The following is a 114,463-nucleotide window of genomic DNA, read 5'->3' as shown; positions in this document are numbered from 1 at the left end:
CTATAAGAACAAGTGAGGCCGCATAGCTTACTCATTAATCTTTAATAAGTTTAATTTTATTAATATGAGTGGTTGGCTTTATTTAATAAGAAATAGAGATTTATATAAAATTGGTATAACAAAAAAATTTGAGAGTAGGATGCGACAACTTAAGCCAGATAATATTGTAGCTAAATTTTATACCAGTGATTTTTTAAAATTAGAAAAAGAGTTACATAATCGGTATAAAAAATTTAGAATCCCTCAAACAGAGTATTTTCGATTAGAACAACATCATCTTAAAGAGATAAAGCAAAGAATATACCAACTTGATCATACTATGATTATAATATTAGGGATTATTTTTAAATCACTATTAATTATAAGTTTATTATTCTTTATTCTTTTATTTGTTTTCTCTTTAAATATTAACGATATTAATATTGTTTTTCTTAAGTCAATTGTTTGGATGGAAAAAATATCATTTGGATACTCCTTTATTTCATTATTTTTACACTCAGGTAAATATTTATCATTTTTAAGTGAATTAAAATATAGATTTTTAAAGTTAATTATTTTTATTGTATATGCTTTGATTTTTAGGATAGCTTCTATTTTCTTTCAATAAAATAAATTTAATTTAGTATCATATTTATAGGGTATTTTAATTGTCTTACTACCACATGTCTTTACTTGACTGCTCCTCTTGTTGTTGTTTTAGGAGACCAAGCCTTCTATCAAATTCAATCTCTTCTGGGCTTTTTTGTTCTACTTTAGGATTTTTATTACATTTTTCTTTCACTTCAAGAATCTTTTGACTTAAGTCCACTGTGAAATGATCTTTAATTTCTTCCCATGCTTCCTTTTCTTCTGCATTGCCTACAGTTCCTTTAATTTGATCGATAATAATTTCCTTTACAAATTTTCTTAGATCACTTTCAGTCATAGAATTAATTTTACTTGATATGTACATATCTTTAAGGGCGTCTAATTCTGTTTCGCTTAGATCCTTATAAGTAAGTTCTTCCATGTTTTTGTAAGCTGTAATACTATTTATAGACCCATTTAGCTTTTAAGACTTTTGATTTAGGATTAAAAGTCTGCACATTCCTTTTTGCCTCATTTTCATTATTGGCAATAACAGTTTCTTCGTGGTAATTACCTAGTTCGTTAACCATGAAAACTTTAAATCTCATCTGTGATAATTTTTTCTTTATTTTATGCTATTTAATTATAAAAACAATGTATTATTCTTAAATGTTGGAATCTTAACCATTGAATTTTTTATTTATCATTTCGATCTACAAGTTTATTAAATATAGTTTCGATCAATATTGCTGTAAAGAATAAACTTAATGATGGAATAAATATTGGAAACCATAGTTTTTGAAACAAATTATATAAATCGGAGTTTCCACTAACACTTAATGTAAAACTAATACCTAGGAATATAGCACCTAATATTAATATATAAAGATTATAAATTAATATATTATCAATAGCTTTCTTCCATTTGCTTTCAATTGCCTTTTTCATTTGTTTTTTTAAGAAATGAACTTTATAATATAAAAATTATTCTGTAAGTCAAATTACTAAGAACCTCTAAAAGCATAAAGATCGATTCCAATTGATTTAAGGTAAACAGCCCCTCCAATAGCAAGTATGTTAAGGCAAAAAACAAATACCCATACTTTCCATGATTGATTTGTTGAATCCATCTTTTTATGATTAATTATCAATACATCTCTTTATGAGATCTTTCATTAATTATAGCTTCAGCTACATACTAAAAGTATCAACTCAAGGCATCAAGATCTCTTCTGTAGTGTTTTGAACATCTTAAATCAATATCATTTGATTTCCAATCGGTGTCTTCTAGCAGGTCCGAATAATTATTACTGTTTGATGGAAGTTTTTTTTCTAATCTCCAACCAGCTTCGTTCAAGAAATCAACATAGTCTTTTGAAAATTGACTTTCATTAATTTGTGAAAGCTTATTGTTGGACCGTAACTTGTTTGATAACTCTCCTTTTGTTTGTAGTGGCATCTAGTGAAGTTCAATTTAAATTGTTCTAATCAATTTTTTTTTTTTTCGTTATGGGGTGTATGTAGTGTTTACCCTCGCTGTAGATATTTCAATGATTAATTATTTAGATTTACTAATACGTCTTTCAAATCAAATCTAATCTTGTTGAGTTGCTCTTGACTTCCAAGGAATATTAGAATCATTCCCGGAGAGATAGATACCTTGTCTTTAGGATTACCCATTAATTGACCAGAAACTTTTGTTGCTAGAAGTAATGCCTCACCACTTTTCGAGAAATTACAAATATTTTCATTTTGACTATTGAAAATTTCGATTTTATCTACATTATCGGTGAGTTTAAATTCTTCGATTTCGCAATCTGATCCTGCAAGCAAGTCTATAAAATCAACAGCAATTGGTCTTAATGCAGAGGCAGCCATAGTTCTTCCTGCCGCAACATAAGGACTTACTACCGCATCGGCTCCTGCTAGTTTTAATTTATTAGCAGCTTCCTCGTTCGCAGCCCTAGCGATCAATCTACAAGTATTATTTAGTGCTTTTGCACTTAAAACAACATATAAATTTGCAGCGTCACTTGGAAGGGTAACTACTAAGCTGCGACAATTTTTAACTCCTGCTAGTAATAATGTTTCGTCCATTGTGGCATCTGCGAGTAGGACGTTGAACCCTTTTTCTTCGGCTTCGATTTTTCTTGATGAATCACTTTCTATTATTATTGTAGATATTTTTTCATTAATTAATTGGTCAGCAATTTCTTTTCCTGTGCGACCATAACCACAAATAATTACATGATTTTTCATTCTTCTAATTAATCTCCTTAACCTTAGCTGCTCTAATTTTATAAAATATCCTAATTCAGACAATTGTATAAACCTTTGAAGAGTTAGTTGAACAACAAATAATCCTCCTCCAATGATTAAAAAAGTTATAACTCTACCTGCTGAACTTAAAACTTCTACTTCACCAAAACCTATTGTTGTAATGGTTATCAATACCATCCACAAACAATCTCCCCAATCCCAACCTTCTGTAATGCGGTATCCAAAGGCACCGAATAAAAATAAAAAAATGAGTAATGATATAGGTTCTGCCCAGACTTTCAAATAGCCTTTATACTTATTTATTTTTATAAGATTCAATTTAATTCTTTAGTCATTATTGTTTTAGTATAGTGATTATTGATTGAAAGTTTTTTCCTTTTTATTAAAGAGGTATAAACTAGCCAATTATATAATCATTCTGCTTCAATTATTGCTTATAGTATGATTTAATTAAATTTGTTAGTAATTATCTAATATGCAATCTCTTACATCTGAAGACAAAAAAGAATTATGTAAGGATGCTTTTCAGGACATATCAGCAATTCTTGCAGGTTTACGCGATCAGGGGTTAACAGATTTGGAAATCTTTGAGTTTGGAAAGTCACTCATAGATCATTTTGATCCAATTAAAATGGAAAATTTAAAAAAAGAATCAGATTATCAGGATGCTTTGTTTAGAGAAGCAAATGATTTGTAGATATATTGAAATGGTTTCATTCTTTTAAAATTTTATATACCGTTTAAAAATTCTTTTCTTTTTATTTATTAGAGACTCTTTATACTTATATCAATAAGTAATAATTGCCTAAATGATTATTTATTATCATTATTTTGTACATTGTTTGTTTTTTGAATAAAGTCAATTATTTCCTTGCTCTGCTTTATTGATAATGATGATAATGGTGATGAAGCAGGTATTTTTAGAAGTGTACATGTCGCTATTATTTCTGGAGAATCAACATTTAAGGCTTCTGCAAGCTCCTTTACTCTCAATCTTGCCACATTAAAAACCATTGTTCTTCATGATTATATAAAGATCTAAGTGTTTTTTTTTTATTTTATTGCTAGTAGTGGAGATAGGCTAATTGAAATTGATTAAATGAATGACGATAATGCATTGAAGTTGACGCTTCACACTGTTGTCTCGTATGCAGTGTCGCGAATGGAGTCTTCATCAGATGAAAATGTGAGAAGGTGCATATTTCAAGAATATAAAGAATGGTTGGGAACCTCTATTGATGATTGGGTTTTAGCATTACCTAATGATTGGGGTAAGTCTGATGCGAATTTTTATTAGAACTAGTAATGTATAAGTTTATATATACGATTTTTCTATATTAATAATTGATTAATTAAAGTTTTTTTGCGCACACTCGTAACCTGATTCTCTAATATCTTTATTTTCATCAATAATTGCTGTGAGAGCACAATCGCAGTAATTAGTTATTGAATCTTTTGAAATAGATTTGGTTGCTGGATTGCTTAGTGCGCTCGAAACACAGTCTTCCATTTGACTTTCAGGATATGAATAGGCTGTAGTGGCAAAAGAAAACATAAAGATAGATATAATTAGGATTTTCTTCATTTTATTTTTAGTAAAAATAAATTATACAATTTTTTTCATTTATTAGGTAACTTACTTAAAAATAATTACTGGTTTGTTGATATAGTAGTAATATTTATAATATTGGATATTTGACAATCAAAAGTAATAATTCTAATATTCATATTTGCCTTTCTTAAATGTCATTAGATCAATTAAGAAAATTTTTAAAGGAAATGCAGAATGATGACGCTTTAAAAGATGAAGTACTTTCTTCCTCAACTGCAGATGATGTTGCCCTGATTGCTTTAAGAAGAGGTTACGAATTTTCAGGAGATGAATTACTACGATTTTCAGGAAAAAAAGTTGGAAGAGTTACAGTACAAAAGAATGATGTACCAGGAGAATATAATTAAACATTATTTTCTTCGACTTAGTTCTTCAACTATTCTATCCCACTTCTTACTGGCCTTAAGATAAGTATCTCTTCTTCGTCTATAGATTAAATAATTAAAAAAGATAATAGTTAATATAAACAATATTACAATTAATAAAATAAAATTCATTTAAGTTGCTCTTGTTGATTTTTTATTACAAGGAAATACTAATAATATGTATATTCTACATCTGTTATACAATTAATTATCATTTGCATTAAGACAAGATACTCATTTTACCAAAAATAATTTCCCATATCTAATCATTTTCTACTAAGATGTATTAAAATTATAACCTAATTCATGGATATCACATTGATAGCAATTGCTATTTTTATTTTGATAGCAGTAGTATTTCTTTCATTATTTTTGTTTAAAAGTATTAATAAAAAATCTTTCACCGCTCAAGACGGCTCTGTTTTTGATAACCAATCTGATTTAGACTTGTATATGAACCTATATGAAAAGACAAAACCTTTGTTCAGCTCAATTGATGAGAAAGCTTCTCCTCAGCAATTACTTGGATTCGAGCAATTATTCTTATCTAAACTAACAACAGAAGGTTTTCCAGATTTAAAAACTCTTGTCAAATATCGAAAGCAATTTAAGTCTTTATCAGATTTAATTAATACTTAGATTGATTTTGATTTTTTATCGTACTTTTATACTATTATCTTAATAATTATATAAGTACTAATGTCTAAAGCCGATTATACTGAAGATGAACTATCAGAAATGAGAGAAGATGCGTTTGTAAATATCAAAGAAGCCTGCATGAGACTTCAAGAAAGAACAATGTGTGGAAACGAAGTTGTCATTAAAATGTTAAACGAAGTTTCTCAATTTTATGTAACGCAAGATGAGAAAAGTAAACCATAATTAACAGTCCGTATTTTTTTAGTTTTATATAAAGTATTCTTTAAATGTTTCAGGATTTATTAATTTAGTACTTGTATCTTTTAACAAACTAATATCTTCAACTGATCCATCAACACTGATTAAATGATTTATTATTCCGGTAAATGTTATATCCCCACCTGTTGTACTGGCTAAGATTGTTTTTGGTTTAAATAACTTTAACAACTGAGGTAGTACTGTTTTACCTTTAATGAATTTACCTGCAAGTGGTAATGAGAAATCTATTACTGGTGTAATTAATAAATTTACATTCCGAGGCTTTATTTTTTTATCAAGAAAACCATGTGGCTCAATATAAATTGAATCTAAATCTGAATCAATAATATAGCCATTTTCAAGATTAGGTACAGATGCACCTGATGTCGCTTGTATTGATAGATTGTTTTTTACAAATGTTTCTCCAGGCTTGAGTGGGTTTATTTTAGTAAAACCAATTTTGCTTACAATTTTACTTGCTGCTTCTGAAGCAATTACTGGGATGCCTTTATTTATCTTTTTTAATGTTGGAGGATGGGAATGATCAGGTTGCCCCTGAGTTAATAATAAAAAATCAAGGTTGCTAGGAACTTCAATTTCTTTAGCCAATTCCCCTTTAATAAGCCAGTCTCCTGGAGGAAAAGTTAAATCACCATTCAACCATGGATCAATCAAAATTCTAGTTTTACCTACTTCAATAAGCCAACCATTTGCTCCGTAGTATGTGGCTTTTATTGACATAGTTTTCTTCTATTATAACTATTGTTATTTTGTACGGTGGATTATTCGGAGGTGTTCATTTATTAGTGGTATCAATATAACACCAATATTATTAATAACATTAGCAAAATAAAGCAAATTAGAAACGCAAATTTTTTAATATATTTTTGGAATTCATACAGCCAATCATTTTCCATGGTATAAGTATTTATTTTAATTATACACTTTAATATTATATCTTTGACAGTAAATACTTATATATTCGTGTTTTGTCCCCTCGCTCAAGAAATTATTTTTCTAGTATTTACTTAAACTCTAAATACTATGACAATTCGAGATTGGGAGGGAGTAGCCCTAATTATTGGTGCCGGTGATATTGGTAGATGTATTTCCGATTATTTGACAGCTAAATCCCCAAATTTGAATGTTGTTGTCTGTACTAGAAATCTTACTAATAACAAGGAAATTTATTTAGATTTGGAGAATGACCATTCATTTGCTTCATTTGAAAACAAAATTTCACTTTTTAAAAAGCCGCTTCGTTTAGTTATCAATACAAGTGGTTTTCTTCATTCAAATAGAGTAAAACCCGAAAAAAGACTTTCACATATAAATCGGTCTAATATCATTAAAAATTTCTCTATTAATGCTATTGCTCCAATTTTGATTGCTAAAAGCATTGAAAAATTTATTAGGCCTGAACTTCCTTTCTCCTATGCAAGTTTAAGTGCCAGAGTTGGAAGTATCGGAGATAATAGGCTTGGTGGTTGGTATTCTTATAGAGCTTCTAAAGCCGCTCAAAATCAATTTTTAAAAACTCTGAGTATTGAATGGAGTAGAAAATTTCCATTATCAATTGTTTCTATTTTGCATCCTGGCACTTGTGATACAAAATTGTCAAAACCTTTTCAGGCAGCCGTCCCTAAGAATAAACTTTTTAGTCCTTCACAATCTTCTGAATATTTAATTAATATTATTTCTGAGCAAAAACCATCTGATTCTGGAAAATTTTTAGGCTGGGATAAGAATATTATTCCCTGGTAAGTGTCTGATTTTAATTAATTATTTTTTTAATTATTTATTTAGATTATTTGTCACCTCTTATTTTATTTTTAAGTTGTATTATATTATAAGCATTGCCATAGCACTTTGGAAAAACATATTGTCTCAATAGGTGGTGGTGGTTTTGGAAGAAATAGTTTGTCTAATTTAATAGAAAAATATATACTTAATCTTTCAGCAAAAACTAGCCCAAAAATTTGTTTTTTACCAACAGCAACAGGAGACAATGATAGCTATATAGTTCGTTTCTACTCAGTATTTAATCGCTTAAATTGTAAACCAAGCCATATTGAATTTTTTAAAAGAACTACAAACATAAAAAAAACTATTATGGATCAGGATGTTGTATTTGTTGGCGGTGGAAATACCAAGAGCATGCTTGCGATTTGGAATGATTGGGGGATGAGTGATTTACTCAAAGATGCTTATAATGAAGGGGTGATCATGAGTGGAGTAAGTGCAGGGGCAATCTGTTGGTTTACAAATGGTATTACAGACTCATGGGACAATGAATTAAGGATCTTAACTTGTTTAGATTTTATAAGTGGGACTTGTTGCCCTCATTATGATGAAGAACCTTCTCGTATTCCTTTTGTTAAGAAAATACTACTTGAAGAAAAAGTAAATAATTGTATTTCTATTGAAGGAGGTTCCGCTATGCACTTTATTAACGGTAAACCATTTAAAAATGTCAGTTTTAAAAATAATAAAAATACATATAATGTATTCCTAGATGATAATAAAATTGTTGAGAAACCATTTGAAAAAATTCAATTATAGATTGTTTTTAATCATTTACAATTGTCCTTCTCTTTATGAAAGCTATTAAAATTAAAAAGAATTTATTTATTTTATAGTACAACAAATGTTTTTATTCTTATTATCATTTTCGGAGATGGGACTAAGTTTACCACTTGTATTTATATTAGTTATTTTTGGTGGTTTCTTTCTTATTAGCTTTTTTATCACAAGTCCAAACATGGATACAAAGGGTTTATTAAGAGTTTTATATTCTAAACCAGTAAGGAAGGATGACGGAACAGTAGAGTATCCAGAAAGTAGGAATAACTAAATTAATAACATATTAGTATATGTTATTAATTTTCAAAGGATTTTTTTTAATTATAAATCAGTGGTAATAATCGAAATTATTTAGATTTTATTGTTTATGCAGGTTCTATTTTTTGTGAAAGTTAGAAATTCCTATAGCCTCATAGCACTCTTGAATAGTAACGTCTTATGTGAACCTTAATCATGTTATAAAAATTGGAAAAAAGTCTGCTTACTAATTTCGAAAGAGTCAATAACGAAAATAACAATAGGACTTTTCTTCCTTCTGTTTAAATGGGAAAGCATTAGAAATTTCACTCGATGATATCCCCTCACGGAAAGAAGTTAGAGAAGCGATACCCAAGCACTGTTTTACTCGACAAACGAACAAATCTCTTTTTTATCTGTCCAGGACAGTAATAATTCAGATTTTTGTTGTTTTGCTAGGTCTCTCAATTCCTCTTACTAGAGAAATGATACCTATTTGGATTTTATATGCATTACTCTCTGGTACAACTTCAATGGGGCTTTGGGTTTTAGCTCATGAATGTGGACATGGTGCATTTTCAGATAATCGTAAATTAGAAACACTCGTCGGATATTGTCTACATTCTTTTTTACTTGTTCCATACTTTTCATGGCAAAGGTCCCATGCTGTTCATCATGCTTTTACAAATCACATAACTGATGGAGAGACTCATGTTCCTGTTGTAATTTCCGGCGATGGACAATCTGAAAAAAAAGGTGGTGAAAGTGAAATGGAGTCATCAATATTCCTTGGAAGGATTTTGTATGGCTTTAATCAACTATTCCTTCACTTGATTCTTGGATGGCCTGCATATTTACTCTTTGGTAAAACCGGTGGACCTCGTTATGGGACCAGTAATCATTTCTGGCCAACAGCTCCCTTCTCAAAAAAACTTTGGCCATCCATATGGGCAAAAAAGGTATGGATATCAGACTGGGGAATTATTATTATGTTGCTTCTACTAACCTCTTGGTCCTTGAATTTTGGATTTATTTCAATGATTAGTCTCTATTTAGGCCCTCTAATTGTTGTTAATATTTGGCTAGTGGTTTATACATGGCTTCATCACACAGATACTGACGTTCCCCATCTTGGAGGTAGTCAATTTTCCTATATGAGAGGTGCATTCTTATCTATAGATAGACCCTATGGGAAAATATTAGATTTTCTTCATCACTCAATAGGTTCTACGCACGTTATTCATCATATTGAACCAACAGTACCCCACTATCATGCAAGACTTGCTACGAAAATACTGAAAAATAAATTTTCTAAGGTCTATCTATATAACCCCACTCCAATTCACAAGTCTCTTTGGCATGTTGCTACAAATTGTGTTGCAGTAAAAAAGGATTACAGTATTGATAGATATGTTTGGAAACAACCCAACCACTCTAAATTTAATTATTAATTTAATATGTTTGATATTAGATTTAAATGTCAAAAAAAGATTATGAAAGCTTTTTATTCAAAATTGATCAATTAAATCAATTGGTTGAATTACTTAATAATTCACCTGAAAAGTATCAAATATTTATTAGATGCAAAACACATGATGATGTCGTGGAACTAGCAAAGCAATGGGGATATGAAATAGGAAAAAGATGGGGAGAATCCTAGGATTTCTTGTGAAAGAGTGAAGTTACTGGCCTCCTCCATTACAGCTCCAAACCTTTGAGGGCATTCCTTGAGTATTAATCCCGTCGATGCGAAATGTTTTTGTAATACATTCATTTTGTGAGTCAGCCCAGGCAGAAATTGTTTCCAATTCTTTTGATATTTCATTAACAGATCGTGATACAGAAATTATTGAGATTGAAGTGAAAAGGAGAGATAGAGTACTTATGCCTGCACAAATAATGTATTTGTTGTTGTCAACTAATTCCTTTAGCATCTCTAGAATAGATTATTTATTGTGAATTTTACTTATAAATTTTAGATAAATCTTTTTAAGTTATCCTTTGAATATATTGGCATTTTACTTAATTTGATTTTTAAAAAATCAATTGGTAAGTTTTATGGTCTTATCAAATAATGAATTTAATTCTTTTTTTCAAAAAAGTCTAATATCTTTTTTAATCTATCTGTGTTTTCAAAGTTAGGGCTTGCTGTAAGGAAAATTACTAATATTATCATTAGTATTCCAATACTAGATACACCTAATAAAAGTTGTTGGAAAGGATCTAAGGATTCAAGCATTTTTATTTAGTGTAATCTTTTTAAAACAATTTTATGATAATTGAATATTAGGCTTTATAACGCAATAGAAACTTTATGTTTTAGTTTTTAGATAATTATTTACTTCTCTTTTGTTTCTTTGGGCCATCTAGGTTTTAAATTTAAAGGATTTTTGAGATTTATTTCTACAGGTTGCCCTTGAGCTAATGAGATCAAAGCTTTAAATGCCCAGCCACCAAAAATCAATAGAGCAGAGATTAAAAATATATAACTTATGTTGGTAAGCATAAATTTACTAATAATATAAAACTATATTAAGACGTTATTTGATATTTTTTTCTATTTTAGATGCAATTAATAAATAATTTTCTTATATATTAATAAATTCTCCTTGATTTTTATTTTTTAAATTTATTAAATTTTTTATATACCCTCAGATCTTCTCGATAATCAGAAGCAATCTATTCAAGCCATTCCTGCTAGATATAAATACTTATTAATGCCTTTTTTTTTAAGCTCGTTATGTGTTTGTTTTACCATTTTTCAATAATTTTATTATTATTTTTTTAACATTTATTGATTTTTATCCGATTTGGTATGAATATAAAAATGTTACTATTTTTCTGAATGATCAACAGTTTCTATTTATATTCTTTTTTTATTTTATTCGGAATTTCTTTTCTCATTTATTTATTTTTTAATTTTAGATCAGATAAAAATCAAATAAGCAATAAAATCGTTTTAAAGAACTTATTAGAGAGTTTAGATATGGATTTGCCTGATGAATTGAAAGCTTTGGATAATTCTTCTACTGATCCTCAAAAACTTTCATAGTTAATACTCTTTTTCAATCTAATGTCTAAGTTTAACTTTGACGATACAGAAACTTCAGGCATTTGGTGGTCTACTAATGTTGCTATTAAGGATTTATGTTTAGAGCTTAAGGAGGATACAAATTGTGAAAACAGTGAAATAGTAGAACTGCTCAAATCAATAGCGGAATCGATTGATTTGAATGGTTTATAAGCTTATTAATACAAATTTCTAAAGTTTATTACTTATCCCATTGTAGTTTCCATTGAGATGATTTCCACTGCCTTGACCATGAATTTCGTGTATTATTCTGAATTTGGAGTTTTGCTTTTAGCCAATCCTTAAGAGAAGTAGGAACGATATTTAACTCGTCTTGAATCAACTTAAGTTGATTCATATCAGCCCCATATCCTGATCTTTCAATCCAGTCAGCCATTATTCCTATGTCGTATTCCAAAAGCTTAATAGTTACTCTCGGAATCATTACATACTCTGTTTGACATCCTTCTGAAGAAACTAAATTTTGCAGCGTCTTTGCCATTTCTAGCCCTGTAAGCTCCTCACCGGCAATATTTATAGATTTATTTTTATATTTCTCTGGTTTCGATATAACACCTCTTACCCATTTACCAATATCTTCTACCGCAATTGTCTGCCACTTAAATTCCTTACCGACTATACCAGGGAATATTTTCTTAGAAATTGTGAAACCAGGTAATTTATTTTCGAAGTTTTCAAAGTAACTTACTGGTCTTAAGACCGTTGTGATTTTTTTAAGACCTACTTTGTCTATATATTCTTCAATATCCCATTTGCTTGTAAAATGCCCTGGAGCCGGGTCATTCTTCAGTGGATCTTTTGCTTTACTAATTGAACTAAATACAAAATGATTTAGATGTCCTTTTTCGTATGCAATTTTAACTTGATTTATCAAGTTAAAGCCTTGTTCCATTTCATATGACCTGACAATACTTCCCCTTAATAATTTCCATCCTTTTGTAGGTGTTGTATTTCCAAAAATCATGTCTACTCCTTCAAAAGCTTTATTAAGGCTTTCAGGATCCATTAAATCCCCTTTAACTAGTTCAACGTTATCTAGACATCCAATCTCTAAAGCTTTTGATGTTTTAAGGTCTCTTGTGATAGCCCGTATCTGATATTTATTGGTTTTGCTTAGTTCCTTAACAACTCCCATGCCCTGTCGGCTAGTAGCCATAGTGACTGCTATGACAGTATTCGTACTTGTATCTGATTTAAAAATAACTCCTTGTTCCCGCACGATTTAAAAACTTTATAAGGAATGTAAAGCATAGGTGAATTTATGTAAAGCTGTTGTGGTTTTCTGGCGGGGAGTGTTAGTGGCGTTGACTTAAGAAGATAGTTTTTACTGATCTACTTGTTGGCTTAACTTCAGATTGCGCTTTCGTAAAGGAATGTTTTATTTGCTTTTTTTGATTCCAAATATTGGCTATGTATTTATTAGTTCTAAGTTTGATCATTATGGCAAATGAAGTTCTTGCAGAAATTGATCGACAAAATATCATTTTTGATGTTGTCGACGGCATCCCTCCATCAGGAGATGAATCCGATGAAGTTAGATCATTTCGCTCCCAAATAGAATCAGATAATTTGATGCTTGAATATTCAGCCGAAGAGTTAGGTTTTAATAATGTTTTGTTTGAGTACCTTAGTCAAGGTTAACCATTGATCAAATTAGAAATTTAATCTAGACCTTGGAATAATTCTTTGTGTACTGCGAATGTATGGTATAAACATGTTCCATTCTCTGGTGATAATCGTTCTCCGTCTTTATTCCATGCAAGTGAACAGACTAGGTCTCCGTCCCATTTTACTTTATGCTCATTAATTTCCTTTGACCAGTCTCTTACACTTTTAAAATGCTCGGGCATATAGTTACCTATTTTTCTGCAAATTTCACAAAGCACTGATAATAATGGTGGCTTAGAATCTAATTTTAGATCTTTAGTGAGAGACGGTTGAGTAAATACGCCAACATATCTAATGTGATCAATAATCTTTTGTTCTTTATCATTTAACTTAGCTTTTATACAGGCTTCTTCAAATTCATCGACGGGAGTTATTGGACGTAATTTAGAATTCACTTAGATTCTTAAAATTATCTTTTATTTTTTTATATTACCAAATTTTTTGTTTTCTAATATGGTCTTTGTTTGTCATATGACATTAATTATATTTTTATATTTTTGCATTTTATCGTCTTGTCTTTTTGAACAAATCAATCTGTCGAAACCACGTTTTAATAACCTTTTCTAAAATCGACAATCAATGAGATTTCTTCATGATTCTCTTGATAAACCCAGTCATAGCTGACTTTGGCAAGAGTTAAATGTTACAAATTAAAATATCAATGGTCATATTCCCTGATGACTGGTATTTATATTGGGTCTTACTAAAGAACATGCTTCCTTTAACCTTCGCTGGACTACTAAGTACACCAGCTCCTACTGCACCAATCATAGGTATCGCTTTTATGGCCCTATTCGGAATTATGGCTGTCGTAGTTGGCCCTAATTATGATGGTTTTAATGACCCAAATACATCTAAATAATTAGATTAACTAGCTAAAATAGGTGGGTTGATATGATTTTCATGTTTACCCACTTTTTTTATGTATTAAATTAATCACATGTAATTGAAATTATTCCATCTAGGTTAAATTTTTTTAAATCATATGTGTACGATTACTAAATAAAATTGTATAGAATATTTTCTAGCATTTATACAATAGTTTCTTATGTGTGTATCAAAATGTCTATTTCCCCCTTTTTGGTTCAAAACCAGTTACTAATTAAATAATCTATTCCTTTTTCTGCTATTTATAACTAGCTTTATTTAACTTTTATGGGTAATTTGTTAATTGCTGGCCTAACAAGCACTCCAGCACCTACAGCAGTTTTAGTTGGAGTCGCATCCATTGCCTTATTTGCAATTGTAGGATTAATGGTCGGTCCTGACTACGATGGTATGAATGCTCCAGAGGTGAAAAAGTAGTCAATATAAATTTTCTATTTATAAAATAACTAAGAGATTTAATTTAATTATTTTTCTTAGTTATTTTTTTATAGGTTTTTTATATCAGCCACTAATTTGTCGTACGAAATTTCTTCTCGTGGGTTTATCGACAATACCTTATTATTTTTAAGAAATTTTTTAACATTTAAATAATATAGATACCACGATTTATTGAATTTCTTATAGACATCACTGCTATCTCTACCTCTTTCTAATTGATCTCTTTTTAGCCTTCTTTTATAACAAATATCTTTTTCCTCTTTGCATACTATATTTATTGTTTCTGTATAGTTTAAGTTTAACCTATGAGCAAATATTCCCTCTAATATAAGGAGTTGATTATCCTCTTTATAGTTTATTTTTATTTGTGTTTTAGATGAAATCTTGCTCTTAAAGTCATATTTATAATGTGTAATTAATCTTTCTTTTTTATATATAGATCTAAGCGTTTTATTTAATTCGAATTTCTTGATACTTAATGGCCTATCATAAATATCATATATAAATATGGATAAAAGTCGGATTAAGATGTTATCTCTGTAGTATGAATCTGTTTTTATTATTATTGAATTATAGAATAATTTAGATAATTTATTAGTTAAATAAGACTTCCCAGAGCCTGATGGTCCTGTAATTACAATAGTTCTCATTATATAACGTATTACTTATGTTTATACAGTCTAAAAACAAATTTACTATTAATGATAAGTATTATGCTGATTTATTATAATTAATTTCTTCTGTAGTCCAGTTTCTGTTATTGAATCTGTTTTCAATAAATCTTAAAACTAGTATTATGACAGGAATATGCATAAGTCCACCAAGTACAACAGTGATTTGGTTGTAAGGCATAATCTTTTTGTTTTGTTTGTTTCAATATACGTTATTAATCATTTGTTATTCTAATATGTATCTTTTAGTTATATAAATAATAATATAATTAGGTATATACTACATTATTTCAGACAATTCGTTTTCAAAAAACCAATTAATTTTGCCATTAGTAAGTTTAACCACTAGACCAAATTGATTTCCATCTACCATTTTATATCCAACTAGTTCGACAACAGGTTTTTCCCTAATTATTTCTAGAATATTTTTTGGTAGTCGATCTTTGACTTCATTAATATCTACTTTCAAATTTTGTCCCTTATGAAGAGTTGAAGAATCTCTAATCATAATTAATTTTCCTATTTATTCATCCATAAGCATATTTCAGTTATCCAATTATTGACAGGGATAATTGATTTTCAATACCACTATATTTTATATATTCTTGAAATTCTGATGAATTAAATGCCTTTTGAGCAGCGGCTTTAGATTCGAATTCAACTATTACCCCTAATTGACCTCCATCCCATTCATTTAAATCGGAATTTTGATTAACATCTTTAGCAATTATTGTTCCACCAACTGATCTAAGCCAAGGAACCACGGTTTTTACGTATTCGATAAATTGTGCAGTGCTTTCAATTTTGGCCTGCTTTAACCAATAACCTTTTTTTGCCATCTCTCTTAATTATTTCTTTAGATTCTCTCATGTCTTCGTCGTATTCGGTTCGATAAGGAAAATTATTTAACTTTAATAATCATAAGTATATTTACTCTTATTTGAGATTAATAGACTTTGAATTTTTGTATATTAGTTGTTAATATTTTTATTAATTAATAGGATTTATTGTATCAAGTTTTGCCTTAAGCTGCATCGCAAGATGTTGTCGACCGACTGCTAGTACTTTAAGGGTATCTTCATGCATCCTTAATTGTGCATCTGCAACTTGCATCCCTTTGACTAATTCCTGTACTTCTTTGGGCATGCTTTTAAGATCATATTTTTTATCCTCAAATGTTAGAATTGCTTCCCTTTCACTTGTTGAGCTATTTGACATTTATTTAATAAATAGTTGATATATTATATAGCATTGATTGTATTTTTAAAACCTCTTGATAAATTGTTTATCGCAAAACTCTTTATATCTTCCTTGCCTGTTAATTAATTCATTATGGTTACCTACTTCACATATTTTGCCCTTCTCAATCACTGCTATTTTATCTGCTTTTTGTATAGTTGATAATCTGTGAGCTATTACCAATACTGTTCGATTATGCATAGCTTGCTTAAGACCTTTTTGAACGGATTCCTCTGCCTCCGCATCCAAGGCACTTGTAGCTTCATCTAGTAATAAAATTGTAGGATCTCCCAGTAATGCTCTTGCAATTGATATTCTCTGTAGTTGACCACCAGAAAGATTGGTACCTCTTTCTTCTATAAACGTTTCATAGCCATCGGGGAATTGTTCAATAAAATCATGAGCATTCGCAATTTTTGCGGCATTTACTATATTTTCTCTGGTTGTCTGTCTCCCAAATCTTATTGCTTCAGCAATGGTCCCTGAAAAGATAAATGTTTTTTGAGGAACTATACCAATTAATCTTCTTAAAGATTTTGTATTAAGTTTATTTAAATTGTATTCATCAATAAATATTGTTCCATTATTAGGTTCTAGAAATTTTAATATTAATGAAAAGATTGTACTTTTGCCTGCACCCGAGGGACCAACTAAGGCAATTATTTTACCACTATCTATCTCTAGACTTATATCGTCTATTACGTCAATATTATTATTATATGAAAAGAATACATTCTTAAATGTTATCTTCCCATAAATTTTATTGGGTATTATACCTCTGTCGATTGTCGACGTTTTTTGAGAATTATTTGTTATTTCATTTAACCTTCTAAGTGAAGCCTGACCTTGCTTTAATTCATTATAGTTAGTAGTAATATGGCTTATTGGATCGATTAACATTATTAAAGCTGTAAAATAACTGCCAAATTCTTCGTTAGACATACCTCCAATTTGTATTCTATAAGTTCCTATTGCGAGGATACTTAAAATACCTATTACTTCTATTAATCCAACTATGGGATGTTGAAGGGCAACAAGTTTAAGCATATTAAATTTAGCTTCTTTATGTAATTTAACTTGTTTATCAAAATCGTTTTGCAACCATTCTTCTACTGCAAATGCTTTAACCATAGGTAGTCCTTGAATTGCTTCTGAAAGTAAACCTGCTAATGAACTAATTTTGTTTTGACTTTTTTCAGATGCTCTTAATACCCTTCCTCCAAAATTACTAACTAATAATGCAATTAAGGGAGCTAATATGATTGTTGCAAATGACAAATTCCAGTCAATAAAAATCATATAACCAAAAACAGCTAATAATTGAAATATCGATGGTGTCGTATCTTGAATAGTTTTATAAATAACTTCCCCAACGCGATCAACATCTTCTGTAAGTCTGTATGCAATATCTCCGGATGAGAGCTTTTCTATGAAAAGGATATTACTTTTTTGAAGTTTTCTAAATAGTGTTGTTCGAAGATCTTGGCTTAAGGCTAATGCTGGTTTTGCTAAGAGACTATCTTGTAGATATTGTGCAGTTTTTTGGATTATAAAAATAATTAGGGCTTGTAAAATTACGTTTAATACTTGTTTTGTATCTCCTTGACCAATCGCAGGTATTAATTTTCCTGATAACCATGCGAGTATCGGCCAGCAAATTACGTATACAAACATGCTTATTCCGCCCATCAACAAGATTGGCAAATGTCCCTTGAGTCTCCCTATCAGGTAAATGAAATTTATTTTGTTTTTTTGTTTCATTCCATCAAACTATCAATGTTTAATTTAAAAGCACGTAAATGAAATTAGATCAATTCCTCAAATTTATTGGGATCGTTCAGACTGGCGGAGAAGCAAAATTGATTATTAAATCAGGAAAAATATTAGTCAATGGCATAGTGGAAAACAGAAGAGGTAGAAAATTAATTGAAGGTGATCAAATTATTTTTGCAAATGAAACATACATTGTTCCAAATTCTGATCCTCTAGGCCGTAAGTTGGCAATAAGCGAAAAATGAGGAGCTAGCGTGCGTAAACCGGTCATCGCAGGGAATTGGAAGATGAACATGACTTGTTCTGAGGCAATTGAGTACATGCGTGTATTGATCCCATTATTGAAAGATATACCGAAAAAAGAAAGAGATGTTGTCATTGCACCCCCATTTACTGCTTTATACCCTCTCTCTGAGTTCATCAAGGAAAGAAGCGAATCTCTTTCCTTGTCTAGCCAAAATGTTCACTGGGAGGATAGTGGAGCCTATACAGCCGAGGTATCTCCTCTCATGCTTAACGAGCTTTCGGTTAAATGTGCAATTGTTGGACATAGCGAGCCACGAAAATATTTCAGTGAAAGCGATGAACAAATAAATAAGAGAGCGAAATCAGCTCAAGACCATCAATTAATACCAATTGTTTGTGTTGGGGAAACTATTGAACAAAGAGAGCTGGGTGAAGCAGAAAGGGTTATTAGAAGGCAAGTTGATCAGGGTCTTGAAGGCATAGATGTGAAAAAGCTAATAGTCGCTTATGAACCAATTTGGGCCATTGGAACGGGGAAAACATGTGAGGCAAATGAGGCTAATAGAATTTGTGGACTGATTCGTAAATGGACTGGTTATGAAGACGTAATTATTCAATACGGTGGATCAGTTAAATCAAATAATATTGATGAGATTATGTCCATGTCTGATATTGATGGTGTATTAGTTGGAGGAGCGTCTTTGGATCCTATAAGTTTTGCGAGAATTGCTAACTACGAAAAAAATTATTAATTATCTGCCAGAACATATGGGAAGAGAAACCCATTTAATGGCGATATTAAACATCACTGAAGATTCATTTAGTGATGGAGGACTATATATTGATTTACCTTCAGCAATTAATCATGCTTCATTTTGCATTAACCATGGAGCACATATTCTAGATATTGGAGCTCAAAGTACACGACCAGGTGCATCTGATGTTGGAGCCGAAATTGAGATAAAAAGATTGGTTCCTTTAATTAAAGAATTAAAATTATTACATCCCGAAATACCAATTTCTGTTGACACTTTTCATCATTCTGTCGCTGAAAAAGTATTAAATATAGGTGCTGATTTAGTTAATGATGTTAGCGGTGGCCGACATGATCCTGAAATTTTTAAGGTTATGGCTGATAAAGGTTCTCCTTATGTTTTGACTCATAGTCGTGGAAATAGTATCACAATGGATTCTCTGGCTAAATATGCAAACGTTGTTAATGATGTAAAAAAAGAATTATCGAATCAAATTGAATTAGCGCTATCTAATGGTTTAAACACAAAGCAAATTATTATTGATCCTGGAATAGGTTTTGCAAAAAATGTCGATCATAATTTAACTTTGCTGCAAAATTTAGAAGAATTTGTCTCAATGAACTTTCCTTTATTAATAGGAGCTTCTAGAAAAAGATTTATTGGATCAGTAATTAATGAATCTGATCCTTCTAAAAGAATATTTGGGATGGCTGCAATTGCTTCCAGATGTGTTTTAGCTGGAGTTGATATTTTAAGAGTTCATGATATTAAGGAGATTTCACAGGTTATAAATATGACAAAGTCAATTATTTAATATGAAATTAATCTTCTGTATTTACACCTTCGATTCTATCTTCTACTTCTTGATAAAGTTCCTTTAATTGTTCAATATTTTCTTCAGATGTTTCCCAATATCCTCTTCCATTAACTTCTAATAATGTCCCAACTATTCTTCTAAAACTATGAGGATTTAATTCCATTAATCTTTTTCTCATCTCTGGATCATTTATAAAAGTTTCATTTGATTCTTCATATACGAAATTATCAACTTGCCCGCTAGTTGCACTCCAACCTAATGTGTAATTAAGTCTATTAGATACCTCTCTTACCCCCTCATATCCTGACTTGAGCATTCCTTCATACCATTTTGGGTTAAGTAATTTTGTTCTAGAATCTAATCTAATAGTTTCACTTAATGATCTGACCTGAGCATTGGCTGTTGTTGTGTCTGCTATGTAACTGCTTGGTGCTTTACCATCATCTCTAAGGTTTTTAATTAAATTCGTTGGATCAGAATCAAAATAATGACTTACATCTGTTAAGGATATTTCTGAAGAGTCAAGATTTTGGAATGTAACATCAGCAGTTTTCATAACTGATTCAAAAACATCTCTGTTTTGATTCATCTCACCAGGATTATCTGCGTTGAAAGCATAAGTTTTTCTGGAAAGGTACATTTCTTGTAATTCATTTTCTTCTTCCCATGTTGAATTCTCAACTGCCAAATTGACATTTGAGCTATAACTTCCACTTGCATTTGAAAACACTCTGCTTGCTGATTCTCTAATACTTTTTCCTTCCTTTTCTGCCTGCTCCAAAGCATGTTTCCTTACAAAATTTTGATCAAGTGGTTCGTCGGCCTCAGCAGCCATTTTTACTGCTTGGTCAATTAATGCCATTTGATTAATAAACAAATCCCTAAATACACCAGAACAGTTAACAACAACGTCAATTCTTGGTCTTCCTAATTCCTCAAGTGAAAGTAGCTCTAATTTATTTACCCTTCCTACAGAGTCTGGTTTTGGTTTTACACCTACAAACCAGAGGATTTGAGCTAATGATTCACCGTAGGTTTTAATATTGTCAGTCCCCCAAAGTACGCAAGCTATGGTTTCAGGCCAGGTGCCTTGCTCTTCTTTTTGTCTTTCGATTAGCTTGTCAACTACACCTTTGGCTGAAGCTACAGCAGCTACGGTTGGTATCGATTGTGGATCTAAAGCATGAATATTCTTACCACTTGGTAAAACTCCGGGATTCCTTATTGGATCTCCACCAGGGCCAGGAATAACATAATCTCCATCTAGAGCTTTTAAAAGGCTCTCCATTTCTTTATCTGCACATATTTGCTCTAGGCAAAATCTCAAATAATCAAATAATTTATCTAGTGAACTTGCATTTACATTTTCAAAACCTGCTTTCTTAGCTGATGCTTGCCATGGTGATGGGATAGAGAAACCAATTCCTCTCAAGAACTCAACAATTAGAGTCCAAATATTCTTCTTCATATTTACTCTCCCATCTCTTCCAGTTAGAGACTTAACCATTGAACCGACTGCTTCTCTGGATGTTTCTGTAATTAATTTATTAAGTTCAACATCTTCTAATACTCCCTTGTTATTACCTTCATAGACATCATCAATTGTTTTACCTTTTGATTCAGCTAATAAACCTGGTAACGATCTAATTCCATCATCTTCTCTTTCTATGGATGCGATACTTACTAAAGTTGCAATAGCTTCTTCAGCAGTTGCTGGCTTTCCAATAGTGTGTAAGCCACAAGGTAATAGTCGACTTTCTATTTCCATTAATTGTTTATAAACATTTCCAACTACTAAATCCCTTTCATCTATATCTAATTCGGAGGCATCTTTCTCAGGTAGTTTTACATCTTCATCAAGATTACATTTTTTTGAAGTTTCAACTATTGCATTAACAATTTGAATACCTCTTCCACTTTCTCGTAGTTGTTGATAGGAACCAACTAACTCTCCAAGTTCTTTTAGACCTTTATATAGTCCAGCATTTTCAGCTGGGGGAGTTAGGTAACTTATTGTTGATGCATACCCTCTTCTTTTTGCTATTGTTGCTTCAGAAGGATTATTTGCTGCGTAATAATAAAGATTAGGCAGACCTCCAATTAATGAATCGGGATAACAGGTCTCACTCATACCCATTTGTTTGCCAGGCATGAATTCAAGTGATCCATGGGTTCCAAAATGTAGAACTGCGTCTGCCTTCCAAACCTTTTCTAGATAAGTGTAATAAGCTGCAAAGCCATGATGAGGACTAGCACTTCTGGAATAAAGCAATCTCATGGGATCGCCCTCGTATCCAAACGTTGGTTGTACTCCAACAAATACATTCCCAAATTCTTTACCATATATAAGAAGATTTTGTCCGTCACTATTTAAATTTCCTGGTGGCTTTCCCCAGTTCTCTTCGAGCCTCTCAGAATATGGAGTTAATTTTTCATATTCTTTTACACTCATTCGATGAGCTATTGATAGTTCTGGAGAACCTTGTAAGGCTTCTGGATCATTTATTAATGTCTCCATAAGTTCTTTTGGATTCTTAGGTAAATCTTTTATGTCATAACCTTTTTGCTTCATTTCTTCTAGAACACGATAAATAGAGCCAAAGACATCTAAGTAGGCAGCTGTTCCAACATTTCCTTTATCGGGTGGAAAGCTAAAAACAGTAATTGCTAATTTCTTCTGATCACGTTTTTTAATTCTTAGTGATGACCATCTAATTGCTCTTTCAGCTATAGCATCAACTCTGTCTTGGAGTGTATGAGCTTTGCCAGTGGCATCATCTCGACCAGATAAAACTATTGGTTCAATAGCACCATCTAATTCAGGAATAGCAATCTGAAGTGCAACTTGTACGGGATGAAGACCTAGATCACTTCCTTCCCATTCTTGGGTTGTTTGGAAAACCAGAGGCAGAGCAACCATGTAAGGTCTATTGAGTTTCTTTAAGGCCTCAACCGCTTTTGGGTGATCTTGCCTTGCAGGACCTCCAACAAGTGCAAAACCCGTGAGAGAAACAACGCCATCTACTATTGGTTTGTCAAGGTTTATTGGATCGTAATAAAATTCATTTACAGGCTTAGAAAAATCTAATCCACCACAAAATATAGGAATTACCGTTGCTCCCCTGTATTCCAGTTCTTGGATTACTGCGACATAGTGTGCATCATCTCCAGTAACAATATGACTTCTCTGAAGAACCAAACCAATTACAGGACCGTCTTTTGCTTTATTTGATAGATCATCCCTAGATGCTGTCCAATTAAGATATTCTTTTTTATCTTCAAACATATTTGGCGCTAAAGGATGCCAAATCCCTAAATCTGGAAAAACTTCTGGCTCTGCAACTTCAATTTTCTCTTCTTCTATTGTTAGTTCAGGAAAAACATATTTGTCTCCAAGCATTAGTAGGAAGTTTCTCAGATTATCTGGAGTTCCTCCCAACCAATATTGAAAACTAAGCATAAAACTACGAGCATCTTGAGCTTTATCTACCGGAAGATATTTAAGGATTGAGGGAAGAGTATTTAAAAGCTTCAACATTGAATCTTGAAAACCAGCACCGCCTGCTTCTTTCCTTTTCTTCATGAAATCGCCAATTATGCTTTTACTTTGTCCTAACTGGGCCATAGAGAAAGTTCCCAATTTGTTCAATCTCATCACCTCTGGCATAGATGGAAATACCACTGCCGCTTTAAGATTTTCCTTATGAGGTTCTACTGCTTCAACGACTTTTTGCGCCAAATCTTCGATAAAAATCAATGAAGCAACGAATAAATCAGCATTTTCTACATCTTTTTTAAAGCTTTCATAGTTTGCTGTATCTCTAAGTTCTTCGATTAAATATCCATTTAACTCAATTCCGATAGGACCATTTTGAGAATTTAGTGAGTTTGCCGCCTGAGTAAGAGCATTTTGATATTGAGGCTCTAGAACCACATAAACAGCCTTCATCACTGCTTTATGCTTGTGATTCTCGACAGGTGAAACTCTGCGATTGGCTGAGCGAACCTGTGTAAACATCTTTTCTTCTATCGGAATTCGACCAAGCCTAGTGTTCAGTGGCCCTTTAGTGTGTTATTTAGTTAATGCCTGTTACAAGGAATATCAAATATGATTGTAAAAAAAAAAACCAATGAGTTCTTCTAATCAATCAATACCTGTTTTAGTCGCAGGCGCATTAGGGAGAATGGGATCTGAGGTTATTAAAGCAATTAATTCATCTAATGATTATCAACTTGTTGGAGCAATTGATACTGAGAAGGAAAAAGAAGGTCAAGACATAGGTTTATTATTAGGTTTAGGGCCACTAGAGGTATATCTTTCAAGCGATTTCGAAGGAACTATATGCGCTGCAAGTCAAAATTTCAACCAAAATGGAACAAATAATGGTGCTGTTTTAGTTGATTTTACTCATCCAAATGTTGCTTACAAACATACACGTACATCAATCGCATACGGAGTTCATCCTGTAATTGGTACTACAGGAATAACTTCAGATCAATTAGAAGATCTTTCCAAATTTGCTGAAAAGGCTTCTCTTGGTTCAGCAATTATTCCAAACTTTTCAGTAGGTATGGTTTTACTGCAACAAGCCGCTGCTGCGGCAGCTCGTTTTTATGAGTTCGCTGAATTAACTGAAATGCATCACAACAAAAAAGCTGATGCCCCAAGTGGAACGTGTATAAAAACAGCTGAAATAATAGAGGAACAGCGCGCAGCCTTTAATAAATCTCTAGTCCATGAAGAAGAATCTATAGAAGGTTCTCGTGGTGGATCTCGTCCTAGTGGTTTAAAGCTTCATTCGGTAAGATTGCCCGGACTTGTTGCTCAACAACAAGTCATGTTTGGTTCAAATGGCGAGACCTATGAGTTAACCCATAACACTATTGATCGTTCAGCTTATATGCCTGGAGTTTTATTAGTGGTAAAAAAAATTAGATCCCTCAATCAATTGGTTTATGGACTTGAGAAAATCCTATAGTAATTAATACAAATGTTATTACCAATCAAGCCAAATGATATAAATAAATTGATTCCTTCAGTAGCGACTGGGAAGCAATTTAATTCAGCGTTGGGTAATCCTCAGAAGGTTTTTCAACGGGTATTGATTTCAACCATTGGAGGGGTCATTACATTGCTCATCAGCCAAAGTCAAGTAACAAGTCAGTTTTACTCTTTATGGTTGGTATTAGGTGTAGTTTTCCTTTTATATATCTTATGGGGACCAATTCTTGAAGCTAGTAGAAAAAATTCTAAATTTAAAAGTTTCTCTTTCTCAGCCTTAGTTGATGGATATATATCTGATGTTTATATAGAAGATAGAGTAGAAAATCAACAGGAACAAGCAAATAAAGATGGAAGATTAGAGGTGTTAGAGAAAAAAAGAACTTGGGTCGTTTTGGATATAGAAGACGAAGACGGATTTATAGGGAATATATCTTTTCCATTACAAAATAAGTTCAATGTTCTAACAAAAGGAATGAGGATTAACTGTGTTGTTTTTAGTAATAGGAGAGATTTTGATAGGATTCAGGCTATAAGTGATGCTTGGTGTCCAGAAATAAATTTATGGGTTGGATCTTATCCATTTCTTCTTCGCCCTGCATTTGAAGAATTTGTTAATATGAGAATTTTGAACTAAATAATTTTTTTTAAAATGATATAATAGCTACTATGAATATAGCAATTATTGGCTCTGGATTAACTGGATCATTAGCAGCAATATCATTAGCAAAAGCTGGTTTTAGAGTTGATCTATATGAAAGATTATCTGACGAAGATCTAATCAATAGAGATCGAACATATGCTATCACTCATTCGTCTAGGAAGATATTAGAAAAACTTGGTATATGGTCTACTTTAGTATCTAATTTGGTTCCATTTCAATATTTAAATGTAATAGATTATGAATTAAATAAAAAGTTTCAATTTATAGTTAATGATTTACATTTATTAGATCAAAAATATTCGGCAGTAGGTTGGATAGCTGAGCATAAAAATATAATGATTTCCATTTTGGAATTCATTTCAGATAATGAAAATATCAATAAAATTCCTACTTCTGTTATACCCAATACAAATAATTATGACATTATCATTGCTGCGGATGGATCCAATTCAAATACAAAGAAGAAACTTAAAACTCCCTCATTCAATTTTAAATATGACCAAATGTGTATAACCGCTAAGGTATTATTAAGAGGTATTAAATCAAACGAAGCTTTTGAAATTTTAAACTCAGAGGGCCCATTTGCTGTATTACCTCTAGGTGGAGATTTGTTTCAAATTATTTGTAGTCAATCTATTTTAAAAGGTAATTATAATATTAGCTTGCCAAAGTCATTGTTTTTAGATTATTTATCTACAATTCTTCCAAATGGTATTGAACCCGATACTATAATCGATTCTCCTGTTTCTTTCCCCATAAATTTTGTATTCAATTATTCATTTTTTTCTGGAAAATATATTTATTTAGGCGAAACGGCACACAAATTGCATCCTGTCGGTGGGCAAGGGTTAAATCTATGTTGGAGAGATGTTGATAGTCTTACAAAATTAATGTCAATACCAATTCTTAAAAATAATCATTCTATTATTCCTCTTATATATTCATTTTCTAGATTACTTGATGTTTTATTAATATCTATATTAACTGACTCTTTAGTAAGATATTCTAGAAGTAATTATAATATTTTTTTATTACCTAGAAAATTTATTTTCTTTGTTCTAAAAAAATCATCCATTATTAGAAAATTTATTCTAAATTTAATGACTAATGGAATTTAGCTTGTATTATATTTAATAATGACTATTACAAAAAATTCAATTAATCCAGCTTCCGATGAATTATGCAACTTTATTATTCACAAACTTAAAATAAGTGAGCGAGCGTTAGAATTAGGAGTTAAAAGATGTACCTATGAAAATTCTCCATTACCTATTGTCATGTGGAGTTATGGTTTAATAACTCTTTCTCAACTAAATACAATACTTTTGTGGCTAAAAGATAATTAATACTTTATCAGACTTTCTACAAGCAAATTAGTATCTAATCTTTTTCTCCCCTGAAGTTCAGTAAGCTCTACTAAGAAAGCATATCCAATTAAATTTCCGCCTGCCTCTCTGATCAAATCGCCTGCAGCAGAAGCCGTTCCTCCTGTTGCAAGCAAGTCATCTATTATTATTATTTTACTATTTTTTTCAATTGAATTCTGCTGTATCTCTAATCTGTCTTCACCATATTCAAGCTTATAATTAACACCAACAACATTTCCTGGTAATTTATTAGGCTTTCTAATAGGTATAAAACCAACATCTAGTTTAAATGCCAGAGCAGAAGCAGAAATAAATCCCCTGGATTCTATCCCAGCTATGTAATCTGGTTTTATATTGGATATTAGCTTTTGTAGCGGAATCATTAATTCATTCCATATCATAGGCTCTTTATATATTGGGTTGATGTCTTTGAAGACTATTCCTTCTTTTGGAAAGTCTTTTATTTCATTTATATATTTTTTTAAGTGTTCCATTCTTTACAAATATTGGTGTGCGGTTTTATAAAACCAACAATAAAACTAGCTAATCTTCCATACCCTGTCATTATTTAAAATATGAAAGAATCCAACTTAGTTGCTACGCAGAATGAAAATGTCAATATGAGCTCAAAATATCAACTCTCAACTTCCGACAAATCTTTTGCTAATTGCCAAATCGCTTCTGATACCCCTAGGAAACTTGACTTTTTGATATTAGTTATTGAAACTCTTCAAATCAACGCAACCGATTCCTTATTATTGAAGGCTAAAGATATTGGTTTATCAGATGATTTCTCTAGTAGAGTCCAATTTTGGAAAATGAGATGTACAAATCCTCTGAGGAATACTCATACGTTTGAAACTCTAACTTCTAAGCAGATCGATTCACTCGTTGATCTTATTTCTTGCATGGCAGAAAATCTCTATCCACTTATTCGGCAATTACTTTCGTCAAAAGAATCAAAGACACTTAATCAAGAACGCTGGTATTTATTTACTACACGTCTTAAGTCACTTATTCGTGAGAGGATGAATATTAAACGTAGTTATATTTCTTCTTTATTAATTGAAGATAGTCATGAGCTTTTTAGAGAATTATTAGTCATACTCTCTCTATCCTGTGGAAAAGCCGGAGCTAATCGTTTAAAGGCATCTTTATATCACCAGCAATAGTATTTATATATGATTAATTTAACTTATAGATTTGATCAAAACTCCTCTTCCCTTGAACTTGCAGGGATGCCAGATGTTTCAAATGGAGACTCAGAAGATACTATTGGTATTTTATTTTCTTGGTCATTAAAAATAATTGGGTCACCCCTATTGGAGGGAGAGAAGGAACACCTTGATAATTTAATGCAAGTAATATTTCAATATTCAAGATCATATGTTTCTGGTATCCGAAACACATTTATATCTAATAAAAAAATTGTGACAATGTCACCTTTTGGTATTAATCATAAATTATTACTAAATAGTACAAGGACGGGTGTTAAGCCTTTAGAAATTATTTTAGATGACTCTGAATTATCTGACTTGACAAGATGTCTTGATCTTTTAAGGTTTGATCCTAGATTTAATATTAGTTGGGATATCAATCAAGAATGTCCTTTCAGTAAGAAATTTATACTTAATAGTGTTTCAAAGTCCAAGAAGAATTATAATTTCTTTTATGCATTTATTATATTTTTATTTACAAGTACGCTATTACTCTTTATTCCAACAAATAATAAAATTGACTTTAGAGAGCCCACTAATTCCATTCAAAACTCATTGGATCAAAAAGAATTTTAAATGAATCCTGGAATTAATTATTTATAAAATATAGATATATAAAATTGAGCGATAAGTATTCTTTATTTTATTGCTAATTTAATTTTGTAAATAATTCGATAATAAAGTAAAATAATTAATTAACAATAAGAATTTTACTTTTGATGAAGCTTTCAAGTAATGATAGAGAAAAAATAGATATTAATGATGATTATATTTTTTATAAAAATCCTAGATATGTTAATCACCTAAGCAATTCATTTAGAAAACGACTTACAGGCTTATATTCTGAGTATCTACTAAATCATTACGTAATTCTTGATTTAATGAGTAGTTGGATTAGCCATTTACCTGATGATATGAGATATAAAAAGGTTATTGGTCATGGAATGAACGTAGATGAGTTATCTTCAAATAAAAGGCTTAATAGTTACTGGGTCCAAAATTTAAATATTAAGCAAAATATGCCAATAGAAGATTCTTCTATTGACATAGGATTAATAGTTGCCGGATGGCAATATCTTCAATATCCTGAAAAAGTTTCATTAGAACTATCAAGGATTATCAAATCTGATTCATTCTTGATAATTTCATTCACTAATCGAGCATTTTGGACCAAAGCTCCAAATATCTGGACTTATTCGTCAGAGGCTAAAAGGATTGAATACGTATGTAGTGTTCTCTCTTCTAATGGATGGAGAATTGAAAAAATATTTAATGAAAAAACATATGAAGAAAAGCTTTTTGGTTTTTACTCGTCCGAAAGTGACCCATTCTATTCTGTTATTGCAAGAAACAATAAGTCTAATAACTGAACTAGTTTTTATTGATAGGTATATTTAGTATTAATTCACAATATAATTTCTTTATGTCTTATTCTCTAGTTAAATTTAGTTCTGAGGATTGTGGCACCTGTCACAGAATGAGCTTCTTTGATTCAAAAGTTGCGAACGAATTAGGGATTGAATTTATTAATGTAAAACTACAAGATACTGTTGTATATAGAAAATATAGGCCAATATTGCTAAAACAATATCCAACAAAAGAAGGTATGGGTTGGCCTACTTATCTATTAGTTGATGATCCTGATGGAGAATTTAAAATTATTGGTGAGTTAAAAGGAGGAATTGCGAAGGGTGATTTTAGAGAAAGACTTACAAAACTAATACCTAATTGATCCTTTTATTAATTTACTGGTTGCATCAATCCACCACTTCCTGAGTCAGAATCATCATCATCGTTTCCAGTGTCGACAGTTAAAAGTGTATATATACCAAGAGCTAAAAGACTAATCATGCTACTGAAAATACTTAGCCCATATTGGTTATTACTAATTTCTATTACTTCTCCCAAGGTAAAAATACTCAATTTTCGGAGACTATAGCAATTATTTTCTTTAAAAGTGTTTTGTTGAACCAATTGAAAGATTGACACCCATTACTTTTAGCGATGATTTATTTCTGAATTCATTAACTTTAACCAATCAGTTAGTTGATCTAGAAGTTTATCGCTATCCAATATGCCAAGACCTCGAATTATCACAGTGGAGAACCGATCCCCTTTTTTATAGATAAATCTCCCATGAAGATGGTTTGCTAAACCTTTTCTTAGTAACCTAAAAGCTGGCTCATCCATCATTGTTTCAAGCTCAACATTAGGCTTAGATAATTTAATTCTCGAGAATCCACACTTTTTAGCGATAATTTTTAATTTCATTACTTCTATTAATGATTCAACTGCCTTTGGTAATGTTCCATACCTGTCAACTAAGTTGCTAGCAAATTGAACCAACTCATCATTGTTTTGACATTGTGTCGCTAATCTATAAGCATTTATTTTTTCATCTGGATCAGTTATCCAATCTCCAGGTATAAAAGCTGTAACAGGTAAATCAATTTGAGTATCGTCAACCGAAGGTATTTCTTGTCCTTGAATTTCAGCAATAGTTTCCTGCAATAATTCCATATACAAATCAAATCCAATTGTTTCCATTTGTCCGCTTTGTTCAATACCTAAAATATTTCCAACGCCTCTAATTTCCATATCCCTCATGGCTAATTGATAACCACTACCCAAATCACTAAATTCTTTTATGGCCTTTAATCGTTGTTTAGACGTCTCATTTAATTTCTCTTCGCTTGGATAAAACAACCATGCGTGTGCCTGAACTCCACTACGCCCTACTCTGCCTCTCAATTGATAAAGTTGAGATAACCCAAATTTGTGAGAATCTTCAATTAAAATGGTATTTACTCTTGGAATATCTAATCCACTTTCGACAATTGTTGTACAGAGTAATATATCTGCTTCGCCAGCATTAAATGCCAACATTGCATTCTCTAATGCTCCTTCCTCCATTTGCCCGTGTGCTATCAATAATTTGACATTTGGTATCATTACTTTTAATTTATCAGCTACATATTCTATACCCTTAATTCGCGGAACAATATAAAATATTTGACCACCTCTGTCGATCTCCTGTGAAATAGCACTTCTTATAATCTCATTATCCAGTGGTGCTAAATGAGTTTTAATTGGTCTACGTAAAGGAGGAGGTGTCGTTATTAAACTCATTTCACGAACACCAGAAAGACTCATATAGAGTGTTCGTGGTATAGGAGTTGCAGATAAAGTTAATACATCTACACTTTTTTTTAACTCCTTTATTTTTTCCTTTTGATTAACTCCAAAACGTTGTTCTTCATCAATAACTAGAAGTCCCAAGTCTTTATAAATTAATTTTTTGTTCAAGAGCTGATGAGTACCAACAACAGCATCAATTTGTCCATCTTTAAGTCCACTTACAATTTGTTTTCTTTCACTAGTAGTTTTAAATCTATTAAGTAATGATACTTTTATTGGGTAAGGGGCGAATCTATCAGAAATTGTTCTCCAATGTTGTTGCGATAATACTGTTGTTGGAGCTAATAATGCTATTTGTTTCCCTGAGGTTATTGCTTTAAATATTGCTCTAATTGCAACTTCTGTTTTGCCAAATCCAACATCACCACAAACTAATCTATCCATAGGCTTATCACTTTCCATATCTGATTTAACTTGAATTGTAGCTTTTGCCTGATCTGGTGTTAATTGGTATGGAAATGAATCCTCTAACTCGCTTTGCCAAGGCCCATCGTTTGGAAACTTATAACCTTTTTCTTTACTTCTTTCAGCATATAACTTAATTAAATCAATAGCAATTTTTTTAACAGATTTCTTCGCTTTTTCTTTTATTTTATTCCAATTTGCTCCACCTAGTTTACTAATAGTAGGAGTCTTAGAATTAGAACTTCTGTATCTACCTAAACTACCAAGTTGATCAGCAGCAACACTTAGTTTTCCATCCATATATTTGATTACAAGGTAATCTCTTGACTCGCCATTTATATTTAATTTTTGAATATTTTGAAACAACCCTATACCATGATTACGATGAACAACATAGTCGCCAGGTTTCATTTTATTCGGATCTATTTTTTTACTTTGAGATTGCTTTCTTCTTCTTATATAACCAGTATTAGAAATATTATGTTGACCAAAGAATTCCTTATCGGTTATTAGTGCAATCTTCCATGCTGGAAGACAAAATCCTTCGATTTCACCTTCATTATTATTTTTAATTGAAACTGGAATATTATCATCTAAAAGACTTTTTATAGAGTTAAAGTCACTATTATTAGGTATAAACTTTGAAATACATTCATGTTCTTCTAAGAGAGAAACTACACGACTAGGTTGCGCTGAAACTATCCAGATAGAATATTTTTGTATAATATAATCTTTTAATGATAAACTAATTTTTCCATATTGATTTGGGAGCCATTTATGACTTTTACTTGAAATATTAAAAACATTTTCTTTAGAGTTTGTGTCTTCTAGATCGCATATATCTATCCCTTTATAATTATCCAATGTTTTAAATATATCATTAATATTTATATGAAGATTAGGCTTGAATATTTTTCTTAATAAGTTGCTTTCTTTAGAATTATTAATTAATTCTATAAAATTTTCGTTAACGATGTTGAACCAAGCCTTTCCATGAGATAAACTTTGCAACCTTTCATCTACTACTATAAATGTATTACTATCCAAGTAATTTAATAATGATGAAGGCTTGTCGAAAGCAACTCCTAGATATTTTCTTGCAGATGATAATGTATCGGAATTAACCAACTCTGAGTATTCCTCATCTGAAAATAATATTGAAATATCTTTATCATTAATTGATTTAAGCTTATTAATTATTAGTGGATCAAAACCAGTAGGAGTAATACATACTTTATCAATTTTATCCAAAGATCTTTGGGATATTGGATCAAATTCTTTAATCTTTTCTAAATGATCACCAAATAACTCCAATCTAATTGGTAATTCACTGCTAACTGGATAAATATCAATTATGTCACCACGTCGTGTCCATGTTCCTTCTTGATCTATATTGTTTGATTTCTTGTATCCACATTCACTTAATTTGAATGATAATTGACTTAAGTTAACTTCCTCACCAACGGACAATTTGATACACTTTGATTTAAGATATTCAAATGGAGGTAAATGTGGTTGTAATGATCTTTCCGTAGCAATAATTGCGATATTCTCATCATCTTTTAATTCCAATATATCGCTGAGTACTTGTAATTGTCCCCATACGATCTCTGAGGTTACTTGTGTAGAATCATAGGGTGAGACTTCGCTCGTAGGATATAAACATGTTTTAGACCATCCGCAATCTTTTACAAGTGGAAACCACCTTGTTGCATCCTCTAATGTTGGTACAATTACTAATAATTTTTTAGATTCATTTTTAGCAAGAGATGTTGTGATTAATGCTTTTGCTGTTCGGGAAGCTCCAGTTAATATTAATCTTTCATCTCTATATGTTCTTCCAATCAACTCATTTGTTAACTGATGATTTTCTAAATTCTTTGCAATTGATTCTAATGACACTACTCTTTTTACTTAAATCATTTTGATTACCATAACATTTAATTTGTCATTTTAGATGATTTAATCAACTAGATATTTATTTCGAATGGATTTAAGCTTTTCAACAAATGAGATTAATTGTTTTTCATTAAGTTCCTTTCTAGTTGAAACATTAAACTCTTTTTGTAAAAATTCTCTACCCTGTACGTGATTCCATGACAAATCATTAAGTATATTGTCTGATTCAGTTATTAAATAATTAATATTTACATTATATTTTGTAGATTGATTTTTGTTATCTGTATTTTTCAATAGACTAAGATACTTTAATATATCATTGTAATTGGTTATTTTATTACGGTTATTATAACCTAAGCTTTTTTCTAGAAAATTTATTTCATCTTCTCTAGACCATTTTAACCGTTTAATTTCTAAATCTATTGCTGTTAGTTCGTTACTCCAATCACTAGGTTCAATATTTGAATTGCTATTAGCAACTATCTCATTTTTGGGTAATTCAGCTTTTAGTGGTTTTTTGATTATGTTCTCAGGGCCTGGTAATTGAGTTGTTTCATTATTTGATCCTCCATTAATTCTTAAATTAAGTCTTAATATAGCTTTATCTTCAGCAACTTCAACTGTGGGTCCTTCGGCGAGCGCACTTCCAAGGCTTTTTTCATTAAGCCATCCATTCACTTGCACAACTGCTTTATTGTCTGTTAGGTGGCAAAGTTTAGATTCAATTCTCATAACTCTTCTAAATTAGCCTAAATAAAATTATTAGCGTTAACATATACCAAACAGGTAGTGCAAATAGCTCTTTATTCGTAATTTAATGGATTCAGCATCTCTTAGGTCATTAACTCCTTTACTTGATGGTATCGATAGATGGGTTGAGTTGGCACCTCTTTTACCAATAATTATATCTTTAGAACTTATTTTATCTGCAGATAATGCTGTAGCACTAGCCTCAATAACAAAGAATCTTAATAATATTGATCTTCAGAAGAGAGCACTCAATATAGGGATATTTATAGCTTTAATCTTAAGAATATTTGTAATTCTTACTGCACAATTCTTCTTAAACTTTTGGCCAGTAAAGTTAATTGGTGGTATTTATTTATTATCTTTATCAATTACTAAATTGATTTCTAAAAACAATAATGAATCAATTAATGATGATAATTCAACTGGTATAAAATCACTTTTTAAGGTTATTCTTTTATTGTCAGTAACTGATTTAGCCTTTTCAATTGATAGTATTACTGCTGCGGTAGCAATCAGTGATCAATTTCTTTTAGTTATTACAGGAGCAATCATCGGAGTTATTGCATTAAGGTTCACCTCAGGTTTATTTATTAAATGGTTACAGATCTATATTAATCTTGAAAAAGCTGGTTATATCGCAGTCGGTATTATTGGAATGAAGTTAATAATCCAATTATTATTTAACCAATTAATCTTACCAGAATACTTATTTTTCCTAATAATGTTATTTCTATTTCTTTGGGGTTTTTCTAGAAAAGGATCTGATATTTAAAATCTAGCTTCCAAAAATATTGCTAACCAACATATTAGATTGAACTGATAACGTATAACTGTCAGTTGCTTTTTTACCTTCTAGTTGACCATATTTAATTTGAATTGGATAATCACTACACATTATCGTTATTCCTGTTTGTTTACTTACCACTAGAATTTCTCCAGGAACAATTTTATCTATTAAATCAAGATTATTTTTATCTGAATAACACTCTTTATTATCTAATATATTTGCCTCTAAAATTTTTACTCTTTTACCATTATATAACGAATATGCATTTGGATAAAGTCCCTGTATTCTCTTCATGATTTTCCTTGCTTCTTGGTTCCAATTTATTAAATAATCTTCTTTTGTTATTTGTCTTGCATAACTCGGTTTTGCATATATATCTGATTGATCAATAGCTTTTAATTCATATAGAATTGAAGATATATTTAAACCTTTGGCAAGCCCTATTCTTTCAAGTGATTTTACTAATAGCCTTGATGACATTTTCGATAGTCTATTTGAAAGTATCTCTAGGTTATCTGAATCATCAATCAGGGTTACCTCTTGTTCAATAACGGGCCCTGTATCTAAACCTTCTTCCATTGACATAATACAAATACCTGTCTTTGCGTCATCATTAAGGATGCTCCATTGAATTGGTGCAGCCCCTCTCCATTGAGGTAGTAATGAAGCGTGACTGTTCCAACATCCCAATTTTGGCTGTTCTAAAATCTCTTTAGGAAGAATTTGTCCAAAAGCTACAACTACATATAAATCAGCGTTGAATTTCTTGAGTATATTTTTCGTATCTTGATCCTTACCTATTGATTGTGTAGTAAAGACAGGGATACCTAAATTAATTGCAGCTATTTTTACTGGTGATGGAGATAACTTCTTACCTCGACCTCGCCTTCTATCTGGCTGTGTAATTACTGCAACTACTTCTTGCCCAGCTTTAACTATGTTTACTAAATTTTCAGCAGCATATTTAGGTGTTCCCCAAAAAATAATCTTCACGCTTCACCAGTTATTGATATGTTTTCAACCCAAACATGAGGACTAATACCTTGATGTGTGACGATCTGTTCGTTTTCAATTTTAACAATATTTTTCAAGACTTTTAGAATATCTCCTGCAACAGTTGCTGCTTCAATCGAAATCCTCTTACCATCATTAACGATCCAACCATCGAAGGGTAAGGAGAAAGAACCTTGACTAGCTTTTACACCAGAATGAATGGCAGATAGTTCGTCTATTAAAATGTATTCTTTTAGTGTATTTTTAACATTTAGATTTTTTTCTTTATCAATATCAGATTCACTTTTGCTCACGACTAGCCAATCAGGTGAAACAGATACCTTAGCTCCTAATCCTGCATGACCTGTAGGTTTGACACCAAATTTTCTGGCAGTTGCTTCTGAATGAAGTAAATTTGTCAATCTGCCATTAGAAATTAGTTTTACGTTTTGCGTTGGAGTTCCTTCGCCATCAAAACTAAAAGCTCCTACGTTTTCAGGATGCAGACCCTCGTCGCTTATATTTAGATTAGAAACTGCAATTTGATTACCAATTGAGTCTTCATTCATTAAACTTAGGCCATCAATAATTGAACGTGCATTAAACATTGAGCTAAAAGCATTTATTAATTGAAGAAAGGCCTCAGGAGAAAAACAAATTAAATACTTACTCGTTTCTATTGATTTATAATTTAGGTGACTAATAAGCTTATCAGATGTTTCATTTATACAAGATTCTATATCGAGTTCATCTAAATTAGAGTTTATCCTAATACCTCCTGCACTTCTGGGCTTTTTATTTTCCTCCTGAGCTTTTGCATACAAATATATAGAGGATTGTGATAGCTTCATATGTCTATTAGCTCCTTCACTATTAAGATATATCCTTTCCATATAACTTTCGTTTAATCCATTATAAGGAACCGAATCTATTGATTGATGAGTATCAATTAATTGTTTTTCTGCTTTTTTTAGAATACTAAGTAATTCATCTATCGAATGAGGATTAGAACTTTTAGGATTTATATCTACTAATTCTTTTTTAGCTAGTGGAGAAAATTCTGGAGATTCTTTTTTATTACCAAAGAGGCTTGCTTCAATTGCACCTCTCATGGCTTTATTTATACCTTCACTTGTTAAGTCAGAAGTACTGGTTATTCCTACCTGATTATACTTATTCCATACTCTCAATGTCATTGAATTCCTTTGAGAACCTTTGAGTTGTTTGGCATTTCCTTGTTGTACTTGAACAGAAACATCTCTACTCGCCGATGCACCCATATCCCATTTTACAATTTCTGAATCGTTACTATATCTTTCTAAAAGACTATTCAATAATTCTGGATCCAATTCGCCTATCTGTTGACTAGAAATTGAATTATCCATTCTTACCTTCCTCCTACAGTTATTGAATCAACTTTTATGTGTGGCTGACCTACAGTAACGTTGACACTCCCACTTACTGATCCACAAAAACCAGCAGCAAGATCTAAATCGTTTGCACACATAGAAATTCTTGGTAAAATTTCTTTTGCTTCACCTATTAATGTTGCTCCCTTAACGGGTTTATCAAGTTTGCCATTTTTTATTAAATAACCTTCCTCGACTGAGAAATTGAATTGACCTGTTGGTCCAACGCTACCTCCACCCATGGATTTACAATAAAGTCCATCGTCAACACTTTTAATTAGTTCATCTGGAGAAAAATTACCTTGTTTAATGTATGTATTTCTCATACGACTTGCTGCAGCGAATGAGAAATTTTGCCTCCTTCCACTACCAGTTCTGGGATGACCTGTTCTTAAAGAGCCAGCTCTATCTGATAGAAATTTTTTTAATATCCCCTTTTCTATTAGTAAAGTATTTTGCGGTTCCATTCCTTCATCATCCATAGATAGTGAACCAAAAGCATGATTTGAAAAACCTTCATCTACTGCACTTACAGCCTTGTGAGCAATCTGTTTATCTATAGAGTCATGAAAAGGGGATGTGCCTCTTTCTAATTGAGTGGTTTCAAGAAGATGACCACAAGCTTCATGGAATATCACTCCTCCAAATTTATTGGCAAGAACAACAGGCATTTGACCTGCTTCAACATATTCGGCATAAAGCATTTTTTGAGCACTTTCATTTAATTCACAAGCACTCTTTTCAATTTCCCAGTTTCTTAGATCGTCGGGATTATCAGAACTTCCATATCTTCTAGCGGAAGTCGATCTGTTTTTATCTTGTTGGGCTATCACGTTTAAACCAACGGTTTGATGAAGACGGATGTCTCTAGCAAATACACCATCTGTAGCAGCCACAAGAACTTCTTGCCAATTTCTGGCATAACTAGCTCTTCTTACTTGGAGATTCTTATTTTTATCCGCAAGTGATTTTGTTGCCTCAATCAATTTGATAGTTGATTCATCGAGATTTGGAGAATGCTCTAGCCAATCATTCTTTTTTGTTCCAAAATCCCTCAAATCTGAAAGACCTTCAAATTTATCATTAGTTAATGATCCAGTCACTAGACCTAACATCCCTAACGCTTGATTGAGAGCAAAAAGAAGTCCTTCTTTAGATAAATCGTTTGTGCTAACAAATCCGTCTTTTTTGCCAAGAAAAACCCTGATACCGGCTCCAATGCCAAAAGATGGGCTTACATTTGAAATATCATCTTGTTCGGCAAGAAGAGAAATATTGTCAGATTTCTCAAGAAATACTTCAACAAGGTCAGCGCCAGCTGATTTACCTAGAGAAAGTAGTTCCTCGATTTGTGGTTTTAATGTTTCGTCAAAAGTATGAAATAGCAAATTTTCATTTCGTTTAGTTAGTAATGAGTTAGTCAATTTGTAATTTTTTTTTTATTATGGCATTTGATTGGCTTAACTGCGTATTTGAATATTGAGAAGAAATATTTATTGTTATTATTTGAGGAACTAATTAACTATCTAGCTTATATTATTTAATTAGTAAATAACATATATTTAATTAGCACCTACCCATTTCTGACCATTTAATCTTTGAAGTACTCTCGAAATAAGTAATGCTAATGTTGTCTTTTTTTCATCAATTAGAAAAGATTCAACAATGCTTGGTTCAGAATTTGATTCTGCCAATAATATAGTTTTATCGGAGGTTATAATATTTTTATTAAAACAAAGCCAAAATTTTCTTTGTTCAGACATTTCACAAAAAACCATCCAGCATTTTCCTCCAACTACAGGTCTTATTCCCTCTATTAACTTAATATCACATACTAATGTTCCTTTATCTTCTATAGATGACTTTAATTTTGGAATTAAATGGTCATTTATAAACTCTTCAAAAGGTTTTTCTTCTACCTTAGGCGGTTTGACAGGCTTTTTAGGAATGGGAGTTTTATCAACATTAAGATCCTCACTCACTTTTTGTTTATCTAATATATTTAAATCTTTTTTGTCTATATCAGCAGGTTGTGTTGTCTGTAAGGAATCGGATTTATTTACTTTATTTCCACTATCCTTTTCGTTTGCGGGGGCTTGATTTTCCATATTTTTATTTTAGCAAATTTAATAAGTTTTTTGTGTAGATATTTCTAATTAAAAATATTGTCTAAATCTTTCTACCATGTTGAATAAGATTCATCATTCCAATCATTAGAAATTGGACTTACTTGATCGATAGTTGTATGTTGATCGGTTTGTTCATTGAATTGCCCTTCAAAATCAAATGAGTCATCATACTGAACTTTATTATTATCACTTACAAAATTTATATTGCTTCTTTCTTTTTTACCTATTATTCTAAAACTTGCATTAATAGTGGGTGATGGATCTTTAATATCTCTCTCTATTAAAGTATTATCATATGATATGTTTGTCGAAGGTTCTGAAATTTCATTACTACTTTCATCTATTCTTTTATCTTTAAATTTTAGATTTTTCATTTGCTTTGCTTGATATAGCTTTGAAGTATTAGTTGTTATCAAGTAAGAGAGTATAAACCCAGTTCCTGTTGATATTGCAAGATATGTTCCTAAGGTAAGTGAAGGTGTTTCCCAAATTAGTATTCTTAAATTAGTAGATTCTTTTTGATTACTTAAGCTTAGACAGATTATTATTAATAATGTTGATAAGAAAGGGGAGACTTTAGTAAAAAAATTAAATTTCATTTATTTGGACCACACCATCTTTGTATATAATTAAAATCTTCTCCAAGAGAATCAAACAGTCTAACTACAATAAAATCTATTAGATCTTCAATAGTTTGTGGATTTGTATACCAAGCAGGAATTGGCGGAACAATCAATGCTCCTGCTATAGCAAGACGCTTTATATTCTCTATGTGAATAAGATTTAATGGTGATTCCCTAGGAGAAATAATTAACGGCCTATTCTCCTTTAAGTGAACATCTGCACATCTCTCTATTAAATCTAATGAAAAACCAGAGGCTATTCTTCCTAAGGTTCCCATTGAACAAGGAACAATTACCATGCCTTTAGTTTTATGACTACCGCTAGCAATTGACGCTGAATGATCATTCCATCGATAACATCTTAATTTTCCTGATTTAACTTCAAGCTTATTTCTCCAAAATTCACATTGGGCCTTTGGTTCAACTGGAATATTAATACTGCGTTCACTCTTGGCCACTTCATATGCACCTTTACTAAGGATTAAATCTACAGATTGATTATTTTCTAACAGTAACTGAACTGCGCGCTCTCCTATTTGCATAGCTGAGGCACCCGTAATTGCAATAACAATATTGTTCATATATTTATGCAGGATCATTATTTATAATAGGATCATTATTTATAATAGTTTCATTCTCTATTACTTTTTCTTTTTCTTTTACAAGCTCCAAGTCAATTTGATTTTTTAAAATATCAACTTTCAAAACTCTAACATTAACCTTTTGTGCAAGTTGATAAGTTCTTTTATTCTTTCTTCCTACTAATAAATTCTGTCTAGATCTATATTCGTACCAATCATCACCCAAAGTACTTACATGAACTAATCCCTCAGCTGTTAATTCATCTATTTCAGCAAAAAAACCATAACTTTGTACTCCAGTAATAATTGCTGTTACTTCTTTTCCAATAATTTTTTGAGCTTCCCTACCCTGTGCAATTGAAATTATGTTATTTCTGAAAGATTTAGAGTTTTTCCTTATTTCATTTAAATGCTGAACTAATCGTAAACTTGAATGAATGGAAATATTTTCATTATGCTTAGATGAAAAAATATCCCAATCAACTTGATTCCAGCTATCTTTTTTACCTAGTTCAACAATAACTTTGCTTCGACTTGAAGCTTTATTTTTTCCATCAGACAAAAGTGAACTTAATATAAATTGATTAAAAATATTCCAGTAATTTAAAGATGGACAACACCATGGTGATTCAATATTGTTTGTAGAAATATCATAATTTGAAACCTCATTATCTAATTGATTATTAATCATAAAAAGTTTTAAATTAATTCCAGGGATAATATGTTTCAATAACTTATGAAGAATTTTCTTTTCAGTACTTGATTCGAATGATTTAATTAATTCATTTGTTGTCAGTGTCCCATCTAAGTTAACAGTTATATTTTTGTCTAATGATAAAGCTGATTTAGTTAATTCGTTTATAGATGATTGATCAATTACTTCATGTTCTTTGTAAATGAATGGTAATTTATAGCCTATTAAATGTTGGGCGAGAATATTATTTGCAAGCCTAATATAGACATCACTAATTGATTGAGAATCACAACTATCGTATGTTTTAGACCATCCATGGAAATCTCTACTAGGGAATGTTTTATGTAATTCATATAATCTTTCTAAATTAGGAATATGCTCATCTAATTTGATGGAAACATTGTTTCTATTATTAATTAATTTTGCTGAATGAATAAGGGTATAAATGACTTCTAAATTGTCTTTAATAGGTTTAATTGCTATGGGTATCGATTTTGAGGTTGGTTTCCTATTTTTAATTGCTTTAAGATGTTTTGGGTTAATAATCTTTGCAGGTTTAATAATACTAAGGATAAATTTCCAATCAGTAATATTGCCTTCAGCATTAATATCTATAATCAATGAGATAGCTTCACATTCGTCATTGATTTTGAATTGTGATGCTGATCTGAGTGATTCATTAAGGAAATCCAGCCAGTTATTTCCTAAACAAATGACCTCTCCTTTATCCCTAAGAAATTTATCTAGCCTTCCTCCTAAATTAATTCTTTCAGAAATAGTAGGAGAATGAATCCATATTCTATTGCCGCCTTCAAATGGTTCTGCATATAAAGCAGGAAGCGATGGAGAATTCTTTGATTCCCAGCTTTGAAATAATAATGATGGTTGTGATGTTAAGTCTTCTCTTCCTTTTAATGAGATTTTCCTAGGAGCAACTTTAGGAGAGTCAAGATTTCTAGATATATTATTCTTTGCAAGTAATAATTCAATATCACCTTCTACACCAGCATTTATAGATAACTCTCTAATTATTGAACCTTTTGCTTTATGTTGAGCAATTGGATATTTGCTTATTTTTATTTCATGAATTAAATCTTTATCACGAAGTTTTTTATCAACATCTATAACATTCTCAAGTTCAATAGTTACTGGTATCCTGTCATCTAAAGGGTAAGCCTTTAGATCTCCAGTTAATTTATCTGGCTCTACTTTTGCAAGCAAAGTATCATTATGTCTTTCTAGTACACATTGAATGGAACCCTCTGGCGCTCTTCTTTTTACTCCTGGCTTAGTGATTAATACTATTACTAAATCTCCATGCCAGGCATTATTCAAATTAGCTTCTCTAATATAAATATCTTCACCTTGATCTTCTCTAGCAACAAAGCAATAACCTTTACTACTACAACGAACCCTGCCTTGCAAAAAAGGAATACTATTATTAATACTCAGTTTATCTTCATTAACATATTGGACTATTCCTAACTTTGAAAGAGCTTTAATCGCAATATTTAAATTATCTTTATCAACTCTTTTTGTTAATTTTAAGGATTTTTCAAGTTTTGAAATTTCTAATCCATCTTCAAAACAAAGATTTTCAAGTATTTTTAAAACTGATGTCATAATAATTCGGCTAATTAATTTAATTTCGTTGAATTTAAGTATTCAAAAAAGAAAGAGGAAATTGAATATACTAACAATAGTTTACTGGCTTTCATTAGTAGATTCTTTTTTGCTTTGTGAAAAGAGGTTGATACCTATAATTAAGAATACTATTCCAGAAAGTAGCTTAAGTAAAAATGCAGGAATAAGATTAGCAATAGATCCACCTGCCAAAGCACCTAAAAGCGTAGCTAATATTAGAGCTAAAGACGACCCTATAAATACTGCTAAAGGTTTGTTTGTTGTACTACTAAGAGTTATTGTTGTTAGTTGAGTTTTATCGCCCATTTCTGCTATAAAAACAGTGACAAAGGTTGTGAATAGGAGGGTTAGAATCATTAATCTAGTTCAAGTTATTATTTTGAGTAAAGTCAATAAAACCCTGAGTTACTAGGTATATCCCCAAACTTACCATAATGATTCCTGAAACTAGTGTAAACCTTTGTCTTGGTAAGTTATTAGCTATCCATCTACCAATTAGAACTCCGAGAAGGCTTGTTGAAATAAGAGCAAGTGCAGCTCCTATGAAAATTATTATGGGTCTGCCAGACTGTGCTGAAAGAATTAATGTTGCAAGTTGTGTCTTGTCTCCTAACTCCGCTAAAAAAATTGTACTAAAGGATGTAATCAGTATACTAAAAAAAGGAGTAGAATCCTCTTGCAAACTACTTTCTTGCTTTGAATTTGAATTAGATTGACCCATTACTTCCCAATAAGTGATGTTATACTTAATTATGTTTATTCAACGAATACATATTATATAGAAAACCCCTAAATGATCAAGTTATCAATAATTTATCTATTATTATAGGATTTTAACGACTGCCTGAATTTACCTACAATCTATAAATAAATCATTTCATGCTATTTAACTCTTCTTCTAGTTTGGTAAAAACATCGACATAGTCCATAAATCCGTTAAAGAATCATTAAACATCAAATTTTTTTTAATTATTGCCAAGTGATGCCTTTTGTTTAGTACTATGCAAAAAGTTTTTAAATTAACATGGGAAACCTTTTGCCATTAGTTGCAGTCTTTCTTGCAGGGCCAGCAATCATCGCTTTGATCTTTTATAGAAGAGGTGTATAAAGGCTAAGCAGCCTTTCCTAGAGCAATTTCAGCGAAAGTAAGAATCTTTTGTGCAAATAAAATTTGCTTTTTACTTAGATTTTTAGAAGATCTTGATAAATTTGTACTGAAACACAAACCTTTAGAGTTTCTGATTAAAATATCTTCTTTGTCTGTCAATTGGCATTTGTATATATTATTATGCATTTTTAAATTAATTACTGATTCATGAATATGTATGTCTATTATGTTAATTTGAAGTGTTTTCTTTCTTTTCCATTTATTGATTTCTATATGAAATGCTATATCGATTAAATCATTTTTTTTTAATTCTATTGATCCATTCCATTTAATTGCATCTATGCTTGAAGTCCCATCATTAAGAGACATTTTTAAATGGTTACCCTTAAGTTTGTAAATATCAATAATTTTACACCTTCTTGTCCAAAAGATTGGGTTAGGATTCATTATTCCAAAGGGACCAATGAGATTTAATTGCCTATAGAAATCAAAATTTATATCTTTAATTTGAATGTGAGCTTCTGGTTTTATTGATTTATTTAAATCAATATTGTTAAATTCTCTGCTAGCTATATTATTAAGCATTTCCTTTAGTTTAATGATATTTTCTTCTTTAATTGAAAAACCTGCAGCAGCTGAATGCCCTCCATGTGATATTAGAAGATCTTTACATTCATCCAACGCTTTATTAACTTTCAACCTATTATTTGACCTTATTGATCCTCTAAAAATTCCATCATTTGCCTGGGCAAGCATTGCTGTAGGTAAATTAAACTTGTCAACCATACGAGCGGCTACGATACCAATTATTCCAGGATGCCAATCTCTATTTGCGAGTACTAGAAATTTTCTTTTAATATTATATTCACTTTGTGCAATTACTAAGGCCTCTTTTTCAATTAAAGATGTAATTCTTTTTCTTTCTACATTCATTGCAAAACACTGCTTGGTAAGCTTATCTATTGATTCATCTGATTTATTTGTTAGCAGTTCGATTATTAGTTTTGGATCGCCAATTCTACCAACAGCATTTATTAGTGGTGCAATCTTATAACCTATATCTTCCGAAGTTATAGGCATATTATCAATTGAAAGCTTTTTTAAGATAGATTTTATTCCTTTATTAGATGTGGAATTAATTAGTGGTAAAGAATCTTTTAGCCATTTCCTATTGGCTCCTTGCAGTGGAGCCATATCAGCTACGGTTCCAATACAAAATAATACATTAGCAGTTGTTTTATTAATATCAAAATTTAAATGTTTGCATATATTTTTAGCAAGAAGATAAGCAATTCCAACACCTGCTAAATATTTATAAGGAGAGCTTGATGGTGTTCTTTCAGGGTGTATTAATGAAAAGATATTTAATTTGGTTTCTGGTATTTTGTGATGATCAGTGATAATAACATCAATACCATATTCATTGGTTTTTTTAATTGCCTCAAATGCCGATATACCATTATCTACTGTTATAATAAGCTTGATATTATTATTATTTATTTCGTCTACCATGTTGGTATTAAGTCCGTATCCTTCATCCTGTCTTGATGGTATATAGGCCACAGCTCTTGCTCCAAGCATAGATAATAATTCAACTAAAAGAGTTGTACTTGTAATACCATCTGCATCATAATCACCACAAATCGCAATCTTTTCATTTTTTTCGCAGGCTAGAATTATTCTTTGAGTCGCGTTGGACAATTCCTTAAAATGATATTCAGGATTTGGAAGCTCTAATGGTGTTAGATATTCTTCCAATTTATTGGTTATGTCAATACCTCTTCTAAGTAAAACTTTTTGTAAAATTGGGTTTAAATCGCAATTAAATTTTTTTTCTTCACTTATGGGTTTAGGTAATATCCAGTTTTTATCTTGATCTCTATCTGTTTTCAAAAGCTTATCCTAGATTGATTCCTTATTCATCAGAATTATATTAGTTTTATACTCAAATAACATGCAAAAGTTAGAAGCAGTCTTTTGGGACGTTGATGGAACCATTGCTGACACAGAATTGTGTGGGCATAGAGTCGCTTTCAATTTAGCTTTTAAAGACTTTAATTTGGATTGGAACTGGAGCGAGAGTAAATATTTAGATCTTTTAAAAATATCTGGAGGTTATAACCGTATCGTCCACTTTCGAAATGAAATACAAAGTGACCTCAGTGATAGCAAATGTTCTGAAATTCAATCTAGAAAGAGTCTTCATTACAAGAATTTAATTCATGCAGGTAAAATTAAAGTTAGAGATGGTGTGCTGAGATTAATTAATGAACTTTCTACAATTGATGTAGATCAATTTATTGTTACGACAAGTGGTAAAGAGTCCCTGGAACCTTTTTTAAATACCTCATTGAGTTCACATTTAATTTATTTTTCTGGAATAATTACATATGAAGATGTAAGCAACCACAAGCCTTTTCCTGATGCCTATAAATTAGCCATTAAAAAAAGTAAAAAATCGGAAATTAATTGCATAGCTATTGAAGATTCTACGATTGGCGTTGCGGCTGCTAGGGCAGCAAACCTTAACTGTTTATTGACATTACCCCCCTGGTCAAGTGATATCCAAAAAATTTCAAAAAAGGCCAATGCATGTGTGAATACCCTTGGTAATGATTACAATCCTACAAAAATTATTTATGGAAAAAAATTATATAAAAAACATGTTGATGCTGAATATCTCACAAATATTATTAATTAAAAAATGCAGAAAACTAAATTCACCGAATTCATAGATTCACTAGTTAAAACTATCAATCCATTTATCTCAGACTCTTGGGGTAAAAGAAGTATATTGTTACTTTCTTTGCTTTTTGGCTTCTATTTTACAAATAGTTTAATTTCTTTTTTACTAGACAAACCTGTTAACACGATATTTCTCGCAATTACAATAGTATTAATTATGGAACTATCAATTCGATCTTCCCTAATTTCAAGATTCTCTATAATTATAATGTCAATAAACAATTTTAGAATTGGATCTACATATGCCCTAATTCTTGAAGCTTTTAAACTTGGTTCTTAAATATCCCTAATCAGATTCTTCATCTGAAGTCTCATTCATAGGATAAACAAACCCCTGAGCTCTTCCTGTAAGTACTGATTTCCCAATTGATAAAGCCTTTTCTGCCGCGACAGCAGCCTTACCTTTCCAAGTAGCATGTCTTTGATTTCTCTTGCCTTTTGAGGTTTTTTTCTTAGGTACAGCCATCTTTGCTCAGAATCCACAGATCTTTTATTTTATAACGTCATGCACCAATTTAACAAAAACCCTTTGAAGAAAACTTAGTCTTGTCTCTTTTTCTATATAAACTCAAGTTATTTAATATTTTGACTATAGTTAACATATAAATTCTTTTTATTTAGTTGATTAAATTACCAAATGAGTAAAAGTTATAGTCAATTATTAAGAGATATTGAAAGTGGAGATATTGTTTCTATTACTTTAGTTCCAAACAGAAGAGAAGTAGTAGTTGAATTTACTAATGGAGAGAAAAAATTAATCCCAATATTTTATAACGATCAAAAAATACTTCGAATATCTGAACAGTATAATGTTCCTCTTACTGTAAGAGATATTAGATATGAGGAGCGATTAGCTAATTATATCTCTGGCTTTGGTCTGGCTTTAATATTTATTTTATCTCTTTCATTTTTAATTAGAAGATCATCGAAGTTATTGAACAAAATGCAAAGTTTTTCCGGGCTTTCATCACAGGTGAAAGAAGATGATATTAGGAAATATACTTTTGATGATGTTGCTGGTTTAAATGAAGAATCGGGAGAATTAAAAGAAATAGTATGTTTTTTAAAGAATCCTCAGAGATTAATTGAGCTTGGAGCAAAGACTCCAAAAGGTGTTTTGTTGGTGGGCCCACCTGGAACAGGTAAGACTTTACTAGCTCGTTCAATTGCAGGAGAAGCAGATGTTCCTTTCTTTTCTATCTCTGCTTCAGAATTTGTAGAGATGTTTGTCGGTGTTGGAGCTGGTCGTGTTCGTGATTTATTTAAAAGTGCAAAATCTAAATCTCCATGCATAGTTTTCATAGATGAAATTGACTCTATTGGACGTCAAAGAGGGGCAGGGATAGGTGGTGGAAATGATGAGAGAGAACAAACATTAAACCAACTACTAACTGAGATGGATGGTTTCGAAACTAATAATGGAGTAATAGTAATAGCAGCTACAAATAGGCCAGATGTTCTTGACCCAGCTTTAACAAGACCTGGAAGATTTGACCGCAGAATTGACATATCCCTTCCTAATAGAAAAGCGCGACACAAGATCTTGTCTGTGCACGCAAGATCAAAGCCTCTAAGCGATTCTGTAAATCTAATGGAATGGGCTACGAAGACCCCTGGCTTCTCTGGGGCTGATTTACAAAATCTTCTTAATGAGGCTGCAATTTATTCTGCAAGAAATAATAAATCTATAATAAGTAATATTGAACTTGATAATGCCCTAGAGAAAGCAAGGTTTGGCTTGTTATCAAAGCCACTTTCTGATTCCACTAAAAAAAGGCAAATTGCATATCAGATCATAGGTAAAACTTTAGTAGCTTTATTGATGCCTACTCAAGATAAATTGGAAAAGATATCATTGTTTAAGTCTCTAGGAGATCTTTCAGGAATGACTTATTTCACTCCTGATGAAGAGACTATAGACAGTGGGCTATTAACACGAAATTACATTTATAGCAAAATAGTTATTTCGCTTGGGTCAAGAGCTGCTGAAACCATTGTTTTTGGTTCTAAGGAAGTTACACAAGGATCACAAAAGGATTTAGAAAATGTTTATTTTTGGGCTAATCAAATGGTTACAAAGTTTGGTTTCTCAGATCTTGGACCTGTTGCATATGACTCAAATAAAGATTCAATTTTTCTCGGAAAAGATATTATGAAAAAGAGACAAGAATATTCTGAGAAGACAAGCAAGGAAATTGACAAGCAAATTATATCCATAGCAAATAATGCTATAAATGATGCAATTAATCTTCTCTCAGATAAAGTACCCTTAATGGACAATCTTGTCGAAGAACTTATAGTTAATGAATCTCTTGAGTCTGAATATGTTATTAATTCTCTTAATTCTTACCTTTCTAGAAATTAAAAATAATAATTTATTATTTTCAGAGGGATGAAAAATATTCCTTGCTTCCTTTAGGATCTTCTTTCATAGTCTTATCGCCAGGCGTCCAGCCAGCTGGACATACTTCATCTGGGTGAGATTCAACGTATTGGTATGCTTGCAATATTCTAAGTGTTTCGTCAATATTACGGCCAACAGGAGCTTTATTGATTGTTGAATGCATAATGATTCCACTTGGATTGATTAAGAATAAGCCCCTATCAGCTTCTCCATCATCATTTAAAACATTATAAGATTGGCAAATTTCACGTTTTAGATCTGACACAAGAGGATAGTTAATATCACCGATTCCTCCCTCATTCCTTGGTGTTTGAATCCAAGCTAAATGTGTAAATTTGCTATCGACTGAGACACCTAAAACTTCAGTGTTTTTGCTGCTGAAATCGCTATATCTATCGCTGAAAGCAGTAATTTCAGTAGGGCAAACAAATGTGAAGTCTAGTGGATAGAAAAAGAGAACAACATACTTCCCTCTGAACTGTGAAAGCGTAATGTCTTTAAATTCTTGGTCAACTACTGCAGTAGCAGCAAAATCAGGAGCTTGCATTCCTACCCTTAGGCACTCATTTGTCGTCATGGAATTTGATGCGTATTTTTGATTGGTTTGAAGGGTAGAGAACTTTCCCTTTTCCTATTTATAATTTATCATGTAAAGACCAGAAAAACTTACGCTTTCTATCTAAGCAAGCATATTTTATAAAAATGAATGATCCAATAAGTTGGGACCCATCCCTTGTAAAAAAGTTTAGTTCTTCAAATCATTATAAGCTTCTAAACCAATTAAAAAATGAAGTTAAAAAGTATCCTTTAAATAATAAAAATAAGTCAACATCAATACAGAACAAGGAGACTAAACAAGACCCTAAAAGCAAGTCATATATATCAAACTCTAAAAATATTTCATTATCAAATTCCTCTTACAAAAATGATGAATCAAATAGTAATAAATCATCAGTGAGTTTTAATAATGCTAAAAATTTTTCAATTTATAATAATAATAATATTAATCGAAAAAATGAAAGTTCAATGTCAGAAAAATCAAATACTAAGGAGGACAACTCATCTCCAACCTTCAAAGATCGGCTCAATAAAATAGATATGAAATAAAATCTATTAATTCTAAAATAATAGATAGCATATATAAAGAAATAAAAAATAGTTCAGATTTGAACTATCAATATTCTGATTCTGCTTGATTAATTTAAATAATGTCAGTGGAGAGACTTGAACTCTCGACCTCAGCGTTATGAATGCTGTGCTCTAACCGGCTGAGCTACACTGACTTATTGAACCTGTTTAAATACAGATTTAATCTCCGCTTATTTCAAGAAAAAAATCCCTTGAAAAGTAGTTATCAAATCTAATGGTAAACGGAGTACATAACCATAATAATTCAGGATGGTCATCAACGGAAGAAATCTTTAGATCCAAATTTCTTTTGATGTATCTGAATTCGGTTAGTCCTTTAAAGATGTTTTATTTAAAATGGCTGATGAATTAAGGATTATGCAATTTTAAGCTAATGAGAGTTCTCTAGTAGATGCAGTGATATGAATATCAAAAAAAAATACTAACGTTTAGTATTGATGTGAAAATCAGATTTTTCAGGCAAATGGGCAAATTCTAAAAAATTAATTAATTTTTTAGAATCACATTACATATAAACCATGTAAAGGAAAGAGGAAGAGAATATTAAAGTAATTTAATTTATAGTAAACCTGTAGTAATTATATAAATCAAAGTTGCTAGAGAACTTTATGAGTTCTGATTACTTACAAGCTTACCAGTCTTTTATCGACTATCCAGATAAAATTTTATCCACCAAAATCACAAAAGTATCTTACCTTTTAAAATTGAAGGCTCAGTCTAATTCAATTTCAGACTTAGATACAAAACACAAAGCATGGGGAAAAAAGAATACAACGTAGATAGAAAGTTAAAAATATACTTCAATAATTTATTTGTTAGATAATATTTTAATTTAAAATTATAGTCAGAGATTTTATTGTTTCCTCCTCAAATTCTAACTGTTGCCATAACTAGAAAAAATTGCTATTAATATCATGAGGGTGATCGGAACATTATGAAGCTTCCCCAACAGTAAGCTTCGTCATCCTCTAATATTATGGGTTAATGCGTTCTTCAATCCATTCTTCTTTTTTGACCCACTTCCTTCTTATATGAATAGGTTTACGTATAATTAATTGATCTACATGTTTAATTTCAATTTTTAATAATGAAAAATTATGTGATAATTTTTCTTCACCTTTAAATGATGATTCTATTTCTTTGTCATGAATATAATGATCGCCTGGTTTAGGCCATCCCCACATAGATTTAGATGTATCACTTAGTTGATTCCAATGTCTAAGGTTATCCTTACCTAAATCAATTATTGAAGTTCCTCGAAACCTGAATTGACATTTAGAATTTATAAAAACCCAACATATCTCAACATTATTATTTACATTTAATTCATAATATTTTTGACTTCTTTTATCAGTATATATTTCCATTTCAAATGAATCAGTCCATCCTCTAAAAACAACTGTTCTAACCCTTGGTGTATTATCAATTCCAATTGTGGCTAGTTGCATCCATCTTGAAGAAATAAGTTTTGATTCTTTTGTAAGAGCAGAACTTAATTGCGATAACCATGGAGGCATAATAAAACAATTTAAATTGATATAAAAGCAATAAATATTAATTTATGAGCAGTGAATTATTAATTAATAATATGAAGATTGATTATGGCTCTTCATCTTCATTACCAAGTCTAATTTCTACACCTACAAAGGTTGCAAATAAAACAATAAATAAACCAATAATAGATTTCCAAAGACCAATATGTGTAACTGGCTCAGGAGATTGAAAAAAATCTGGAATCATAATTCAATAATAGCTCTATTTTTCTTCTTCCCAATCTTCTTCAGCCTTATCAAGTAAATCTTCAACTGTATTATCAAAAGTTTCAGCTACCGACCTCAACATTTTTGAAATAGTCTCATCTGGGCAAGCAAGATCTTTTTGGATACCTTCCGCACAGTCTTTAATTTCTTCCCATGCATCAACAAGAACTTGGGCGTCAACTGGCTTCCAATCTTCTGTCATAGATAAACTCCCTAAAGGATTTATATTGGATTATTTCATGGATCGTCAAATTTTAGCTTTTACTTTGCTTAAAGACTGTCTTGATTTCTTCATTTAAATGAAATGTGCGAATTCAACTGCTATTTTCATTAGCGATGAAAAATAAAACCGAAACAATTCAGAACCTGCGTGCAAAAGCGCAAGCATCACTGAATAAGACATCTCAACTACAACAAGCCTTAGCACAAGTCGAGGCAACCCTCTCTCGAAAAGAAATTCAAAAGGTCACAGAGAAGTACAAACAAAAGTAGTCATTTTTTATCAAGAAGTTTCAAAGTTATACTTCTTATTTACGTATCTTGAAAATCAACTATAAATAAAAAAGAGATAGAATTTTTATCATGCTCTTGCCTAAACCAGTTAGACCAGTTGATTCTGAAAAAAAAGGTAAGGAAGATTAGTTTTAAATTTTCCTTTAATACATTAGATTTTTATTTAACTATTTCTACTTTAATAACTTAAAGAACATAGGTCAGTATTGATGGTCTATGTTCTTTTATCTATTTTTTAAAACCCATTATTTTTAATTTATTCATTATGATGCTTAAGATTTATAACTAAAAATAGATTAATTCAAATAAAGAAATAATTCACTGCAATTAAATTTATCAAAAGATCATGATTTCAGCTATTGACATAAAGAAAATTTTTGGCATTTTAATAAATGTGTTCTTCCTATTAATTTCTTAGATATTCTTTTTTTGCTTATCTAAGAAAAAATACAAATTTTTCATTTTGACTATGAAAACCGCATCTAAAGAACTTCAAAAACTAAGATCCATGGCTGAAACTTCATTAAATAAAACAGCTGAGCTACAGCAAGTTTTGGCTCAAATAGAAGCTACCCTTTCAAGAGCTGAATCTCAAAAAGTTTTAGAAAAGAAAAACAAAAATTAGACTCACCTATTTGGTTATTAAATCACATTTATAATTTCTATTTTAAAACATATAATTTTTTTAAGGACCTTGGCTATTCATTAATTAGAAAAAACTTTAAAGAAAATATAAATTTATTCGGATTCTCTAAAATCAAAAAACAGAGTATTTTCTTACCTTTACTTTGATTCTGGATACAATTTAGAAATTCGTTTTCTTTGTCTTTGTGTTTGACGGATTTTTTGCTTTCGATTAGTTGCAAAGGTGAAAACCAGTCCGGGTATAAGCCAAACACTTGCTATCAACAAGGTCATAAGGGCTTGATTTTTAAATATTGATTCAAGCATTTTATAGGAGCCTAGTATTTTAAATAACCAAATGTGGTTAATTGAAAAGGGTTATATCCACATCTATGCCTTTATCTAAAAACTCTAATTATGTAATTGATTACAAAGAACTAGTAGTTAGTCGAAAAATTAATAATTTCAGATCAATAGCAAGGAATAATAAATAACCTATATACAACTGGCTAAAAAACCCAAGAAGGAATAAAAAAAAATTAAATTAATGATATTACTATATACGCGTAAAACAACTTTAAAAGGGAAAAGAAGACTCTCTTTAAAAATAAAGTATTAATTTAATCTGACTATTAATAATTGATATATAAGTATAAAATTTTAGTATATATAAAATAATGAATTATAAAGGCATATGAATGTATCTAAAAAAGTTATCTTGTATATATTAATACAGAATAAAAGCAAAAACAGTGATTAAATTTAATTGATCGGCAAAATTGCGTGAACATTTTGCCGATTTGTAGCTTTATTGATTAAACAATATATTGAAATCATATAAAACCAATAAATAATAGTTCGGTATATACTACAGAAAGCATTCATCAATTAAAAGATTTTTTGAGAGGATATCTACATTGTATAGACTTTAAATGTTCAACAACATCAAATCACACTCCTTATTATATAAAAGAAAAATTTATACAAGATACACGGAAAATTTTAAATATATAATAGGTATGTTTTCATCAAATACTAAAAAAACAAATAAATACAAAGAAAATAGAATAAACAAAATGGAATTTACTAAAAATACATTAACTAATAATGAAGATAGCTTTCTTACCGAAGCTTAGATTTTTTAATATTGATTGTTTAATATACTTATTAACTATTAAATTTTAATTAACATCATAATATGGAATCTAATAGATAATAATTTTAAATAAGTTTTTGTTGAGTAAAAATCAATATTTGTAAATAATAGAAAACTTGAACTTATAAATCTAATGATTTACGAAATAATGAACAACTAAGGAACATAATATACCAGTCCATATTCCCTTTATCCAACTCAATACTAACATCTGATAATTAGTTAAGCGAAAGTGATTTTGAATTGCAATTGCTGCTCTTTTATCAAGGCTAATTCGATTATTTGATCGTTTGGACATTGAATTAAATAATAATCTGTTCATACATTTAGAAACTACCCTTAATTTTATTCCAAAATATTTAAAAAAATAAAATTATTTAATAAAAATAAACCTATTCACAAAAACTTTAATTAACTAAAAAAGAGAAATGAAGATATCCGTACAAAATACAATCACGCCTCGATCTCTCATCACATTAAATTATTCTTTGTTAATTTGATTCCATTTAATTTTTCTAATAAATTATTTACATAATAACCACTATTCTATCCACTTACAAATTTTTAAAATGAATCGCATTGATAAGGAAAATCTATGTCAAAATACCGAAAGAATTCAATTTCTACTTGAAGAATTGAACTCTACACTTGATCTTTATTATGACAATACTATTGAAAGAGAATTAGTTTCTAAAGACAATTAAAATCCAAGCAAAATAATTTACTCAATAGATAATTAGTACTTGAATCCAATTCATAAATTAATAAAATCATAAAAGGACTTGTATTTTTTAATAAATTCGTTAAATTAATAGTGTTAATTATTTTACTATCCAGTTAAAGCTAGTTACAGATCTTCTAAATCCATAAAATTCCTACTATTCTATTTTTTTTAATAAATGTCTTGCAATTGTCACCACTGTATTGAAATTAAAAAACAACTTGATAGAGCAGAAAAAATGCAGGCATACTTATTTAAGTTAAGGAGCACTAAACTAAACATTAAGTAAAAGTCTTTTATTCAAATGGAATAACTGGTATTGAAACCCTCCTTTGTATTTCATCAACGTTAGGCTGAAGATCCTGAAACTTAACTTGTTTTTCCATAATTTTATTATTTTTGGTCTCCTTTCTTGCCTCAAGATTAACAAAAAAGAAATATATTACAACTAATAGTAAATAAGGTAACTGATTTCTTATCTTTTTTAAGATCATAAATATAGATTTCATAACTATTTGAATGAACTTATTTTTATACACAATACTATAGTTCCTGATATCTATAAAAGCCATGCATTATTTAGTTTTACTCTTAAGTTATAAATTAATTAGTTAATGTAATATAGACTAAAAACATTACGGTTACTACACTCACATTATAAATTCATAGATTTAAAATTAGACATAAACTCTGATCCAATGTTAAAAACAGAAAAAATTCAAGCTGCTCAAAATCGAATTAAAGAATTACAGATATTAATAAAGTCGTGGTCTAAGAAATAGCTCACGCTTGGATCAAAATTTAGTTAAATTTAAGATTATAAATTTGTTGAAATGTTTTCACTAGCAACTGCCCTGTTTTTTCCAGATTATGGGAATGCAGGTGTCCCATGGGATTTAATACTTTTGCATTTTTATTTTTTTGCACTTTTCATACCATTTATCATTATTTTTAACGCTGCAAGAAGCTCAGATAGAGAAAATCCTAATAGAAGTAAGGATGAAAGCACAAGATACCCGGATTTACATCCCCGAGCTTAGATATCATTTTTTCTAATTGTATTCAGATAGAGAATATCATAACTTCTATTGCCAGTTTCTATAGCATCTATCCATTCTCTAAATTCACTGTAAAGAGCACTTTTGTTTTTACCGCTAAGTTTAGAAAGCCTCTTCAGTGCTGTATTTATTGTAACCTCACAACTTCCTACAAGGCTTTTATTAGTCATTTTCATAAATTAATTTATAATTATATTAGTTTATCTTTTAACCTCTGTTAATTAGTAAATGCCGTAATTCTCTTTTATGTATATTAATTCTCCCTTAATATTGACAAATAAATTTATCGGTCAATTCTTTATATTTAAATTTTGCTAGTGAGAATGTAATAGTATTTTTTATTTATGTAATAAATGAAACTGAAACTGACTGTCGAATGTTTTATAATTTCAAATAATTACGTAACCTCTATGTCTTCAAGACAATCTGGAGCTTTACAATCAGTTGAGGTAATGCTTAACGGATCACTTAAACGGCTTAATAATTTGAAGGGAGTGAACAGAGAAGCTCTTTATGACGAATACAAAGAATGGTTAGAGGTTGATGAGGGTAATGTAATTAATGATGGCGTTTTATATTGCAATTATCTTGGATAACACGAATAAACTATCTATTTAATAAATTTAATTGTAAACAAGCCGAATAACATACAATTCCACATGCAACAGATAAATTCAAACTTCTAACACCACCACTCTTTAATTGATTCTCACCTCCTGGCATTGGTATTCCGGCAACGATTTCACACTTATTCATTATTTTATCTGGTAATCCTGTATCCTCTCTTCCAAATAAAAGTATATCTGTATCTGTATATTTAATATTTGATATTGATTTATTGCTTTTCTTAGTAAGAGCAATAAACCTTGAATTAGAAAATGAATCTTTATATTCCTCAAATGATTCATACAAATGTAAATCAACATTAGGCCAATAATCTAAACCAGCTCTTTTTAAATATTTATCATCAAAGCTAAAGCCAGTTGGCTTAATAATATCTAAGGACATATCAAATGCTAAACATGATCTTCCAATTGTTCCAGTATTCTGTGGAATCCTTGGTTGAAACAATGCGACCCGAGGTCTAGAACTATTAAATGTACTCATGGAATAAGTTCACCAACGTTATCTAAATCAATTGCAATGCCGTTGACGGCAATTAACCTTTTTTTTGAATGGCGACTTATTAATGAGATTAGGTTGGTAAGACGTTCACGAAATAAATGACCTATTGGTGTGGGGGGCACAATTCCCCATCCAACTTCCTCTGAAACAACAACAATGCATAAATTCTCCTCTATAAAGCAATTAAGCAATTTATTTTGAAAATTTTCCCAATGATCTTCATCTTCTATCAGGTAATGTTCAACTAAGCCACCTATTGAGTCAATTAATATTGATTCAGTTTCTTTGATCGATTTAATTTCTTTGCAGATGTCTTTAGGATTCTCAATTAGCTTCCAGCTATCAGGTCTTCTCATTCTGTGGAGATCTATCCTTTTTTGCCATACTGGATCATTTAGTCTTGGTTTAGATGTTGCTATGTAAGTGACGGATTTTTGCTCTTTTAATAAAAATTCCGCTAATTGACTTTTCCCACTTTTTGTCGGTCCTGTAATTGATATTAGTCCTTTATAATTTTTAGATAATGGTTCGATCATATTTTGAGCTATTGGTAAATCTATGAATAGAGTTTTTTATATATTATATCGGTATAGCTTGAAAATTAAAATTAGACTCATATATGTATAATGAAGAATCAATATTGAACTTTTAACTAGTTAAAATAGATAAATGTATAAGATTTCAAACTTAGTTATAATATTTGGAGCGTTTCTATTAATTTTATCAATTATAAATATTGCTACTTCTAATGAAGTTAACCCAACTTTAATAAGAGCAGAAACAATATCAGGAGTTGCATCAATTGCTTTAATAACAATAGGCTATCTCTGGACTGAAATTAATCCGACAAAACCAACTAAAGCTAAGTTGCATGGAAAAGAAGGTTTTGAACTTTGTAATGAATTATCTGAAGATAAAAAAAATGAATTAGCGTGGGGAAGTCAGCAAATACTTACTGCAACTGCAGCAAGTACAATATTAATATATTGGGATGATAAAGTTATACTTAGAAGAGGACTGATATCTAAAAAAATATTTAAACCGGGAGAAATTTGTAATAGATCAATTAATCAAAAAAGGTTAATTTCATTAGTTAACACAGAATTATTTCCAGGAAGTGATGAGTTTGATTGCGTTTTAGATGATTTGCCTTCTGTAATAGTATATCCACTTTCTAATAGAGGCTTGACAATAGTTGGAGGTTGGTCGAAGAGATCCTTTACAACTTCTGATGAAAAATGGATTTCAGGATGGTCTAATAAGTTATTCGTGTTACTTAGTGGTTAGAAACTTAATAGATGTTTCAACTTGTTTACCATTTGATTTAAATACTAATGAATTCTCATTTTTCAGCCAATTAGCTAAGTCAGACTTAATTTCAACCTGATAGGTTATTTTCCCTTCAGAATTATAAAAAGTTCTATTAAATACAGAATTATCAATTTTAAAACGGTTTAAATCTAAATTATATAATCCATTAGTTGCTACAATTTTTGTATTATCTAGATTCATATTAAGCGGACTATCGATATCAATTATTGAGGTATTTAAATCCCAATTAAATGAATTTGTAGTAATATAATAGTCTTTATTATCAATAAATGAAATTGTGACACTGTTAAATACATTTATAAGATTCGACATATTATTTATAGTCGAATAACCAGACTTAACTTTAAAGTCTTGACCATCTTTGTTAATTATTTCAATTGAGCTATCGACGATTTCGATAATATTATTGGTTTGATCTAGTGTGGCTTTAGGGCTCGTGATTCTTATACGTGTATCATTACTTGTATTTTTTTGAAGTAATTCGAAATTTGTAATATAACTATTATTATCCAACTGAGCAAGAGGTTTAGAAGATTTTTGACATCCCAATAAAGGATATATTGCTAATACTATTAGAAAATATATGTAAGTTTTTTTCACTATAAAGAACTCTCATTGAACTCAATTTTATCCATAACAGGAGTTGGATCTTGTAGTCCATTATCAGGATCTAACAAACCCCAATGCAATGATTTTTCAAAAGTAATAGATAAAGAATCAACATTTAGTTGATTTAATATTCTAATACTTAAATTCGGCACAAAGGGATTTAGTAATATTGCAATGATTCGGCAAGATTCTAGTACTGAATATAAATCACAGGCTACAATATTTTTATTTGTTAAATCTTTAATTAGTTTCCAAGGTTCTCGTTCATTTAGATAAAGATTTGCACTATTCGCTAGCTCAATAATAGCATTCGCAGAGTTTTTGAAATTACTTTCCTTAAATGATTCCATATATTCAATTATTTTTATTTCAGATTGAACCTTAAGAGGAGATTCAGGTAAAGAAGTATCATCTATAGGGATTTTTTCTTTAAACCATTTTTTAGACATTGTAATTGTTCTGTTTAACAAATTACCAATAGTATTACTTAAATCACTGTTGACAATATCGACAAATCGTTTCATTTGAAAATCACCATCTTCTCCAAATTCAATATCTCTCAATAGATACCATCTCATTGCATCGATACCACCGTATTCAAGTAGTTCAATGGGGTCAAGAACGTTACCAAGTGATTTACCCATTTTTTGACCTTCTCGAGTTAAAAAACCGTGGCCAAAGACACTTAGAGGTGTTTTCATACCAGCGGAAAGTAGCATTGCTGGCCAATAAACAGCATGAAACCTGAGTATATCCTTACCAATTACATGTATATTTGCAGGCCAATTAGACAAATTTTCTTCGGTGAGTTTAGGGGAGCTTTGATCACGAAGAGATCCACTAACATAACCTAATAAGGCATCGAACCAAACATAAAAAGTATGATCCTTGTTGCCAGGAACATTTATTCCCCATTTTAAGTTTACTCTGGATATCGAGAAATCTCTTAACCCTTTAGAGACAAAATTTATAATTTCGTTTTTTCTACTTTTCGGAGAAATAAATCCATCAATTCGGATTAATTTTTCGATTTGGTCTTGATATTTTGATAATTTAAAAAATAAATTCTCTTCGTCTCTCCATTCTAATTCTTTATTATGAATTGAACAAATGGGACTTTTATCATTCTCATCAATATCTTTATATTCCTCACAACCAACGCAGTACCATCCACTTTGTCTACCCATATAAACATCATCAGATTTCAATACTTTGGAATAAAATTGATGAACTAACGATGTATGTTCTTCAGAGGTAGTTCTTACAAAACGATCATAGCTAATATTTAATTTATCCCATAAATACTTATATTTTTCTGTAATTTGATCACAATGAACTTGAGGTAGAAGTTCTTTACTTTCAGCAGTTCGTTCAATTTTTTGACCATGTTCATCAACACCAGTAAGAAAAAGAACCGAATTTCCATTTAGTCTTTGAAATCGAGCTATTGCATCACAAGCAATTGTTGTATAAGAACTACCTAGATGAGGCTTGTCATTAACATAATAAAGTGGTGTCGTAATTGTGTATTTCATATTAATCATATATTCCAAATATTATATTATATTTTTAAAACTTTTGCACATTTATGTTTATAGTCTATTTTGAAGATTATATTAATTCAAAATAGACTATATCATTATTATTATTGATTGTATTTCTAACTTTCAAGTTCTCGCCAACATTTATATTTACCTTAGATTTTAGATTACATATAGTAGAGAAATTATAATCCAAAAAATATAAAATACAAATATTTTTATATCTGTTTAGCCAATATAGCAATAATACTTGATATTGGTTAACCGAATTATTTTCGAACCATTTGCTAAGCCAAAATTTTTGATCTTCTCTAAATCTCATAATATTTTGTATCCCTTGATTATTAATCTTCTGAATAATTAGTTCCACCTCCTCTTTAGAAATAAGATCTTTATTAGTAAGATATCTATTTAATTGATAATTAACTAATAAGTCAGCATATCTTCTAATCGGTGAAGTGGCATGTAAATAAGATGTTAATCCTAAACTAGAATGAGGCAAAGGATTTAAAGAATAATACGACTTACCCAAAGTTTTCTTAAGTAAAAAGTTATTTAAAACTTGATTATCCTGTTCGTTTATCTTAGGTTTGGTAAGTTTATCTATACGTTCTTGAACTCTATAGGGAACAGGTATATTATTTACCTTGGTAAAATTTGAAATTATATTTCCGTACAAGATCATAGCTTCACTTATTAATTGTCTTGATAAAGTTGGATCTATTATCTTAAGTTTTGGAATATTATCTTCAACAATAATCTTTCCATATGATTCTAATATTTCTATAGCCCCTAATTTCTTTCGCCAACATTTTCTTCTTTGTAAAATTGTAGAGATAATGCTTAAATCTTCTTCTTCTTTTGGCGCATAATCAATAAGTTCATCAGCATCTGTATAATTTAACCTGAAGTCTACTTTAATTAAACTCCGTACAATTTCTGAAGAAGAGACGGTACCGTCTTCGTTAAAAATAACACCTAAGCTTAATGATTCTCTCTCTTCTTTATCACTTAAACTAATCACATACTTAATTAAAATTTCAGGAAGCATGTAATAAGTTTTAGTAGACAAATAAACTGTTGAAATAAGCTTTCTAGCATGCATATCAACAGCTGATTGATATTCAAAATACGAGCTAGGGGAGGCAATGTGGATCCATAACTTAGTCTGATTAGATATTCTTTCTAAGGAAATAGCGTCATCTATTTCTAGGGTTTGATTATCATCTATAGAATAAGTTTTAAGATGAGTAAGGTCTTTAACTAATGGATTTATATTACTTGTTTCTTTAAATCTAGATATTATAAATTTAACTTCATTATCTATTATCTTATTGCACATTCTATTATTAATAGAATATTATCTTAACCTTCTGGATTAACAAAAGGAAGTAAGGCAATAATTCTTGCTCGTTTAACTGCTGTGGTTAAATCTCTTTGTTGCTTAGCTGTTAATCCTGTAAGTCTTCTTGGTAAAATCTTTCCTCTATCTGTAATGAATTTTTTTAATAATTCTACGTCCTTATAGTCAATAGGATCTCCAGGCTTAATGGGAGAGAGCTTTTGTTTAAATAGTGAATTAGTCATTGTTAGAAAGTTTGTAAAAGGGAATGATTATTTGATTTCTCTATGGATGGTCATCTTATTTAATTCAGGACAGAATTTTTTTAGTTCAAGTCTCTCGGTAGTGTTTCTACGATTTTTTTCTGTAGTGTATCTAGATACTCCTGCAGAACGTTTTTCTGAGCTAGGTACAGATCTAGACTCAGTACATTCTAAAGTGACTACTATTCTGGTACCTTTTTTAGCCATATGAACTTAGCTCAACTTTTGTGAGTCTAGGGAACAAAGTACAATCTTACTAGGCTAAGCACCCTTTTTTATAAATTCATTTGAACACCTATGTTTAATTCCTGTCAGAGCAAATCATGAAGGTATCAGTTTCCTGGCTAAAAAATCTTGTTGAATTTAACAATGATATTGATGAATTGGCTGAAAAGCTTTCAATGACTGGTTTTGAAGTTGAGTCATTAGAAGACCTATCAGATCAAGCAAAAAATGTTGTTATTGGTTTTGTTGAAGAAATTACACCACATCCAAATGCCGAAAAGCTCAAAGTTTGTTCTGTAGATGTTGGTTTACCTAATAAGCTAAATATTGTTTGTGGTGCACCAAACGTAAAAGCTGGATATCACGTCCTTGTAGCAAAGGTTGGAGCTTATTTATCTTCAAAGTCATTGAAAATAAAACTATCTAATTTACGAGGCATAGAAAGCGAGGGAATGATTTGCTCATTGGATGAATTAGGGATTGAAAGTAGTAATGAAGGTATAGAAATTCTTGAAGAAAATGGATTAATTATACCTCCAATTGGTTCAAATGCAGTCGATTATCTTGGTTTGAATGACACCATAATTGAATTAGCTATTACGGCTAACAGACCTGATGGTATGTCTATGGTTGGTATAGCACGAGAAATATCAACAATATCAAATTCAAAATTAACATTACCAATATTAGATTACAATTATGAGTTTGAAAAGTTTGTACCTAATATAAAAGACAAAGAAACAATAGGTTCAGACTGTGTTTACACACTTACATATATAGATAATATAAACAATACTGGAAAGATAAATAAATCTATTTCTAATAAATTAAGTTCATTAAGACAAAATTGTATAAATCCAGTTGTAGACATAACAAATTATTTAATGCTGGAACAAGGTCAACCTCTACACGCCTTTGATGCAGATCTATTAGAAAATATAGTTGGTAGAAAAGTTATTCCAAATGATTTCGGTATTAGAAATGGTAAGGAAGGTGAATCAATTGTTGCACTCGATAATAAAGAATATAAATTAAATAAAAAAATAAAGTTAATTACATGTAACGATGTTCCAATTGCAATAGCTGGGGTTATCGGTGGAAAAAATAGTTCTGTAAGTTCTAAAACAACAAGGGTTTGGTTAGAAGCAGCTGTATTTTCCTCTACATCAATTAGGAATAGTAGTAGAGAGATAGGCCTCAGAACTGATGCAAGTAGTAGATACGAAAAAGGTATATCACCTAATATGACAACAGCTGTTTCTAAAAGAGCTAGTGAACTTATTTCGTTAGAATTAGGAGGAGATATTAAATCAAATCATGTTAATAATGAATTTATTAAAAGAGATATAATTGTTAAACTTAGATTGGATAAAATACATAGAGTCCTAGGTAAATTAGGCCGTAGAGATACTAATAAATTAGAAAATGATAGCAATACATTTAGTTATCTTAATAAGGACGAAATCGAGCCTCTTCTAACAAAACTTGGTTGCCAGCTTACTTCTATATCTAGTGGTTGGGATGTAAAGATTCCACCATACAGGTCATCTGATTTAACAAGAGAAATCGATTTAATAGAAGAGATAGCAAGACTAATTGGATATGATAATTTTGATTCAAATATGCCCGATCCTCTTGAACCAGGAGTACTAACACCTACTAATTTGGTTGAAAGACGATTACGAAATTCTTTTATCCATAATGGTTTTCAGGAAGTAGTTACTTCTTCACTTGTTGGTCCAGATAATACTGATGAAAATGCAGTATTAATCAAAAATCCATTACTATCAGAAACAAGTAGATTAAGAACAAATGTGTGGGATGAACATCTTAAAATCCTTCAGAGAAATATATCATTTGGGGCTGAAGGGTGTTGGATATTTGAAATAGCAAAAACATACAAAATAGACAAAGAAAGATTTATTGAAACTAATTTATTAGCAGGTTCGTTGACTGGGAATAAACAATTTAGTAAGTGGGGTAAAGCATCTAAACAAATATCATTAGACTATTTTGAAGCAAGAGGAAAACTTAAGCAGTCTCTTGAAGTTCTAGGAATTGAAACCGTTGATAAGCAACTTACCGAAAAAGATTTCATGCATCCGGGTCGAACATCAGAATTATTTGTCGAAGGAAAAAGTATTGGCTTCTTTGGACAAATTCACCCTTCTATGTCTGAAAAATATGATCTAATTAAAGAAACATATTTATTTAACCTCGAATTTGATGCATTGATCAGAGCCGCGACAAGGAAAACAAATTGGACAAGAACTTACAAGGATTACCCGACTGTTCCTTTCATGGAAAGAGATATTGCTCTTATTCATTCAAAAAAATATACGTCCTTAGAAATAATAAATGTAATAAAGAAATCTGGAAGACCACTTTTAGAGAAAGTGGAATTAATAGACCGTTACGAGGGATCTACTATTCCCGATGATTCAGTTAGCCAGGCTTTTAGAATAAAATACAGAGATCCTAAAAAAACCCTAGTAGAAGAAGATATAAATCCAATACACGAAAAAATACGAAATGCTCTTAAAGAAAAAATAAAAGCGGAACTTAGAAGCTAGTCTTTATAGTCTAGAATATGTCCCATATTAAGTCCTAATATAAGCCCAAAAGTATACAGCTTAGACTTTCATACCATAATTTCTAAATCGATGAATACTTATTGAGTTATTGGATTTATTTGTTTTGCATAAAATATCGCTTGTAAATCAATAACGCTAAAAGCTGTTGTCGAAGTGAATGCGAAAACCAAAACGAACCGAAAAAGCGTGTCTTCTTAGTCTCATATGAGTATACAGAAGAGACTCTTCAAGAGACTCATAGTAGACGATTGAGAACAATGTTTTTAACGATTTACGAAATAATCTCTCGTTGTTTGGAATACTATATGTATTTACATTTTGAAAATGCATAACTGTCTATAAAGCAGTTATGCAGACTTGTAATCGCTTTTATACCATAGGATTATATGATCAAATAAATTAATGGACAAAAGATGGACATAAATCGAGTCTAGCTACATCAAAAACGAAGATAACTCACCAAACCGCCAATAATAAAAGCCAATTTTTATGCATTTAAATATGTGAATGATGACTTCTTATGACTTTAATATATTTTTTTGTACAAAAAAAGCATTAATAATATTTAGATTTAACGGGTCTATTATTGTCCGATTAGTTGGTTTATTAATGAAAGATTACTTTGCCCAAATTAAATCTATCCCATCTTTTACGAGTCTTGCTTCTAGACTAGTCACTCGACTCATGTAAGACACTTGAGAAATCTTAATTCTTGTATAAATCCTTGAGTAATTGATAAGCCTCGTTCAGTTTCCTCATGGTTTCGTTTGATCCTCCAGCATCAGGATGATTGGAAAGAGCTTTTTCTTTATAAGCATCTCTAATAAAAGAAAGTGTTAATGATGATCCGGCCTTAGTTGGTAAACCCAATAACTTGAGAGCACCATGAACAGTCATCGTAGACTCAAGCGTTTGGAATGAAGTCACATTTTGACTACGTTTGAATTTATTAACGAATCTACGAATGAGAGTTGGTATTCTACTTCTTAGGTTTTTAGTTGAAAAAGGGTCTTCAAGAGCACCTGCCAATATCACCACATCATCAAATGTTACCGAGTCTATTTTCCATTCAACGCAATAGGAATTAAGCATTTTACAGGCAGCATTCCAAGTGAAAGGTATGCTTTCCGTACCATCTACATTCGGCCAGATATCTCTAGCAAGCCATATCATTGATGCCTCAATCACACTTTCAGTAGGTTTTTGCCCGTATAGATAAATCCAATGTTTTTCTGCAGCATCTTTCGCCTTTAATAGATCATCAATATCAATAGTGGTAATTGAGGTATCTTCCATATTTTTATAAGTCTTATCTTTACTCAAACTTCTCTTTAGATTGGTAGTTTGTTTTCTAATAAAACCTGGTAATTCAATGCCTGTGGAGACAGTATCTTTTTTATTAGTAACAACATTATTAGCTTTGACTTCATTGACAGCAACATTTTTTATTTCAATATTCTTATTACCAACTATCACAAGTGCTTTTTCTTCCTGGTTACTATTGTCTATTCCGTTTTGAGGAGTTGAAGAATCATTATTGCTATTATGATTAAAATCTAATTGTTTATCTTCAATTATCTCATCATCTAAATCGTTAGATAAAATAACCTCTAATAATCTCTCGAAAACTAGTCCTCTAGCTCTAAATCCCCACTCTTTGCGAAGTCGATCGACGCCATCAACTAGATCAATTGGTAAATCAATTGAAATTCTCTTAACTTCCTTGCCTTCCCCTTCCGTCACATGATCCTTATATCTAGTCACATATTAATGGTCTTTTTATTCTCAACACACATTTAGCCTTGAATTTATATAATTAATCTCTAATTACATAATATGCAAAAATATTCTAATATTATCTTAATATTAAATTATGGCCACATAGATCAATATTATTAAGTATTATTTGCGAGTGAATCAAATGTAAATCAGAAATGAACTTCTGCGAATCTTCCAAAAACTGGAGTGAAAGAAAAAAATTTTTTCAAGCTAGAAAATTAAATTTTTTAATATCCGTCAAAGAATCTTATGAGAGAAAGCTTGCCGCTATCACAGCATCAATATCAAAGCTTGAAGAACAAATGAATTCACCCACTCCTAGTGTAGAAAGCTAATTAACCTTAAGCTGCTTCTTAAATTACATCTTTTAATATCTTTTCTGGGCCAAATTTAATAAGAGTATCAACATCTGATCTTTTTGTTCCAAGAAAATAACCAGCGAAACCAAGCGCATTTATACTAAACCCGTTTGATTTATCAGTTTTGCGTGTTATAAGAGCAATCCACTCAGATGTTATAAGTAAATTATATGGTTTTAATGGTTTATTAATTATATCAATATCACCTAAATTCATTTCATCTATCATAGATTTATATGAGCCGAATAAATCGTAGTCACTTGATTTTTTGTTTTTACTCCTTTGTCTAATTGAAATACAATGAGATATTTCAGAGTTAGTCCCCTTTGTGTTATTTAGTAATGAGCAAAACCAATCAAATCTAGGACAAATACTCTCATTATAGCGTCTTGGTAATAATTGAAAATGTCTATGAGGCTGACTGGCTCCAGCCTCTTTACTACTGTTAAAGAACCATAAACCTGTGGTATCACTATCAACATTTTGAATAGCTTCAAAATCATCTTTATTTAACCAGCCGTTTTGTGGCTTCCAGGTATTAGTTATTAATAACATATGCCCTATTTGTACTGGATATTTATTTAATATTAATGTATGTTTATCATTTATTGGCTGTATTTCTAGTCTAGAATCCCAAGGGATAAATGGATTTCGTTTTGGACCATATTCTATTAAATACTTAGGTATTGGACTTTTTAGAAAACGAAGTTCAAAATCACAACATTCTTCACTCGATTTATATTTTATAGTATTCAGAGGAATTACGGCTCCACAATTAACAGCTTTTCTACTAATTTTCAGAGCTCTTGACCATATAGATTGGCTCTTCACCTCAAATAGACCTGTATAAATATATTTATAGATTATATAATTAATAATCTACAAATTTAAAATTTAAATAAAAGCTTATTAACCTATTGCTAATCGATAACTTTACTTTAATAGCTGAATGAACGTAGCAAATATTCTAGGCGTCTTGGAATTTATGCCTTATAAGCCGACAAACACATGAATGGTCAATTGCATGCAGGCAATTGATTCGGCGCTCTAGGGTCGATTTGCGGGCTTCTAGAGACGGCTTGATTGACTGCACGATCTTTTTGCTTATTGAAAAAAATTTTTTCTATTAAAAAACCTATTTATGAATTTTATAAATAATAAAAGCTTAAAGTCATGAATTAGCAATCAACTCAGTAAACTCTCGAGATCGGTTGCAATGGTTGGGTTTTTAGACATTACTTGAAAATTGAAATTTATCAATTTGCAAAATAGTTTCAGATTTTTGGCATATAAGGTTGACGAAAGCAGGGGGCAAAGAGTTAAAACCTCATTCAGTAATGTGTCCTCAATGGATTGGGACTTTTCTGAAGACGAAGCTTTTTTAGCTCTATGCGAAGCGTTTCGCGAGAGCGGTGAACCATCTGCCATGGAATTTTTGGCAACTGGTGAGGGTGCTTTCCACTTTCAGGAATTAACACAAAATGCAGCCGGAGAGGGCATTGATTTAAGTGACTCAGAATCAATGGCTGAGTTTCAGATGGAAGTATTAGAAACTATTGATGAAATGAATAACTAATTTTCAAATCAATATATAAATTACGGAACATATTTAGATTCCAAAGTATTTAGCTACTGGATGTAATGCAACAATAGCTGTTGTACTTTGTTCGGGATGGAGCTGCTCACTTTCATCCATAGAGATATTAATTTTATCAGCATCAAGCCATAACAATTGTTTTCTAGAATCAGAAACTTCAGGACAAGCTGGGTAGCCAAAAGAATAACGGCAACCTCGATATTTAACATCTAAGATATCTTTTATATTATCTGGTTCACAGTCTTTAAATCCACATTCAATCCTAATAACAGAATGTATATATTCAGCAAGTGCTTCCGCCAGCTGTACTGTCAAACCATGAAAGAATAGATAATCTGAGTATGAATCCTGACTAAATAATTTATGGGAATATTCACTAGCTGATTCTCCCATTGTTACAGCTTGCATTGGCAAATAATCTGTAGGCTGATTGTTATTTAAATCATTATAAAAATCTGCTATACAAAATCTTTTACCAGATCTTTGCCTAGGTAATAAAAAATCGCCTAAAAGACTTTGGTGATCTTTATCATATACTTTTAAATTATTACCATCTCTGCCACAAGGAAAATAGCCATAGACTAATGATGGATTAATAAGCTTTTCATTGATTATTTTATTTATCCAGTAATCTAACTTCGGCTCGGCCTTCTTTAGTAAAAAGTCCTTATAATCTGAGGCAGACATCTCCTTGGAACGTTTCATTTGCCATTGCCCTGCAAATAAAGCATTACGATCTAAGAAATTAAAAACCTTAGTTATATCTATATCTTTTTCTAATAAAAACTTTGGCCCTATGAATGGTGGTTTAATAGGATCTATTTGAGGAATATTTTTTGATCTTGATTTATCCTCAATAGGCCTTTCTTTGATTTTGTTGATATTAATTTCTTGATCAATATTTGTATTTTTATAATTACCAATAGTAATCCCCTCGGGAGCACCTTCTTTAAAACCTGAGAAATTATCCCAGTTATTTAATTCTTTTGCTTTCATATATGAATCCATAAATTTTAAATCTGTAAAAGCATCTTTACCGTAAATAACCTTCCCTTTATAAACACTTGCACAATCTTGATTAACAAATTTTGGAGTCAGAGCTGCTCCACCAAGAATAATAGGCACAGATATATCTTCTTCATTTAATGCTTTAAGATTATCTTTCATAAATGCAGTTGATTTAACTAGTAGTCCACTCATGGCAATACAATCAGCGTTATGCTCTTTCTGAGCATTAATTATTGAATTGACTTCTTGCTTAATTCCTAAATTAATAACTTCATAACCGTTGTTAGATAAAATTATATCTACTAGATTTTTGCCAATATCATGAACATCACCCTTAACTGTAGCGATAATAAATTTTCCTTTTGATTGATTAACCTCAGATTTATCCATAAAATCCTCTAAATATGAAACAGCAAATTTCATTGTTTCCGCTGATTGGAGAACAAAGGGTAATTGCATTTGCCCCGACCCAAATAATTCACCAACTACTTTCATGCCATCTAATAAATATTCATTAATTATTACCAAAGGTTTATATTTCTTTAATGCGAAATCAAGATTTGAATGTAAATTAGTTTTTTCACCATCAATAATATGATTCTTTAGTTTTTCTTCTATTGGTAATTTAATATCATCATTATTTGTACTTTTATTTAAAAGTGTCTTTGAATCATCGAAATAACTAGTTAAGGTTGTTAAAGGATCATATGTGCATACTTTATTTTCAAATATTCTTCTATCATAAATAAGATCCATACAAATTTTTATCTCTTCTTGACTTATTTTGTTTAGAGGTAAAATCTTGGAAGGAGAAACAATTGCAGAATCAAGACCGGCCTTAATTGCTTCATTAAGAAAGATAGAATTAAGAACAATTCTTGCACTAGGAGATAAACCAAAACTTACATTTGAAATTCCAAGGATTAAATGAACTTCTGGATATTTATCTTTTATTAACTTAATTGCTTTTATAGTTTCTAAACCATTCTTTCTATCTTCTTCTAATCCTGTTGAGATAGGTAATGCTAACGGATCATAAAAAAGTTCATAAGATTTTAATCCAGAGTCAGTCGCATCCTTATATGCTCTTGTTGCTATTTCTGCTTTTTTATCAGCAGATCTAGCCATTCCATCTTCGTCAATTGTTCCAATTACGACAGCTGACCCGTATCGTTTAGCAAGATCAATTACTTTATAGAATCTATCTGGTCCATCCTCATAATTAGTAGAATTTAAAATACATTTTCCGCCAGCATGCTTTAACCCACTCTCCATTTTTTCATAATCTGTTGAATCAAGCATTAAAGGCAAATTAATATTATTAACAAGTCTTTTGACTAACATAGACATATCTTCGATCCCATTTCTTCCAACAAAATCTACATTTACATCTAAAACATGAGCATTTTCCTTCAGTTGAGATTTTGCAATTCCAACAAGTCCGTCCCAATCCTCATCGTTTAGGAGTTCTCTTACTTTTTTAGATCCACTAGCATTTAATCTCTCACCTACGATCAAGAAAGAGTTATCTTGCACATACGGAATAGACTCATATATTGATGATGCAGCTGGAATTATAGATCTTTCTTTTAAAAGAGTATCCAATCTTTGCTCAGAAGATAAAAGCTCTTTAGATAAATCTGAAAGTTGCTTAATATGTTCCGGTCTAGTTCCACAACAACCTCCAATTAATTGAACTCCTAAATCATTAATAAAATGACTAAGTTGGAACTTAAGTTCCATTGGAGTTAATCGATAATGAGCCTTGCCACCTACATTCTCTGGAAGTCCTGCATTTGGTATACAACTTATATGAAATGGTGAATGTTGCGATAAATATTTAATATGATCTTTCATTTCTTCCGGGCCAGTTGCACAATTAAGACCCAAAATATCAATGTTAAATGGCTCCAGTATTGTTGTAATAGAAGAAATATCACTACCAATAAGCATCTGGCCGGTGGTTTCCATGGTTACCGACACCATTAATGGAATTCTCTTTCCAGAACCAATAGCTTCATTTACGCTTTGCAGAGCAGCCTTGATTTGAAGGACATCTTGGCAAGTTTCAATAATAAAAAGATCAATTCCACCTTCAATTAGAGCTTTAGCTTGCTCAAGATAAGAATTTTTTAGCTCATCAAAACTGATATGACCTAGGGTTGGTAGCTTGGTTGTTGGTCCAATAGATCCAGCTACAAATCGTGGTTTTTCATCTGATTGATATTTATTTACAACATTCCTTGCTATTTGTGCTGCTTTTAAATTGATCTCATAAGCTTTATTACCAATTCCATATTCATCTAGAACAATTGAAGTAGCACCAAATGTATTTGTTTCGATTACATCACAACCTGCATTTAAAAATGATTCATGTACTTTTTCGACGCTGGAGACTGATGTCAATACAAGGTTTTCATTACAACCTTCTAATGAAGCTCCGCCATAGTCATCTGCATTAAGTTGTTGATCTTGCAGAGACGTGCCGGTAGCGCCATCAAAGACTAATATAGGTCTTTTTTCAGAGTTGAGATAGCCTAAAAAATCAGTCATATATTATATATTTAACTTATAAAAATGAAAATCATTAATTTAAAAAGTTAGATAATCTTATTTTAATCTATATGTACACGTTTAACCCAATGTTCATATTCTGGAACTAAACCTTCTGTAATTTTAGTCAACTTCGTTCTTAATGAATTCATTATTGGCATATCTTTGCTCATTGATGTAGTTTCAATCATTTTTATAGGAGTAATTTTTGCCGCCGTTCCTGTTAGGAATACTTCATCAGATATAAACAATTCTGTTTTATCAACTGGTCTTTCAATAACTTTCAAACCATCTTCTTTTGCCAGTTCTATAACACTTGAACGAGTTATTCCTTCAAGAATATCTTGATCAACACCAGGTGTAATTAGTTCACCATTACGTACTATAAAAATGTTCATCCCACTGGCTTCACTTATTTTTCCTTGACTATTTAATAATAGTGCTTCATCAAATCCACTTTTTACTGCTTCAGTTTTGGCTAAGGAGCTAGTGATATAAGCTCCACTAATTTTTCCTCTTAATGGAAGTGAGTTATCTTGCTGACGAGTCCAGCTACTAACGCGACAAGTAACCCCATCAGGTGATAGATAATCACCTAGTTCTATTCCATAAATAAAGAAATTAGTTTCTATATTATGTAACCTTGGTGCAATTCCTAAGTCACTAGTATATACAAATGGTCTGATGTATACAGGTTGAGTCGGTTTGTTTTTAACAAGAAATGTTTCAAGAGACTTTAATACAAAATCCTCATCTAATTCAGTCATCAAAAATCTAGCACTTTGACATAATCTTTTTGCGTGTTTGTCTGCTCTAAATAATAAAAATGATTTACTATTATTTGGATCTGGAATAGCCCGCATTCCTCCAAAAGCTGCAGTTCCATAATGAAGTGCATGAGTAGCTATAGATAGCTTCGCCTCATTAAATGGGATACATTGCCCTTCAAACCAAGCAAATGGAAGAAAATTATGCATTATTAGTTCCAGCTAAGATGAAAACAATCAGCATTTCAGTTTTTACTGCTCTTATTACACATAATAAATGAATGCATAGAATTTCCACCCTTCCAGGGAATGAACCTCAAGAAGAAAATACATTTATCGAACAGCCATCAGCTCCAGTTATCTTCCTAACTAGCGCTACATCTGATATAACCTGTTTATCTACAGTATTAAAGCTCCCTGACAATAATAACTGGAAAAATAAAATAAGAGCATTACCTATAGCTTATTTATCTTCAAATGCATCAATTGATCATTATATAACTAATACATGTAAAACAGCTGAAATTATTCTTGTTAGGTTTTTAGGGTCAAGATCATACTGGTCTTATGGCTTTGAACAATTAGGTTTATGGCAATTAGAGAAACCAAATAGACATCTGATAGTAGTCTCTGGAATTGAAAGTACAGCAAATGATGTTCAAGAAATTAGTAGCTTAAATCAAGAGAAAGTTGATTTATTTCAAACACTGTTAAATCAAGGAGGTATAAAAAACTATAATTATATGCTTCAAACCTTAGAGAAAATAATTGATGTTGAAGAAATTAATTTAAATACAGATTTAATTGAATATCATCATGAGTTAATAAAATGGAAATGGAAAAATAATGATAATCCATCTATTGCCATATTTCTCTATAAATCACTTTTACAATCGGGTAATACAGAGTTAGCTGATAAAATAAATGATATATCTAATAAATACAACTTAAATGCCAAAATAATATGGATTACAAGTTTTAAATCTAAAAATATAGAGAATCAAATCATAAGTTTATTAGAGAAAGAGAACATAAAAGCAATAATAACTACAACCTCATTTTCATCAGTTGAATATAAACATGATGATGTGAAGAAAAACTTGTGGGATAGATTAGATATACCTGTATATCAATTACTAATATCTAGCTCATCTATAACTGAGTGGAAAGAATCTACAGTAGGTCTTAACCCCATTGACTTATCAATTCAAGTAGTTTTACCAGAAGTTGATGGTCGAATATGTACAATTCCAGTTGCATTTAAAAACCTTACTTATACAGATAATGAATTATCAATTGCTGTATATAAAACAGAGCCATATGAAAAACATATTGAATGGTGCATAAAATATATAAAAAATCTAACTTATCTACAACAAACGAATAATTCAAATAAAAAGATAGCTCTCGTGATAGCAAACTACCCAGTAAAAGACTCAAGAATTGCGAATGGAGTTGGGTTAGATACACCTGAAAGCCTATTAAATATTTTGAACTGGCTTAAAGACGAGGGATATAATCTAGGAAACGAAGATATTCCTGATAATAGTAAAGAATTAATTAACCTTCTATTAAATCATAGGACCAATTCTGAAGAGACAAACTCAAATGAACCTCAATCATATTTAAATATTCAAGATTATTTAAATTATTGGAAAGAACTCGAATCTAACGTTAAAGAAAAGATATCAAATAGATGGGGAAACCCACTTGATTCTTTTCAATTAGAAAAGTCTGGATTTCCTATTAATGGAATAAACTTTGGAAATATAACAATTTTAATTCAGTCAAATAGAGGTTATGAGAGCGATAATTTATCTGATTTACACTCGCCCGACTTACCTCCTACACATAAATATATTGCACAATATTGTTGGCTATATAATACATTTAAAGCAAATGCAGTTGTACATCTGGGTAAACATGGAAGTTTGGAATGGTTACCAGGAAAAGGGGTTGGTTTAGGTCATAATTGTTTCCCATTTATTCTTTGTCCTCCTATTCCAAATATATATCCATTTATTGTAAATGATCCTGGCGAAGGCTCCCAAGCAAAAAGAAGAACACATGCAATCATTATAGATCACTTAACCCCACCACTATCTCATGCGGGTAGTTTTAATGACCTGCTAATAATTGAAAATTTAATTGATGAATATTATGAATCTAAATTAATTAACGATAATAGAAATGAATTATTAGAAAAAAAGATACTAGATCTTTTAATTAAAAATTCATGGCCAGGCATTGAATCAAATAAATTAAAAGCAGAAAAAGATAAATTAATTATACAAGATCTAATAGATAATGCAGAGAGTTATTTATGTGAAATTAAGAATTCTCAGATAAGAACTGGTCTTCATGTTTTTGGAGTTAATCAGAGTATAGATAAATTATTAGAATTAACACTCACAATTTCTAATGTACCTACAGGAAATATTCTCGGTCTTACACAAAGTTTAGCAGAAGATTTAGGTTTTACGTTAGACCCTTGGAGTGACGAAGAGAGTAAAAACCTAAACCAAGTTGACATTGATTTATTTAAATACTATACAGAAATTAAAGCAAGGAAAGTCGGTAAAGTAGTTGACTGGTTGAATGAAATCGGTAAATATATAATAGAGTTTCATTGTTTTAAAATACTTAATTACAAGAATAAATCAAAAAAGAAGGTAAAACTTTATAGTAAAATTTTAAATTACCTAGATCATGAAAAACCGAATATTTTTATAAATCATTTACTAAATAATATTTTACCCAAACTATTAAATAGTTCAGCTAATGAAAAAACAAATTTTCTCGAGGCTTTAGACGGTAAAAGAATTTCTAGCGGTCCTTCTGGGGCTCCTACAAGAGGGAAATTAGAAGTTTTACCCACAGGCAAGAATTTCTTTTCGGTTGATATAAGAGCAATACCAACTGAAACAGCTTGGGACTTAGGGAAAAGAAGTGCTGAACAAATAATGGAACTTTACCTACAAGAAAATGGTGAACACCTTTCACACCTTGCTATTTCAATTTGGGGTACTTCAACAATGAGAAATGGTGGAGAAGATATTTGTCAGCTTTTTGCTCTCATGGGTTTAAGGCCAATATGGGACGGTACTTTGAGAAGAGTAGTTGACGTTGAGGTTATTCCCCTCAGTGTATTGAACAGACCAAGAGTAGACGTAACATTAAGAATTTCGGGTTTATTCAGGGATGCATTCCCACAGATAATTGAATTAATTCGAAAAGGTCAAAACCTTATTGGGAATTTAAAAGAATCCTCTTCTAATAATCCACTTGCAGAGTCATATAGAAATGGAAATACAAAATCAAGAATATATGGATCTGCCCCTGGATCATACGGAGCAGGATTACAAGAAATAATCAATAGTGGATCTTGGGAGAATCAATCAGAACTCGCTGATGCTTTTATCGAATGGAGTAAATGGAGATATGAAGGTTCAAGTAAAATCATAAGAGACAAAGATGGATTAGAAAGTAATTTATCAAAGGTAAAAGTAGTACTTCATAGTCAGGACAATAGAGAACATGACATACTTGATTCAGATGATTACTATCAATTTCAGGGTGGATTAATTTCCGCGATTAAAAAAACTAGTGGAACAAATCCTCAAGCCTATTTTGCAGATAATTCAAGGTATCAAAGGCCAAGAATTCATAAACTCTCAAAAGAAATTGATAAAGTCGTTCGTAGCAGATTATTAAATCCTAAATGGATAGAAGGGATTAAAGAACATGGATATAAAGGAGCTTTTGAAATGTCAGCTAGCCTTGACTATTTATTCTCTTATGATGCAACTACAAACTTAGTTCCTAATTGGTGTTATCAATCTATAGTGAATAATTGGTTAATGAATAATAATACGAAAAATTTTATTAGTGAAAACAATCCTTGGGCTTTAAGAGATATCGCTGAAAGATTACTAGAAGCATCTAACAGAAAACTTTGGACAAATGCATCTATTGAAGAAATATCATCTATAAAAAAATTACTATCAGATATAGATAGTAAAATTGAAAACTATACTTCTAATAATAATTTATAAATTATTTATCGCCTAAGAAGAGATAGTCCGTGGCTATCGGTACCACAAGTTGATAATAATGAATAAGAGTTTGCGCAATCAAATATTTTATCGCATACATATTCTGATGGGATCCAATTACATGCTCTTTCATAGTTATACCAAGTTTCAACAGCATCAAAACCAAGTTTTGATGCTTCATTAATCAAGAGATAAAATGGAAGTTTATATCTAGCGGGATGAGCTAAAACGGCAATTCCATTAGCTTTATGAATCGAATCTACTACTGTCGAAGCTAATAATTCTTTACCAATAGCAGCCTTATGATCAACATAAGGTAATAAGTATTTTGAATTATGATCAAAACCAAGACCTAAAACATGAACTAAACACCCCTTTAATAGACAAGTAATTTCTATACCTGTCCAAAGTTTAGGAAAATTTGATCTCTCCTTATATATAGAGTCGTTAATTTTGCTTAATTCAATATATGCATCAACTGAATGATGATCTGTAATTGCATAATGATCAATATTTAGTTCAATCGCTTGGTTATAAATTTGCTTAGCAGTCAAACTACCATCACTATATGTGGAATGCATGTGAAAGTTAACAGAATTTGGACAACTATTCTTAGTAATTGATTTAATTATGTTAATTAATTCAGGTGAATGTATATAAGACATGCTAACTAATTGAATTGTTTCCTTTTCCTTCTCCATTTAGCATAAAACTGTATACTTGCAGCCATAAAGAGAATTAAACCAAATATCAACCAACTTGCTGCACTTGTTGGAAACTGATTTTTAAATACAACAAGCATTACAACTACTACTAATAATAGTGTCGGCAACTCATTCAAAGCACGGAGTTGTTGTCCACTATAATTATATTTATTATTAGTTAATTCATTCATAATTTTATAGCAGTAAAAATGATAAATAAGTAAAAAAGCTACAAACAATAATTTAATCTGCATCCATGTTTGACTAAGATATATAGGCTGCATATATAATAATCCAGATGCCATAATTACAGCTAAGATCATTCCAGGAGTTGTTATAATATTAGCCAGCCTTTTCTCCATTAATGTATATTGCTTATTAAATACATCCCTAATTTCTTCTTTCTCATCCTGTACTTCTACATGATATATAAATAATCTTACCAAATAAAATAAGCCTGCAAACCATACAACCACCCCGATAATATGAAAAGATTTAAACCATAAATATGTCTCAGGCGAAAAGTTCATATTCTATTAAATGTTTCGTATTTTCATATCAGTCTATACATTACTATAATATAGATTAACTATCCCAGTATCGTTAATAATTTATAAATAGATTATTTATTTTCATTTGGGTGAAAATAATTTCGTATAACACCAGCAGTAGATGATCCTAAGCCTGGCGTTGATGAAAGTTCGGAAAGAGATGCCATTTGTATAGCCTCTATTGATCTAAAATGCTCCAATAATAATTTAATTCTTTGTGGTCCCAATCCAGGAATCTCATTTAATTGAGAGCGTTTCATACGTTGACTTCTTTTTTGTCTGTGAAAGGTAATTGCAAACCTATGAGCTTCATCTCTAAGTCTTCTTAGCAAAAGCATTCCTGGTTGATTGGGCTCAGTATCTAATGATTCTTTAACATTTGGAATAAATATCTCTTCTTTCTTCTTGGCTAAAGATATTAGATTTATATTTTGATCAAGATTCAACTCCTCTAAAGCCTTTAATACCGAACTTAATTGCCCTTTACCTCCATCTATTACTACTAAATCCGGCCAGTCATTCAGATTATCCTTATCTAAAACACTAGATTCATTACTTGATAGTTCATTTATATCACCACCATCTTTTTTATAACGAGCCCATCTTCTAAATCTCCTAGTAATAACTTCAGCCATTGATTCGAAATCGTCACTATGTCCTAGTTTTATATTTGAACTTTTAATTTTATATTTTCTATAATGTTGCCTAGCTGCAATACCATCAATAAATACTACCTGAGAAGCGACAGCATCACTACCTTGAATATGACTAATATCATAACATTCAATTCTTTTTGGAATTTTTACTAAGTCAAGTATGTTGGTTAAATCGTCAAGCTCAACTAAATTTTTATCATGAGATTGTCTTATTCTTTGCAACTCCATATTTGCATTCTTCTCAACTAATTTTATAAATTCCGCTTTCTTAGCTCTTTTTGGGATTGTAATATTAACTTTTTGCTTTTTTAATTCACTTAACCAATCAGATATTATATCTATATTTTGTAATTGACTTTGTACTAATATTTCCGAAGGTATTTCAATAGGATCAACATTTGAGTAATGATTTTCTACAACTTTTTGAAGTATTTGAGAAGCACTGAGATTATTATTATCTGAGAAATAACCAAGCCTTCCAATTAATTTTCCTGATCGCATTTGAAAAATTTGAATAGAACTTATATTTTCTTCTGAAGCCAATGCGATAATATCTCTGCATACAGATGAATCAGGAATAATCATCTTTTGAGATTCATATAATCTGTCTATTCCCTTTAGCTGATCTCTGACAGATCCAGCTTGTTCGAATTTCAATGACTCTGATAAGTAGTTCATCTGTTCTTCTAATAGTAGTCTCAATTCATCTGTTCTGCCTTGAAATATCATCTCAACACGTTTTAATGTATTTTTATAATCTTCTGAACTTATTTCTTCTTGACAAACACCTGGACATCTTCCAATTGAATAGTTAAGACACGTTCTATCTTTGTAAAGTGGTATTCTTCTTTGCCTAAGAGGAAACAGTTTTTTTATACTAAATAGCGTCTGTCTAAGTAAATAAACATCCACGTATGGTCCATAATATTTATCCTTTGTGTGTCTTTCACGTCTTTTCCTAGTTAAAAAGATTCTTGGATATTTATCACCCCAAGTTATACAAATATAGGGATATTTCTTATCATCTTTTAATAGAACATTAAAATATGGTTGATTAGATTTTATTAAATTTGATTCTAGAGTTAAAGCTTCACTTTCAGTATCAGTAACTATCAACTCAATATCTACAACCTGCCTAACCATTAAAGATATTCTTGGACTCAATTCATCACTTGCTCGAAAATAACTTCTAACTCTATTTCTTAACTTTTTTGACTTACCAACATATAACAATCTGTCCTCACGATCTTTCATCAAATAACAACCAGGATCATTTGGTATATCCTTCAAAAAATTCGAGAGTCTTGACTTGTCCTTAATTAACGGCGTTAGTTCCACCGAACTTTTCTCGTTAAATTAGCCGCCATAGTTCCAACCTGTACTCGCTAAATTTAAGGCAGATCCATCTTTATTCAATACTGCACTCTTTACTTCAGCGACAAAGACTGTATGGTCGCCGTGTTCGACGCCTGAAATAACTTCACATTCAACGCCACCTATTACATCTTCGATTAAGGGCATACCAAACTCTCCATAAGTGAATTTACAAGCTTCAAATCGTCCACCTAATCCTTTTTGTGGTTTAAAGAACACAGCAGCTAAATCCTTTTGATCTTCTCTCAAAACATTTAGAGAAAACATCTTAGTTCTCTGAATAATTCCATGACTTGATCCATCAGCGCGAACAGCCATAACAACTAATGGTGGTGTAAATGAACCTTGTGTTACCCAGCTAGCAGTAAAACCATTTATTTCATCTCCTTCTCTTACTGCACAAATAAATAATCCGTGAGGGATTTTGCGCAAAAGAACTTTTTTGGCATCCTGATTAAGAGTCATGCGCTTTGATACGTTTATAGATATTAGATTCTATGAAAGAAATGGACTTTTTTAAAGATAAAAAACCATGAAGGCGCTTTATCCCGGTAGTTTCGACCCATTAACGTTTGGACACCTTGATCTAATTCAAAGGGGAAGTGATTTATTTGGAGAAGTTCTCATTGCAGTATTAGAAAATCCCTCAAAAAAGGCAACTTTTACTTGCGAGAGAAGAATAGAGCAGATTAAAAATGCTACCAAAGAGATACCAGGTTGTAGAACAATCGCTTTTAAAGGTCTAACGGTGGATTGTGCTCGTGAACATAATGCGGACCTTATTTTAAGAGGCTTACGAGCTATGAGTGATTTTGAATATGAACTACAGGTTGCTCATACAAATAGATCATTAAATAATCAATACGAAACAATTTTTTTAGCGACAGAAACGCATCACAGTTTTTTAAGTAGTTCTGTAGTTAAAGAAGTCGCAAGATTTGGCGGGGAGATTCGTCATATGGTTCCTGAGTTTATAGCAAATGATCTTTTGTCACTAAATATAAATTAATTACAATTTTTAGTGTTATCTACTATTGATAATACTTTCATAATATGTTTTGTCGAGTCATCCATATTGTTAACTATAATACTAAAAAATTTACCCTCTCCTAATATAATTCCAGAAACGGATCTAACATCATTAAGTCTTCCAGATTTAGCCAGAATTCTACCCTTAAGGCTTTCTGGAGCATTTACATTAGCTAACGAGCCTCTAACACCTAAAATTGAAAAAGAAGAGAAATAATAGTCAGCAAATCTATTAAGTTTCATTCTTCTCAAAAACTGAGATAATCCGTATGTAGTTACTCTATTCTTTCTTGATAAACCACTAGCATCTGCAAAGGTAAAATTGTCAGAATTAAAGTTTTGATCTTTTATCCAATTACTATATTTTAGATTTGGAAAATCATGAGACCAGTCATTTAATGAATGTCTGAAAAGTACTTCAGCAGTGAAATTGTGGCTCTCAGAATTAACAAGATTTAGCAAGATATATAAAGGGGCAGAATTAATAACTTTAATTGTTGAGATAAAATCATGAGGATTGTTTTCATTAACGACTTTTACAAAATATTTTTTAGACAAATTATTTTTTCTTAGAGCAGTTTCTAATTTATTAATAAAATTATTAATAGGATTATTTAAAGCATTAATACTTGAATTACTAGCTATTGAGTACTTAGAAATAGGTGCTCCATATTCTTCTTTTCTATCGGCATATGACCAGCTAGAAGGCCACCAATTTGTGTTATTACTGCTGTTAATTATTATTGGTAGCCTTAAAGTAGGGTTATTGTTATTTAGATCACTAATTAATTCTTCTAAATGAGTTTTATCAAAGTCAGGATCCCCAGATGCATCAATGAATAAACTTCCATCATTTAATTCTTTTAATGATGTATTAAGAGTATAAGAAGGCCCTAATTTATCTAAAGAAAAAGCACTAGACAGAATCTTCTGATTAGAGGCAGGTATCCTAGGTATTTTTCCATTAATATCTACAATAAAATCCCCAGAATCGTCTAAGACACTTACACTAATATTGGAATTAAAGTTAAAAGTATAATCCTCCAACTTATTTTGCAAAGATTTACATATATTAAATTTTTCAGGACTTATCTTTTTAATATTGTCCCTTTGTCTTATGTATGAGAATAATGAAAATAAATTACCATTAACTATATTTACTAATAATAAAATCAAGCCAATATAAATATATATTTTTTTGATCATAAATTTATAAGTTTAGAATAATAGTCTCGTCATCAGGACGTTTATCAAATGATTTAACATAAGAATATCCATTAGGATTTAATTTAAAAAGCTCCCAATCATTAGGAAATCGTTTTAATAATGCGCCCAAAGATAATGGTTGAATAAAATAAAGTACTTTCCATTTTTCAGCAAATCTTTTTCTCATTTCCCTACCGACACTTCCGATTCCTACTATTGGATCTTCCAACTTACCATTAATCATAATTACGGTAGAGTTAGTATGAGAACATACTTGCTCAAACATCTCGATATCATATGGTTGAGGAGAACAGACTAATAAGACTGAATTTAACGAATCTGTAGAATTAATAAACTCCTTAAATGTAAAAATCTTATTGGCCAATTCTGGATTATCTCTTTTAGCAAGAGCCGCTCCACCAGCATCAGCCCACAATAAAATATTATCAAATTTAATTTCAGTTAGTTTATTAGATAAACGAAAAATTATTGGATTAATTCTTAAACCTTCAAATTTAAGATTGATAGAAAGAAAAGATTGTTCAGAATTAGTTAAAAAATAACTTTGAATTGATTCATATACATTTGATTCTGCTTCTCTAAGATCTGAGGGTAGCTTATTCTTCATATGATGATCATTGTTTTTTAAGTTCTAAAGATTGCAATGATTCATATATTATATTTGAAACCGAGTTAATATCATCATTTGAAATCCAAGGACCAATAGATATTCTTAATCCAGATTCTTGAAGTGATTTATCAACATTAATTGCTACCAGTATGGGATTTGGTCCTTGACTAGATGATGAGCATGCACTGCCACTACTTATATAAACGCCATGTTGTGACAATAGTCGAACAATTTCTCGACCTCTTATTGGAATCATTGATTTTGTATGACAAAGAAATGAAAGATTATTCGGCAGTCGTTCTTTATGAGGACCAATAAAAGTAAGTTGTTTATTTTTAACAAGATTTTTTTTTAAAAGAGAAGTCATTTTGGAAACATTATTCTCAGGAAATAAAGTTTGATTATCAGTAACTTCTATATATTCATTTAGTAGGTCAATTGCTGTCGAAAAACCTGCAATAAGGGGAACTGATTCAGTACCAGATCTTATAGAGCCATTCTTAAATCCATATGAAGGATCGTTCAGTAATAAATCTCGAACGCCACTTCGCAACATTAATAATCCAACACCTTTAGGGCCTTGAAGTTTATGCGCAGAGGCACTAAGCATATCAACATTTAATTTACTCCAATCAATAAGACCGCTAGGGAGGACCTGTGTAGCATCAGTATGAAAAAATATGTTTCGTTTTTTACATTCCATACCTATGAGATTTATGGGCTGAACGGACCCAATCTCACTTTGGCCCCAGATTATCGAAACCAATTTTGTTGGAGGAGCTAACATTTCCTCCAACAAATCTAGATCAATAATTCCATAACGATTTACAGGCCAGTATTTAATATCCCAGCCATCATTAAGCAATTGATTGGCTATTAAGTTAATAGAAGGGTGTTCAACGCTACTAATAACAAGTCTTCCTTTATCAAGATTATTAGATACAACTTTAAGAGAAAGATAATTTGACTCAGTTGCTCCAGATGTGAAGAAAATTTCGTCAACGGAAGCTTTTAATTTATTAGCTATTGAAAATCTAGACCTTTCCAAAATCTCTCTTGCAATAACTCCAACTTTATGGATACTTGATGGATTTCCCCAGCATTCAGATTGAATATTCTTTTGTATATTAATAACATCTATATGTGGCGGAGTAGTTGCTGATGAATCGAGATAAATATTATTCATATTGAAAACTCATTAAATATCTATCTCTCCACTAAATACTTTTAAGGCAGGTCCCTGCATGAAAACTGGACCTGTTTGATTGGGCCATTCAATTTCTAATTTGCCACCTGGTAAATAAATGTTAGCCGTATTTAAAGTTTTACCTAGCTTAGATGTTACTACCAGACACGCACAAGCTCCTGTACCACAAGCTAGTGTGGGTCCGCAACCTCTTTCCCATACTCTGATTTTGATATTTGACTTATCAATTAATTCAACAAAGTGAACATTTGTATCATGGGGAAAAGTATTGTGTTTTTCAAGGCACATTCCCCACTCTTCAAATGGTATATTTTCAATTTTATCAACAAATACGATCATATGAGGATTACCCATACTAGCAGCATATACATTTAAAATGTGATCATTTATTGTAATCTTTCCATTAGGAACTGTTAAATTATTCATTAACAATTTAGTAGGTATATCATCAGGAGAGAGGATTGGTTCACCCATATTTACTTTAATATTTTCATTACCACTAATAGAGGTAATAATCAGACCGGCCTTAGTTTCAATTTGTATCTCAGACTTATCATTAATTTCATTATTGTCGTTTAAAAAAGCTATCAAACATCTTATACCGTTGCCACACATTTCTGGTTCAGAACCATCAGAATTAAATATCCTCATTTTCACAAAACATTTATTTTTAGACTCTAATATAAGAATAATTCCATCAGCCCCGATGCCAAAGTTCCTATTACATAGATGTTCTATAATGTTATCTTTATTGACAGTAAATAAATTATCTAAGTTATTACCACGTCCATCAAATATAATAAAATCGTTACCAAGGCCTTGATATTTTGAGAAATTATTTTTCATGATTTAAATTTTGTTTAACTATGTTTTTAGAAAATAAAGCATTCTGAGTAGTAATTTCAGAACTATTCGCATATTGGGCATCAATTTATGAGAACATTATCTGATTGGCAAATCAACTACTGAAGGAGATCTTCCTTGAATAATACTACTTCAGAGATTATTGACCAGCGTTACGAGCCTCGTGAAATAGAAGCTTATTGGCAAAAAGAGTGGGCTAATCAAGGGCTCTATAGAACAAATACTGAGGTAAACAAAGACAACACCTTTTATGCCTTGTCAATGTTCCCATACCCTTCCGGTTCTTTACATATGGGGCACGTGAGGAATTATGTCATTACAGATGTACTGGCTAGATATAAAAGGATGCAAGGTTATAACGTTCTTCATCCAATGGGATGGGATGCCTTCGGTTTACCGGCTGAAAATGCAGCAATAGAGAGAGAGACAAGTCCATCTACCTGGACAGATAAAAATATTTCACAGATGAAAGATCAATTAGATCGACTTGGATTATCAATAGATTGGACTAAAGAAGTTACTACTTGCAAAGAAGATTATTATAAATGGACTCAATATATATTTAATCAATTACATAAAAATAATCTTGCCTATCAAAAAAAAGCAACAGTAAATTGGGATCCAATTGATCAAACTGTTCTTGCAAATGAACAAGTAGATGCAGAAGGTAAATCTTGGAGATCTGGAGCTAAAGTTGAGAAAAAGGAATTAAACCAGTGGTTTTTAAGTATTACAAGTTTTGCCGAAGATCTAAATAAGGATTTAGTTAAGCTTAAAGACTGGCCAGAAAGAGTAAGGGTTATGCAAAAAAATTGGATTGGTAAATCAATAGGTGCAGAAATAACATTTGATATCAAAAATCATAACCAAAAAATAACAGCTTTCACTACAAGAATCGATACAGTCTATGGAGTAAGTTATCTTGTCTTAGCATCAAATCATCCATTAATTGATCAATTAATAAACAATAAAGATATTGATCAATTAAAAGAATTTAGAAAAGATCAAGAAAAGCTAAGTGATCTAGAACGTAATTCAGATAGTAGAAAAAAACTTGGAATGTATTTAGGAGTAAATGCAATTAATCCAGCAAATAATAAAGAGATACCTGTTTGGATTGGTGATTATGTGATTATGGAATATGGCACTGGTGCTGTCATGGGTGTTCCCGCTCATGATAGTAGAGATTATAAGTTTGCTAAGTCATATGATTTACCAATTAATTATGTCATAAGACCAAATAATGATGAGGATGAAAGTTATTTAAATGCTGAGTACGTAGATAAGGGAATCATGATCAATTCAAATACATTTAATGGAATTGAGTCTGATATTGCAAAAACTAAAATACTTGAATTAGGATCTAATTCTAATTGGGCAAAACCAAAAATAACGTATAAGTTAAGGGATTGGCTTATATCTAGACAACGATATTGGGGATGCCCGATTCCGATAATTAATTGTAAGAAGTGTGGACAGGTAAGAGTCCCAGACGAGGATCTTCCTGTTTCTCTACCTGTTGATATTAAATTAACTGGTAAAGGAAAATCACCTTTAACCACAAAAACAGAATGGATAAATACTTGTTGCCCTAAATGTGGAATTGAAGCAAAAAGAGAAACTGACACAATGGACACTTTTATGTGTTCATCTTGGTACTTTTTAAGATATATAAACCCTGAAAATAAGGAAAATCCGTTTATAAAAAGTGAAATAGATAAATGGCTACCTGTTAAACAATACGTTGGAGGTATTGAGCACGCAATACTTCATTTACTTTATTCAAGATTTTTAACCAAAGCACTAAAAAGCTGTGGATTATTAAATATTGATGAACCCTTTAAGAAACTATTAACTCAGGGAATGGTTCAAGCTATTACTTTTAAAAATCCAAATAATAATAAATATTTTTCAAAAGATCAAATTAAAGATATTGATGAGCCTAAAGATCCTATTACTGGAGAAAAAATAGAAATCATCTATGAAAAGATGTCAAAGTCTAAATATAATGGAGTAGACCCATCATTAGTCATAGATAAATATGGTGCAGATACAGCTAGAATGTTTATTCTTTTTAAAGCTCCTCCTGAAAAAGATTTAGAATGGGATGACTCAGATGTTGAAGGGCAATATCGATTTATACAGAGACTCTGGAAATTTGTTATTAATACTTTAGAACTAACAAAGTGTAAGTCTAGATTAAATATAGAAGGTAAAAAGTCAAAAGATAAAGAGGCTTTACGTATAATTAATATTGCTATCAAAGAAATTACTGATGATCTGGACAATCTTCAATTTAATACAGCAATTTCTGAACTTATGAAAGCTGTGAATGGCCTAAGCTCAATAGTAAATAACTGTAATAATGAAACTCTCACTTATGTAATTTCAATATTAGTTAAAATAACTTCTCCATTTTCTCCTCATATTGCAGAGGAGCTTTGGAAGACAATCGGAAATACTCAAAGTATTCATCTTCAGTCATGGCCAAAATTCGATGAAGGTGCAATTGAACAAGATACTTTCAAACTTATGATTCAAATCAATGGAAAAGTTAGAGGATCAATAGATGCTAATAAAAATCTATCTAAAGACGAATTAGGGGATATAGCTATTAAAAGTGAGGCAGCTCAGAAATGGATAAATGAAAAAGAACCAAAACGAATAATTGTTGTTCCAAATAAATTAGTGAATATAGTTATTTAGAAATCAATTTTTCGTAATAATTAATTGATCTGGATTTGATTGATTTCCATTCATAGAATAACGTTCAGAATTTTCTGAAAGTTTTCTCAGAATTAAATAAATTGACTCAGTTGAGTCAGTAGACAATGCATCATTAATTTGACTTAAAGTTCTTTCCTTTCCATCCTCCAACAGTTCTTCAATTTCTTTTTGGAGATTAATAATGTTTGTAGCTGCTTTTTTCCCAGCTTCAACACCGGGTTGATTGTAAGAATTAACATTAATCAATTCTGCATATAGACTTACTGCTCGCTCAAATAAAGCAATTAAAGCCCCAAGACTTGATTCATCAAATGATTTAAATGTGATTGTCAAATTCTGTCTTCCACCTTCAGTCAATGCTGATCGAGTTCCTTGAAGAAAGCCTGATAAATAGTCTCCTGGTCGTTTATTTTTTACTTCTACTATTTCAGATGGATCGTGAAGAATCTCAATAAAATTAACAAAGAAATTGTCAACACCATCTCTTAATTGCTGCACATATGCATGCTGATCGGTAGAACCTTTATTTCCATAAACTGCGATACCTTGATTAACTTGATTTCCATCTCTATCTAACTTCTTGCCTAAGGATTCCATCACAAGTTGTTGAAGATATCTACTAAAAACTTCTAATCTGTCTCTATAAGGAAGTACAACCATATCTCTTAACCCTTTTCCTTTTCCTGATTTGTACCAAGCTAAGGATAAAAGTGCTGCTGGATTATTTTTAATGTCTTTTTCTCTTGTTAAAACATCCATTTGAGATGCTCCATCTAAAAACTTGTTTATGTCAGCGCCAATTAGAGCGGCAGGTAATAATCCAACAGCACCAGTAATACTTGTCCTTCCACCAACCCAATCAGGTAAATCAAAAATATCTAACCAATTTTCGTTAGCGGCTAAGACATCTAACTTACTCCCTTTTGATGTAATTGCTATAGCTCGAGATGACCAATTCTGGTTGTTATCTTGGACAAACTTCATGGCTTGCTCCATTCCTATCAAAGGTTCCGGAGTGCCACCTGATTTACTAACAACTACAAACAATGTAGTTTCAATAGTAGGAAGAATGGAATTTAATTTATGTGAAATGCCCTCGGGATCTACATTGTCTAGAAAATGTAGATTCAATCCTATTGACTCTCTCTTAAAGGACTCTTTAATAAGTAAGGGACCTAAACCACTACCACCTATACCTATCCAAAAAACATCTGTATATTTTTTCCCAACGCTGTTAGTTATTTCACCATTTAATATTGATGCCCCAAACTTTGAAATGTCTTGAATTTCTTTGGTGATAGAGTCTGAAATTTCTTGAGTTGGAGCAATCTTCGGATTTCGAAGCCAGTAATGTCCAACTTGCCTACCTTCATCAATATTTGCTATGGATCCATTCTCTAGACTTTCTACAGAATCAAAAGCGTTGGAATAAATGTCCTTAAATTTTTCAAAATCGCTCTTCTCGACATCCATTCTGCTTATATCTAGCCAAAAACCTAATGAATCATCGCTAAATAAAAGGTCGCAGTACCTTATCCATTTATCGTTGTTATTCATCTGGAAGATGTTAGTTATTGCCATTATTAATAAAAGAATACTCCTTAATGAGTTCTGTTAGCAGGTATTCTCAAATGAGGACCGTCAAACAAATTAATTTAATTTATATTAGTCAAGAATGGTTTTCAAATGGCGAATGTTTAGTAATTGACAAATAGGATTGTAAATAAGCTTGATAATTATTTTTATCTAACGTCAGGGAAATATAAATGATGATTTAACTTTCATTACTATTAAATATGTCTTTATATTTACATATTGTTATTTCTTCTAAAGGTCATATATTTAGTAATAAATAATCATTGTTTGATGAAACAAGATAATAAAGAATATATGAAGTACAATTTATCTTATGATTTAAATGAACAGAGCCTAATTAGCCCATTAGATTCAATAAGCCCTTTATTCGAACCAAAAATAAGATTAGGTATACTTGCTTCTGGTAATGGCTCAAATTTCGAATACATCATTAAGTCCATTCAAACTAAACAACTTTATGCAGAAATTTCTATACTAATTGTCAATAATCCTAATTGTTTAGCAATAAAAAAGGCAATCAAGTACAAAATACCTTATGTAATTATTAATCATAGAGATTGTAAATCGAGATTTGAACACGACATGCTGGTGATGAAAAAACTAGAGGATTTTTCGGTAGAACTAGTAGTTATGGCTGGATGGATGAGAATTGTCGGAGAAGAAATAATTAATAAATTTGAAAACCGTCTGATTAATATACATCCATCACTTTTACCTTCTTTTAAAGGCGTTGATGCAATACAGCAGGCAATAGATAAAAGGGTAACTATTACAGGATGTACAGTTCACTATGTTCAAAAAGAAGTTGATTCCGGCTTAATAATTATTCAAGCTGCAGTACCTATTAATGAAAATGATAATAAAGAGACTTTAAAAAAAAGAATTCAAAACATGGAACATATAATATTACCTTTAGCGATAGCAAAGGTAGCTAAGAATTTAAGAACTAAATTCAAGGATAATAAGTAATTTTAGGAAGACCAATATCTGATTTAAGTCCGTGCATAATATTTAAATTTTGTATAGCCTGTCCTGCTTGACCTTTGAGAAGATTATCAATAACACTCATTAGTACTATTCTTCCATTACGTTTATCAACTTCAACTGAAATCATAACTTTATTAGTATTTTTAACCCATTTAGTAGCCGGATAAGTTCCTATAGGCAAAATATCAATAAATGGTTGATTCTTATAAAAAGCTTCAATTACAATTTTGCAGTCTTCTGCTGTTAATCCAGGATCTCTTAAACGAGCATAAACTGTAGTTAAAATGCCTCTAACCATTGGAACCAAATGAGGCGTAAATTGCAAGTTGACTTCATGACCAGCGAAATAGCTAGCAATTCTCTCTATCTCTGCCCTATGCCTATGACCAATTACTCCATAAGGTTTAATTGATTCAGAGCATTCAGACAGTAAAAGTTGTTCACTTGGATTTCTTCCACCACCAGATGTACCAGATTTTGCATCAATAATAATTCCCTCACTTTCAATTAATCCTTGTTTTAAAAATGGAATAAGGACACTAAGAGATGATGTTGGGTAGCAACCTGGACAAGCAATTAATCTAGACTTTGAGATTTCATTACTAAATTCCTCTGAAAAACCATATATAGCCTCTTCGCATAATTCATAGTCATATCTTTGATATTTTGCAGCTTCTTTTGAATAGACTTCCTTCCATTTATCTAATGATTTAAATCTATAATCAGCTGATAAATCTAGTACTTTAATACCTTTTTCTAATAAGAAAGGGGTTAATTGTGATGACAAACCGTTTGGCAGACTCAATATTGCATAATCAGAATCTTGAGCGATTTCATCAATATTGCTTTTAGTTATCTCTTTATCACCCAAAAGTTTCATAAAAGGATTTATTTCATTCCAGCTTTTACCAACTGATCTATCTCCATTTAAAGTTGAAATTTCAAAAATTGGATGTTCATTAATCAACTTAACCAGTTGAAGCCCTCCATATCCCGATGCTCCAATAATTGCGATCCTCGCTGGTTTCGACGTACTAATTGCCATAACATCAATGTTATTTCGTAGAATGATGAGATATTCATTTGAGAATAAGTAGCAAAGAACCATTTCACCACAAACACGAGGAATAAGTTGAAATCAGAAGATTGTTATGAAATTGAATTTGATGATATAGCGGATGCTCTTGCTGCTATTAGGAACGGTGAATGTGTTGTTGTAGTTGATGATGAAAAAAGAGAAAACGAAGGAGATTTAATCTGTGCGGCTCAATTTGCTACGCCTCAACAAATAAATTTCATGGCTACTGAAGCTAGGGGGTTGATTTGTCTGGCAATGCAGGGAGAACGATTAGACAAATTAGATCTACCTTTAATGGTCGACAGAAATACTGATTCAAACCAAACAGCATTCACTGTAAGCATCGATGCAGGTCCTGAATTTGGTGTATCAACAGGTATATCGGCTGAGGATAGAGCTAAAACAATTCAAGTTGCTCTTAATAGTCAAACAAAACCAATAGATTTGAGAAGACCAGGTCATATTTTTCCTTTAAGAGCAAAAATAGGTGGAGTATTAAAAAGAGCTGGACATACAGAAGCAGCAGTAGATTTATCTTTGTTAGCGGGACTATCTCCTGCAGGCGTTATCTGTGAAATCCAAAATTCAGATGGTTCAATGGCCAGACTGCCTGAATTAAAAAAATATGCTAAGGAAAGAAATTTAAAATTGATAAGTATCGCAGATTTAATTCATTACAGACTTGAAAATGAGAGGTTTGTTTACAGACAAGCAATTGCAAAGTTGCCTAGCCTATTTGGTGATTTCAAGGCAATTGGTTATAAGAACGAATTGGATGGATCAGAACATGTCGCGATAATAAAAGGGGATCCAGATAATTTAAAAGAGCCTGTATTGGTGCGAATGCACTCAGAATGTCTTACTGGAGATGCATTCGGATCATTAAGATGTGATTGCAGACCTCAATTAGAGGCGGCCTTATCAAGAATTTCTGAAGAAGGTGAAGGAGTTGTTGTATATCTAAGGCAGGAAGGAAGAGGTATTGGTTTAGTTAACAAATTAAAAGCCTATAAACTCCAAGATGGAGGGTTAGATACGGTTGAAGCTAATGAGAAGTTGGGTTTTCCTGCAGACCTAAGAAATTATGGAGTAGGTGCACAAATTTTGACAGATTTAGGAATAAATAGACTGAAGTTATTAACCAATAATCCAAGAAAAATAGCAGGTCTTGGTGGATATGGACTTCAAGTTGAATCTAGAGTTCCATTAGTGATTTGCCCTGGGGATCATAATGCAGCTTATCTAGAAGTGAAAAGAGAAAAACTTGGACACTTAATTGGTAATAATATTCAGACACATTTAACCAATGAAAGACAAAACATTGTTGTCTATTGGGATGGTAAAGTTAAAAATAGCGAATTAAAGCATTTTCAAGATAAAGCTAAAAAATGGTCAGAAAATCATTTTTTAAATATTTCTATTCAAAATGCACAAAGGTTGATTGCTCTATGTGAAAACCCTTTATTTATATGGAATGTTAGACACAGAGATATTAAAACTCATTTAGAAGGTAACTTAATAGATAAAAGATTACTTGAATCTCTTCTCAAAGAACTGAGTAATTGGAATAATACAGAAAGAATTGGAATAATTAAAACAGATAATTATGAAAGACTTTTACATCCTTCTCAAGATATATTAATTGAAGAGAAAAAAATTAGCGAACTTTTAAACTTTGAAAATTCGCCATTATTTGATTGGGATTTGAAAGATAAAAACTGTGCTATTGAATGGAATTAATTATAAAATAGAATAATAATATATTCTATTTTATAAGATTTACACTATTAATTTTAGTACCATTAGTTATAGATAGAAGGATTTCCATATCATCTGTTTTACCAAAGACAGTATGAACTCCATCCAAATGTGGTTGCGGAGAATGTACTAAAAAGAATTGGCTGCCACCAGTATCCTTGCCTGCGTGGGCCATTGAGAGAGAACCAGCAACATGTTTGTTTGAATTAATTTCACAATTAATGGAATATCCAGGCCCCCCAGTTCCAGGCATTCCTCTTGATCCCTCTCTTGTATTAGGACATCCACCTTGAGCCATAAAACCGCTTATTACTCTATGGAAAGAAAGGCCATCGTAAAAACCTTCTTTAACAAGCTTCAAAAAGTTTTCTACTGTTTTTGGTGCATCATTATCAAACAGGTCAATAGTCAATTGGCCTTTATCTGTGTTCATCAATACTTTAGACATAGCACAAATTAATTTATTTTATAATAACTCTTTTTTAAACTTAATGCAGAAATTATATTATAGATAACAAAAGTTTTATTGAACATAATTCAACAATCTTTAACTTTATTAAGTGCTGTTCTTAAATTACCCTTTGAATTATTAAGTAATTGCTTAGCCTTAAAAACATCCATGCCAGACAAAGCCATTAACAATGATAATTTAACCGATCCATTTGTATTCTTAAGAAGTTGAACAGCAGTTTCTTTATCAACTGAACCAAGATCAGATAAAATACCAATTGCTCTGTCCATTAATTTATCGTTGCTTACTGATAAATCAATCATTCTATTGCCATAAACCTTACCTAATTTAATCATTACAGATGTAGAAATTATATTTAAAGCCATCTTTGTAGCAGTTCCAGCTTTTAATCTTGTTGAACCTGCAAGAATCTCTGGTCCTGTGATAAGCCTAATATCTATATGATTATCTAAAGTTGAATCACATTCTGGAACTGATGAAATAGAAATAGTTAGCGCATTTATACTTTTGGAATAGTTTAATGCCCCTAAAACATAGGGAGTATTTCCACTAGAGGTTATACCTATTAAAACGTCTCTGTTTGAGAAATTTTTATTTTTAAGATCATCAATAGCAATCTCTGGTAAATCCTCTAGAGATTCAGAACTTCTTGTAAGTGAAGTTACGCCACCAGCAATTATTCCTTGCACCAAATCTGGATTTGTGCAAAAAGTTGGAGGGCATTCTGATGCATCAAGTACACCTAATCTTCCTGATGTACCAGTACCAATATAAAACAATCTTCCATTTGATTTAAGTCTAGTAGTAATTTCATCAATAGCATTAACTATTTCTGGAATAGCTTTCTCAACAGCCTTTTGAGGTTCTTTATCAGCTTCAGAAAAAATATTGACTATTTCATAAGTTGATTTTATATCTAATTCATTTGATGTAGTATTAATCTGCTCAGTTAGTATTCGATATTTATTTCTATTTAAGTTAATATTGAAATTAATCATAAAAGATTTTCTAAACGTTTTTTTATATCATCAAGTTGCTCATTTGAGGAGGTTTTCTGATCATTAATATTATCTTGATTATGCCAATTTCCTACTTCTAAATTTGAAAGGGGTGGAGAAATCATAAGGCGTTCTTCATCCGTACTTGGAATAAAACCCTTTTCGACATAACGGGCCTCATAACCAGCTTCAACACAAAAAGTTTCAATATCTATCCTCGTCAACTCCTCAACGGATGGAGTTGGAAAGTCTTGAGCTTCTAAAAGGCCACAATATCTTTCAGCATCGTCCCTATCTTCAAACATAAGGATTACTGTTGAGCCCTTAAGTTCAAGTGAATGTATACCTTCACTTTCAGTCCCAGCTTCATATAAAAGGACATGAACTAACATAAGAAGTAGATAATCAATTTGATTATAAATCGATAAAGTGAATAAACAATATTTTCTAATAATTCTCCATAGAAATTTCATTTAGACGTTGATATAATGCAATCTCAGAATCACTTAAATTATCCGGTAACACAATAATTATTTCAACAATTTGATCACCACGATATTCTTCATATTCCAATCCACGTCCTCTAAGTCTTAACAATCTCCCTGTTGATGAATTCGGAGGCACTTGTAATGTTACCGATCCATTAAGAGTTGGAATATCTACAGCACATCCTAATAAAGCATCATGTGGAAATAATTCAAGACGATACAAAACTCTTAAGCCGTCAATTCTTAAGCCATCATCCGTTTGAACTTTTAATTGAACAAAATGATCTCGACAACCAATTGCTGCACCTTCTATTCGTAATCTCCATCCATCACCAGCAAAAGGCGGAGTTAAAACTTCTACAAGAGTGCCATTTTGCAATTGAATTTCAACTGAAGAACCATAAAGAGCTTGATCTGGTGAGATCTCGACAATAGATTCTTGATCTTCATAAATTAAAGTTGGTGGTGGTGATGGTTCACTTGTTGTAGGAATATATTCATTATAATTAGATCGATCATAGTTTTCATATTCGTCTTCAGATCGTTCTGAAAACTTATCATCAACTTCATCAACTTCATCAACTTCATCAACTTCATTATTTAAATTCGTTCTTATACCTAATACAACTTCTAAATATTCCTCATAGCTAGGAAATCTATTTTCAAAGATATCTTTATTTATATAATTTTGTTTTTCCCATTCTCCTCTTTTTTTTGGATCGCTAAGAATCGCGTAGGCTTCATTGATTAACTTAAATCTTTCCTCAGCATTTACATCATTTTTATTTAAGTCAGGATGCCACTTTCTAGCTTCTCTCCTAAAAGCAGATTTAAGTTCATCAGAATCACATTCTGGAGAGACTCCTAAGAGAGACCAATAATTAGGATCAACGGTAGTAGTCATTATCCCAAGGATCTATATCCCTTCTCCCATAATTATTATCGACATTTCTATTTTGCCCTCTTTGTGAATAGTCCCAAGGATCATCATCCCAGTAATCGTCAGAGAACAATTCGTCCTTTAAAGATCCAAAAGTATTTTTCAAACCTTGAATGGGATTAGAATCTGTTTTTCTCTCTGCTGACAAGCGACGATTCAAACCAAATAATGCCTCCTGGAGAGATGCAACAGCATATTCAAGTTCTTGCAAATCATTATCTTGAAGCATATCTTCAACGTCTCTCATCGCTACTTCCACAGACCTTTGTTGTCTTTCCGCGCCATAGGGACCTAACTCGAGCGAAGCATCTCTTAGTCTCCTCTCGGCTTGTGCAACAAGTGTTAAAGCATTATTTTTCTGATCGATAGAAGCACGTTTTTTTCTATCTTCAGATGCTTTTATTTTGGATTCCTCAATCAATTTATTAACTTCATTTTGATTCAAGTTTGAACCTCCAGTAACACTTACAGACTGTTTTCTTCCAGTGGTTCTGTCAGTTGCACTGACTTCTAATAAACCATTTGCATCAATATCAAAAGCTACCTGGACTTGAGGAACTCCTCTTGGGGCAGGAGGAATACCAGATAATCTAAATTTACCCAATGATTTGTTGTCTGAAGCCATCTGTCTCTCCCCTTGCCATATATGTATTTCTACAGATGATTGATTCGAAGATGATGTACTAAACACGTCTGATTGTCTAACTGGTATTGAGGTGTTTCGAGGAATTAGAACTTTCATTAAACCCCCAACAGTTTCAAGTCCAAGTGAAAGAGGTGTGACATCATTTAACAAAAGATCTCTCAACTCTCCAGATAAAATCCCTCCTTGAATTGCAGCACCAATAGCTACCACCTCATCAGGGTTAACAGATTGACAAGGGGGATTTGGAACTAATGTTTTAACTAATTGTTTTATCATTGGCATACGTGTACTACCTCCTACAAGAACTACTTCATCAATTTCCTCAGGATTCCAACCTGAATCATCAATAACTGTATTAACAGGATCAAATAATCTATCTAAAAGATCATTGCAAAGACTCTCATACATTTTTCTAGTAAGAGTCGTCTCTATATGTAATGGACCATCTTTGCCTGTAGAAATAAAAGGAAGTGATATTGGAGTGGATTGAACACCAGAAAGTTCTTGTTTAGCTTTCTCAGCCGCTTCAGTTAATCTTTGTAAAGATTGCCTATCTCTTCTTAAGTCTATTTTATTTTTTTCTAAAAAATCTTCAGCGAGCCAATCAACAATTCTTTGATCAAAATCATTACCGCCCAATTGTGTGTCACCAGAAGTTGCTTTGACATCAAAAACGCCATTGGAAATAGACATTAAAGAAACGTCAAATGTTCCACCACCTAAATCAAAAACCAATACTTTTCGAGAAGAACTTTTATCAAAACCATAAGCAAGTGCTGCAGAGGTAGGTTCATTCAAAATCCTTTCAACATTTATACCAGCCAAAATGGCAGCATCACGAGTCGCTTGTCTTTGTGAATCGTTGAAATAAGCTGGAACTGTGATTACAGCGGAATCAACATTTTCACCCAAATAGGTTTCGGCATCATCTATTAACTTCCTAATAATATTTCCAATCAATTCTTCGGGGGCATATTCTCTTTTTGTTACTGGAGAGGTTATCCGAACATTGCCCTGATCATTTGAGCGAACGCTATAAGGAACTGAGAGGCTTGTCTCTTCAAGCTCATCCCATGCTCGACCAACAAATCTTTTTAGATTTGAAAAAGTATTTTTTGGATTAAGAACTAATTGTCTTCTTGCTAACTGGCCCACCAACAATTCAGATTCCTTTGTAAAGCCAACGACTGATGGAGTAGTTCTAGCTCCTTCAGCACTAGAAATAACAACTGGCCTACCAGCCTCCAAAACCGCTACAACGGAATTAGTCGTTCCCAAGTCAATGCCAACTATTCTCCCCATGGCAATACTTAATTAATCCCTACAGTAACTAGCATTTAAGGGTATTCAATACTTATTATGTACCCTTCAACACTTAAAGCCAATCATTAACACTATCTTAGTGAAAAATTTGAGATTGGATATAGATTCATAAAGTAAATGCTTTTGAGTGTGGACAAAGCTAGTAGATCTAAATTTTCATTGAGGACAAGAGCAACTTCAGAGAAGTTGGTAGATGTTGGGTTTAAAAATATTGTTGTTGCCATGGCTTCAATGGTAGCCGTAGTGCTTTTTTCCATATTTGCAGTCGTTTACTATGAATCTACTGAATCAATTTCAAGATATGGACTGAGGTTTCTTTTTAGCTCTGCATGGAATCCAGTTACAGATGAGTACGGTGCATTCACAGCTATTTATGGGACCATTTTTACATCGATTGCTTCATTATTAATTGCCATTCCATTGGGCGTCGGCACTGCAATATTTATAACTGAAAATATAATACCCGAATATATAAGAAATGTAATTGGAATAATGGTTGAACTTTTAGCTGCTATTCCATCAGTAGTTTTAGGACTATGGGCAGTATTTATTATGGAACCTTTTATTAGACCATTTTTGAAGATAATCTACGAACTATTTGGATTTATCCCATTTTTCAGCACCGAACCTTTGGGCGCTGGAATGATGCCAGCAATATTAATACTTGTGATAATGATACTACCTATAATCACATCGATTTCAAAAGATTCTCTAAAACAAGTTCCATCTAAACTTAGGCAAGCTGCCTATGGAATTGGAGCGTCAAGATGGACGACTATTTTTAAAGTAATTATTCCAGCCGCAATTTCTGGGATAACAGGAGGAGTTTTACTTGCTCTAGGAAGAGCTATGGGTGAGACAATGGCAGTTACTATGATTATTGGCAATTCAAATAACTTTAGTTGGTCAATATTTGCTCCTTCTTATACAATTTCATCAATGCTTGCCAATCAATTTGGTGAAGCAGATGGCAGCCAAGTCTCTTCTCTAATGTATGCAGCATTAATCCTAATGATATTGACCTTATTGGTTAATGTATTTGCCCAGTGGATTGTAAAGAAATTAAGCTTAAAATATCAATAAATGAATTACACTTCACAAAAATCTCTAACTTATAATCCCTCACTAACTAGAAATATTGGGAACAAAGCCTTAACTATTATTTCTGCTCTTTTTGCCATCATTTCTGTACTTCCTTTAATATTAGTCATAAGCTATGTATTAATAAAAGGTGGAAGTTATATAAACTTAGATACCTTAATTCTTGAACCTGAGCCACCAGGAGACGATCTTCTCTCAGCGGGAGGTATTGGACCAGCAATAACTGGAACTTTTATAATGGCAGTTATTGCTTCAATAATATCAATACCTGTTGGAGTAGGAGGTGGAATATATCTTGCTGAATATTCAAAATCAGGAAAGTTTGCAAAATTTATAAGGTTTGGATCAAATGTACTTGCAGGGGTTCCTTCTATAATTGCTGGTGTATTTATATATGCAATTATTGTTTCTACCAAAATATTATTTGGATCAATGTTCAGCGGTATTGCAGGCGGAATATCACTTTCAATTTTAATGCTTCCAACAATAATTAAAACTACTGATGAAGCACTTAAATTAGTACCAAATGACATGAGAAGAGCTGCATTTGGAGTTGGTGCCTCAAAATTCACAATGATAACAAATATCACATTACCAGCTGCATTTAGTTCAATTTCTACAGGCGTATTATTAGCACTCGCTAGGGCAGCAGGAGAAACAGCTCCATTAATATTTACAGCTCTTTTCTCACGTTACTACATTACAAGTTTTGATGATCTTTTCTATGAAATGGGTTCATTATCAGTGTTAATCTACAATTTCGCTCTTGAACCATATGAAGCTCAAAACCAACTAGCATGGGCAGCATCATTCATATTAGTTGTTGTACTTTTAAGTCTTAATATCCTATCAAGATGGATAGGCACACTTGGTTCTTTTTCAAAAAATAAAGTATAATTATGAGCAAAACTAACAATAAAATAAACTAATGAATAAAAAAAATATAAAACCTACATCTTCAGTCTCACTAGATAATGTATCAATTACATATGGCAATTCAGTTGCAGTTAAAAATGTCTTTTGTGATATTGAAAAGAATAAAGTTACATCTTTTATTGGTCCATCAGGATGCGGAAAATCAACCGTTATCAGAGCAATCAACCGAATGAACGATTTAATTGAAGATTGTAAATTATCAGGAAGTGTTATTTTTGAAGGTATAGATATATATGCAGAGGATATAGATCCAGTTGAAGTACGAAGGAGAATTGGAATGGTATTTCAACAGCCCAATCCATTCCCTAAAAGTATTTACGAAAATATTGCCTTTGGTGCGAGAGTAAATGGGTATAAAGGTAATATGGATCAATTAGTAGAAGAATCTCTTACAAAGGCCGCTGTGTGGGATGAATGCAAGGATAAATTAAACGAAAGTGGCTATTCATTATCAGGCGGACAACAACAAAGATTATGCATAGCAAGAACAATTGCTATAGAACCTGATGTGATTTTAATGGATGAGCCATGTTCAGCACTTGATCCATTATCTACATTAAAAATTGAAGAGACAATTCATGAATTAAAGAAGAATTTTACAATCATTATTGTTACGCACAATATGCAACAAGCTAATAGAGTCAGTGATTACACAGCTTTTTTCAACACAGAGAAAAAAGAAAAAAATTTAGGTGGAAAAATAGGATTTTTAGTTGAGTTTGATAAAACAAAAAACATGTTCAATTCACCAAAGCAAAAATCAACTCAAGACTATATCTCTGGGAAATTTGGATAACCTCTAAACCTTTATCATTCAAAAGAAACCTTAAGGGACGGAGAGAGAGGGATTCGAACCCTCGATAAGGTTGCCCCTATACAGCATTTCCAGTGCTGCGCCTTCAACCACTCGGCCACCTCTCCTTAAATCCAGCAATGAAATCCTTTTTCAATTGCTAGATTTAAATATATACCACAAGAGAGCTCTTGTTAATATTTTAAATGTCGGATTTATTTATTAATTCTTTTTATGAAAAACATGGTACTAGTATTCATTAATTTATTAACGAGAATAAATTGATTTACAGATAATTATAATCTTCTAATTATAGACGATTAATATAAATAAAAAAAAGTTATGATTATACCTTCATGTAAAACCGCAGCCTTTAATTCAGGGCTATCAAAACATGAAATTAATAAATTATTGGATATTGCAAAGCATGCCGCAGAAATAGGCGGAGCATCGCTAATGAATAATTATGGAAGAATTAAAACAATAAAATGCAAGGGAACTGCTGGTGATCTTGTTACTAATGCAGATATAGAATGTGAAAAAATAATAATCGATTATTTAGAAAAAGAGACTCCTAACATTTCTATTCTTGCTGAAGAAAGTGGACATAAGTTAAAAAATGGAGAATTAAAATGGTGTATTGACCCTCTTGATGGAACAACAAACTATGCCCATGGATATCCATTTTTTGCAACTTCTATAGGTTTAATTTGGAATAGCAATCCAATTTTAGGAGCAATATCAGTTCCTTCTTTAAATGAAATTTATTATGCCTCTCCAGAGCATGGATCATTTTGTAATGGCGAGAAAATAAATGTCACAGAAACAAATTCATTATCTGATTCACTCTTAGTTACTGGCTTCGCGTATGACAGACGAGAAGTATTAGATAATAATTATTCAGAATTTTGTTGGCTAACACATCGCACCCATGGCGTCAGAAGAGGAGGTGCCGCCGCGGTAGATTTAGCATTTGTGGCCTCAGGCAAAGTCGATGGTTTTTGGGAACGCGGACTTGCAAAATGGGATATGGCAGCAGGAGTACCACTAGTTGAAATGGCAGGTGGAATAGTTTCAAATTATCCTTCAGGAGATTTTGAACTGAATACCGGCAGAATCCTTGCTTGTAATCAAGAGATCCAAAATGAGCTCATTAAAGAACTTAAGAAAATTAGACCATTAAGTCCTAACTCTTATGGTGGAAAATAGTCCTAATTTATGTGATCCTTAAGTAATAAAAAGATTCAAATAATGACATTGCAACCTGCCTCGGGTGCGCGCGACTTAAATCCTCAGCAAGTAAGAAAGAACCATCACATTGGATCAAAACTTTCATCTTTATATCAACTATGGGGTTATGAGCGAATATCACCACCACATATTGAACGTCTAGATACACTTATGGCAGCTGGTGGTATTTCAAACAATGAAATACTAAAAATCGTCTCTGATGAACCTCTTGGATTAAGACCTGAAATAACAGCGTCAATTGTTCGCGCTGCTTCAACTAGATTTAATGAATATGAAAGGCCACTTCGTTTTTGGTCGACAGGTACTTCATTTAAATGCAATGAAAGCATTGATGGTGGTATTGATATCGAGGAGTCATTCCAAAGCGGAGTGGAATTAATAGGAACTAAAGCTATTAATGCAGAAATTGAACTTCTATCTTTACTGATTGAATCATTAAAAACAATTGAAATTGATCAGGAATATACAATGACATTGCTTATTGGTAATACCTATCTATTGGAACTTATTTTAAGCTCATTTGATTCAACCAGAATAGACCAAATAAAAAATATCCTCTGCGATCTTGATTACATAGCATTGAGTGAAATAGATGTAAATGATGAACAAAGGATGTTTATAAAAAAGATCATGAATATGAGAGGAAAACCAGAAAATATTTTAACCGATCTTAAAAATATCTATGGATCCAATTCTTACATTGAAAACCTAAAGGAATTGTTTACTATTATTGAACCATTAGCTAAAGAGAAGGGGATAGAAGTACAACTAGACCCTACATTAGGGACTAAATATAAATTATATAGTGGTTTAACCTTTTCACTTGTTTCTTCATCCCCAAGCGCTCCTGTTATCATTGCTAAAGGCGGTAGATATGATGATTTAGTAAAGAAATTTAGTTCTAGCGATCATAATTGCTTTGGAATTGGATTTAGTATTAGCATTGATAAAATCAGGGAATTAACCTCCTCAATCGATGAAGTGAAAAGTAATAATGAAAAAGTCTTAATCGCATACAAAAAAAGTGCAAGTTTATATAAAGCATTAAAGCAACAAAAGGAATGGCACAACAAGGGAATTATTTCTGTAATTTCACATGAACCTCTAAAGACAAATGATGCAACAAATCAACTTTTAAAATCCAATAGATGCACAAAAATTGAATGGATAGATTGATATAATTCAACTATATCTTTTTAATAATTGTCAGGGATCGAAAACTAATGAGCTGTAATCAATAATACTTTTGGTTTTAACGCCTAAATAGAAATTAGTATCGCTATGATAATAAAAATTTTATAAGTCATGCCTGTTAAAGAAGAAGGAACTATTCTTATTCACACAGAAAATATATTTCCAATAATAAAAAAAGCAGTCTACTCAGATCATGAAATTTTCATTAGAGAGCTTATAAGTAATTCCGTAGATGCAATCAAGAAAAGGAAAATGGCCGCCTTTGCTGGAGATTGTGTCTCAGCTGAAGATGAAAAAATTAAAATCTCAATTGACAGAGATAAAAAGTCATTGACTATTAGTGACAATGGAATAGGAATGACAAGTGAAGAAATTAAGAAATATATTAATCAAGTAGCATTCTCAAGTGCAGAAGAATTTCTTGAAAAATATAAACAGCCGGATGATGGATTTATAGGTCATTTTGGACTTGGTTTTTATTCAAGTTTTATGGTCGCAGAAGAAGTTGAAATAATAACTAAATCAGCAAGGAATGATTCACAAGCTATTAAATGGAAATGTAATGGTTCACCTCAATATTCACTTGATGAATCAGATAAAGAAGAAATAGGTACTGATATAATATTACATTTAATGGAAGAAGAAATTGAATACATTGAACCAAGCAGGATTAAAACATTAATAAAAAAATATTGTGATTTCATGCCTATTGAAATCTCGCTTGAAGAAGAAGTTATCAACAAAATGAATCCACCATGGAGAGAAAGCAAACAAAATCTTAAAGACGAAGATTATATTGAACTATATAAATATCTATACCCATTTCAAGGCGATCCGCTTTTATGGGTTCACTTAAACACTGACTATCCATATAATTTGCAAGGGATATTATACTTTCCAAAAATAAGTGGAAGAGCCGATTGGGAAAGTGGTGAAATCAAACTATTCTGTAATCAGGTATTTGTTAGCGACTCAATTAAAGAAATTGTTCCTAGATACTTGTTACCTTTGAGGGGAGTAATAGATTCACCAGATATTCCCTTAAATGTCAGCAGAAGCGCATTACAATCAGACAGAAGAGTTAAATCTATAGGTAACTTTATTGCAAAGAAGTTAGCCGATAAGCTTAAGACATTAAAGAAAGATGAAACCCAATTTTATGCAGATATTTGGGACTCGATATCACCCTTTATAAAGATAGGTGCAATGGAAGATGAGAAATTTGCCGAGCAAGTAAAAGAGATAATTTTATATTCAACAACAAAAAACACTTCAGCAGATAATGAAGATACTAATGAACTAATCAAATCTGGATCAAAGACTTTTACCACCCTTGATAGTTATAAGAATAGGCTGACTGATGAGAAGAAAAAGGTTTTATATTCAACGGATGAAGTCTCTCAATCAACAGCGCTCAATATGTGGACTTCGCAAGGCAAAGAAGTTTTAAAACTTGATACTGTTATTGACACCCAATTTATTCCTTGGTTAGAAGAAAAAAATAAAGAAATAAATTTTGTCAGAGTTGACTCAGAACTAGATGAAAGTATTAAAGATGATTCGCCTGAAATAGCAGATAAAGATGGAAATACAAAGTCAGAAACACTTAAAAAGATGATTAGTTCAGCTCTAAACAATGAGAAAGTGACCGTGCAAGTGCAGAGCCTTAAAGGTGAAAATTCTCCGCCTTCATTAATTTTATTACCAGAACAAATGAGAAGAATTAATGATATAACAGCATTAATGGAACAGAAACTTCCTGGTCTACCTGAATATCATAATTTAATCATCAACTCAAACCATCCACTTATTCAAGGATTACTAAAGTTAAATTCCAACCCAATAGTTGTTGAAGGATCTAGCAAATCAGAGGAAGGTCAATTAGCCAGTGACATCTCTATCCATGTTTATGAGATGGCAAAACTGTCAATTGGAGGTCTCGAGAATAAAGATATCGCAGCATTTCAAGCTAGGAATGCTGAGGTCCTAGGGAAATTAATGCAAAAATTCGTTTAATCTCAACCTCATTTGATAGAATAAATAAACGATTAAGTTTGAAAAATGTCTAGGGTTTGCCAACTTACAGGTACACGAGCTAACAACGGAATGTCAGTCAGCCATTCCCATATTAGAACCAAAAAATTGCAGCAAGCAAATTTGCAGCAGCGAAGATTATGGTGGGAAGAAGAAAACAAATGGATCAATATAAGAGTAACGACAAGAGCACTAAAAACTATTCAGAAGAAGGGATTAGGAAAGTATGCCAAATCTTTAGGGGTAGATTTGAACAAACTTTAAATTTGATGTGTTAATCAAGTGAAAAGACAAAAATTTATAAAATCTTTTATTTTATTTTCTAGTATTTTATTTGTTAAACCTTCAAGATTATTTGCAAGTTTAAATTCCGTTAGGCTTGGTAAAAAAGCACCTGATTTTTTATTAAATGGTTTCAACAAAAGCAAGCCGAATCAAAAGGAATGGTCACTAGATGATTTTTCAGGAAAATGGTTAATTTTATATTTTTATCCTAAGGACTTCTCAAGTGGTTGTACATTACAAGCCAAAGCATTTCAAGATAATCTTTCTAAGTTTAAAAAACTTAATTCCTTCATAGTTGGAATCTCCGCTGACAATGAAGAAGAACATGAATCATTTTGTACATCCGCAAAACTTGGATACACCCTACTTTCAGATACAACAGGAGAAATAAGTAAATCATATGATTCGTGGTTAGATCCCTATTCAAAAAGAAATACATTTATAATAAATCCAAAGGGTATAGTTGTATATAAATGGATAGGAGTAAGACCCGTAGGACATGCTCAAGAAGTTTTAGAAGAGCTAATTAAACAAAAGAAAATATATGCATGAACTTTCCTTAGGAACATGGTTTATCCACATTGCAACTCTATTCGAGTGGGGGATTGCAATAATAATAATTGATTATATTTCATCAATATCCAATAACAAGGCTTTGGGTTATTTTGCTTTAGCAATGTTGCCAAATCTAGCTAGTGCTATGGCCGCAATCACTTGGCATATATTTGACAACAGTATTGAGTTAAAAGGATTAGTTGTCCTACAGGCAGCTCTTACAACTGTAGGAAATATATGTCTTGCACTTGCTGCTTGGAACTTGTTTAGATCTGAGTCTTCTCAACCAAACCAATGAATATTTCAATTCTTAGTCTTGAGTCATTTGCACGAATTGACCCTAGTCCATTTTTCGTCCTTTCTCTTATTCCTTATTTAGTCTTTCTACGTTACGCAGGCAAAACAAGAGCGATACCAAAAATATCATTTATAGGTTTTAAATTAACTCTGTTATTTGTATTCATGACAATAGTTTTTGCAATACTCGCACAAATTTATTTTGGGGATGAATTAACAAATGTAGATGTACTGCACGGACTAGCAGAATCGTTTTTAACGATTAGCGATGCATTTGTTGTTTACGGTTTTATTTTGATGCTGCAGTCAATCAAAAATAAAACGGAAGTAAAAAACTCTTAAGAGGTGAGTAACATTTGACTCAAAAGCATTCTTTATGGTTGATAATGAATTTATTCAATAGGGATAAAAGATGCTCACAACATTATTAGCAGCAGCTGATCCAGTGACTTTTCAGTGGTCTCCAAAATGTGCCGTTGTGATGATCATTTGCAATTTACTTGCTTATGCAATAGCAAGATCAAATATTGAAAAGCCAAACGAAGGGTTTCCAATTCCTAATTCGCAATTTTTTGGTGGTCTAAGTCATGGTTCTGTTGTAGCTGCAAACTGCTTAGGTCATGTATTGGGAATAGGATCAATATTGGGACTTGCAGCCAGAGGCGTTTTATAAAATAAATTTCTAAATTAAATAAAAAAAGAAGGAATATTTATATAAATATTCCTTCTTTTTTTGTAGATACTCTTAATTAAAATTAAATTTATTTTTAATTTGATCAGCCATCATTTCTGGAGTCAAGCCAAGGGATTCTTTGCTTTGCTGAGGAGTCGCATGATCTACTAGTTTATCTGGTATTCCAATTCTTAATGTAGGCACAAAAATATCATTGTCATTAAATGATTCAATGACTGCTGATCCAAAACCTCCTAATAATGTTCCTTCTTCCATTGTTACTACTTTACCAATTCTTTTTGCAGCATTATGAATAGATTCTTCATCTAATGGTCTTATAAAGCGAGCGTTAATAACAGTGCTATTCACCCCAGATTCTTTAAGTATTGCCGCTGTTTTAATCGCAGGGCAAACCATAGATCCATAGCCAATTATTAATAAATTATCTCCCTCTTCTATTATCTCAGCCTTACCAATTTCTAGAGAATCCCATCCTTCCTCCATTAAGGCGGCTCCTTCACCTGACCCTCTAGGAATTCTTAGGGCTGACGGACCATTGTGGTTAATACATGTTACTAGCATTTGCTGTAATTCAGACTCATCTTTTGGAGCCATAACAGTAAAATTGGGAACACATCTCAAATAGCTAATGTCATATTGCCCCTGATGGGTTGGGCCGTCGGCGCCAACAATTCCAGCTCTATCTAATACAAAAGTTACAGGTAAATTCTGTATACCAATATCATGGATTAACTGATCATAAGCTCGTTGCAAGAAAGTACTGTAAATGGCCACAACTGGTTTGATGCCTTCGCAAGCCATACCACCTGCGAGAGTTACAGCATGTTGTTCAGCAATACCAACATCTACATATTGATCTGGAATAGCCTTCTGTAAAAGATTTAAAGCAGTACCTTCTGCCATAGCCGCAGTAATACCAACAATCTTGCTGTCTTGCTCACAAAGCTTAACTAAAGTTTGACCAAAAACCTTACTAAAGCTTGGAGGTTTTGGAGTTTTAGAAGGAATAGATTTACCCGTCGTCAAATCAAAAGAAGACTGAGCATGGTATCCAACCTGATCAGCCTCAGCATATGGATAACCTTTTCCCTTAGTAGTAGCAACATGAACCATTACAGGTCCACCAACCTTATGCGCAGCATTAAATGTCCTAGTCAATTCAGAAATATCATGACCATCTACAGGCCCCATATAAGTAAAACCCAATTCCTCAAAAACAGCACCAACACTAGGAACAGCTAAACGTCTAACGCTACCAGTGAGAGATTTAAATTCCTCTTGAATAGCATCTCCCATGAAAGGGAGATTTCTAACACTTTCTTGAACACTGTCAGATATGAATTGAACAGGGGGGCTATGACGCATTCGATTTAAATAAGTCGATAATGCTCCAACAGGAGGTGAAATCGACATATCATTATCATTTAAAACAACCAAAAGAGGAGTTTTTGGAAGATGTCCTGCATGATTAATAGCCTCTAAAGCCATTCCACCAGTTAGTGCACCATCTCCAATTACTGCAACACATTTATAATCCTCCCCTTTTCGGTCTCTAGCGATAGCCATACCTAGAGCAGCAGAAATTGAAGTACTCGCATGACCAGCTCCAAAATGATCAAATTTACTTTCTGATCTTTTTAGGTAACCAGCAACGCCTTTTTGCTGTCTAAGTGAATCAAATTGGTTGTATCTACCAGTTAGCAACTTGTGTGGATAAGCTTGATGCCCAACATCCCAAATAACTTTATCAACATCTAAATCCAAAGTCTGATAGAGAGCAATTGTTAACTCAACAACACCAAGACCTGGACCTAAGTGCCCACCACTAGTAGAAACTACTTGAAGATGCCTTTCTCTAATTTGGCAAGCAACATCTTCCAATTCACTAATGGCTAAGCCATGAAGCTCATTCGGATGACTTAACTGGCTCAGACGCATACAACTCTGAGATTTAATCCCTCCAATCTACGAGGTCTACCCTACATTTTGATAAAACTTGCACAAGAACAAATGGAATGTAGAAAATGCACAAAGCAAAAATCGTTGAAAAACTAGATATGGAGGACTATCTCCAGAAAATACTAAGAGCTCGTGTTTATGACGTTGCTGAAGAAACCCCACTAGAAAGGGCAAAAAACTTAAGTAAAAAATTCAAAAATGACATCTGGTTTAAGAGAGAAGACCTTCAACCAGTGTTTTCATTTAAGTTGAGAGGTGCATTTAACCGCATGTCTCAGCTAACCAAGGAAGAGCTTAATAAAGGAGTAATTGCATCAAGCGCTGGAAATCATGCACAGGGAGTTGCTTTAAGTGCATCATTTCTTAAATGCAGGGCAGTGATTGTGATGCCTCTTACAACTCCCGTAATGAAAGTAAGAGCCGTTGAATCACACAAAGCAGAAGTCATTCTTTTCGGAGAAACTTATGATGAATGCTACGAAAAAGCACTAGAAATATCTAAAAAAGAAAATCTAACTTTCATCCATCCATTTGATGATCCTGAAGTCATTGCTGGACAAGGGACAATAGGTCTAGAGATTCTTAGACAGAGTCATACACCACCTGACGCTATTTACATCGCTGTAGGAGGAGGAGGACTTATTGCTGGAGTCAGTGCATACGTAAAAGCAATATGGCCAAATACAAAGATTATTGGTGTTGAACCTGAAGATGCCTGCGCAATGACACTTTCAATAAAAAACAACAAGCCAGTTGAGCTTGAGAGTGTTGGCCTTTTTGCAGACGGTGTTGCAGTAAGAAAGGTTGGTGAAAAGACCTTTTCAATTTGTAAAAAAAATGTTGATGAAATGGTTACAGTAAATACTGACGAAATCTGTGCAGCTATAAAAGATGTTTTCGAAGACACACGCTCAATTCTTGAACCAGCAGGTGCATTATCTATTGCTGGTTTAAAGAAACATGTTGTTAATAATCAGTTAAAAAATAACAACCTAGTAGCAATTGCTTGTGGTGCAAATATGAATTTTGAACGACTAAGATTTGTAGCAGAAAGGGCTGAATTAGGAGAAGAAAAAGAAGCAATGATTGCAGTGGGAATTCCAGAAAAAGCAGGTAGTTTAAAACTTTTATGTGAAACACTTGGATCAAGAAGTTTAACTGAATTTAGTTACAGAATGTCAGAAGGTAAAACTGCTCAGATATTTATGGGTGTAGAAGTTTCGAATATTGATGATAGGGAATTATTAATCTCTGAGATCAAAAGGAAAGGTTTTGATTGTCATGATTTGAGTAATGATGAATTATCAAAAGTTCACCTCAGGCATATGGTTGGGGGAAGGCTCCCAAGGTCGATAAATGAATTATCAAAAGGAGAATTCAGTGAATTACTTTACAGGTTTGAATTTCCTGAAAGGCCAGGGGCCTTAATGAGGTTTGTTAACTCTATGAGACCAGAGTGGACAATAAGTATTTTCCATTATCGAAACCATGGTGCTGATACTGGAAGAATAGTAATAGGAGTGCTCGTAAAGGATTCTGATATTCAGAATTGGAATGAATTTGTAAAAAAAATAGGTTATAAAAGTTGGGAAGAAACCGATAATCCATCATATAAATTATTTTTAGGTGCAGAGTTTAATTAGACGCGTTAATTTTGGATATCAAGAAAAAGGATTTCTAATTTCAAAGTTATGAGTGAAAGCATACAAATTTCATTACCAGCGAAGATTGAGGCAATCCTTTATCTCAAAGGAAGACCTACATCATCAAAAGAGATGGCTGAATTACTGAATAAAGATATTGTTGAAATAGAAAAAGCACTCTGGGAACTTAAGGCTGGATATGCTCAGCGTGACACTTCTCTAGAAATAAACGAAAACAAAAATTTTTACAGCTTAGAGTTAAGGCAAGGATTAGGTGAATTGGTTCAGGATCTCCTTCCAGCAGATTTATCTATTGCTACACTAAGAACATTGGCAACTGTTGCACTTAAGAAAAAAATACTCCAATCAGAATTGGTTGATATCAGAGGATCTGGTGCATACGATCACATTAAAGAACTTGTAAATAAAAACTTCGTTGAAAGAAGGCGGCAAAAGGATGGACGTTCTTTCTGGTTAACTCTCTCAGAAAAATTTCATCAAACATTTTCCGTATTACCTGAACCAGATCAAGCAGAAGACAAAAAGGCGGCTTAATATAGTAGAAAAATGAAAGGCTAATGGGTTACGAAATTATTCCAACAATTCTGCTTGTGCTTTTAAAAACACTTGGAATTTACTCAACAATATTAATCATTAGGGTTCTGCTGACCTGGTTCCCAAATCTTGATATGAGTAATCCAATTCTTTTAAATTTATGTGCCATCACTGATCCTTACTTAAATTTTTTCAGAGGAATTATACCTCCATTAGGAGGCTTAGATTTATCCCCCATCTTAGCTTTTGTAGTTATCAGAGTTATTCAAGGAATTCTTGGAAATGCAGCCGCATTAGCGATGGGAGGATTTCAAATATATGGATAATTGAAGATCAACGATTATCGCCACTGCCCTGTATTTTTCCTCGAGATTTTCGGCTTTTGAGCTTTAGTAAGTTTGCATTAGCGACATCTTCTAATTCATATCCCAGTTCGCTAGAAAGTTGTGATATGTACCAAAGGACATCACCTAGTTCAAATTTAATTTGATCCTTACTATCTTTATCAAATACACCCTTTTTATCTCTTAGAATTTTCTTTACTTTATCAGCAACCTCACCTGCTTCACCAACAAGCCCTAAAGTTGGATAAATAGCATTGCTTCCAACATCAGGATAAAGAGCTGTCTTACGAGATTCTCTTTGATAATCATTTAATTCCATGTTTATTTTCTAAAAAAAGCAAAGTTGACAAATAAAACACAATCAGATGTTAGTTTTTTGTTATCACAAGTCACATAAATGACAATACTAGACCTGGCTAGAAGGACCAAAATCGTAGCCACAATAGGACCCGCTACTGAAAGTGCGAGTCAAATAACTAAGTTAGTAGAAGCTGGTGCAACTACTTTCCGTCTAAATTTTAGTCATGGAGACCATGATGAACATGCTCAAAGAATAAAAACAATTAGACAAGTTTCAGATGATTTAGGCATTCACATAGGAATACTTCAAGATCTTCAAGGACCTAAAATTAGACTTGGTAGATTTAAGAACGGTCCTGTAAATGTTAAAAATGGAGATAAATTTATTCTTACATCAAAAAATATTGACTGTAATAAGGATCAGGCAAATGTCACTTATGACAAATTAGCTGAAGAGGTAAATGTTGGAAATCGTATTCTCCTGGACGACGGAAGGGTAGAAATGAAAGTCGAAGAAGTAGATCTAAAAGAACAAAGATTAATTTGTTCAATTACTGTAGGGGGAGTTCTTTCTAATAACAAAGGGGTAAATTTCCCTGATGTTCAACTATCTATTAGGGCATTAACAGATAAAGATAAAGAAGATCTCGCATTTGGATTAAAACAAGGCGTTGATTGGGTAGCACTAAGTTTTGTAAGAAATCCTTCAGACTTAATAGAGATAAAAGATTTAATTAGGAATCATGGTTTTGATACCCCGGTAGTGGCAAAGATCGAAAAATTTGAAGCGATAGATCAAATTGATGCTGTTTTAAAACTATGTGATGGCGTAATGGTTGCTAGAGGTGACTTGGGTGTGGAGATGCCAGCAGAAGAAGTTCCATTATTACAAAAACAACTGATCAAAAAGGCAAACAGCCTAGGCATACCGATTATCACTGCGACGCAAATGCTTGATTCAATGGCCTCAAGTCCGAGGCCTACAAGAGCAGAAGTAAGTGATGTAGCGAATGCAATACTTGATGGAACGGATGCTGTAATGCTTTCAAATGAAACTGCTGTAGGCGATTATCCGATTGAGGCTGTAGCTACAATGGCTACTATTGCTAAAAGAATTGAAAGAGATTATCCACAAAAAGCATTGGAAAGTCATCTTCCAAGTACTATTCCAAATGCGATAAGCGCAGCAGTAAGCAGTATTGCAAGACAAATAAACGCAGCAGCTATTATACCCTTAACAAAAAGTGGTGCTACAGCAAAAAACGTAAGTAAATTTAGACCAGCCACTCCAGTACTAGCAGTAACTAATGAAAAGAGTGTTGCGAGCACACTTCAACTTGTTTGGGGAGTCACCCCACTTCTAATAGAAAATCAAACAACCACATCAAAAACATTCGATGATGCTATGGCT

Annotated in this window: 127 protein-coding genes, 2 tRNA genes and 1 pseudogene (2 of these 130 running past the window's edge); 58 read left to right on the top strand and 72 right to left on the bottom strand. The window is 31.7% G+C overall.

The features are described from left to right. Window positions 1–26: the end of a DUF2130 domain-containing protein gene (locus tag O5640_RS02170; RefSeq protein ID WP_269612975.1), read on the top strand. 1,267 nt of this gene lie to the left of the window's left edge; the window shows 26 of its 1,293 coding nt (coding positions 1,268–1,293); its start codon lies off the left edge, out of view; the stop codon is at window positions 24–26. Window positions 27–64: 38 nt separating this feature from the next. After that, window positions 65–607: a GIY-YIG nuclease family protein gene (locus tag O5640_RS02165; RefSeq protein ID WP_269612974.1), complete on the top strand. Its 543-nt coding sequence runs from the start codon at window positions 65–67 to the stop codon at window positions 605–607. Window positions 608–655: 48 nt separating this feature from the next. Here the strand turns inward: O5640_RS02165 and O5640_RS02160 are convergent, their stop codons facing one another. The 5 genes from O5640_RS02160 to O5640_RS02140 form a co-directional block, all read right to left on the bottom strand. Beyond that, the gene (locus O5640_RS02160; protein ID WP_269612973.1) at window positions 656–1,009 is read right to left on the bottom strand and encodes a DUF7326 family protein; all 354 of its coding nucleotides are present in this window, start codon (window positions 1,007–1,009) and stop codon (window positions 656–658) included. A gap of 19 nt (window positions 1,010–1,028) precedes the next feature. After that, entirely contained in the window at window positions 1,029–1,157 is a 129-nt protein-coding gene (locus O5640_RS02155) for a hypothetical protein (protein WP_269612972.1), read from the bottom strand. A 106-nt stretch (window positions 1,158–1,263) separates the two neighbouring features. Next, on the bottom strand, window positions 1,264–1,515 hold the full coding sequence (locus O5640_RS02150; RefSeq protein WP_269612971.1) for a hypothetical protein: 252 nt from the start codon (window positions 1,513–1,515) through the stop codon (window positions 1,264–1,266). A gap of 259 nt (window positions 1,516–1,774) precedes the next feature. Continuing rightward, window positions 1,775–2,026: a hypothetical protein gene (locus O5640_RS02145; RefSeq protein ID WP_269612970.1), complete on the bottom strand. Its 252-nt coding sequence runs from the start codon at window positions 2,024–2,026 to the stop codon at window positions 1,775–1,777. Window positions 2,027–2,121: 95 nt separating this feature from the next. Then, window positions 2,122–3,165, bottom strand: a complete 1,044-nt coding sequence (locus tag O5640_RS02140; protein ID WP_269612969.1) for a potassium channel family protein — start codon at window positions 3,163–3,165, stop codon at window positions 2,122–2,124. A gap of 157 nt (window positions 3,166–3,322) precedes the next feature. Between O5640_RS02140 and O5640_RS02135 the strand changes: the two genes are divergently transcribed. Further along, window positions 3,323–3,544 (top strand): hypothetical protein, encoded by a 222-nt coding sequence (locus O5640_RS02135; RefSeq protein ID WP_269612968.1) that lies wholly within the window; start codon window positions 3,323–3,325, stop codon window positions 3,542–3,544. Window positions 3,545–3,660: 116 nt separating this feature from the next. On the opposite strand, the gene O5640_RS02130 is transcribed toward O5640_RS02135, so the two are convergent. Continuing rightward, window positions 3,661–3,861, bottom strand: coding sequence for a translation initiation factor IF-2 N-terminal domain-containing protein (locus O5640_RS02130; RefSeq protein ID WP_269612967.1), 201 nt, complete (start codon window positions 3,859–3,861; stop codon window positions 3,661–3,663). Between the two features lie 85 nt (window positions 3,862–3,946). Here O5640_RS02130 and O5640_RS02125 point away from each other — a divergent pair, with 85 nt between their 5' ends. Next, window positions 3,947–4,144, top strand: a complete 198-nt coding sequence (locus O5640_RS02125; protein WP_269612966.1) for a hypothetical protein — start codon at window positions 3,947–3,949, stop codon at window positions 4,142–4,144. Between the two features lie 51 nt (window positions 4,145–4,195). Here the strand turns inward: O5640_RS02125 and O5640_RS02120 are convergent, their stop codons facing one another. Beyond that, window positions 4,196–4,402 carry a hypothetical protein gene (locus O5640_RS02120; RefSeq protein WP_269612965.1) on the bottom strand — a complete coding sequence of 69 codons (207 nt, stop codon included), beginning with the start codon at window positions 4,400–4,402 and terminating at the stop codon, window positions 4,196–4,198. Between the two features lie 188 nt (window positions 4,403–4,590). Here O5640_RS02120 and O5640_RS02115 point away from each other — a divergent pair, with 188 nt between their 5' ends. The 3 genes from O5640_RS02115 to O5640_RS02105 all read left to right on the top strand — a co-directional run bounded on the left by O5640_RS02115 (window position 4,591) and on the right by O5640_RS02105 (window position 5,706). After that, window positions 4,591–4,806 carry a Nif11-like leader peptide family natural product precursor gene (locus O5640_RS02115; RefSeq protein WP_269612964.1) on the top strand — a complete coding sequence of 72 codons (216 nt, stop codon included), beginning with the start codon at window positions 4,591–4,593 and terminating at the stop codon, window positions 4,804–4,806. Window positions 4,807–5,130: 324 nt separating this feature from the next. After that, the gene (locus tag O5640_RS02110; protein ID WP_269612963.1) at window positions 5,131–5,463 is read left to right on the top strand and encodes a hypothetical protein; all 333 of its coding nucleotides are present in this window, start codon (window positions 5,131–5,133) and stop codon (window positions 5,461–5,463) included. Window positions 5,464–5,523: 60 nt separating this feature from the next. Next, a complete protein-coding gene (locus tag O5640_RS02105) occupies window positions 5,524–5,706 on the top strand; it encodes a hypothetical protein (protein WP_269612962.1) in 183 nt (60 codons plus the stop codon). A gap of 24 nt (window positions 5,707–5,730) precedes the next feature. Here the strand turns inward: O5640_RS02105 and O5640_RS02100 are convergent, their stop codons facing one another. Next, a complete protein-coding gene (locus O5640_RS02100) occupies window positions 5,731–6,462 on the bottom strand; it encodes an MBL fold metallo-hydrolase (protein ID WP_269612961.1) in 732 nt (243 codons plus the stop codon). Between the two features lie 303 nt (window positions 6,463–6,765). Here O5640_RS02100 and O5640_RS02095 point away from each other — a divergent pair, with 303 nt between their 5' ends. From O5640_RS02095 to O5640_RS02080, 4 genes are all read left to right on the top strand, one after another. Then, on the top strand, window positions 6,766–7,485 hold the full coding sequence (locus tag O5640_RS02095) for an SDR family NAD(P)-dependent oxidoreductase (RefSeq protein WP_269612959.1): 720 nt from the start codon (window positions 6,766–6,768) through the stop codon (window positions 7,483–7,485). Window positions 7,486–7,590: 105 nt separating this feature from the next. Continuing rightward, complete coding sequence (locus tag O5640_RS02090) at window positions 7,591–8,283, top strand: peptidase E (RefSeq protein ID WP_269612957.1); 693 nt, start codon at window positions 7,591–7,593, stop codon at window positions 8,281–8,283. 743 nt (window positions 8,284–9,026) lie between these two features. Further along, window positions 9,027–9,992: a fatty acid desaturase gene (locus O5640_RS02085; protein WP_269612955.1), complete on the top strand. Its 966-nt coding sequence runs from the start codon at window positions 9,027–9,029 to the stop codon at window positions 9,990–9,992. A 26-nt stretch (window positions 9,993–10,018) separates the two neighbouring features. Continuing rightward, window positions 10,019–10,201 carry a Nif11 family protein gene (locus tag O5640_RS02080; protein ID WP_269612953.1) on the top strand — a complete coding sequence of 61 codons (183 nt, stop codon included), beginning with the start codon at window positions 10,019–10,021 and terminating at the stop codon, window positions 10,199–10,201. Window positions 10,202–10,223: 22 nt separating this feature from the next. On the opposite strand, the gene O5640_RS02075 is transcribed toward O5640_RS02080, so the two are convergent. Further along, on the bottom strand, window positions 10,224–10,475 hold the full coding sequence (locus O5640_RS02075; protein ID WP_269612952.1) for a hypothetical protein: 252 nt from the start codon (window positions 10,473–10,475) through the stop codon (window positions 10,224–10,226). 404 nt (window positions 10,476–10,879) lie between these two features. Further along, window positions 10,880–11,047, bottom strand: a complete 168-nt coding sequence (locus O5640_RS02070) for a hypothetical protein (RefSeq protein WP_269612951.1) — start codon at window positions 11,045–11,047, stop codon at window positions 10,880–10,882. A 567-nt stretch (window positions 11,048–11,614) separates the two neighbouring features. Between O5640_RS02070 and O5640_RS02065 the strand changes: the two genes are divergently transcribed. Further along, window positions 11,615–11,785 carry a hypothetical protein gene (locus O5640_RS02065; protein ID WP_269612949.1) on the top strand — a complete coding sequence of 57 codons (171 nt, stop codon included), beginning with the start codon at window positions 11,615–11,617 and terminating at the stop codon, window positions 11,783–11,785. Between the two features lie 28 nt (window positions 11,786–11,813). On the opposite strand, the gene O5640_RS02060 is transcribed toward O5640_RS02065, so the two are convergent. Continuing rightward, the gene (locus O5640_RS02060) at window positions 11,814–12,851 is read right to left on the bottom strand and encodes an NmrA/HSCARG family protein (RefSeq protein ID WP_269612948.1); all 1,038 of its coding nucleotides are present in this window, start codon (window positions 12,849–12,851) and stop codon (window positions 11,814–11,816) included. Window positions 12,852–13,072: 221 nt separating this feature from the next. On the opposite strand from O5640_RS02060, the gene O5640_RS02055 reads away from it, so the two are divergent. Continuing rightward, on the top strand, window positions 13,073–13,273 hold the full coding sequence (locus tag O5640_RS02055; RefSeq protein WP_269612946.1) for a hypothetical protein: 201 nt from the start codon (window positions 13,073–13,075) through the stop codon (window positions 13,271–13,273). Between the two features lie 20 nt (window positions 13,274–13,293). On the opposite strand, the gene O5640_RS02050 is transcribed toward O5640_RS02055, so the two are convergent. Next, the gene (locus O5640_RS02050) at window positions 13,294–13,695 is read right to left on the bottom strand and encodes a hypothetical protein (RefSeq protein ID WP_269612945.1); all 402 of its coding nucleotides are present in this window, start codon (window positions 13,693–13,695) and stop codon (window positions 13,294–13,296) included. 245 nt (window positions 13,696–13,940) lie between these two features. Here O5640_RS02050 and O5640_RS02045 point away from each other — a divergent pair, with 245 nt between their 5' ends. Together O5640_RS02045 and O5640_RS02040 are read left to right on the top strand one after the other, a co-directional pair. Next, a complete protein-coding gene (locus O5640_RS02045; RefSeq protein WP_269605689.1) occupies window positions 13,941–14,162 on the top strand; it encodes a hypothetical protein in 222 nt (73 codons plus the stop codon). Window positions 14,163–14,455: 293 nt separating this feature from the next. Further along, window positions 14,456–14,605, top strand: coding sequence for a hypothetical protein (locus O5640_RS02040; protein WP_269612944.1), 150 nt, complete (start codon window positions 14,456–14,458; stop codon window positions 14,603–14,605). A gap of 68 nt (window positions 14,606–14,673) precedes the next feature. On the opposite strand, the gene O5640_RS02035 is transcribed toward O5640_RS02040, so the two are convergent. The 6 genes from O5640_RS02035 to O5640_RS02010 form a co-directional block, all read right to left on the bottom strand. Then, window positions 14,674–15,276 (bottom strand): uridine kinase family protein, encoded by a 603-nt coding sequence (locus tag O5640_RS02035; RefSeq protein WP_269612943.1) that lies wholly within the window; start codon window positions 15,274–15,276, stop codon window positions 14,674–14,676. A 61-nt stretch (window positions 15,277–15,337) separates the two neighbouring features. Further along, window positions 15,338–15,478, bottom strand: coding sequence for a hypothetical protein (locus O5640_RS02030; protein ID WP_269612942.1), 141 nt, complete (start codon window positions 15,476–15,478; stop codon window positions 15,338–15,340). A gap of 99 nt (window positions 15,479–15,577) precedes the next feature. Beyond that, complete coding sequence (locus tag O5640_RS02025; protein WP_269612941.1) at window positions 15,578–15,805, bottom strand: DUF2862 domain-containing protein; 228 nt, start codon at window positions 15,803–15,805, stop codon at window positions 15,578–15,580. 40 nt (window positions 15,806–15,845) lie between these two features. Beyond that, complete coding sequence (locus tag O5640_RS02020; protein WP_269612940.1) at window positions 15,846–16,136, bottom strand: DUF1330 domain-containing protein; 291 nt, start codon at window positions 16,134–16,136, stop codon at window positions 15,846–15,848. Window positions 16,137–16,287: 151 nt separating this feature from the next. After that, window positions 16,288–16,515, bottom strand: coding sequence for a DUF6447 family protein (locus O5640_RS02015; RefSeq protein ID WP_269612939.1), 228 nt, complete (start codon window positions 16,513–16,515; stop codon window positions 16,288–16,290). A gap of 45 nt (window positions 16,516–16,560) precedes the next feature. Continuing rightward, complete coding sequence (locus O5640_RS02010; protein ID WP_269612937.1) at window positions 16,561–18,297, bottom strand: ABC transporter ATP-binding protein; 1,737 nt, start codon at window positions 18,295–18,297, stop codon at window positions 16,561–16,563. A 38-nt stretch (window positions 18,298–18,335) separates the two neighbouring features. Here O5640_RS02010 and O5640_RS02005 point away from each other — a divergent pair, with 38 nt between their 5' ends. From O5640_RS02005 to folP, 3 genes are read left to right on the top strand one after another with little or no spacing between them, the layout of a single operon-like run. After that, window positions 18,336–18,554, top strand: a complete 219-nt coding sequence (locus tag O5640_RS02005) for an RNA-binding S4 domain-containing protein (RefSeq protein WP_269612936.1) — start codon at window positions 18,336–18,338, stop codon at window positions 18,552–18,554. Window positions 18,555–18,563: 9 nt separating this feature from the next. After that, the gene (gene tpiA, locus O5640_RS02000; RefSeq protein WP_269612934.1) at window positions 18,564–19,307 is read left to right on the top strand and encodes a triose-phosphate isomerase; all 744 of its coding nucleotides are present in this window, start codon (window positions 18,564–18,566) and stop codon (window positions 19,305–19,307) included. Between the two features lie 16 nt (window positions 19,308–19,323). Beyond that, window positions 19,324–20,124: a dihydropteroate synthase gene (gene folP / locus O5640_RS01995; RefSeq protein ID WP_332299691.1), complete on the top strand. Its 801-nt coding sequence runs from the start codon at window positions 19,324–19,326 to the stop codon at window positions 20,122–20,124. Window positions 20,125–20,131: 7 nt separating this feature from the next. Here the strand turns inward: folP and O5640_RS01990 are convergent, their stop codons facing one another. Further along, window positions 20,132–24,145 carry a magnesium chelatase subunit H gene (locus tag O5640_RS01990; RefSeq protein WP_269612933.1) on the bottom strand — a complete coding sequence of 1,338 codons (4,014 nt, stop codon included), beginning with the start codon at window positions 24,143–24,145 and terminating at the stop codon, window positions 20,132–20,134. Window positions 24,146–24,257: 112 nt separating this feature from the next. Between O5640_RS01990 and dapB the strand changes: the two genes are divergently transcribed. From dapB to O5640_RS01970, 4 genes are read left to right on the top strand one after another with little or no spacing between them, the layout of a single operon-like run. Further along, window positions 24,258–25,106 (top strand): 4-hydroxy-tetrahydrodipicolinate reductase, encoded by an 849-nt coding sequence (gene dapB / locus O5640_RS01985; protein WP_269612932.1) that lies wholly within the window; start codon window positions 24,258–24,260, stop codon window positions 25,104–25,106. Window positions 25,107–25,118: 12 nt separating this feature from the next. Beyond that, window positions 25,119–25,766: a hypothetical protein gene (locus tag O5640_RS01980; RefSeq protein WP_269612931.1), complete on the top strand. Its 648-nt coding sequence runs from the start codon at window positions 25,119–25,121 to the stop codon at window positions 25,764–25,766. Between the two features lie 32 nt (window positions 25,767–25,798). Then, window positions 25,799–26,911, top strand: coding sequence for an FAD-dependent monooxygenase (locus tag O5640_RS01975; RefSeq protein WP_269612930.1), 1,113 nt, complete (start codon window positions 25,799–25,801; stop codon window positions 26,909–26,911). Window positions 26,912–26,929: 18 nt separating this feature from the next. Then, window positions 26,930–27,139: a DUF2949 domain-containing protein gene (locus O5640_RS01970; RefSeq protein WP_269612928.1), complete on the top strand. Its 210-nt coding sequence runs from the start codon at window positions 26,930–26,932 to the stop codon at window positions 27,137–27,139. Here the strand turns inward: O5640_RS01970 and O5640_RS01965 are convergent. Then, a complete protein-coding gene (locus O5640_RS01965) occupies window positions 27,136–27,654 on the bottom strand; it encodes an adenine phosphoribosyltransferase (RefSeq protein ID WP_269612926.1) in 519 nt (172 codons plus the stop codon). The genes O5640_RS01970 and O5640_RS01965 overlap by 4 nt on opposite strands. A gap of 81 nt (window positions 27,655–27,735) precedes the next feature. Here O5640_RS01965 and O5640_RS01960 point away from each other — a divergent pair, with 81 nt between their 5' ends. The 4 genes from O5640_RS01960 (at window position 27,736) to O5640_RS01945 (ending at window position 30,109) form a co-directional block, all read left to right on the top strand. Then, complete coding sequence (locus tag O5640_RS01960; RefSeq protein WP_269612924.1) at window positions 27,736–28,332, top strand: DUF3038 domain-containing protein; 597 nt, start codon at window positions 27,736–27,738, stop codon at window positions 28,330–28,332. Between the two features lie 9 nt (window positions 28,333–28,341). Continuing rightward, window positions 28,342–28,953 carry a DUF4335 domain-containing protein gene (locus tag O5640_RS01955; RefSeq protein ID WP_269612922.1) on the top strand — a complete coding sequence of 204 codons (612 nt, stop codon included), beginning with the start codon at window positions 28,342–28,344 and terminating at the stop codon, window positions 28,951–28,953. A 143-nt stretch (window positions 28,954–29,096) separates the two neighbouring features. Next, entirely contained in the window at window positions 29,097–29,747 is a 651-nt protein-coding gene (locus O5640_RS01950; protein ID WP_269612921.1) for an SAM-dependent methyltransferase, read from the top strand. Between the two features lie 53 nt (window positions 29,748–29,800). Then, complete coding sequence (locus O5640_RS01945; RefSeq protein WP_269612919.1) at window positions 29,801–30,109, top strand: TlpA family protein disulfide reductase; 309 nt, start codon at window positions 29,801–29,803, stop codon at window positions 30,107–30,109. A gap of 8 nt (window positions 30,110–30,117) precedes the next feature. Here the strand turns inward: O5640_RS01945 and O5640_RS01940 are convergent, their stop codons facing one another. From O5640_RS01940 to O5640_RS01930, 3 genes are read right to left on the bottom strand one after another with little or no spacing between them, the layout of a single operon-like run. Continuing rightward, window positions 30,118–30,351, bottom strand: coding sequence for a hypothetical protein (locus O5640_RS01940; RefSeq protein WP_269613865.1), 234 nt, complete (start codon window positions 30,349–30,351; stop codon window positions 30,118–30,120). Between the two features lie 24 nt (window positions 30,352–30,375). Continuing rightward, on the bottom strand, window positions 30,376–33,882 hold the full coding sequence (gene mfd / locus O5640_RS01935) for a transcription-repair coupling factor (protein ID WP_269612918.1): 3,507 nt from the start codon (window positions 33,880–33,882) through the stop codon (window positions 30,376–30,378). Window positions 33,883–33,942: 60 nt separating this feature from the next. Next, a complete protein-coding gene (locus tag O5640_RS01930; protein ID WP_269612917.1) occupies window positions 33,943–34,611 on the bottom strand; it encodes a hypothetical protein in 669 nt (222 codons plus the stop codon). A gap of 85 nt (window positions 34,612–34,696) precedes the next feature. Here O5640_RS01930 and O5640_RS01925 point away from each other — a divergent pair, with 85 nt between their 5' ends. Continuing rightward, window positions 34,697–35,401 (top strand): TerC family protein, encoded by a 705-nt coding sequence (locus O5640_RS01925; protein ID WP_269612916.1) that lies wholly within the window; start codon window positions 34,697–34,699, stop codon window positions 35,399–35,401. A gap of 3 nt (window positions 35,402–35,404) precedes the next feature. On the opposite strand, the gene fmt is transcribed toward O5640_RS01925, so the two are convergent. The 9 genes from fmt to O5640_RS01880 form a co-directional block, all read right to left on the bottom strand. Beyond that, complete coding sequence (gene fmt / locus O5640_RS01920; protein WP_269612915.1) at window positions 35,405–36,409, bottom strand: methionyl-tRNA formyltransferase; 1,005 nt, start codon at window positions 36,407–36,409, stop codon at window positions 35,405–35,407. Next, complete coding sequence (locus tag O5640_RS01915; protein WP_269612914.1) at window positions 36,406–37,794, bottom strand: TldD/PmbA family protein; 1,389 nt, start codon at window positions 37,792–37,794, stop codon at window positions 36,406–36,408. The genes fmt and O5640_RS01915 overlap by 4 nt, the downstream gene beginning before the upstream one ends. Window positions 37,795–37,796: 2 nt before the next feature. Next, the gene (locus tag O5640_RS01910) at window positions 37,797–39,206 is read right to left on the bottom strand and encodes a TldD/PmbA family protein (RefSeq protein ID WP_269613778.1); all 1,410 of its coding nucleotides are present in this window, start codon (window positions 39,204–39,206) and stop codon (window positions 37,797–37,799) included. A gap of 174 nt (window positions 39,207–39,380) precedes the next feature. Then, window positions 39,381–39,926: a DUF2996 domain-containing protein gene (locus O5640_RS01905; protein WP_269612913.1), complete on the bottom strand. Its 546-nt coding sequence runs from the start codon at window positions 39,924–39,926 to the stop codon at window positions 39,381–39,383. Between the two features lie 71 nt (window positions 39,927–39,997). Next, the gene (locus O5640_RS01900) at window positions 39,998–40,546 is read right to left on the bottom strand and encodes a hypothetical protein (RefSeq protein ID WP_269612911.1); all 549 of its coding nucleotides are present in this window, start codon (window positions 40,544–40,546) and stop codon (window positions 39,998–40,000) included. Further along, window positions 40,543–41,151: a flavin prenyltransferase UbiX gene (locus O5640_RS01895; RefSeq protein WP_269612909.1), complete on the bottom strand. Its 609-nt coding sequence runs from the start codon at window positions 41,149–41,151 to the stop codon at window positions 40,543–40,545. The genes O5640_RS01900 and O5640_RS01895 overlap by 4 nt, the downstream gene beginning before the upstream one ends. A 4-nt stretch (window positions 41,152–41,155) precedes the next feature. After that, window positions 41,156–43,468 (bottom strand): RNB domain-containing ribonuclease, encoded by a 2,313-nt coding sequence (locus tag O5640_RS01890; protein WP_269612908.1) that lies wholly within the window; start codon window positions 43,466–43,468, stop codon window positions 41,156–41,158. Window positions 43,469–43,549: 81 nt separating this feature from the next. Beyond that, complete coding sequence (locus O5640_RS01885; RefSeq protein ID WP_269612907.1) at window positions 43,550–43,846, bottom strand: TMEM165/GDT1 family protein; 297 nt, start codon at window positions 43,844–43,846, stop codon at window positions 43,550–43,552. A gap of 4 nt (window positions 43,847–43,850) precedes the next feature. Next, window positions 43,851–44,210, bottom strand: coding sequence for a TMEM165/GDT1 family protein (locus tag O5640_RS01880; protein ID WP_269612906.1), 360 nt, complete (start codon window positions 44,208–44,210; stop codon window positions 43,851–43,853). A 303-nt stretch (window positions 44,211–44,513) separates the two neighbouring features. Between O5640_RS01880 and psb30 the strand changes: the two genes are divergently transcribed. After that, window positions 44,514–44,597, top strand: a complete 84-nt coding sequence (gene psb30 / locus O5640_RS10835; RefSeq protein WP_071813363.1) for a photosystem II reaction center protein Ycf12/Psb30 — start codon at window positions 44,514–44,516, stop codon at window positions 44,595–44,597. Between the two features lie 3 nt (window positions 44,598–44,600). Here the strand turns inward: psb30 and recJ are convergent, their stop codons facing one another. Beyond that, window positions 44,601–46,490 (bottom strand): single-stranded-DNA-specific exonuclease RecJ, encoded by a 1,890-nt coding sequence (gene recJ, locus O5640_RS01875; protein ID WP_269612905.1) that lies wholly within the window; start codon window positions 46,488–46,490, stop codon window positions 44,601–44,603. Window positions 46,491–46,551: 61 nt separating this feature from the next. On the opposite strand from recJ, the gene O5640_RS01870 reads away from it, so the two are divergent. Both O5640_RS01870 and O5640_RS01865 read left to right on the top strand, forming a co-directional pair. Next, the gene (locus O5640_RS01870) at window positions 46,552–47,298 is read left to right on the top strand and encodes an HAD-IA family hydrolase (protein WP_269612904.1); all 747 of its coding nucleotides are present in this window, start codon (window positions 46,552–46,554) and stop codon (window positions 47,296–47,298) included. Window positions 47,299–47,301: 3 nt separating this feature from the next. Continuing rightward, on the top strand, window positions 47,302–47,622 hold the full coding sequence (locus O5640_RS01865) for a DUF565 domain-containing protein (protein WP_269612903.1): 321 nt from the start codon (window positions 47,302–47,304) through the stop codon (window positions 47,620–47,622). 6 nt (window positions 47,623–47,628) lie between these two features. Here the strand turns inward: O5640_RS01865 and rpmF are convergent, their stop codons facing one another. Beyond that, complete coding sequence (rpmF, locus tag O5640_RS01860) at window positions 47,629–47,808, bottom strand: 50S ribosomal protein L32 (protein ID WP_269612902.1); 180 nt, start codon at window positions 47,806–47,808, stop codon at window positions 47,629–47,631. A gap of 171 nt (window positions 47,809–47,979) precedes the next feature. Between rpmF and ftsH the strand changes: the two genes are divergently transcribed. Continuing rightward, window positions 47,980–49,707: an ATP-dependent zinc metalloprotease FtsH gene (gene ftsH, locus O5640_RS01855; RefSeq protein ID WP_269612900.1), complete on the top strand. Its 1,728-nt coding sequence runs from the start codon at window positions 47,980–47,982 to the stop codon at window positions 49,705–49,707. Between the two features lie 19 nt (window positions 49,708–49,726). Here ftsH and O5640_RS01850 read toward each other — a convergent pair whose 3' ends face one another. Beyond that, on the bottom strand, window positions 49,727–50,323 hold the full coding sequence (locus O5640_RS01850) for a peroxiredoxin (protein ID WP_269612898.1): 597 nt from the start codon (window positions 50,321–50,323) through the stop codon (window positions 49,727–49,729). Window positions 50,324–50,448: 125 nt separating this feature from the next. On the opposite strand from O5640_RS01850, the gene O5640_RS01845 reads away from it, so the two are divergent. Continuing rightward, window positions 50,449–50,853, top strand: coding sequence for a hypothetical protein (locus O5640_RS01845; RefSeq protein WP_269612897.1), 405 nt, complete (start codon window positions 50,449–50,451; stop codon window positions 50,851–50,853). Between the two features lie 102 nt (window positions 50,854–50,955). On the opposite strand, the gene O5640_RS01840 is transcribed toward O5640_RS01845, so the two are convergent. The 4 genes from O5640_RS01840 to O5640_RS01825 form a co-directional block, all read right to left on the bottom strand. Then, a tRNA-Met gene (locus O5640_RS01840) sits at window positions 50,956–51,029 on the bottom strand. 840 nt (window positions 51,030–51,869) lie between these two features. Continuing rightward, window positions 51,870–52,412: a pyridoxamine 5'-phosphate oxidase family protein gene (locus O5640_RS01835; protein WP_269612896.1), complete on the bottom strand. Its 543-nt coding sequence runs from the start codon at window positions 52,410–52,412 to the stop codon at window positions 51,870–51,872. An 82-nt stretch (window positions 52,413–52,494) separates the two neighbouring features. Continuing rightward, complete coding sequence (locus tag O5640_RS01830; protein WP_269612895.1) at window positions 52,495–52,635, bottom strand: hypothetical protein; 141 nt, start codon at window positions 52,633–52,635, stop codon at window positions 52,495–52,497. A gap of 15 nt (window positions 52,636–52,650) precedes the next feature. Next, complete coding sequence (locus O5640_RS01825) at window positions 52,651–52,857, bottom strand: hypothetical protein (protein WP_269612893.1); 207 nt, start codon at window positions 52,855–52,857, stop codon at window positions 52,651–52,653. A gap of 780 nt (window positions 52,858–53,637) precedes the next feature. Here O5640_RS01825 and O5640_RS01820 point away from each other — a divergent pair. After that, complete coding sequence (locus O5640_RS01820) at window positions 53,638–53,793, top strand: hypothetical protein (RefSeq protein ID WP_269612892.1); 156 nt, start codon at window positions 53,638–53,640, stop codon at window positions 53,791–53,793. Between the two features lie 158 nt (window positions 53,794–53,951). Here the strand turns inward: O5640_RS01820 and O5640_RS01815 are convergent, their stop codons facing one another. The 3 genes from O5640_RS01815 to O5640_RS01805 all read right to left on the bottom strand — a co-directional run bounded on the left by O5640_RS01815 (window position 53,952) and on the right by O5640_RS01805 (window position 56,163). Beyond that, the gene (locus tag O5640_RS01815) at window positions 53,952–54,119 is read right to left on the bottom strand and encodes a hypothetical protein (protein ID WP_269612890.1); all 168 of its coding nucleotides are present in this window, start codon (window positions 54,117–54,119) and stop codon (window positions 53,952–53,954) included. A gap of 959 nt (window positions 54,120–55,078) precedes the next feature. Beyond that, window positions 55,079–55,246 (bottom strand): hypothetical protein, encoded by a 168-nt coding sequence (locus tag O5640_RS01810; protein ID WP_269612889.1) that lies wholly within the window; start codon window positions 55,244–55,246, stop codon window positions 55,079–55,081. 719 nt (window positions 55,247–55,965) lie between these two features. Further along, window positions 55,966–56,163 carry a hypothetical protein gene (locus O5640_RS01805; protein ID WP_269612888.1) on the bottom strand — a complete coding sequence of 66 codons (198 nt, stop codon included), beginning with the start codon at window positions 56,161–56,163 and terminating at the stop codon, window positions 55,966–55,968. A gap of 339 nt (window positions 56,164–56,502) precedes the next feature. Here O5640_RS01805 and O5640_RS01800 point away from each other — a divergent pair, with 339 nt between their 5' ends. Beyond that, window positions 56,503–56,709 (top strand): hypothetical protein, encoded by a 207-nt coding sequence (locus O5640_RS01800; RefSeq protein ID WP_269612886.1) that lies wholly within the window; start codon window positions 56,503–56,505, stop codon window positions 56,707–56,709. Here O5640_RS01800 and O5640_RS01795 read toward each other — a convergent pair. Further along, window positions 56,706–56,897, bottom strand: a complete 192-nt coding sequence (locus tag O5640_RS01795) for a hypothetical protein (RefSeq protein ID WP_269612885.1) — start codon at window positions 56,895–56,897, stop codon at window positions 56,706–56,708. The two genes, O5640_RS01800 and O5640_RS01795, sit on opposite strands and share 4 nt — an antisense overlap. A gap of 183 nt (window positions 56,898–57,080) precedes the next feature. Here O5640_RS01795 and O5640_RS01790 point away from each other — a divergent pair, with 183 nt between their 5' ends. Next, window positions 57,081–57,323, top strand: a complete 243-nt coding sequence (locus O5640_RS01790) for a hypothetical protein (protein WP_269612883.1) — start codon at window positions 57,081–57,083, stop codon at window positions 57,321–57,323. Between the two features lie 10 nt (window positions 57,324–57,333). On the opposite strand, the gene O5640_RS01785 is transcribed toward O5640_RS01790, so the two are convergent. Beyond that, window positions 57,334–57,834 (bottom strand): tRNA (cytidine(34)-2'-O)-methyltransferase, encoded by a 501-nt coding sequence (locus O5640_RS01785; RefSeq protein ID WP_269612882.1) that lies wholly within the window; start codon window positions 57,832–57,834, stop codon window positions 57,334–57,336. Then, a complete protein-coding gene (locus tag O5640_RS01780; protein ID WP_269612881.1) occupies window positions 57,831–58,388 on the bottom strand; it encodes a bifunctional adenosylcobinamide kinase/adenosylcobinamide-phosphate guanylyltransferase in 558 nt (185 codons plus the stop codon). Before O5640_RS01780 ends, O5640_RS01785 begins: the two co-directional genes overlap by 4 nt. Window positions 58,389–58,521: 133 nt before the next feature. Between O5640_RS01780 and O5640_RS01775 the strand changes: the two genes are divergently transcribed. Then, complete coding sequence (locus O5640_RS01775; protein WP_269612880.1) at window positions 58,522–59,139, top strand: cofactor assembly of complex C subunit B; 618 nt, start codon at window positions 58,522–58,524, stop codon at window positions 59,137–59,139. Here the strand turns inward: O5640_RS01775 and lptC are convergent. From lptC to rpmG, 5 genes are all read right to left on the bottom strand, one after another. Further along, window positions 59,125–59,784 (bottom strand): LPS export ABC transporter periplasmic protein LptC, encoded by a 660-nt coding sequence (gene lptC, locus O5640_RS01770; RefSeq protein ID WP_269612879.1) that lies wholly within the window; start codon window positions 59,782–59,784, stop codon window positions 59,125–59,127. The genes O5640_RS01775 and lptC overlap by 15 nt on opposite strands. After that, window positions 59,784–61,328, bottom strand: a complete 1,545-nt coding sequence (metG, locus tag O5640_RS01765; protein WP_269612877.1) for a methionine--tRNA ligase — start codon at window positions 61,326–61,328, stop codon at window positions 59,784–59,786. The genes lptC and metG overlap by 1 nt, the downstream gene beginning before the upstream one ends. A gap of 76 nt (window positions 61,329–61,404) precedes the next feature. Beyond that, window positions 61,405–62,676, bottom strand: coding sequence for a ribonuclease catalytic domain-containing protein (locus O5640_RS01760; protein ID WP_269612875.1), 1,272 nt, complete (start codon window positions 62,674–62,676; stop codon window positions 61,405–61,407). 23 nt (window positions 62,677–62,699) lie between these two features. Beyond that, the gene (gene rpsR, locus O5640_RS01755) at window positions 62,700–62,921 is read right to left on the bottom strand and encodes a 30S ribosomal protein S18 (RefSeq protein ID WP_011293874.1); all 222 of its coding nucleotides are present in this window, start codon (window positions 62,919–62,921) and stop codon (window positions 62,700–62,702) included. A 27-nt stretch (window positions 62,922–62,948) separates the two neighbouring features. Further along, on the bottom strand, window positions 62,949–63,146 hold the full coding sequence (gene rpmG / locus O5640_RS01750) for a 50S ribosomal protein L33 (RefSeq protein ID WP_011823694.1): 198 nt from the start codon (window positions 63,144–63,146) through the stop codon (window positions 62,949–62,951). Between the two features lie 116 nt (window positions 63,147–63,262). Between rpmG and pheT the strand changes: the two genes are divergently transcribed. Beyond that, window positions 63,263–65,737: a phenylalanine--tRNA ligase subunit beta gene (gene pheT, locus O5640_RS01745; protein WP_269612873.1), complete on the top strand. Its 2,475-nt coding sequence runs from the start codon at window positions 63,263–63,265 to the stop codon at window positions 65,735–65,737. Between the two features lie 726 nt (window positions 65,738–66,463). On the opposite strand, the gene O5640_RS01740 is transcribed toward pheT, so the two are convergent. Both O5640_RS01740 and O5640_RS01735 read right to left on the bottom strand, forming a co-directional pair. Beyond that, on the bottom strand, window positions 66,464–67,522 hold the full coding sequence (locus O5640_RS01740; RefSeq protein WP_269612872.1) for a molecular chaperone DnaJ: 1,059 nt from the start codon (window positions 67,520–67,522) through the stop codon (window positions 66,464–66,466). Between the two features lie 368 nt (window positions 67,523–67,890). Further along, the gene (locus O5640_RS01735; RefSeq protein ID WP_269612871.1) at window positions 67,891–68,727 is read right to left on the bottom strand and encodes an ATP adenylyltransferase; all 837 of its coding nucleotides are present in this window, start codon (window positions 68,725–68,727) and stop codon (window positions 67,891–67,893) included. Between the two features lie 517 nt (window positions 68,728–69,244). On the opposite strand from O5640_RS01735, the gene O5640_RS01730 reads away from it, so the two are divergent. Further along, window positions 69,245–69,472: a hypothetical protein gene (locus tag O5640_RS01730; protein WP_269613777.1), complete on the top strand. Its 228-nt coding sequence runs from the start codon at window positions 69,245–69,247 to the stop codon at window positions 69,470–69,472. 33 nt (window positions 69,473–69,505) lie between these two features. Here the strand turns inward: O5640_RS01730 and metH are convergent, their stop codons facing one another. Both metH and O5640_RS01720 read right to left on the bottom strand, forming a co-directional pair. Further along, window positions 69,506–73,054: a methionine synthase gene (metH, locus tag O5640_RS01725; RefSeq protein WP_269612870.1), complete on the bottom strand. Its 3,549-nt coding sequence runs from the start codon at window positions 73,052–73,054 to the stop codon at window positions 69,506–69,508. 62 nt (window positions 73,055–73,116) lie between these two features. Then, the gene (locus tag O5640_RS01720; protein WP_269612869.1) at window positions 73,117–74,031 is read right to left on the bottom strand and encodes a branched-chain amino acid transaminase; all 915 of its coding nucleotides are present in this window, start codon (window positions 74,029–74,031) and stop codon (window positions 73,117–73,119) included. 71 nt (window positions 74,032–74,102) lie between these two features. Between O5640_RS01720 and cobN the strand changes: the two genes are divergently transcribed. Continuing rightward, window positions 74,103–77,876, top strand: a complete 3,774-nt coding sequence (gene cobN, locus O5640_RS01715) for a cobaltochelatase subunit CobN (protein ID WP_269612868.1) — start codon at window positions 74,103–74,105, stop codon at window positions 77,874–77,876. Window positions 77,877–77,881: 5 nt separating this feature from the next. Here the strand turns inward: cobN and O5640_RS01710 are convergent, their stop codons facing one another. From O5640_RS01710 to O5640_RS01695, 4 genes are all read right to left on the bottom strand, one after another. Continuing rightward, the gene (locus tag O5640_RS01710; RefSeq protein ID WP_269612867.1) at window positions 77,882–78,577 is read right to left on the bottom strand and encodes a PHP domain-containing protein; all 696 of its coding nucleotides are present in this window, start codon (window positions 78,575–78,577) and stop codon (window positions 77,882–77,884) included. Continuing rightward, window positions 78,547–79,110 (bottom strand): protoporphyrinogen oxidase HemJ, encoded by a 564-nt coding sequence (hemJ, locus tag O5640_RS01705; RefSeq protein WP_269612866.1) that lies wholly within the window; start codon window positions 79,108–79,110, stop codon window positions 78,547–78,549. Before hemJ ends, O5640_RS01710 begins: the two co-directional genes overlap by 31 nt. A gap of 92 nt (window positions 79,111–79,202) precedes the next feature. Continuing rightward, window positions 79,203–81,125, bottom strand: a complete 1,923-nt coding sequence (gene uvrC, locus O5640_RS01700; protein ID WP_269612864.1) for an excinuclease ABC subunit UvrC — start codon at window positions 81,123–81,125, stop codon at window positions 79,203–79,205. Window positions 81,126–81,143: 18 nt separating this feature from the next. Then, window positions 81,144–81,626, bottom strand: a complete 483-nt coding sequence (locus tag O5640_RS01695) for a flavin reductase family protein (RefSeq protein WP_269605578.1) — start codon at window positions 81,624–81,626, stop codon at window positions 81,144–81,146. A 67-nt stretch (window positions 81,627–81,693) separates the two neighbouring features. Between O5640_RS01695 and coaD the strand changes: the two genes are divergently transcribed. Then, window positions 81,694–82,170 carry a pantetheine-phosphate adenylyltransferase gene (gene coaD / locus O5640_RS01690; protein WP_269612863.1) on the top strand — a complete coding sequence of 159 codons (477 nt, stop codon included), beginning with the start codon at window positions 81,694–81,696 and terminating at the stop codon, window positions 82,168–82,170. On the opposite strand, the gene O5640_RS01685 is transcribed toward coaD, so the two are convergent. The 4 genes from O5640_RS01685 to dapF are packed head-to-tail and all read right to left on the bottom strand — an operon-like array spanning window position 82,167 to window position 86,080. After that, window positions 82,167–83,396, bottom strand: coding sequence for a D-alanyl-D-alanine carboxypeptidase (locus O5640_RS01685; protein ID WP_269612862.1), 1,230 nt, complete (start codon window positions 83,394–83,396; stop codon window positions 82,167–82,169). The genes coaD and O5640_RS01685 overlap by 4 nt on opposite strands. 4 nt (window positions 83,397–83,400) lie before the next feature. Continuing rightward, window positions 83,401–84,024, bottom strand: coding sequence for a DUF1995 family protein (locus tag O5640_RS01680; protein WP_269612861.1), 624 nt, complete (start codon window positions 84,022–84,024; stop codon window positions 83,401–83,403). Between the two features lie 7 nt (window positions 84,025–84,031). Then, the gene (locus O5640_RS01675; RefSeq protein WP_269612860.1) at window positions 84,032–85,213 is read right to left on the bottom strand and encodes a cysteine desulfurase family protein; all 1,182 of its coding nucleotides are present in this window, start codon (window positions 85,211–85,213) and stop codon (window positions 84,032–84,034) included. Window positions 85,214–85,225: 12 nt separating this feature from the next. Further along, on the bottom strand, window positions 85,226–86,080 hold the full coding sequence (gene dapF / locus O5640_RS01670) for a diaminopimelate epimerase (protein ID WP_269612858.1): 855 nt from the start codon (window positions 86,078–86,080) through the stop codon (window positions 85,226–85,228). 135 nt (window positions 86,081–86,215) lie between these two features. Between dapF and leuS the strand changes: the two genes are divergently transcribed. Then, the gene (leuS, locus tag O5640_RS01665) at window positions 86,216–88,804 is read left to right on the top strand and encodes a leucine--tRNA ligase (RefSeq protein WP_269612856.1); all 2,589 of its coding nucleotides are present in this window, start codon (window positions 86,216–86,218) and stop codon (window positions 88,802–88,804) included. A 3-nt stretch (window positions 88,805–88,807) separates the two neighbouring features. Here leuS and O5640_RS01660 read toward each other — a convergent pair whose 3' ends face one another. Further along, window positions 88,808–90,406 carry a glucose-6-phosphate isomerase gene (locus O5640_RS01660; protein ID WP_269612855.1) on the bottom strand — a complete coding sequence of 533 codons (1,599 nt, stop codon included), beginning with the start codon at window positions 90,404–90,406 and terminating at the stop codon, window positions 88,808–88,810. A gap of 285 nt (window positions 90,407–90,691) precedes the next feature. Here O5640_RS01660 and purN point away from each other — a divergent pair, with 285 nt between their 5' ends. Then, window positions 90,692–91,390, top strand: a complete 699-nt coding sequence (gene purN, locus O5640_RS01655; RefSeq protein WP_269612854.1) for a phosphoribosylglycinamide formyltransferase — start codon at window positions 90,692–90,694, stop codon at window positions 91,388–91,390. Here the strand turns inward: purN and argC are convergent. Continuing rightward, window positions 91,374–92,453: an N-acetyl-gamma-glutamyl-phosphate reductase gene (argC, locus tag O5640_RS01650; protein WP_269612853.1), complete on the bottom strand. Its 1,080-nt coding sequence runs from the start codon at window positions 92,451–92,453 to the stop codon at window positions 91,374–91,376. The genes purN and argC overlap by 17 nt on opposite strands. 87 nt (window positions 92,454–92,540) lie before the next feature. On the opposite strand from argC, the gene ribBA reads away from it, so the two are divergent. Next, the gene (gene ribBA, locus O5640_RS01645) at window positions 92,541–94,226 is read left to right on the top strand and encodes a bifunctional 3,4-dihydroxy-2-butanone-4-phosphate synthase/GTP cyclohydrolase II (RefSeq protein ID WP_269612852.1); all 1,686 of its coding nucleotides are present in this window, start codon (window positions 92,541–92,543) and stop codon (window positions 94,224–94,226) included. 25 nt (window positions 94,227–94,251) lie between these two features. Here the strand turns inward: ribBA and O5640_RS01640 are convergent, their stop codons facing one another. The 5 genes from O5640_RS01640 to dnaK form a co-directional block, all read right to left on the bottom strand. Continuing rightward, on the bottom strand, window positions 94,252–94,692 hold the full coding sequence (locus tag O5640_RS01640; RefSeq protein WP_269612851.1) for a peptidylprolyl isomerase: 441 nt from the start codon (window positions 94,690–94,692) through the stop codon (window positions 94,252–94,254). 89 nt (window positions 94,693–94,781) lie between these two features. Next, window positions 94,782–95,714 carry an N-acetylmuramic acid 6-phosphate etherase gene (gene murQ / locus O5640_RS01635; protein ID WP_269612850.1) on the bottom strand — a complete coding sequence of 311 codons (933 nt, stop codon included), beginning with the start codon at window positions 95,712–95,714 and terminating at the stop codon, window positions 94,782–94,784. Beyond that, entirely contained in the window at window positions 95,711–96,106 is a 396-nt protein-coding gene (locus tag O5640_RS01630) for a DUF3110 domain-containing protein (protein WP_269612849.1), read from the bottom strand. The genes murQ and O5640_RS01630 overlap by 4 nt, the downstream gene beginning before the upstream one ends. Window positions 96,107–96,161: 55 nt before the next feature. Next, window positions 96,162–97,106 carry a DnaJ domain-containing protein gene (locus tag O5640_RS01625; RefSeq protein ID WP_269612848.1) on the bottom strand — a complete coding sequence of 315 codons (945 nt, stop codon included), beginning with the start codon at window positions 97,104–97,106 and terminating at the stop codon, window positions 96,162–96,164. Continuing rightward, window positions 97,090–99,090 (bottom strand): molecular chaperone DnaK, encoded by a 2,001-nt coding sequence (dnaK, locus tag O5640_RS01620; protein ID WP_269612846.1) that lies wholly within the window; start codon window positions 99,088–99,090, stop codon window positions 97,090–97,092. Before dnaK ends, O5640_RS01625 begins: the two co-directional genes overlap by 17 nt. Window positions 99,091–99,228: 138 nt before the next feature. Here dnaK and pstC point away from each other — a divergent pair, with 138 nt between their 5' ends. Genes pstC through pstB form a run of 3 tightly spaced genes read left to right on the top strand, consistent with a single transcriptional unit; the run spans window position 99,229 to window position 101,944 of the window. Continuing rightward, a complete protein-coding gene (pstC, locus tag O5640_RS01615) occupies window positions 99,229–100,194 on the top strand; it encodes a phosphate ABC transporter permease subunit PstC (protein WP_269612845.1) in 966 nt (321 codons plus the stop codon). Continuing rightward, on the top strand, window positions 100,195–101,109 hold the full coding sequence (gene pstA, locus O5640_RS01610; protein ID WP_269612844.1) for a phosphate ABC transporter permease PstA: 915 nt from the start codon (window positions 100,195–100,197) through the stop codon (window positions 101,107–101,109). It abuts the gene before it with no gap. Window positions 101,110–101,140: 31 nt separating this feature from the next. Beyond that, the gene (gene pstB / locus O5640_RS01605; RefSeq protein WP_269612843.1) at window positions 101,141–101,944 is read left to right on the top strand and encodes a phosphate ABC transporter ATP-binding protein PstB; all 804 of its coding nucleotides are present in this window, start codon (window positions 101,141–101,143) and stop codon (window positions 101,942–101,944) included. Window positions 101,945–101,982: 38 nt separating this feature from the next. Here pstB and O5640_RS01600 read toward each other — a convergent pair. Then, window positions 101,983–102,069, bottom strand: a tRNA-Ser gene (locus O5640_RS01600). Between the two features lie 214 nt (window positions 102,070–102,283). Between O5640_RS01600 and O5640_RS01595 the strand changes: the two genes are divergently transcribed. The 8 genes from O5640_RS01595 (at window position 102,284) to psaK (ending at window position 108,230) form a co-directional block, all read left to right on the top strand. Beyond that, window positions 102,284–103,150, top strand: coding sequence for an inositol monophosphatase family protein (locus O5640_RS01595; RefSeq protein WP_269612842.1), 867 nt, complete (start codon window positions 102,284–102,286; stop codon window positions 103,148–103,150). Window positions 103,151–103,192: 42 nt separating this feature from the next. After that, the gene (locus O5640_RS01590; protein ID WP_269612841.1) at window positions 103,193–104,368 is read left to right on the top strand and encodes an ATP phosphoribosyltransferase regulatory subunit; all 1,176 of its coding nucleotides are present in this window, start codon (window positions 103,193–103,195) and stop codon (window positions 104,366–104,368) included. Between the two features lie 129 nt (window positions 104,369–104,497). Beyond that, window positions 104,498–106,402 carry a molecular chaperone HtpG gene (gene htpG, locus O5640_RS01585; protein ID WP_269612840.1) on the top strand — a complete coding sequence of 635 codons (1,905 nt, stop codon included), beginning with the start codon at window positions 104,498–104,500 and terminating at the stop codon, window positions 106,400–106,402. A 45-nt stretch (window positions 106,403–106,447) separates the two neighbouring features. Continuing rightward, window positions 106,448–106,684 carry a 50S ribosomal protein L28 gene (gene rpmB / locus O5640_RS01580; protein ID WP_011293839.1) on the top strand — a complete coding sequence of 79 codons (237 nt, stop codon included), beginning with the start codon at window positions 106,448–106,450 and terminating at the stop codon, window positions 106,682–106,684. Between the two features lie 18 nt (window positions 106,685–106,702). Beyond that, complete coding sequence (locus O5640_RS01575; RefSeq protein ID WP_269612839.1) at window positions 106,703–107,257, top strand: peroxiredoxin; 555 nt, start codon at window positions 106,703–106,705, stop codon at window positions 107,255–107,257. Continuing rightward, window positions 107,250–107,558 carry a DUF2499 domain-containing protein gene (locus tag O5640_RS01570; protein ID WP_269612838.1) on the top strand — a complete coding sequence of 103 codons (309 nt, stop codon included), beginning with the start codon at window positions 107,250–107,252 and terminating at the stop codon, window positions 107,556–107,558. Before O5640_RS01575 ends, O5640_RS01570 begins: the two co-directional genes overlap by 8 nt. Continuing rightward, window positions 107,555–107,899 carry a DUF3593 domain-containing protein gene (locus O5640_RS01565; protein WP_269612836.1) on the top strand — a complete coding sequence of 115 codons (345 nt, stop codon included), beginning with the start codon at window positions 107,555–107,557 and terminating at the stop codon, window positions 107,897–107,899. Before O5640_RS01570 ends, O5640_RS01565 begins: the two co-directional genes overlap by 4 nt. Before the next feature lie 70 nt (window positions 107,900–107,969). Then, the gene (gene psaK, locus O5640_RS01560; protein WP_269612834.1) at window positions 107,970–108,230 is read left to right on the top strand and encodes a photosystem I reaction center subunit PsaK; all 261 of its coding nucleotides are present in this window, start codon (window positions 107,970–107,972) and stop codon (window positions 108,228–108,230) included. A gap of 72 nt (window positions 108,231–108,302) precedes the next feature. On the opposite strand, the gene dxs is transcribed toward psaK, so the two are convergent. Next, window positions 108,303–110,189, bottom strand: a complete 1,887-nt coding sequence (dxs, locus tag O5640_RS01555; protein ID WP_269612832.1) for a 1-deoxy-D-xylulose-5-phosphate synthase — start codon at window positions 110,187–110,189, stop codon at window positions 108,303–108,305. Between the two features lie 119 nt (window positions 110,190–110,308). Between dxs and ilvA the strand changes: the two genes are divergently transcribed. The 3 genes from ilvA to O5640_RS01540 are packed head-to-tail and all read left to right on the top strand — an operon-like array spanning window position 110,309 to window position 112,734. Beyond that, on the top strand, window positions 110,309–111,853 hold the full coding sequence (gene ilvA, locus O5640_RS01550; RefSeq protein WP_269613775.1) for a threonine ammonia-lyase, biosynthetic: 1,545 nt from the start codon (window positions 110,309–110,311) through the stop codon (window positions 111,851–111,853). Window positions 111,854–111,901: 48 nt separating this feature from the next. Beyond that, window positions 111,902–112,408, top strand: coding sequence for an SMC-Scp complex subunit ScpB (gene scpB / locus O5640_RS01545; RefSeq protein WP_269612831.1), 507 nt, complete (start codon window positions 111,902–111,904; stop codon window positions 112,406–112,408). A 23-nt stretch (window positions 112,409–112,431) separates the two neighbouring features. Beyond that, window positions 112,432–112,734: a YggT family protein gene (locus O5640_RS01540; protein ID WP_269612830.1), complete on the top strand. Its 303-nt coding sequence runs from the start codon at window positions 112,432–112,434 to the stop codon at window positions 112,732–112,734. Between the two features lie 7 nt (window positions 112,735–112,741). On the opposite strand, the gene O5640_RS01535 is transcribed toward O5640_RS01540, so the two are convergent. Continuing rightward, window positions 112,742–113,071, bottom strand: coding sequence for a nucleoside triphosphate pyrophosphohydrolase family protein (locus O5640_RS01535; RefSeq protein WP_269612829.1), 330 nt, complete (start codon window positions 113,069–113,071; stop codon window positions 112,742–112,744). Window positions 113,072–113,149: 78 nt separating this feature from the next. On the opposite strand from O5640_RS01535, the pseudogene pyk reads away from it, so the two are divergent. Continuing rightward, window positions 113,150–114,463 (top strand): annotated as a pseudogene (gene pyk, locus O5640_RS01530) (pyruvate kinase); its annotated part runs 114 nt beyond the window's last position; the annotation flags it as partial.

Source organism: Prochlorococcus marinus str. MIT 0912 (genome assembly GCF_027359595.1).
In the GTDB taxonomy this organism is placed as follows: Bacteria; Cyanobacteriota; Cyanobacteriia; order PCC-6307; family Cyanobiaceae; genus Prochlorococcus_B; species Prochlorococcus_B marinus_C.
The sequence above is the reverse complement of the archived record's forward strand: the minus strand, read 5'-3'. Positions and strand labels throughout refer to the sequence as shown.

What these genes read in the sequence shown, in the direction of transcription:
- O5640_RS02165 (WP_269612974.1), top strand. Translation starts at nt 65, where the DNA reads ATGAGTGGTTGGCTTTATTTAATAAGAAATAGAGATTTATATAAAATT.
- O5640_RS02160 (WP_269612973.1), bottom strand. Translation starts at nt 1,009, where the DNA reads ATGGAAGAACTTACTTATAAGGATCTAAGCGAAACAGAATTAGACGCC.
- O5640_RS02155 (WP_269612972.1), bottom strand. Translation starts at nt 1,157, where the DNA reads ATGGTTAACGAACTAGGTAATTACCACGAAGAAACTGTTATTGCCAAT.
- O5640_RS02150 (WP_269612971.1), bottom strand. Translation starts at nt 1,515, where the DNA reads ATGAAAAAGGCAATTGAAAGCAAATGGAAGAAAGCTATTGATAATATA.
- O5640_RS02145 (WP_269612970.1), bottom strand. Translation starts at nt 2,026, where the DNA reads ATGCCACTACAAACAAAAGGAGAGTTATCAAACAAGTTACGGTCCAAC.
- O5640_RS02135 (WP_269612968.1), top strand. Translation starts at nt 3,323, where the DNA reads ATGCAATCTCTTACATCTGAAGACAAAAAAGAATTATGTAAGGATGCT.
- O5640_RS02130 (WP_269612967.1), bottom strand. Translation starts at nt 3,861, where the DNA reads ATGGTTTTTAATGTGGCAAGATTGAGAGTAAAGGAGCTTGCAGAAGCC.
- O5640_RS02125 (WP_269612966.1), top strand. Translation starts at nt 3,947, where the DNA reads ATGAATGACGATAATGCATTGAAGTTGACGCTTCACACTGTTGTCTCG.
- O5640_RS02120 (WP_269612965.1), bottom strand. Translation starts at nt 4,402, where the DNA reads ATGTTTTCTTTTGCCACTACAGCCTATTCATATCCTGAAAGTCAAATG.
- O5640_RS02115 (WP_269612964.1), top strand. Translation starts at nt 4,591, where the DNA reads ATGTCATTAGATCAATTAAGAAAATTTTTAAAGGAAATGCAGAATGAT.
- O5640_RS02110 (WP_269612963.1), top strand. Translation starts at nt 5,131, where the DNA reads ATGGATATCACATTGATAGCAATTGCTATTTTTATTTTGATAGCAGTA.
- O5640_RS02105 (WP_269612962.1), top strand. Translation starts at nt 5,524, where the DNA reads ATGTCTAAAGCCGATTATACTGAAGATGAACTATCAGAAATGAGAGAA.
- O5640_RS02100 (WP_269612961.1), bottom strand. Translation starts at nt 6,462, where the DNA reads ATGTCAATAAAAGCCACATACTACGGAGCAAATGGTTGGCTTATTGAA.
- O5640_RS02095 (WP_269612959.1), top strand. Translation starts at nt 6,766, where the DNA reads ATGACAATTCGAGATTGGGAGGGAGTAGCCCTAATTATTGGTGCCGGT.
- O5640_RS02085 (WP_269612955.1), top strand. Translation starts at nt 9,027, where the DNA reads ATGATACCTATTTGGATTTTATATGCATTACTCTCTGGTACAACTTCA.
- O5640_RS02080 (WP_269612953.1), top strand. Translation starts at nt 10,019, where the DNA reads ATGTCAAAAAAAGATTATGAAAGCTTTTTATTCAAAATTGATCAATTA.
- O5640_RS02075 (WP_269612952.1), bottom strand. Translation starts at nt 10,475, where the DNA reads ATGCTAAAGGAATTAGTTGACAACAACAAATACATTATTTGTGCAGGC.
- O5640_RS02070 (WP_269612951.1), bottom strand. Translation starts at nt 11,047, where the DNA reads ATGCTTACCAACATAAGTTATATATTTTTAATCTCTGCTCTATTGATT.
- O5640_RS02065 (WP_269612949.1), top strand. Translation starts at nt 11,615, where the DNA reads ATGTCTAAGTTTAACTTTGACGATACAGAAACTTCAGGCATTTGGTGG.
- O5640_RS02055 (WP_269612946.1), top strand. Translation starts at nt 13,073, where the DNA reads ATGGCAAATGAAGTTCTTGCAGAAATTGATCGACAAAATATCATTTTT.
- O5640_RS02045 (WP_269605689.1), top strand. Translation starts at nt 13,941, where the DNA reads ATGTTACAAATTAAAATATCAATGGTCATATTCCCTGATGACTGGTAT.
- O5640_RS02040 (WP_269612944.1), top strand. Translation starts at nt 14,456, where the DNA reads ATGGGTAATTTGTTAATTGCTGGCCTAACAAGCACTCCAGCACCTACA.
- O5640_RS02035 (WP_269612943.1), bottom strand. Translation starts at nt 15,276, where the DNA reads ATGAGAACTATTGTAATTACAGGACCATCAGGCTCTGGGAAGTCTTAT.
- O5640_RS02030 (WP_269612942.1), bottom strand. Translation starts at nt 15,478, where the DNA reads ATGCCTTACAACCAAATCACTGTTGTACTTGGTGGACTTATGCATATT.
- O5640_RS02025 (WP_269612941.1), bottom strand. Translation starts at nt 15,805, where the DNA reads ATGATTAGAGATTCTTCAACTCTTCATAAGGGACAAAATTTGAAAGTA.
- O5640_RS02020 (WP_269612940.1), bottom strand. Translation starts at nt 16,136, where the DNA reads ATGGCAAAAAAAGGTTATTGGTTAAAGCAGGCCAAAATTGAAAGCACT.
- O5640_RS02015 (WP_269612939.1), bottom strand. Translation starts at nt 16,515, where the DNA reads ATGTCAAATAGCTCAACAAGTGAAAGGGAAGCAATTCTAACATTTGAG.
- O5640_RS02010 (WP_269612937.1), bottom strand. Translation starts at nt 18,297, where the DNA reads ATGAAACAAAAAAACAAAATAAATTTCATTTACCTGATAGGGAGACTC.
- O5640_RS02005 (WP_269612936.1), top strand. Translation starts at nt 18,336, where the DNA reads ATGAAATTAGATCAATTCCTCAAATTTATTGGGATCGTTCAGACTGGC.
- folP (WP_332299691.1), top strand. Translation starts at nt 19,324, where the DNA reads ATGGGAAGAGAAACCCATTTAATGGCGATATTAAACATCACTGAAGAT.
- O5640_RS01990 (WP_269612933.1), bottom strand. Translation starts at nt 24,145, where the DNA reads ATGTTTACACAGGTTCGCTCAGCCAATCGCAGAGTTTCACCTGTCGAG.
- dapB (WP_269612932.1), top strand. Translation starts at nt 24,258, where the DNA reads ATGAGTTCTTCTAATCAATCAATACCTGTTTTAGTCGCAGGCGCATTA.
- O5640_RS01980 (WP_269612931.1), top strand. Translation starts at nt 25,119, where the DNA reads ATGTTATTACCAATCAAGCCAAATGATATAAATAAATTGATTCCTTCA.
- O5640_RS01975 (WP_269612930.1), top strand. Translation starts at nt 25,799, where the DNA reads ATGAATATAGCAATTATTGGCTCTGGATTAACTGGATCATTAGCAGCA.
- O5640_RS01970 (WP_269612928.1), top strand. Translation starts at nt 26,930, where the DNA reads ATGACTATTACAAAAAATTCAATTAATCCAGCTTCCGATGAATTATGC.
- O5640_RS01965 (WP_269612926.1), bottom strand. Translation starts at nt 27,654, where the DNA reads ATGGAACACTTAAAAAAATATATAAATGAAATAAAAGACTTTCCAAAA.
- O5640_RS01960 (WP_269612924.1), top strand. Translation starts at nt 27,736, where the DNA reads ATGAAAGAATCCAACTTAGTTGCTACGCAGAATGAAAATGTCAATATG.
- O5640_RS01955 (WP_269612922.1), top strand. Translation starts at nt 28,342, where the DNA reads ATGATTAATTTAACTTATAGATTTGATCAAAACTCCTCTTCCCTTGAA.
- O5640_RS01950 (WP_269612921.1), top strand. Translation starts at nt 29,097, where the DNA reads ATGAAGCTTTCAAGTAATGATAGAGAAAAAATAGATATTAATGATGAT.
- O5640_RS01945 (WP_269612919.1), top strand. Translation starts at nt 29,801, where the DNA reads ATGTCTTATTCTCTAGTTAAATTTAGTTCTGAGGATTGTGGCACCTGT.
- O5640_RS01930 (WP_269612917.1), bottom strand. Translation starts at nt 34,611, where the DNA reads ATGAGAATTGAATCTAAACTTTGCCACCTAACAGACAATAAAGCAGTT.
- O5640_RS01925 (WP_269612916.1), top strand. Translation starts at nt 34,697, where the DNA reads ATGGATTCAGCATCTCTTAGGTCATTAACTCCTTTACTTGATGGTATC.
- O5640_RS01915 (WP_269612914.1), bottom strand. Translation starts at nt 37,794, where the DNA reads ATGGATAATTCAATTTCTAGTCAACAGATAGGCGAATTGGATCCAGAA.
- O5640_RS01905 (WP_269612913.1), bottom strand. Translation starts at nt 39,926, where the DNA reads ATGGAAAATCAAGCCCCCGCAAACGAAAAGGATAGTGGAAATAAAGTA.
- O5640_RS01900 (WP_269612911.1), bottom strand. Translation starts at nt 40,546, where the DNA reads ATGAAATTTAATTTTTTTACTAAAGTCTCCCCTTTCTTATCAACATTA.
- O5640_RS01895 (WP_269612909.1), bottom strand. Translation starts at nt 41,151, where the DNA reads ATGAACAATATTGTTATTGCAATTACGGGTGCCTCAGCTATGCAAATA.
- O5640_RS01890 (WP_269612908.1), bottom strand. Translation starts at nt 43,468, where the DNA reads ATGACATCAGTTTTAAAAATACTTGAAAATCTTTGTTTTGAAGATGGA.
- O5640_RS01885 (WP_269612907.1), bottom strand. Translation starts at nt 43,846, where the DNA reads ATGATTCTAACCCTCCTATTCACAACCTTTGTCACTGTTTTTATAGCA.
- O5640_RS01880 (WP_269612906.1), bottom strand. Translation starts at nt 44,210, where the DNA reads ATGGGTCAATCTAATTCAAATTCAAAGCAAGAAAGTAGTTTGCAAGAG.
- psb30 (WP_071813363.1), top strand. Translation starts at nt 44,514, where the DNA reads ATGGGAAACCTTTTGCCATTAGTTGCAGTCTTTCTTGCAGGGCCAGCA.
- O5640_RS01870 (WP_269612904.1), top strand. Translation starts at nt 46,552, where the DNA reads ATGCAAAAGTTAGAAGCAGTCTTTTGGGACGTTGATGGAACCATTGCT.
- O5640_RS01865 (WP_269612903.1), top strand. Translation starts at nt 47,302, where the DNA reads ATGCAGAAAACTAAATTCACCGAATTCATAGATTCACTAGTTAAAACT.
- rpmF (WP_269612902.1), bottom strand. Translation starts at nt 47,808, where the DNA reads ATGGCTGTACCTAAGAAAAAAACCTCAAAAGGCAAGAGAAATCAAAGA.
- ftsH (WP_269612900.1), top strand. Translation starts at nt 47,980, where the DNA reads ATGAGTAAAAGTTATAGTCAATTATTAAGAGATATTGAAAGTGGAGAT.
- O5640_RS01850 (WP_269612898.1), bottom strand. Translation starts at nt 50,323, where the DNA reads ATGACGACAAATGAGTGCCTAAGGGTAGGAATGCAAGCTCCTGATTTT.
- O5640_RS01845 (WP_269612897.1), top strand. Translation starts at nt 50,449, where the DNA reads ATGAATGATCCAATAAGTTGGGACCCATCCCTTGTAAAAAAGTTTAGT.
- O5640_RS01835 (WP_269612896.1), bottom strand. Translation starts at nt 52,412, where the DNA reads ATGCCTCCATGGTTATCGCAATTAAGTTCTGCTCTTACAAAAGAATCA.
- O5640_RS01830 (WP_269612895.1), bottom strand. Translation starts at nt 52,635, where the DNA reads ATGATTCCAGATTTTTTTCAATCTCCTGAGCCAGTTACACATATTGGT.
- O5640_RS01825 (WP_269612893.1), bottom strand. Translation starts at nt 52,857, where the DNA reads ATGACAGAAGATTGGAAGCCAGTTGACGCCCAAGTTCTTGTTGATGCA.
- O5640_RS01820 (WP_269612892.1), top strand. Translation starts at nt 53,638, where the DNA reads ATGAAAACCGCATCTAAAGAACTTCAAAAACTAAGATCCATGGCTGAA.
- O5640_RS01815 (WP_269612890.1), bottom strand. Translation starts at nt 54,119, where the DNA reads ATGCTTGAATCAATATTTAAAAATCAAGCCCTTATGACCTTGTTGATA.
- O5640_RS01810 (WP_269612889.1), bottom strand. Translation starts at nt 55,246, where the DNA reads ATGTCCAAACGATCAAATAATCGAATTAGCCTTGATAAAAGAGCAGCA.
- O5640_RS01805 (WP_269612888.1), bottom strand. Translation starts at nt 56,163, where the DNA reads ATGATCTTAAAAAAGATAAGAAATCAGTTACCTTATTTACTATTAGTT.
- O5640_RS01800 (WP_269612886.1), top strand. Translation starts at nt 56,503, where the DNA reads ATGTTTTCACTAGCAACTGCCCTGTTTTTTCCAGATTATGGGAATGCA.
- O5640_RS01795 (WP_269612885.1), bottom strand. Translation starts at nt 56,897, where the DNA reads ATGACTAATAAAAGCCTTGTAGGAAGTTGTGAGGTTACAATAAATACA.
- O5640_RS01790 (WP_269612883.1), top strand. Translation starts at nt 57,081, where the DNA reads ATGAAACTGAAACTGACTGTCGAATGTTTTATAATTTCAAATAATTAC.
- O5640_RS01785 (WP_269612882.1), bottom strand. Translation starts at nt 57,834, where the DNA reads ATGAGTACATTTAATAGTTCTAGACCTCGGGTCGCATTGTTTCAACCA.
- O5640_RS01780 (WP_269612881.1), bottom strand. Translation starts at nt 58,388, where the DNA reads ATGATCGAACCATTATCTAAAAATTATAAAGGACTAATATCAATTACA.
- O5640_RS01775 (WP_269612880.1), top strand. Translation starts at nt 58,522, where the DNA reads ATGTATAAGATTTCAAACTTAGTTATAATATTTGGAGCGTTTCTATTA.
- metG (WP_269612877.1), bottom strand. Translation starts at nt 61,328, where the DNA reads ATGAAATACACAATTACGACACCACTTTATTATGTTAATGACAAGCCT.
- O5640_RS01760 (WP_269612875.1), bottom strand. Translation starts at nt 62,676, where the DNA reads ATGTGCAATAAGATAATAGATAATGAAGTTAAATTTATAATATCTAGA.
- rpsR (WP_011293874.1), bottom strand. Translation starts at nt 62,921, where the DNA reads ATGACTAATTCACTATTTAAACAAAAGCTCTCTCCCATTAAGCCTGGA.
- rpmG (WP_011823694.1), bottom strand. Translation starts at nt 63,146, where the DNA reads ATGGCTAAAAAAGGTACCAGAATAGTAGTCACTTTAGAATGTACTGAG.
- pheT (WP_269612873.1), top strand. Translation starts at nt 63,263, where the DNA reads ATGAAGGTATCAGTTTCCTGGCTAAAAAATCTTGTTGAATTTAACAAT.
- O5640_RS01730 (WP_269613777.1), top strand. Translation starts at nt 69,245, where the DNA reads ATGGATTGGGACTTTTCTGAAGACGAAGCTTTTTTAGCTCTATGCGAA.
- metH (WP_269612870.1), bottom strand. Translation starts at nt 73,054, where the DNA reads ATGACTGATTTTTTAGGCTATCTCAACTCTGAAAAAAGACCTATATTA.
- O5640_RS01720 (WP_269612869.1), bottom strand. Translation starts at nt 74,031, where the DNA reads ATGCATAATTTTCTTCCATTTGCTTGGTTTGAAGGGCAATGTATCCCA.
- cobN (WP_269612868.1), top strand. Translation starts at nt 74,103, where the DNA reads ATGCATAGAATTTCCACCCTTCCAGGGAATGAACCTCAAGAAGAAAAT.
- O5640_RS01710 (WP_269612867.1), bottom strand. Translation starts at nt 78,577, where the DNA reads ATGGAGAAGGAAAAGGAAACAATTCAATTAGTTAGCATGTCTTATATA.
- hemJ (WP_269612866.1), bottom strand. Translation starts at nt 79,110, where the DNA reads ATGAACTTTTCGCCTGAGACATATTTATGGTTTAAATCTTTTCATATT.
- O5640_RS01695 (WP_269605578.1), bottom strand. Translation starts at nt 81,626, where the DNA reads ATGACTCTTAATCAGGATGCCAAAAAAGTTCTTTTGCGCAAAATCCCT.
- coaD (WP_269612863.1), top strand. Translation starts at nt 81,694, where the DNA reads ATGAAGGCGCTTTATCCCGGTAGTTTCGACCCATTAACGTTTGGACAC.
- O5640_RS01685 (WP_269612862.1), bottom strand. Translation starts at nt 83,396, where the DNA reads ATGATCAAAAAAATATATATTTATATTGGCTTGATTTTATTATTAGTA.
- O5640_RS01680 (WP_269612861.1), bottom strand. Translation starts at nt 84,024, where the DNA reads ATGAAGAATAAGCTACCCTCAGATCTTAGAGAAGCAGAATCAAATGTA.
- O5640_RS01675 (WP_269612860.1), bottom strand. Translation starts at nt 85,213, where the DNA reads ATGAATAATATTTATCTCGATTCATCAGCAACTACTCCGCCACATATA.
- dapF (WP_269612858.1), bottom strand. Translation starts at nt 86,080, where the DNA reads ATGAAAAATAATTTCTCAAAATATCAAGGCCTTGGTAACGATTTTATT.
- O5640_RS01660 (WP_269612855.1), bottom strand. Translation starts at nt 90,406, where the DNA reads ATGGCAATAACTAACATCTTCCAGATGAATAACAACGATAAATGGATA.
- purN (WP_269612854.1), top strand. Translation starts at nt 90,692, where the DNA reads ATGAAACAAGATAATAAAGAATATATGAAGTACAATTTATCTTATGAT.
- argC (WP_269612853.1), bottom strand. Translation starts at nt 92,453, where the DNA reads ATGGCAATTAGTACGTCGAAACCAGCGAGGATCGCAATTATTGGAGCA.
- O5640_RS01640 (WP_269612851.1), bottom strand. Translation starts at nt 94,692, where the DNA reads ATGTCTAAAGTATTGATGAACACAGATAAAGGCCAATTGACTATTGAC.
- murQ (WP_269612850.1), bottom strand. Translation starts at nt 95,714, where the DNA reads ATGATTAATTTCAATATTAACTTAAATAGAAATAAATATCGAATACTA.
- O5640_RS01630 (WP_269612849.1), bottom strand. Translation starts at nt 96,106, where the DNA reads ATGTTAGTTCATGTCCTTTTATATGAAGCTGGGACTGAAAGTGAAGGT.
- O5640_RS01625 (WP_269612848.1), bottom strand. Translation starts at nt 97,106, where the DNA reads ATGACTACTACCGTTGATCCTAATTATTGGTCTCTCTTAGGAGTCTCT.
- dnaK (WP_269612846.1), bottom strand. Translation starts at nt 99,090, where the DNA reads ATGGGGAGAATAGTTGGCATTGACTTGGGAACGACTAATTCCGTTGTA.
- pstC (WP_269612845.1), top strand. Translation starts at nt 99,229, where the DNA reads ATGCTTTTGAGTGTGGACAAAGCTAGTAGATCTAAATTTTCATTGAGG.
- pstA (WP_269612844.1), top strand. Translation starts at nt 100,195, where the DNA reads ATGAATTACACTTCACAAAAATCTCTAACTTATAATCCCTCACTAACT.
- pstB (WP_269612843.1), top strand. Translation starts at nt 101,141, where the DNA reads ATGAATAAAAAAAATATAAAACCTACATCTTCAGTCTCACTAGATAAT.
- O5640_RS01595 (WP_269612842.1), top strand. Translation starts at nt 102,284, where the DNA reads ATGATTATACCTTCATGTAAAACCGCAGCCTTTAATTCAGGGCTATCA.
- O5640_RS01590 (WP_269612841.1), top strand. Translation starts at nt 103,193, where the DNA reads ATGACATTGCAACCTGCCTCGGGTGCGCGCGACTTAAATCCTCAGCAA.
- htpG (WP_269612840.1), top strand. Translation starts at nt 104,498, where the DNA reads ATGCCTGTTAAAGAAGAAGGAACTATTCTTATTCACACAGAAAATATA.
- rpmB (WP_011293839.1), top strand. Translation starts at nt 106,448, where the DNA reads ATGTCTAGGGTTTGCCAACTTACAGGTACACGAGCTAACAACGGAATG.
- O5640_RS01570 (WP_269612838.1), top strand. Translation starts at nt 107,250, where the DNA reads ATGCATGAACTTTCCTTAGGAACATGGTTTATCCACATTGCAACTCTA.
- O5640_RS01565 (WP_269612836.1), top strand. Translation starts at nt 107,555, where the DNA reads ATGAATATTTCAATTCTTAGTCTTGAGTCATTTGCACGAATTGACCCT.
- psaK (WP_269612834.1), top strand. Translation starts at nt 107,970, where the DNA reads ATGCTCACAACATTATTAGCAGCAGCTGATCCAGTGACTTTTCAGTGG.
- dxs (WP_269612832.1), bottom strand. Translation starts at nt 110,189, where the DNA reads ATGCGTCTGAGCCAGTTAAGTCATCCGAATGAGCTTCATGGCTTAGCC.
- ilvA (WP_269613775.1), top strand. Translation starts at nt 110,309, where the DNA reads ATGGAGGACTATCTCCAGAAAATACTAAGAGCTCGTGTTTATGACGTT.
- scpB (WP_269612831.1), top strand. Translation starts at nt 111,902, where the DNA reads ATGAGTGAAAGCATACAAATTTCATTACCAGCGAAGATTGAGGCAATC.
- O5640_RS01540 (WP_269612830.1), top strand. Translation starts at nt 112,432, where the DNA reads ATGGGTTACGAAATTATTCCAACAATTCTGCTTGTGCTTTTAAAAACA.
- O5640_RS01535 (WP_269612829.1), bottom strand. Translation starts at nt 113,071, where the DNA reads ATGGAATTAAATGATTATCAAAGAGAATCTCGTAAGACAGCTCTTTAT.